The sequence below is a fragment of the Pseudomonas sp. P1.8 genome, assembly GCF_001269805.1.
Classification (GTDB): domain Bacteria; phylum Pseudomonadota; class Gammaproteobacteria; order Pseudomonadales; family Pseudomonadaceae; genus Aquipseudomonas.
This window is the reverse complement of record NZ_LHVM01000014.1, coordinates 114,848-230,190: the sequence shown is the minus strand read 5'-3', so window position 1 is coordinate 230,190 and position 115,343 is coordinate 114,848. Positions and strand designations below refer to the sequence as shown.

At 58.6% G+C, this 115,343-nt stretch carries 97 protein-coding genes, 1 tRNA gene and 1 pseudogene (2 of these 99 running past the window's edge); 45 read left to right on the top strand and 54 right to left on the bottom strand.

Annotated elements, in window-relative coordinates:
* The 4 genes from AD668_RS15530 to AD668_RS15515 all read left to right on the top strand — a co-directional run.
* Positions 1 to 663, top strand: the 3' portion of a protein-coding gene (locus tag AD668_RS15530) for an HD-GYP domain-containing protein (protein ID WP_053160262.1). 495 nt of this gene lie to the left of the window's left edge; 663 of the gene's 1,158 nt are visible here — the last part of the coding sequence; the start codon falls outside the window, past its left edge; its stop codon occupies positions 661 to 663.
* A 57-nt stretch (positions 664 to 720) separates the two neighbouring features.
* A complete protein-coding gene (locus tag AD668_RS15525; RefSeq protein ID WP_053160260.1) occupies positions 721 to 5,118 on the top strand; it encodes a response regulator in 4,398 nt (1,465 codons plus the stop codon).
* Between the two features lie 145 nt (positions 5,119 to 5,263).
* Positions 5,264 to 6,817 carry a phosphatidylserine/phosphatidylglycerophosphate/cardiolipin synthase family protein gene (locus AD668_RS15520; protein WP_082344491.1) on the top strand — a complete coding sequence of 518 codons (1,554 nt, stop codon included), beginning with the start codon at positions 5,264 to 5,266 and terminating at the stop codon, positions 6,815 to 6,817.
* 188 nt (positions 6,818 to 7,005) lie between these two features.
* The gene (locus AD668_RS15515) at positions 7,006 to 7,209 is read left to right on the top strand and encodes a hypothetical protein (protein ID WP_053160256.1); all 204 of its coding nucleotides are present in this window, start codon (positions 7,006 to 7,008) and stop codon (positions 7,207 to 7,209) included.
* A 68-nt stretch (positions 7,210 to 7,277) separates the two neighbouring features.
* Here AD668_RS15515 and AD668_RS15510 read toward each other — a convergent pair whose 3' ends face one another.
* From AD668_RS15510 to salA, 15 genes and pseudogenes are all read right to left on the bottom strand, one after another.
* Positions 7,278 to 7,901: a DUF4157 domain-containing protein gene (locus tag AD668_RS15510; RefSeq protein ID WP_371259807.1), complete on the bottom strand. Its 624-nt coding sequence runs from the start codon at positions 7,899 to 7,901 to the stop codon at positions 7,278 to 7,280.
* A 93-nt stretch (positions 7,902 to 7,994) separates the two neighbouring features.
* Entirely contained in the window at positions 7,995 to 8,288 is a 294-nt protein-coding gene (locus AD668_RS15505) for an addiction module antidote protein (RefSeq protein ID WP_053160250.1), read from the bottom strand.
* A 342-nt stretch (positions 8,289 to 8,630) separates the two neighbouring features.
* Complete coding sequence (locus AD668_RS15500) at positions 8,631 to 8,930, bottom strand: hypothetical protein (RefSeq protein WP_053160248.1); 300 nt, start codon at positions 8,928 to 8,930, stop codon at positions 8,631 to 8,633.
* A 45-nt stretch (positions 8,931 to 8,975) separates the two neighbouring features.
* Complete coding sequence (locus tag AD668_RS15495) at positions 8,976 to 10,541, bottom strand: amino acid permease (protein WP_053160247.1); 1,566 nt, start codon at positions 10,539 to 10,541, stop codon at positions 8,976 to 8,978.
* Positions 10,542 to 10,665: 124 nt separating this feature from the next.
* Entirely contained in the window at positions 10,666 to 11,826 is a 1,161-nt protein-coding gene (locus AD668_RS15490) for an iron-containing alcohol dehydrogenase (RefSeq protein WP_053160246.1), read from the bottom strand.
* A 3-nt stretch (positions 11,827 to 11,829) separates the two neighbouring features.
* Entirely contained in the window at positions 11,830 to 13,221 is a 1,392-nt protein-coding gene (locus tag AD668_RS15485; RefSeq protein WP_053160244.1) for an aldehyde dehydrogenase family protein, read from the bottom strand.
* Between the two features lie 7 nt (positions 13,222 to 13,228).
* On the bottom strand, positions 13,229 to 14,602 hold the full coding sequence (locus AD668_RS15480) for a glutamine synthetase family protein (RefSeq protein ID WP_053160242.1): 1,374 nt from the start codon (positions 14,600 to 14,602) through the stop codon (positions 13,229 to 13,231).
* Positions 14,603 to 14,804: 202 nt separating this feature from the next.
* Positions 14,805 to 16,931, bottom strand: coding sequence for a TonB-dependent receptor domain-containing protein (locus AD668_RS15475; protein WP_053160241.1), 2,127 nt, complete (start codon positions 16,929 to 16,931; stop codon positions 14,805 to 14,807).
* 241 nt (positions 16,932 to 17,172) lie between these two features.
* Positions 17,173 to 17,631, bottom strand: coding sequence for a glycine zipper 2TM domain-containing protein (locus AD668_RS15470; protein ID WP_053160239.1), 459 nt, complete (start codon positions 17,629 to 17,631; stop codon positions 17,173 to 17,175).
* 14 nt (positions 17,632 to 17,645) lie between these two features.
* The gene (locus AD668_RS15465; protein ID WP_053160237.1) at positions 17,646 to 18,074 is read right to left on the bottom strand and encodes a hypothetical protein; all 429 of its coding nucleotides are present in this window, start codon (positions 18,072 to 18,074) and stop codon (positions 17,646 to 17,648) included.
* 204 nt (positions 18,075 to 18,278) lie between these two features.
* A complete protein-coding gene (locus AD668_RS15460; RefSeq protein WP_053160235.1) occupies positions 18,279 to 18,779 on the bottom strand; it encodes a hypothetical protein in 501 nt (166 codons plus the stop codon).
* Positions 18,772 to 19,644, bottom strand: a complete 873-nt coding sequence (locus tag AD668_RS15455) for a transcriptional regulator (RefSeq protein WP_053160232.1) — start codon at positions 19,642 to 19,644, stop codon at positions 18,772 to 18,774. Before AD668_RS15455 ends, AD668_RS15460 begins: the two co-directional genes overlap by 8 nt.
* Positions 19,645 to 19,710: 66 nt before the next feature.
* Complete coding sequence (locus AD668_RS29985) at positions 19,711 to 19,836, bottom strand: hypothetical protein (RefSeq protein WP_256220673.1); 126 nt, start codon at positions 19,834 to 19,836, stop codon at positions 19,711 to 19,713.
* Positions 19,837 to 19,921: 85 nt separating this feature from the next.
* Positions 19,922 to 20,554, bottom strand: coding sequence for a dTMP kinase (locus AD668_RS15450; protein ID WP_053160231.1), 633 nt, complete (start codon positions 20,552 to 20,554; stop codon positions 19,922 to 19,924).
* Between the two features lie 284 nt (positions 20,555 to 20,838).
* Positions 20,839 to 21,683 (bottom strand): annotated as a pseudogene (gene salA, locus AD668_RS28820) (salicylate 1-monooxygenase); the annotation flags it as partial.
* 153 nt (positions 21,684 to 21,836) lie between these two features.
* Between salA and AD668_RS15440 the strand changes: the two are divergent.
* Positions 21,837 to 22,802, top strand: coding sequence for an endonuclease (locus AD668_RS15440; RefSeq protein WP_053160227.1), 966 nt, complete (start codon positions 21,837 to 21,839; stop codon positions 22,800 to 22,802).
* A gap of 166 nt (positions 22,803 to 22,968) precedes the next feature.
* Complete coding sequence (locus AD668_RS15435) at positions 22,969 to 23,202, top strand: hypothetical protein (protein ID WP_053160426.1); 234 nt, start codon at positions 22,969 to 22,971, stop codon at positions 23,200 to 23,202.
* Positions 23,203 to 23,232: 30 nt separating this feature from the next.
* On the opposite strand, the gene AD668_RS29505 is transcribed toward AD668_RS15435, so the two are convergent.
* The 4 genes from AD668_RS29505 to AD668_RS15420 form a co-directional block, all read right to left on the bottom strand.
* Positions 23,233 to 23,394, bottom strand: coding sequence for a hypothetical protein (locus AD668_RS29505; protein ID WP_256220672.1), 162 nt, complete (start codon positions 23,392 to 23,394; stop codon positions 23,233 to 23,235).
* Between the two features lie 522 nt (positions 23,395 to 23,916).
* The gene (locus AD668_RS15430) at positions 23,917 to 24,162 is read right to left on the bottom strand and encodes a hypothetical protein (RefSeq protein WP_320394910.1); all 246 of its coding nucleotides are present in this window, start codon (positions 24,160 to 24,162) and stop codon (positions 23,917 to 23,919) included.
* A gap of 1,019 nt (positions 24,163 to 25,181) precedes the next feature.
* Positions 25,182 to 26,003 (bottom strand): SDR family oxidoreductase, encoded by an 822-nt coding sequence (locus AD668_RS15425; protein ID WP_053160225.1) that lies wholly within the window; start codon positions 26,001 to 26,003, stop codon positions 25,182 to 25,184.
* A gap of 307 nt (positions 26,004 to 26,310) precedes the next feature.
* Positions 26,311 to 27,384, bottom strand: a complete 1,074-nt coding sequence (locus tag AD668_RS15420; RefSeq protein ID WP_053160223.1) for an NAD(P)-dependent alcohol dehydrogenase — start codon at positions 27,382 to 27,384, stop codon at positions 26,311 to 26,313.
* An 811-nt stretch (positions 27,385 to 28,195) separates the two neighbouring features.
* On the opposite strand from AD668_RS15420, the gene rfaH reads away from it, so the two are divergent.
* The 15 genes from rfaH to AD668_RS29500 all read left to right on the top strand — a co-directional run bounded on the left by rfaH (position 28,196) and on the right by AD668_RS29500 (position 45,174).
* On the top strand, positions 28,196 to 28,714 hold the full coding sequence (rfaH, locus tag AD668_RS15415) for a transcription/translation regulatory transformer protein RfaH (RefSeq protein ID WP_053160221.1): 519 nt from the start codon (positions 28,196 to 28,198) through the stop codon (positions 28,712 to 28,714).
* An 82-nt stretch (positions 28,715 to 28,796) separates the two neighbouring features.
* Positions 28,797 to 29,921 carry an outer membrane beta-barrel protein gene (locus AD668_RS15410; protein ID WP_256220671.1) on the top strand — a complete coding sequence of 375 codons (1,125 nt, stop codon included), beginning with the start codon at positions 28,797 to 28,799 and terminating at the stop codon, positions 29,919 to 29,921.
* A gap of 12 nt (positions 29,922 to 29,933) precedes the next feature.
* Positions 29,934 to 30,467 carry a polysaccharide biosynthesis/export family protein gene (locus tag AD668_RS15405; protein ID WP_053160218.1) on the top strand — a complete coding sequence of 178 codons (534 nt, stop codon included), beginning with the start codon at positions 29,934 to 29,936 and terminating at the stop codon, positions 30,465 to 30,467.
* A 2-nt stretch (positions 30,468 to 30,469) separates the two neighbouring features.
* Complete coding sequence (locus AD668_RS15400; RefSeq protein ID WP_053160216.1) at positions 30,470 to 32,791, top strand: Wzz/FepE/Etk N-terminal domain-containing protein; 2,322 nt, start codon at positions 30,470 to 30,472, stop codon at positions 32,789 to 32,791.
* Positions 32,792 to 32,900: 109 nt separating this feature from the next.
* Positions 32,901 to 34,292 (top strand): undecaprenyl-phosphate glucose phosphotransferase, encoded by a 1,392-nt coding sequence (locus AD668_RS15395; protein ID WP_053160214.1) that lies wholly within the window; start codon positions 32,901 to 32,903, stop codon positions 34,290 to 34,292.
* Between the two features lie 48 nt (positions 34,293 to 34,340).
* Positions 34,341 to 35,699, top strand: a complete 1,359-nt coding sequence (locus AD668_RS15390; protein ID WP_053160212.1) for a UDP-glucose/GDP-mannose dehydrogenase family protein — start codon at positions 34,341 to 34,343, stop codon at positions 35,697 to 35,699.
* Positions 35,696 to 36,403: a WecB/TagA/CpsF family glycosyltransferase gene (locus AD668_RS15385; protein WP_053160210.1), complete on the top strand. Its 708-nt coding sequence runs from the start codon at positions 35,696 to 35,698 to the stop codon at positions 36,401 to 36,403. The genes AD668_RS15390 and AD668_RS15385 overlap by 4 nt, the downstream gene beginning before the upstream one ends.
* Positions 36,404 to 36,420: 17 nt before the next feature.
* Entirely contained in the window at positions 36,421 to 37,488 is a 1,068-nt protein-coding gene (locus AD668_RS15380; protein WP_053160422.1) for a glycosyltransferase, read from the top strand.
* A complete protein-coding gene (locus AD668_RS15375; RefSeq protein ID WP_053160207.1) occupies positions 37,485 to 38,597 on the top strand; it encodes a glycosyltransferase in 1,113 nt (370 codons plus the stop codon). The genes AD668_RS15380 and AD668_RS15375 overlap by 4 nt, the downstream gene beginning before the upstream one ends.
* On the top strand, positions 38,594 to 39,931 hold the full coding sequence (locus AD668_RS15370) for an O-antigen ligase (RefSeq protein ID WP_053160206.1): 1,338 nt from the start codon (positions 38,594 to 38,596) through the stop codon (positions 39,929 to 39,931). The genes AD668_RS15375 and AD668_RS15370 overlap by 4 nt, the downstream gene beginning before the upstream one ends.
* On the top strand, positions 39,925 to 40,881 hold the full coding sequence (locus AD668_RS15365; protein ID WP_053160203.1) for a glycosyltransferase family A protein: 957 nt from the start codon (positions 39,925 to 39,927) through the stop codon (positions 40,879 to 40,881). The genes AD668_RS15370 and AD668_RS15365 overlap by 7 nt, the downstream gene beginning before the upstream one ends.
* A gap of 14 nt (positions 40,882 to 40,895) precedes the next feature.
* Positions 40,896 to 42,314 carry an oligosaccharide flippase family protein gene (locus AD668_RS15360; protein ID WP_053160202.1) on the top strand — a complete coding sequence of 473 codons (1,419 nt, stop codon included), beginning with the start codon at positions 40,896 to 40,898 and terminating at the stop codon, positions 42,312 to 42,314.
* 30 nt (positions 42,315 to 42,344) lie between these two features.
* Complete coding sequence (gene galE, locus AD668_RS15355; protein ID WP_053160200.1) at positions 42,345 to 43,400, top strand: UDP-glucose 4-epimerase GalE; 1,056 nt, start codon at positions 42,345 to 42,347, stop codon at positions 43,398 to 43,400.
* A gap of 39 nt (positions 43,401 to 43,439) precedes the next feature.
* Positions 43,440 to 44,915 (top strand): family 16 glycosylhydrolase, encoded by a 1,476-nt coding sequence (locus tag AD668_RS15350; RefSeq protein WP_172681827.1) that lies wholly within the window; start codon positions 43,440 to 43,442, stop codon positions 44,913 to 44,915.
* A 31-nt stretch (positions 44,916 to 44,946) separates the two neighbouring features.
* On the top strand, positions 44,947 to 45,174 hold the full coding sequence (locus AD668_RS29500) for a hypothetical protein (RefSeq protein ID WP_156322349.1): 228 nt from the start codon (positions 44,947 to 44,949) through the stop codon (positions 45,172 to 45,174).
* 119 nt (positions 45,175 to 45,293) lie between these two features.
* Here AD668_RS29500 and AD668_RS15345 read toward each other — a convergent pair whose 3' ends face one another.
* Positions 45,294 to 46,904, bottom strand: coding sequence for a mechanosensitive ion channel family protein (locus AD668_RS15345; protein ID WP_053160196.1), 1,611 nt, complete (start codon positions 46,902 to 46,904; stop codon positions 45,294 to 45,296).
* A gap of 374 nt (positions 46,905 to 47,278) precedes the next feature.
* Between AD668_RS15345 and AD668_RS15340 the strand changes: the two genes are divergently transcribed.
* Together AD668_RS15340 and gltS are read left to right on the top strand one after the other, a co-directional pair.
* Positions 47,279 to 47,836 carry an ATP-dependent Clp protease proteolytic subunit gene (locus AD668_RS15340; RefSeq protein WP_053160195.1) on the top strand — a complete coding sequence of 186 codons (558 nt, stop codon included), beginning with the start codon at positions 47,279 to 47,281 and terminating at the stop codon, positions 47,834 to 47,836.
* A gap of 166 nt (positions 47,837 to 48,002) precedes the next feature.
* Complete coding sequence (gene gltS / locus AD668_RS15335) at positions 48,003 to 49,217, top strand: sodium/glutamate symporter (RefSeq protein ID WP_053160193.1); 1,215 nt, start codon at positions 48,003 to 48,005, stop codon at positions 49,215 to 49,217.
* A gap of 329 nt (positions 49,218 to 49,546) precedes the next feature.
* Here gltS and AD668_RS15330 read toward each other — a convergent pair whose 3' ends face one another.
* From AD668_RS15330 to fdnG, 8 genes are all read right to left on the bottom strand, one after another.
* Positions 49,547 to 49,762: a hypothetical protein gene (locus AD668_RS15330; protein WP_053160191.1), complete on the bottom strand. Its 216-nt coding sequence runs from the start codon at positions 49,760 to 49,762 to the stop codon at positions 49,547 to 49,549.
* 109 nt (positions 49,763 to 49,871) lie between these two features.
* Positions 49,872 to 49,967 (bottom strand) — tRNA-Sec (locus AD668_RS15325).
* 6 nt (positions 49,968 to 49,973) lie between these two features.
* The gene (gene selB / locus AD668_RS15320) at positions 49,974 to 51,881 is read right to left on the bottom strand and encodes a selenocysteine-specific translation elongation factor (protein ID WP_053160189.1); all 1,908 of its coding nucleotides are present in this window, start codon (positions 51,879 to 51,881) and stop codon (positions 49,974 to 49,976) included.
* A complete protein-coding gene (gene selA / locus AD668_RS15315; RefSeq protein WP_053160187.1) occupies positions 51,878 to 53,308 on the bottom strand; it encodes an L-seryl-tRNA(Sec) selenium transferase in 1,431 nt (476 codons plus the stop codon). The genes selB and selA overlap by 4 nt, the downstream gene beginning before the upstream one ends.
* Before the next feature lie 51 nt (positions 53,309 to 53,359).
* Positions 53,360 to 54,286, bottom strand: coding sequence for a formate dehydrogenase accessory protein FdhE (gene fdhE, locus AD668_RS15310; RefSeq protein ID WP_053160185.1), 927 nt, complete (start codon positions 54,284 to 54,286; stop codon positions 53,360 to 53,362).
* A gap of 3 nt (positions 54,287 to 54,289) precedes the next feature.
* Positions 54,290 to 54,943, bottom strand: a complete 654-nt coding sequence (locus AD668_RS15305; protein WP_053160183.1) for a formate dehydrogenase subunit gamma — start codon at positions 54,941 to 54,943, stop codon at positions 54,290 to 54,292.
* Positions 54,940 to 55,875, bottom strand: a complete 936-nt coding sequence (fdxH, locus tag AD668_RS15300) for a formate dehydrogenase subunit beta (protein ID WP_053160181.1) — start codon at positions 55,873 to 55,875, stop codon at positions 54,940 to 54,942. The genes AD668_RS15305 and fdxH overlap by 4 nt, the downstream gene beginning before the upstream one ends.
* A complete protein-coding gene (fdnG, locus tag AD668_RS15295; protein WP_156322348.1) occupies positions 55,876 to 58,941 on the bottom strand; it encodes a formate dehydrogenase-N subunit alpha in 3,066 nt (1,021 codons plus the stop codon).
* A gap of 295 nt (positions 58,942 to 59,236) precedes the next feature.
* On the opposite strand from fdnG, the gene AD668_RS15285 reads away from it, so the two are divergent.
* The 4 genes from AD668_RS15285 to AD668_RS15270 all read left to right on the top strand — a co-directional run bounded on the left by AD668_RS15285 (position 59,237) and on the right by AD668_RS15270 (position 63,629).
* Positions 59,237 to 60,394: a MalY/PatB family protein gene (locus tag AD668_RS15285; RefSeq protein ID WP_053160175.1), complete on the top strand. Its 1,158-nt coding sequence runs from the start codon at positions 59,237 to 59,239 to the stop codon at positions 60,392 to 60,394.
* 329 nt (positions 60,395 to 60,723) lie between these two features.
* Positions 60,724 to 61,581: an SDR family oxidoreductase gene (locus AD668_RS15280; RefSeq protein WP_053160173.1), complete on the top strand. Its 858-nt coding sequence runs from the start codon at positions 60,724 to 60,726 to the stop codon at positions 61,579 to 61,581.
* A 75-nt stretch (positions 61,582 to 61,656) separates the two neighbouring features.
* On the top strand, positions 61,657 to 62,268 hold the full coding sequence (locus AD668_RS15275; protein WP_053160171.1) for a Yip1 family protein: 612 nt from the start codon (positions 61,657 to 61,659) through the stop codon (positions 62,266 to 62,268).
* On the top strand, positions 62,268 to 63,629 hold the full coding sequence (locus AD668_RS15270; RefSeq protein WP_053160169.1) for a sodium:proton antiporter: 1,362 nt from the start codon (positions 62,268 to 62,270) through the stop codon (positions 63,627 to 63,629). The genes AD668_RS15275 and AD668_RS15270 overlap by 1 nt, the downstream gene beginning before the upstream one ends.
* Here AD668_RS15270 and AD668_RS15265 read toward each other — a convergent pair.
* From AD668_RS15265 to AD668_RS15255, 3 genes are all read right to left on the bottom strand, one after another.
* Positions 63,607 to 65,526 (bottom strand): PAS domain-containing sensor histidine kinase, encoded by a 1,920-nt coding sequence (locus tag AD668_RS15265; RefSeq protein ID WP_053160166.1) that lies wholly within the window; start codon positions 65,524 to 65,526, stop codon positions 63,607 to 63,609. The two genes, AD668_RS15270 and AD668_RS15265, sit on opposite strands and share 23 nt — an antisense overlap.
* Positions 65,527 to 65,697: 171 nt before the next feature.
* On the bottom strand, positions 65,698 to 67,977 hold the full coding sequence (locus tag AD668_RS15260) for an ATP-dependent DNA helicase (protein WP_053160420.1): 2,280 nt from the start codon (positions 67,975 to 67,977) through the stop codon (positions 65,698 to 65,700).
* Positions 67,974 to 69,626: a VRR-NUC domain-containing protein gene (locus tag AD668_RS15255; RefSeq protein WP_053160164.1), complete on the bottom strand. Its 1,653-nt coding sequence runs from the start codon at positions 69,624 to 69,626 to the stop codon at positions 67,974 to 67,976. The genes AD668_RS15260 and AD668_RS15255 overlap by 4 nt, the downstream gene beginning before the upstream one ends.
* A 210-nt stretch (positions 69,627 to 69,836) precedes the next feature.
* Here AD668_RS15255 and AD668_RS15250 point away from each other — a divergent pair, with 210 nt between their 5' ends.
* Both AD668_RS15250 and AD668_RS15245 read left to right on the top strand, forming a co-directional pair.
* Complete coding sequence (locus tag AD668_RS15250; RefSeq protein WP_053160162.1) at positions 69,837 to 70,061, top strand: YgdI/YgdR family lipoprotein; 225 nt, start codon at positions 69,837 to 69,839, stop codon at positions 70,059 to 70,061.
* Between the two features lie 26 nt (positions 70,062 to 70,087).
* Positions 70,088 to 70,741 (top strand): hypothetical protein, encoded by a 654-nt coding sequence (locus tag AD668_RS15245; protein ID WP_053160159.1) that lies wholly within the window; start codon positions 70,088 to 70,090, stop codon positions 70,739 to 70,741.
* Between the two features lie 58 nt (positions 70,742 to 70,799).
* On the opposite strand, the gene AD668_RS15240 is transcribed toward AD668_RS15245, so the two are convergent.
* The 4 genes from AD668_RS15240 to AD668_RS15225 are packed head-to-tail and all read right to left on the bottom strand — an operon-like array spanning position 70,800 to position 74,584.
* Positions 70,800 to 71,885, bottom strand: a complete 1,086-nt coding sequence (locus tag AD668_RS15240; RefSeq protein WP_053160157.1) for a polyamine ABC transporter substrate-binding protein — start codon at positions 71,883 to 71,885, stop codon at positions 70,800 to 70,802.
* Positions 71,886 to 71,940: 55 nt separating this feature from the next.
* On the bottom strand, positions 71,941 to 72,282 hold the full coding sequence (locus tag AD668_RS15235) for a cupin domain-containing protein (RefSeq protein ID WP_053160156.1): 342 nt from the start codon (positions 72,280 to 72,282) through the stop codon (positions 71,941 to 71,943).
* Positions 72,283 to 72,310: 28 nt separating this feature from the next.
* A complete protein-coding gene (locus tag AD668_RS15230) occupies positions 72,311 to 73,717 on the bottom strand; it encodes an FAD-binding oxidoreductase (RefSeq protein WP_053160153.1) in 1,407 nt (468 codons plus the stop codon).
* A 51-nt stretch (positions 73,718 to 73,768) separates the two neighbouring features.
* The gene (locus AD668_RS15225; protein WP_053160152.1) at positions 73,769 to 74,584 is read right to left on the bottom strand and encodes an AraC family transcriptional regulator; all 816 of its coding nucleotides are present in this window, start codon (positions 74,582 to 74,584) and stop codon (positions 73,769 to 73,771) included.
* Between the two features lie 260 nt (positions 74,585 to 74,844).
* Between AD668_RS15225 and AD668_RS15220 the strand changes: the two genes are divergently transcribed.
* Complete coding sequence (locus AD668_RS15220) at positions 74,845 to 75,117, top strand: DUF1652 domain-containing protein (protein ID WP_053160419.1); 273 nt, start codon at positions 74,845 to 74,847, stop codon at positions 75,115 to 75,117.
* Positions 75,118 to 75,255: 138 nt separating this feature from the next.
* Here the strand turns inward: AD668_RS15220 and AD668_RS15215 are convergent, their stop codons facing one another.
* Positions 75,256 to 77,730, bottom strand: coding sequence for a UvrD-helicase domain-containing protein (locus AD668_RS15215; RefSeq protein WP_053160150.1), 2,475 nt, complete (start codon positions 77,728 to 77,730; stop codon positions 75,256 to 75,258).
* A 278-nt stretch (positions 77,731 to 78,008) separates the two neighbouring features.
* Between AD668_RS15215 and AD668_RS15210 the strand changes: the two genes are divergently transcribed.
* Positions 78,009 to 78,704, top strand: coding sequence for a pirin family protein (locus AD668_RS15210; protein ID WP_053160148.1), 696 nt, complete (start codon positions 78,009 to 78,011; stop codon positions 78,702 to 78,704).
* Between the two features lie 146 nt (positions 78,705 to 78,850).
* Here the strand turns inward: AD668_RS15210 and pgm are convergent, their stop codons facing one another.
* The 4 genes from pgm to AD668_RS15190 all read right to left on the bottom strand — a co-directional run bounded on the left by pgm (position 78,851) and on the right by AD668_RS15190 (position 85,111).
* The gene (gene pgm, locus AD668_RS15205; protein WP_053160145.1) at positions 78,851 to 80,497 is read right to left on the bottom strand and encodes a phosphoglucomutase (alpha-D-glucose-1,6-bisphosphate-dependent); all 1,647 of its coding nucleotides are present in this window, start codon (positions 80,495 to 80,497) and stop codon (positions 78,851 to 78,853) included.
* A gap of 111 nt (positions 80,498 to 80,608) precedes the next feature.
* Positions 80,609 to 82,009 (bottom strand): PLP-dependent aminotransferase family protein, encoded by a 1,401-nt coding sequence (locus AD668_RS15200; protein WP_053160416.1) that lies wholly within the window; start codon positions 82,007 to 82,009, stop codon positions 80,609 to 80,611.
* 40 nt (positions 82,010 to 82,049) lie between these two features.
* The gene (locus tag AD668_RS15195; protein ID WP_053160143.1) at positions 82,050 to 83,522 is read right to left on the bottom strand and encodes a hypothetical protein; all 1,473 of its coding nucleotides are present in this window, start codon (positions 83,520 to 83,522) and stop codon (positions 82,050 to 82,052) included.
* Positions 83,523 to 84,088: 566 nt separating this feature from the next.
* Positions 84,089 to 85,111, bottom strand: a complete 1,023-nt coding sequence (locus AD668_RS15190; RefSeq protein ID WP_053160141.1) for a zinc-dependent alcohol dehydrogenase family protein — start codon at positions 85,109 to 85,111, stop codon at positions 84,089 to 84,091.
* Between the two features lie 269 nt (positions 85,112 to 85,380).
* Between AD668_RS15190 and AD668_RS15185 the strand changes: the two genes are divergently transcribed.
* The 6 genes from AD668_RS15185 (at position 85,381) to AD668_RS15160 (ending at position 90,721) form a co-directional block, all read left to right on the top strand.
* A complete protein-coding gene (locus AD668_RS15185) occupies positions 85,381 to 86,295 on the top strand; it encodes a LysR family transcriptional regulator (RefSeq protein ID WP_053160139.1) in 915 nt (304 codons plus the stop codon).
* 154 nt (positions 86,296 to 86,449) lie between these two features.
* Positions 86,450 to 87,718: a site-specific integrase gene (locus tag AD668_RS15180; protein ID WP_082344484.1), complete on the top strand. Its 1,269-nt coding sequence runs from the start codon at positions 86,450 to 86,452 to the stop codon at positions 87,716 to 87,718.
* A 202-nt stretch (positions 87,719 to 87,920) separates the two neighbouring features.
* Positions 87,921 to 88,151, top strand: a complete 231-nt coding sequence (locus AD668_RS15175) for an AlpA family transcriptional regulator (protein ID WP_156322347.1) — start codon at positions 87,921 to 87,923, stop codon at positions 88,149 to 88,151.
* 63 nt (positions 88,152 to 88,214) lie between these two features.
* Positions 88,215 to 90,041, top strand: a complete 1,827-nt coding sequence (locus AD668_RS15170; RefSeq protein WP_053160136.1) for a primase-helicase family protein — start codon at positions 88,215 to 88,217, stop codon at positions 90,039 to 90,041.
* Positions 90,034 to 90,249, top strand: coding sequence for a hypothetical protein (locus AD668_RS15165; protein WP_156322346.1), 216 nt, complete (start codon positions 90,034 to 90,036; stop codon positions 90,247 to 90,249). The genes AD668_RS15170 and AD668_RS15165 overlap by 8 nt, the downstream gene beginning before the upstream one ends.
* Positions 90,242 to 90,721, top strand: coding sequence for a hypothetical protein (locus AD668_RS15160; RefSeq protein ID WP_053160133.1), 480 nt, complete (start codon positions 90,242 to 90,244; stop codon positions 90,719 to 90,721). The genes AD668_RS15165 and AD668_RS15160 overlap by 8 nt, the downstream gene beginning before the upstream one ends.
* A gap of 27 nt (positions 90,722 to 90,748) precedes the next feature.
* Here AD668_RS15160 and AD668_RS15155 read toward each other — a convergent pair whose 3' ends face one another.
* Positions 90,749 to 91,306, bottom strand: coding sequence for a hypothetical protein (locus AD668_RS15155; RefSeq protein WP_156322345.1), 558 nt, complete (start codon positions 91,304 to 91,306; stop codon positions 90,749 to 90,751).
* On the opposite strand from AD668_RS15155, the gene AD668_RS15150 reads away from it, so the two are divergent.
* Positions 91,305 to 91,523, top strand: a complete 219-nt coding sequence (locus AD668_RS15150; protein ID WP_053160129.1) for a hypothetical protein — start codon at positions 91,305 to 91,307, stop codon at positions 91,521 to 91,523. The genes AD668_RS15155 and AD668_RS15150 overlap by 2 nt on opposite strands.
* A 3-nt stretch (positions 91,524 to 91,526) precedes the next feature.
* A complete protein-coding gene (locus AD668_RS15145) occupies positions 91,527 to 92,522 on the top strand; it encodes a hypothetical protein (RefSeq protein ID WP_156322344.1) in 996 nt (331 codons plus the stop codon).
* 65 nt (positions 92,523 to 92,587) lie between these two features.
* Here the strand turns inward: AD668_RS15145 and AD668_RS29980 are convergent, their stop codons facing one another.
* The 8 genes from AD668_RS29980 to AD668_RS29495 all read right to left on the bottom strand — a co-directional run bounded on the left by AD668_RS29980 (position 92,588) and on the right by AD668_RS29495 (position 99,799).
* On the bottom strand, positions 92,588 to 92,713 hold the full coding sequence (locus AD668_RS29980) for a hypothetical protein (RefSeq protein ID WP_256220670.1): 126 nt from the start codon (positions 92,711 to 92,713) through the stop codon (positions 92,588 to 92,590).
* A 276-nt stretch (positions 92,714 to 92,989) separates the two neighbouring features.
* Positions 92,990 to 93,940: a hypothetical protein gene (locus AD668_RS15135; protein ID WP_053160123.1), complete on the bottom strand. Its 951-nt coding sequence runs from the start codon at positions 93,938 to 93,940 to the stop codon at positions 92,990 to 92,992.
* Complete coding sequence (locus tag AD668_RS15130) at positions 93,937 to 94,485, bottom strand: hypothetical protein (RefSeq protein WP_156322343.1); 549 nt, start codon at positions 94,483 to 94,485, stop codon at positions 93,937 to 93,939. The genes AD668_RS15135 and AD668_RS15130 overlap by 4 nt, the downstream gene beginning before the upstream one ends.
* The gene (locus AD668_RS15125) at positions 94,478 to 94,729 is read right to left on the bottom strand and encodes a hypothetical protein (protein WP_053160120.1); all 252 of its coding nucleotides are present in this window, start codon (positions 94,727 to 94,729) and stop codon (positions 94,478 to 94,480) included. Before AD668_RS15125 ends, AD668_RS15130 begins: the two co-directional genes overlap by 8 nt.
* Positions 94,726 to 98,133, bottom strand: coding sequence for a hypothetical protein (locus tag AD668_RS15120; protein ID WP_053160118.1), 3,408 nt, complete (start codon positions 98,131 to 98,133; stop codon positions 94,726 to 94,728). The genes AD668_RS15125 and AD668_RS15120 overlap by 4 nt, the downstream gene beginning before the upstream one ends.
* A gap of 2 nt (positions 98,134 to 98,135) precedes the next feature.
* Positions 98,136 to 99,056 carry a hypothetical protein gene (locus AD668_RS15115; protein WP_156322342.1) on the bottom strand — a complete coding sequence of 307 codons (921 nt, stop codon included), beginning with the start codon at positions 99,054 to 99,056 and terminating at the stop codon, positions 98,136 to 98,138.
* A gap of 45 nt (positions 99,057 to 99,101) precedes the next feature.
* Positions 99,102 to 99,311 carry a hypothetical protein gene (locus AD668_RS15110; protein WP_053160114.1) on the bottom strand — a complete coding sequence of 70 codons (210 nt, stop codon included), beginning with the start codon at positions 99,309 to 99,311 and terminating at the stop codon, positions 99,102 to 99,104.
* Entirely contained in the window at positions 99,308 to 99,799 is a 492-nt protein-coding gene (locus tag AD668_RS29495; protein ID WP_156322341.1) for a hypothetical protein, read from the bottom strand. Before AD668_RS29495 ends, AD668_RS15110 begins: the two co-directional genes overlap by 4 nt.
* A gap of 593 nt (positions 99,800 to 100,392) precedes the next feature.
* Between AD668_RS29495 and AD668_RS15100 the strand changes: the two genes are divergently transcribed.
* Complete coding sequence (locus tag AD668_RS15100; protein WP_053160110.1) at positions 100,393 to 100,929, top strand: recombinase family protein; 537 nt, start codon at positions 100,393 to 100,395, stop codon at positions 100,927 to 100,929.
* Positions 100,930 to 101,524: 595 nt separating this feature from the next.
* Here the strand turns inward: AD668_RS15100 and AD668_RS15095 are convergent.
* Positions 101,525 to 102,475 (bottom strand): LD-carboxypeptidase, encoded by a 951-nt coding sequence (locus tag AD668_RS15095; protein ID WP_053160108.1) that lies wholly within the window; start codon positions 102,473 to 102,475, stop codon positions 101,525 to 101,527.
* Positions 102,476 to 102,797: 322 nt separating this feature from the next.
* On the opposite strand from AD668_RS15095, the gene AD668_RS15090 reads away from it, so the two are divergent.
* Entirely contained in the window at positions 102,798 to 104,288 is a 1,491-nt protein-coding gene (locus tag AD668_RS15090; protein ID WP_053160106.1) for a DUF1254 domain-containing protein, read from the top strand.
* Positions 104,289 to 104,483: 195 nt separating this feature from the next.
* Here AD668_RS15090 and AD668_RS15085 read toward each other — a convergent pair whose 3' ends face one another.
* A complete protein-coding gene (locus tag AD668_RS15085; RefSeq protein WP_053160105.1) occupies positions 104,484 to 104,771 on the bottom strand; it encodes a hypothetical protein in 288 nt (95 codons plus the stop codon).
* Between the two features lie 281 nt (positions 104,772 to 105,052).
* On the opposite strand from AD668_RS15085, the gene mexE reads away from it, so the two are divergent.
* From mexE to AD668_RS15070, 3 genes are read left to right on the top strand one after another with little or no spacing between them, the layout of a single operon-like run.
* Positions 105,053 to 106,306: a multidrug efflux RND transporter periplasmic adaptor subunit MexE gene (gene mexE / locus AD668_RS15080; RefSeq protein ID WP_053160103.1), complete on the top strand. Its 1,254-nt coding sequence runs from the start codon at positions 105,053 to 105,055 to the stop codon at positions 106,304 to 106,306.
* Positions 106,307 to 106,318: 12 nt separating this feature from the next.
* Positions 106,319 to 109,498: an efflux RND transporter permease subunit gene (locus tag AD668_RS15075; protein WP_053160100.1), complete on the top strand. Its 3,180-nt coding sequence runs from the start codon at positions 106,319 to 106,321 to the stop codon at positions 109,496 to 109,498.
* Positions 109,495 to 110,916, top strand: a complete 1,422-nt coding sequence (locus AD668_RS15070) for an efflux transporter outer membrane subunit (protein ID WP_053160098.1) — start codon at positions 109,495 to 109,497, stop codon at positions 110,914 to 110,916. The genes AD668_RS15075 and AD668_RS15070 overlap by 4 nt, the downstream gene beginning before the upstream one ends.
* A gap of 202 nt (positions 110,917 to 111,118) precedes the next feature.
* Here AD668_RS15070 and AD668_RS15065 read toward each other — a convergent pair whose 3' ends face one another.
* Genes AD668_RS15065 through AD668_RS15055 form a run of 3 tightly spaced genes read right to left on the bottom strand, consistent with a single transcriptional unit; the run spans position 111,119 to position 114,399 of the window.
* Positions 111,119 to 112,069: an HlyD family secretion protein gene (locus AD668_RS15065; RefSeq protein WP_053160096.1), complete on the bottom strand. Its 951-nt coding sequence runs from the start codon at positions 112,067 to 112,069 to the stop codon at positions 111,119 to 111,121.
* 4 nt (positions 112,070 to 112,073) lie between these two features.
* Positions 112,074 to 112,274 (bottom strand): DUF1656 domain-containing protein, encoded by a 201-nt coding sequence (locus AD668_RS15060; RefSeq protein ID WP_053160094.1) that lies wholly within the window; start codon positions 112,272 to 112,274, stop codon positions 112,074 to 112,076.
* Positions 112,264 to 114,399, bottom strand: coding sequence for an FUSC family protein (locus AD668_RS15055; RefSeq protein WP_053160092.1), 2,136 nt, complete (start codon positions 114,397 to 114,399; stop codon positions 112,264 to 112,266). The genes AD668_RS15060 and AD668_RS15055 overlap by 11 nt, the downstream gene beginning before the upstream one ends.
* Before the next feature lie 213 nt (positions 114,400 to 114,612).
* Here AD668_RS15055 and AD668_RS15050 point away from each other — a divergent pair, with 213 nt between their 5' ends.
* Positions 114,613 to 115,343, top strand: the 5' portion of a protein-coding gene (locus AD668_RS15050) for a lipopolysaccharide assembly protein LapB (RefSeq protein WP_053160090.1). The gene runs 325 nt beyond the window's last position; 731 of the gene's 1,056 nt are visible here — the first part of the coding sequence; its start codon is at positions 114,613 to 114,615; its stop codon lies beyond the right edge, outside the window.

Below are 115,343 nucleotides of genomic sequence, written 5' to 3'. Positions count from 1 at the left end.
ATGGCTTCACTGGCCGAGACGCGTGATAACGAAACCGGCAACCATATCCGCCGGACCCAGCATTACATCAAGGTGCTGGCCGAGCATCTGCGTGAACATCCGCGTTTCAGTCACTTCCTCAGCGAGGAGACCATCGAGCTGCTCTTCAAGTCGGCGCCGCTGCATGACATCGGCAAGATCGGCATTCCCGACCATATCCTCCTCAAGCCGGGACGCTTCACCGAGGAAGAGTTCGAGATCATGAAAACTCATACAACGCTGGGGCGTGACGCCATCCAGCATGCCGAGGATGCGCTGGGCATTCGCGTCGACTTCCTCAATCTGGCCAAAGAGATTGCCTACAGTCACCAGGAGAAATGGGACGGCAGCGGGTACCCGCAGGGGCTGGCGGCTGACGACATTCCCATCAGCGCCCGGTTGATGGCGGTGGCCGATGTCTATGACGCGCTGATCAGCCGGCGGGTCTATAAATCCGGAATGCCCCACGAGCAAGCCGTCGAGATTATCCGGCAGGGGCGAGGCAGCCACTTTGACCCGGACATCTGCGACGCCTTCCTGGCCTGCGTTGAACAGTTTCGGGCTGTTGCCGAGCGTTTCGCCGACACCAATCAGGACATGGCAGCCAAACAGGCCGCCCTGGAACGTAGCGGCCAGTCGCTTTGAGCCCGGTACTTCCCACTCCCTTCACCCGTATTTTTATCAGGATCACGAGGACAGGCCATGGCCGGATTGCGCACCCTGCTTGAGCGCCTTGCGCTTCTGCACAAACTGATCCTGGGGTTTGCCGCGCTACTGCTGTTGGTGCTGGTGCTCGGTGTACAAAGCCTGCGGACCCAGCATTCGCTGGAGCAGGACATGCAGAACCTCTACCTCCAGGAACTGGTGGGCATGGAGTACTTGCATGAAGCGCGGGTGCAACTGCCCCATATGATGCAAGCACTGCAGCGTGCGGTGGGCACCGACAGCGCATCGATCCGCGTCGAATCCCTGCAGCAGTTGCATGACATCCAGAATCGGCTGCAGCTTTCGCTGGCCCAGGCCAAAGTGACCCTGCGGCGGGCGGAGAATCTGGCGCGTCTCGCCGAGTTCGACCTGCTGCTGCAACAGTTGCAGCGCCATGGCGATCACGCCTTTCAATTGATCGATCAGGGCCAGCAGAGTCAGGCGTTGGTGCTGCTCAATAGCAGTGAGTTCCAGCAACTGGCTCAGCAGGCCGACACCCTTTTGTACGCGATCGCCCAGATCAAGGAAGCCTCGATTCGCGACACGGCCAAGGACATTGCCGACTATGCCGAACGCAGCACCCTGCTGACCTACATATTGTTGTTCGGAGGCCTGTCGCTGGCGCTGCTGTTGTCCTGGCTGGTCAGCCAGTCGATTCGCAATCCGCTCAACCGGGTGCGGGTGGCCGTGGACCAGTTGGCCGCCGGGCAGCTTGACCAGCCGATCCCTCACACCGACATGAATAACGAAACGGGTGACCTGGCACGGGCCATCGCCAAACTGCAGAGCGAGTCGCAACAGCTTGAGCACCAGCGCTGGATCAAGTCGCATACCGCCCAGTTGCAGGTTGATCTGCAACAGGCTGAAACGCCCGCCGAGTTGGCGCAGGTGTTTCTGCAATGCATGGCCAGCCTGCACGGAATCTGCCAAGGGGTGCTTTACAGCGCGAACGAGGATGCTGGAACGCTGTTACTGATGGGCCGTTATGCCACCGATGCCGAGCGGCCACCGCAGGCAAAAGTCTTGTTCGGCGATGGCCTGTTGGGGCAGTGCGCGGTGGATCGCCAGCCCCGTCAGTTTCAGGCGCTGCCGGAGCATCAATGGCGTTTGCATTCGCCGCTTGGTGAGATGACGGCCAGTTGTTTGCTGCTGCAACCCATCGTGCGCAGCGAGCGGCTGTTGGGCGTACTCGAACTGGCCGGGCTGGAGCCGTTGGGCGAGCGCGAATTACAGCTGTTGCACGAGGCCACGCCACGCCTGGCTGCCGCGATGGCGATCCTGGAGCGTAACCAGGCGGTCAAGACGCTGTTGGCAGAAACCCGTCGCCAGGCCAATGAAATGGCGGAACAGGCGCTGCAACTGGAAGAACAGGCCAAGGCGCTCGAAACCCAGCAGTCGGCCTTGCGTGCGACCGAGGCGTGGTATCGCGGGATCATCGAAGCGGCCCCGGACGGCATGCTGGTGGTGGATGCCGACGGAAAGATCCTGCGAACCAATCGCCAACTGGATCAACTGTTCGGTTACGCGGCCGGTGAGTTGCTTGGCGAGAAAATCGAACGTCTGGTGCCGGTCGCCAGTCGAGAGCGCCACGTGGGGCTGCGCAAGGACTTCGTGGCCCACGGCGACACTCGCCAGATGGGAAGCTATCTGGATGACCTGCAAGGGGTGCGCAAGGACGGCAGCCACTTTTCGGCAGAGATCAGCCTGTCGCATCTGCCGAGTCTGGACGGGGGTGAAACCTGCGTGTGCGCTTCGGTGCGCGATGTCAGTGAGCGCCGTCAGTTGCAAGCGGCGCTCAAGGCCAGTGAGTCGCAGTTGCGCGCCGTGCTCGACAGCAGCCCGGTGGCCATGGTGATCAGAGACTTCGATGGGCGTCCGAGCTACTGCAATCCGCAGTTCAACAGTTTGTTCGGAACCCGTCTGGCTGAACTTGAGGGGACGGATCCGGCGCAGTTCTGGGTCGATCCGCAGGCACGCCAGCGCTTTCTCGCTGCGGCCTCTCAAGGTCAGGTGCTGAATTTCGAGACCACGATGCAGCGAGCCGGTGGTGAACGCTTCGACGTACTGGTGTCGGCTGTCTCGATGACACTGGGCGAGCGGGGCATGGATGCCAATTGGTACTTTGACATCACCGATCGCAAGACCGCCGAGGCCGAGGTGCAGCGCGCGCGCGAGGCTGCGGAGGAGGCGACCCGGGCCAAGAGCGACTTCCTGGCCACCATGAGCCACGAAATCCGCACACCGATGAACGCCATCATCGGCATGAGCCATCTGGCGTTGCGCACCGAACTCGACCACCGCCAGCGCAACTACATCGAAAAGGTCCATCGCTCGGCCGAAAGCCTGCTGGGCATCATCAACGATATCCTCGATTTCTCCAGGATCGAGGCCGGCAAGATGAACCTCGAACACATCCCTTTCCATCTCGAGGACGTGCTCGACGGCTTCGCCAGCATGATTGGCCTGAAAGCCGAGGACAAAGGCCTGGAATTACTGTTCAACACGGCGCCTGAACTGCCGACTGCGTTAGTCGGCGATCCGTTGCGCCTGGGCCAGGTGCTGATCAACCTGGGCAACAATGCGACGAAGTTCACCGAGCAGGGCGAGATTGTGCTCGGTGCAGAACTGCGAAGCGCCGAAGGTGAGCAGGCGCAGTTGCATTTCTGGATGCGCGACAGCGGGATCGGCATGAGCGCCGAACAATGCTCGCGCATGTTTCAACCGTTCAGCCAGGCCGACAGTTCCACCACGCGTAAATACGGCGGCACCGGGTTGGGGCTGGCCATCTCCAAGCATCTGGTGGAACTGATGGGCGGGACAATCTGGGTGGAGAGCGAGCCGGGCCTAGGCTCCACTTTTCATTTCGAGGTAAGCGTGGGCGTGCAGCGCGACGGCCATCTGCGCCGCATGTTGACCGCCGACGAATTGGTGGGCAGCCGTGTGCTGGTTGTCGACGACAACGCCACGGCGCGCGAGATTCTGTCCGACATGGCGCGCAGTTTTGGCGTCGAAGTGGACGTCGCGCAAAGTGGCCGAGCCGCATTGGCCATGTTGGTGGAAGCCGAAACCAGGACGCTGCCCTATGACCTGGTGCTGATGGATTGGCGTATGCCCGGCATGGATGGCGTGGAGACGGTGCGGCAGATGCAGGCTGCCAAACTGATGAAAACGCCGTCGGTGATCATGGTCACCGCGTTCGGTCGCGAAGAGGTCCGCGAAGAAGCCAGTCGGCACGGCCTTCAATTTCCGGTGGTACTGACCAAACCGGTGACGCCGTCGACGTTGCTGGAGGCGCTGGGCACAGTACTGGGCAAAATTCCTCACGTCGATACCCGGGCCAACAAGCGCACCGACCAGAGCGCCAGCGCCATGGCCAGCCTGCGTGGCGCGCGATTGTTGCTGGTGGAAGACAATGAGCTGAACCGTGAGCTGGCGTGTGAATTGCTGGAAAGCGCGGGCATCGAGCTGTTGCTGGCCAATCATGGCAAGGAAGCGCTCGACCAGTTGGAGCGGGACCCGCACTTCGATGGTGTGTTGATGGACTGCCAGATGCCAGTGATGGACGGGTATACCGCAACCCGCAAAATACGCGAGCAGCCTCGTTGGGCGAAGCTGCCGGTGATCGCCATGACGGCCGACGCCATGGCGGGGGACCGCGAGCGGGCGCTTGCCTGCGGCATGAACGATCACATCTCCAAACCCTTGAACGTCGATGACATGTTCGCCACGTTGGCCAGGTGGATACATCCGGGACCGGGTCGCGGCGCTCCTGTTGTGGTCATTTCACCGCTCACGACAGAGTCTACAGACGTGCTGCCGGCCAACCTTCCCGGTATTGAATTGAGTTCAGGCCTGAGCACGTGTATGGGCAAGGTCGAGCTCTACCTGCGCCTGCTTCGCAAGTTTCGCACCAGCCAGCAGTCTTTTAGCGCCGAGTTCCTGGCGGCCCGGGCTGACAGCGATCCGCAGATGGCAATCAGATTGGCCCACACCTTGCGCGGGACGGCCGGCAACATCGGTGCTATTGATCTGGCGGACGCCGCCGGCATCCTGGAACAGGCGTGCCTGAGCGGTGGAGCAGGGCAGGACCTGACAGATTCGCTGGTGGAGGTCGAACGCTGCCTGGCCATCGTGCTGGCAGGATTGTCGGTGCTGACCGAACCGACAGCACCCATAGACGCCGTCACCGCACCCTTCAATAGCGAATGGCAGACGCAATTGGCCCACGTCCGGCATCTGCTGGCCGAGAGCGACACGCTGGCGCTGACCGCCCTGCACCAACTGCAGGGGCTGGCATCAGGCCCTCGGCTCGTCGAGCAGTTGCACCGGGTGGTCCAGCAAGCGGAGAGCTTCGATTTCGATCAGGCGCTGGAGTTGCTCGAAAACCTGTCCTGATCAAATCCGGGGGAAATGGTCGGAAACTTCGACACGCTGCCTGAACCGGGCTTTACTGAAATTAGCCGTGCAGATTGCCGTGGGGTCGTAATCATAGGCGGGTTCCTGAGGTCAGAACACATCCAGCGAGGACGAGGCTTTGCCCATCTACCGGTTCCTCCCCGTCCTGGTGTTCGCACTGCTGTTCGCTGGCTGCGCCACCCCCACGCGTTTGCCTCATGACTTCAGCGCGGCGATTCCCGCCAGCGATTCGGCTTTCGGGCGCTCCATCCAGGCGCAAGCCGCGCCACACGAAGGACGCTCCGGTTTTCGCCTGCTGCCCAACAGCAGTGAAGCGTTTCGGGCGCGCGCCGAGCTGATCCGCAATGCGCAGAAAAGCGTCGATCTGCAGTACTACATCGTGCATAACGGCCTCAGCACCCGGGCATTGGTGCGTGAAATTCTGCTGGCCGCTGACCGTGGCGTGCGCATACGCATCTTGCTCGATGACACGGCCAGTGACGGGCAGGAGGAGGTCATCGCCACATTGGCCGTGCACCCGAATATCCATATCCGTGTGTTCAATCCCCTGCATCTGGGGCGCAGCACCATGGTGACCCGAACCATGGGGCGCCTGCTCGATCTTTCCCAGCAGCACCGGCGCATGCACAACAAACTGTGGCTGGCCGACAACAGTGTCGCCATTGTCGGCGGACGCAATTTGGGGGATGAGTATTTCGACGCCAAACCCGATCTCAACTTCACCGACATGGACCTGCTGTGCATCGGCCCGGTTGCCCAGCAGTTGGGCGTGAGCTTCGATCAATACTGGAACAGCGGCCTGAGCCAGTCGATCAGTGATTTCCTGATCAACAAGCCTACCGCCGATGATTTGCTCCAGAGCCGGCACCGCCTGGAGCAATCGCTCCAGACCACACGTATCGAGAACAAGGCTCTGTACGATCACCTCATGACCTACCGTTCCCGCCCGCAACTCGCCAATTGGCGCAAGCAGATGATCTGGGCCTACGGCAAGGTAATGTGGGACGCACCGAGCAAGGTGCTGGCCGACGACGAACCGGCGCGTTCTCTGTTGATGGCCACGCAGCTGCGGCCTGAGCTCGACAGCGTCAACAAGGAGCTGATCATGATTTCGGCGTATTTCGTGCCGCAACAATCGGGCATGCGTTACTTGCTCGGTCGTGCCGATGCCGGTGTCGATGTGCGCTTGTTGACCAACTCGCTGGAAGCCACCGATGTGCCGGCGGTGCATGGAGGCTATGCACCTTATCGCAAGGAGCTGCTCGAACATGGGGTGAAGCTCTATGAGCTGCGGCGTCAGCCTGACGACCCCAGTGGCGGTTCTTCTTCATTTGGTTTCAGCGGGGGGTCGGATTCCAGCTTGCACACCAAGGCCATGATCCTCGACCAGAAAAAAGTGTTCATCGGCTCGTTCAATTTCGACCCGCGCTCAGTCCTCTGGAACACCGAAGTCGGAGTACTGGTCGATAGTCCTGAACTGGCCGGCTATGTGCGCAAGTTGGCGCTTGAGGGCATGGCGCCCGCCATGAGTTACCAGGCCCGGCTGGAACATGGCGAAATCGTCTGGGTCACGGAGGACGACGACCAACTGCATACCTTGCACAAGGAACCCGGTGGAAAATGGCGCAGCTTCAAAGCCTGGCTCAGTGACAAGATCGGCCTGGAGAAAATGCTCTGATCGGTGCGCCCCGGATCGATGGAAACATTTTGTCATGAAATGAAAAAGCGCTGTCGTCGATTGAAAAGTGAGAAACCTTCCCCTCGATAACACTCCTTCTTGCGAAATGCACGGCAATCGCATTTCGCATGTTCGACCGGCCGACGCGATGCCCGGCCGTACAACCTTCAGTCGTAAGGAGAATAAGAATGAGTGCAGAACGACTTAAAGGCAGCCTTAACGCCGAGCTGACCGGTGTGAGTGCCTTTGATGCCATCCATGATGATGGCCCCAACGAGATCAGGCACAGGCAGCAGGACAACGCGCACGCGCAGTTCAAACCCGATCAGGGTATTTTCCAGCCGGACTACCTCGCTCATGTCCTGCGCTTCGGTGTATTTGAAGAACACTGAGAAGTCACTGCGTTGGCGCAGGCCTCGGCCCGCCGGTCAGTCCGGTGGATCTCCGGCCGCAATGAGGGTCAGGGGCTTCGGGGCGGTTGCGGTTCGACAGCGGCGGGTCTCAAGGCTTTGTCCACCTGGTTTTGAATCTCGTAGGCAGGTGCCTCTACGGCTGAATAGTCACGGGTGTAGCGAGTGGCAAACTCGCGAACGCCCCATTGCTGGTATTGCTCCACGTGCTTCAACTCATGCGCCCACAGCGCGACGTTGTTCACCGCATCATCAGGGTTGCGAAAGACGATGAGGTCGACAAGGGTGACGGCATTGATATCGGGATTTTGCAGCAGGGTGTTGGCGGCGTTCAGCTCCGTTTCATCACCGATTTTGTAGCGAGCCGAGTCGAGCACCTGGATGTCATAGAAGGGTTCGAGTTGCGCCCGGATGTTCAGCGGGATCGGTTGAACATCGCCCGTTGCCGCGTTGTTGCGCGACAGCACGATCCAGTTTTCCAATCCCGAGGCTGCCAGTTGGTTCATCTCATCGAAGATCGTCCCAACGTCCTCTTCGGAACCGGGCGCACAAAAACAGGCGACCACGCAGACTTGGAATTGCCCTGTCGGGCAGGCGATAACAGATGACGCAGCGCCACTGCAAAAAAGCAATAACGCCAACCGCAAAACATGACGGGAAAAGACAGCTGGCAAGGGGGGCTCCAAAGGCGTACCAGGCCATAAACTTTCATTGGAATTCGCCAGTCTGTTTTCCACGTTGGGGCGAGGCAATCAACCCCCAAGGGCTCAATTCACGGGTACGGTGACCACAACGATCTTGACTTTGATGCCCAAGGCCGCGGCCACTTTCAGAACGATCGAAAGGCTCGGGTCACCGTCTTTGGAAAGTGCTCGGTACAGAGTGGCTCTACTGATTCCTGTATCGCGCGCGAGCTGGCTCATTCCCTTGACCCGGGCAATGTTGCCCAGCGCAGTCACCAAGACACCTGGATCATTTGTCTGGAGGCAACTTTCCAATTGTGCGGCAAGATACTTGTCACTGATTCGATTATCCGGTTCAGCCAATCCTGCTTGATGCATAGAGACCTCCAGAGACCAGTGCGTCTGCAAATTCGCTCAGCGCAAGCAAAGGCCAAGGCCAAGGCCAAGGCCAGAGTCGATGGGGAGGCGCCTATGAAAATCTAGACCATTCGCTGGGTTGTCTCCATTTAAATCACAGCAATTATCATTATTTCTGGCATGAAAGAAGTGCGCGCTGAAACACAATGCAACTGCCCAATCGGACCCGCCGTCCTGGCGGGTCCGTTGCTGAGGAAGGCGGCCTTGAGTATCAGTCGCGTACCTTGCCCGATGCGCGAGCCCCTGAAAGGCGAACTGTGGCACAGAACGGCAAAAGCGGCGCACAAACGAAAATCGGCGGTATCAATGCTTGCATTCCGACAGCACCACTTGACAGGTACTCGGCGTGCCACCGGATCGACCTGCATAACGTGCGCAATTGGTCAGGGATTTTTGCCGCGCCATGCTCAAGGTGTCGCCCCAGGCCAGGCCGCCTTCACCCACAGTGGGGAGCGCTTTTGCATAACACGCCGAGCCAATGCGAGGGGCCGCATAGCGAGGCGTGGACTTGTTGCCTGAGCAGCCCGCGGTCTGCACCAGACTGACGGCAAGCAGGGTAAGCAGGACCCAGGTCGAGCCTTTGCGCTCTGTTATTCCAGTCATCCTGCTTCCCCCCGTTGTGTCGCCAACTGACCGAACACTGTGGCGTCAGCCACCCACGCGTTTGTTCAACGCCGCTTCCGCCGCTGCGATTTCGGCCTGGCGCTTGACGATCATGTCACCCACCGGTGGACCCTGGAAGCGTCGGGCTTCAAAGCCGAACCAGACGATGGCGGTCAGCACCAGAAAGCCAATGGTGATGTACAGCGCCCAATCGTTCGGCGGCTGGATACCGATGATGAAAATGATCACCATCGAGAGCACCGACAGCAGGGCGAACACGGTGTACCAGAAGCGTCCTATGTTCCACGGCCCCATGGTCGGCCACTTCGGTGTCCCGTAGGCAAACAGGCCCAACACGATGGGAATGATGAAGGAGAAAAACAGGAAGATCACCGTGCAAGAGACGACGATGGTGTAGACCGGTGTCTCACCGACCGAGATCACCGATGACCCCCAGTCGAACAGCACGGCGAGGGTGGCACCGGTCCAGATCGCGGCGACCGGGCTGCGCAAGGTCGGGGAGACCGAGGACAGCGCTTTGGAAAACGGCAGGCCGCCGTCGCGGGAGAAGGCGAAGATCATGCGTGAAACAGAGGTGACTGTCGCCAATCCACAGAGCACTTGCGAGATGAAAATCGCCACGTACAACGCCAGTTTCAACGTCGGGTTGACCTGAGTGTCCATGGCCCAGAAAAACACACTCCAGCCTTTGCTGGCGGCCTCGTCCATGTTCGGCAACATCAGCACGAACGAGCTGAGCATCACCCAACCGAACAGCAGCGACCAGACCACGGACATCACCATGCCCCGTGGCACCGACATTGCGGCGTTGCGGGTTTCTTCGGAGGTGTGCGCAGAGGCGTCGTAGCCGGTGATGGTGTAGATCGGCAACAACAGGCCCAGCATGAAAATCCAGCCGTTGGACACCTGTGGCCAGACGCTGCCGCCGGCTTCGCCGGAATAGTTGGCGAACGTCACAAGGCGGGCGAACTCATAACTGGGTGCCGAGATCAGGCAAACGATGGTCAGGGCGAGGGCCGTGGCGAAAATCAGGTAACCGGAGAAGTCCGTGAGCTTGGCCGTCAGGCCGATGCCCAGGTGGTTACACAAGGCCTGGAGACCGGTCAGGATCGCCAGGAAAATCACCCGTGTCGTGGTGGTGTCCTCCATGCCCAGTCCCGGCCCGAAAGCACCGAAGAAAAAGTAATAGGTGCCGACGTTGATCGCGCCGAGCACCGTGACCAACCCCAGCAAATTGAACCAGGCTGTCAGCCACCCGGTGAAACGGTTACCCAGGATCGAACCCCAGTGATACAAGCCGCCAGCGGTGGGGTAGGCCGACGAGATCTGCGCCATGGCCAAAGCGAACACCCCGGAGATCAGGCAGCCGATTGGCCAGCCGATGCCGATCGAGGCACCGCCCGCACCCGAGGTGCCCTGGGCCAGCGAGTTGATGCCGCCGGAGAGGATGCAGATGATCGAAAAGGAAATCGCAAAGTTGGAGAAAACCCCCATTCTTCGCGAGAGCTGCTGGGCATAGCCCATGCTGTGCAGCACCTTGGTGTCATCGTCCGGCGCTGCACCGGTGCCGGGCTGACTTGCTGGATTCATATCGTGTGCCCCTTCAGGTTTTGATACGCATCCACCCGGAATGCCGGATGGGCTGGCCTTCAACCCCTTGTCGTACTGCTCCTGTTTACAACCGAAAAACTTGTCTGCTGGCGCTAACTTGCTCCTACAGACGGCCGTGGAATGCCGCCTGGAAAATTTCCGCCACGCCGGCCTTGGTCAATGGCAATGGATTGCCCCCCGCAGACGGGTCGACAATTGCCATGTCGGCGATCAGCTCGGCTTGCTGGTCATCCACGCCGAGCTCGAACAGCGTGTGCGGCACAGCGATGTCCTTGCGCAGTTTGAGCACGAAGGCCAGGAAACTGTCGAACCCGGGGGAGGGCAGGCGCAAGTACGCGGCCAGGCGCGTGATGCGTTCCTCGATGGCCGGGCGGTTGAATTTCAGAACGTAGGGCATCAGGGTCGCGTTGGTCATGCCGTGGTGGGTGTCGTACAGCGCGCCAATCGGATGCGCCAGGGCGTGCATGCCGCCCAGGCCTTTCTGGAACGCGGTGGCGCCCATCGCCGCCGCCGCGAGCATTTGCCCGCGTGCTTCGAGATCGGAAGGAGTGTGTACCGCCCGCACCAGTGCCTGGGCTACCAGTCGCATGCCCTCCACGGCAATCCCGTCAGCCAGCGGGTGAAAACCGGGGGCACAGTACGCTTCAAGGCAATGGGACAAGGCATCCATGCCGGTGCCGGCCGTGACTTTGGCTGGCATGCCGACGCTCAGGGCCGGGTCGCTGATGACCACGCGCGGCATCATTTTCGGATGGAAGATGATGCGTTTGGTGTGCGTCAGCTCGTCGATGATCACGGCGGCGCGGCCCACTTCGGAGCCCGTGCCGGCGGTCGTCGGCACGGCAATGACCGGGGCAATACGGCTCTCATCGGCGCGGGTCCAGTAATCGCCGATGTCTTCAAAGTCCCAGACGGGGCGAGTCTGGCCACTCATGAAGGCGATGAGCTTGCCCATGTCCAGACCGCTGCCGCCACCAAAGGCCACCACGCCATCGTGCTTTCCCGCACGCCAGGCATCGAGCCCACCGGCCAGGTTGGCTTCGACGGGATTGGGCTTGAGGTCGCAGAATAGCTCGGCACCCAGACCCGCATCGCGCATCGCGTTCAGTGCGGCCGTGGTGATCGGCGCTCGCGCCAGTCCACTGTCGGTGACCAATAGCGGTCGCTGGATACCCTGGCTGCGACAGACCTCGGCCAGCTCGCTGATGCGGCCGACTCCGAAACGAATGCTTGTGGGGTAATTCCAGTTTCCAGTCAGGCTCATGGCTCAGATCTCGTGGCGCAAATGGAAGGATTTGGCGCGGGTCAGGTGCTCGTAGCCAAGGCGCGACAGCGTGACGCCGCGCCCGCTGTTTTTAACGCCGGTCCAGGCCAGGGCCGGGTCCAGGTAATCGCAGCGGTTCATGAATACGGTGCCGGTGTCGATCAGGTTGCCCAAGTGTTCGGCAGCATCGAGGTCCTGGGTCCACAGGGACGCGCTGAGCCCGAACTCGCTGTCGTTCATCAAGTCGATGGCTTCGTCGTCGCCGCTCACCGGCATGATGCCGACCACAGGACCAAAGCTTTCATCGCGCATCACCGACATTTGATGGGTGACGTCGACCAACACCTGCGGCGCGAGGTAGGCGCTGCCCGGTACGTCGGCGGCAAACGCCTGCGGATCGATCAGCGCCTGTGCACCTTGGGCCAATGCTTGGGCAATCTGACCCCGGACGAAGAAGGCCGCGCCCGGTGTCACCAGCGGGCCGAGTGTAGTGGCTTCGTCCAGTGGGTTACCCAGCACGTATTGGCGGGTCAATTCGGCGAAGCGCTCGATAAATTGCGGATAGATTTTTTCAGCGACGTAGATGCGTTCAACGGCGCAGCAACTCTGCCCGGAATTGAAGAAACTGCCGTCCACCAGGTTTTCCACGGCATGTTCAAGATTCGCATCCGCCCGTACATAGGCCGGGTCCTTGCCGCCCAGCTCCAGGCCGATACCGAGGAAACGTCCGGTGGCGGCGTTTTCCATGGCTTTGCCAGCATCGACCGAACCGGTGAAGTTCACCTGCTGCACACGCCCGGAGCCAATGATCGCGGCGGTCTGGGCATGATCGAGCAACAAATTGTGGAACAGCCCTTCAGGTAGCCGGGCGCGGCGCAAGGCTTCGGCGAAGCGCTCACCGACCAGCAGCGTTTGCGAGGCATGTTTGAGGATGACGGCGTTGCCGGCCATCAGTGCCGGAATGATCGTGTTGACCGCCGTGAGGTAAGGGTAATTCCACGGGGCGACCACCAGCACGGTGCCCAGCGGTTCACGTTTGACAACGCGTCGAAACCCGTCGATGGGCGTCGGTTCGTGCGCGGCCAGGGCGTGGGGCGCAATGGCGATCATATGCCGCGCCCGTTCCTCGAAACCGCGCAGTTCGCCGGCGCCGAAGCGCACCGGCCGGCCCATCTGCCAGGCCAGTTCCGGGACGATTTCATCTTTCATGGCCAGCATTGCATCCACCGCGGCGCTGCAAAACGCCGCGCGTTCGCTTATCGGTCGACGTTTCCACTGGATCTGTGCGTTTGCGGCAGCGTCCAGCGCCTGTTCGACGGCTGCCGCCTCGGCGTACTGACGTTCGGCGTAGACCCGGCCATCAACCGGTGAGATCAGTTGAATGATTGAAGTCATGAGCTTCTCAATAGCGCTCGAAACCGCGCTGCAATTCCCAGTCGGTGACTCGCCGGTCGTATTCCTTCTGTTCCCACTCGGCGGTGTGCACGTAATGGTCGATCACTTCGTCCCCAAATGCCTCGCGCAACATACTCGAGCCCTGGAGCGCGGTAGTGGCTTCGCGCAGGGTCTTGGAGACTTCCGGCAAATGCTCGTCGACATAGGCATCACCCTCGAAGGGCGCATCGAGGCTGAGCTTTTCGTCGATGCCGGCCAGCCCCGCTGCGATCAGGGCGGCGAAGGCCAGATACGGGTTCAGATCGGCGCCGCCAATGCGGCATTCGATGCGGATGGATTTGCTGCCTTCGGCGCACAAGCGAAAGCCGGCGGTGCGATTGTCGCGGCTCCACACCGCACGGGTCGGGGCAAAGGTGCCTGCTTGAAAACGCTTGTAGGAGTTGATGTAGGGCGCAAGGAAACACGTAATGTCATTGGCGTATTTGAGCTGTCCGGCGACCCACGAACGCATCAGTTTGGACATCCCGAACTCAGCCTTGGCATCGTAAAACAGCGGTTTTTTCGCGTTCTTGTCCCACAGTGAATTGTGGATATGGCTGCTGGAGCCGGCCGCGTCGTAACGCCATTTGGCCATGAACGTAATCGCCTTGCCCTGTAGCTGTGCGATCTCTTTGCACGCGTGTTTGATGATGACGTGATGGTCGGCCATGGTCATGGCATCGGCGTAACGGATGTTGATCTCTTCCTGGCCCGGGCCCCATTCACCCTTGGAGTTCTCCACGGGAATGCCCGAGGCCTGCAGATTTTTACGGATCGCCCGCAGCACCGGTTCCTCGCGGGTGGTCTGCAGGATGTTGTAATCCTCGATGTAGTGGCCGGCGGTTTTCGGCTTGAGGTAATTGCGTTTGTGGATGGCCTCGTAGCTTTCGTCGAACAGGTAGAACTCCAGTTCCGAGGCGAACATGCCGGTGTAGCCACGCTCGCGCAGGCGCTCGACCTGTTTTTTCAGGATCGCCCGCGGGCTGTGGGGGAGGTCTTGCCGATGGTGATGGTCGAGCACGTCGCACAGCACCAGCGCCGTGCACTCAAGCCACGGCACCTTGCGCAGGGTGCGCATGTCGGGCTTGAGCACAAAATCGCCGTAGCCCTTGCTCCAGCTCGCCGCCGCGTAGCCGGGCACCGGCTCCATGTCGATGTCATCGGCCAGCAGGTAGTTGCAGCAGTGGGTTTCTTCATGGCCGCTGTCGATGAAAAACTCGACCTGGAATCGCTTGCCGACCAGTCGACCCTGCATGTCGACCATGCACACCAGCACGGTGTCGATTTCGCCGCTGACGGCAGCACGCTTGAGTTCGTCAAAGCTGAGGAGAGGCTCGGTCATCAGGGCAGTCCTGCGCTAATTTTTGGAATTCTCTGAAATAGCTGTTGCAGACGCTCTCCAGAAAATCCAAACACTGCCGCCGCGAGCATCGTGGGCAATTAGCTGAGCCTAAGCTTAGCTGACTGTCGCTTTTCGCAAGTTTCGATGATCGAAACCTGTTTTTTCCGTTTGTTCAGCGACATTTCAGCTGTGCTGCGTGGCTTTAGTGCAGGCTCCACGACACCCCGACGTACATCGCCATTCCCTCGCCAGGCGTCGACCGCGCCGCGTCTAACCCTTTGTCGTCGTAACCCGGCGTGACCGTGGCGGCGTAGTGCTTGTCCGTCAGGTTGCGGATGTCCAGCCAGGTCTGCCAGTCGTCCTTGGGCGCGTTGTAGCCCAGGGTCGCGCCGAAGATCGCGTAAGGGTCGGCGTAATAGCTGTTGGCGTAATCGACCGCGACCTTGGACACCCACTGAGTGTTGAGCGCCGCGAAGAAACCCTGCGTCCAGTCGTAGCGCAGTTCGCCCTGGTAGTAGTGCATCGGCAGACCCGGCAGGCGGTTGTCGCCGAAGCGGTCGTCGTCGCGGTAGTGGAAGTCGCTGAAGGTGTAGCTTTGGCGCAGGCTCAACTGGCCGCCGCCGTCCGGCGACCACAGGTTGCTTTGCAGGCTGGCTTCCACACCCTGGTGCACGGTGGGGCTGGCGTTGAGTTCAAAGGGTGTGGTGGCATTGGCATCCGGCAGTACCGAGAGCAATTCGTGGCGCACCTGGGCGTAGTACCAGGACAGGCTCCACTGGCCCATCGCGCTGTCGCCACGACCGCCGAGCTCCAGGGTGGTCGCGGTCTGGTTTTGCAATTCGATCGGAACGCGCTGGGTGCCGGTGGCCGGGCCGCTGCCGGCGGGAAAGCGAATGTTGGAGCTGTAGATCAGCGACCACGGGTGAGGCGCCTCGACCGAGCGACTGAGGTTGCCGAACAGCTGCAGGTCGGGTGTCAGCTGGTAACGCAGACCCACGCGCGGCGCGTAGTCCCAATCGTTGAGGCTGGTCTTGCCGCCTGCTTGCGGGTAGGTGACGGCGCTTTCACGACGGGTGTAGATCGCGGCGAGGCCGGTGGTCAGCCACAGGTCGTCGGCGATCTCCAGATCATTGCCGACATGCAGGACGCTGTCCGAGCCTTGATACGTGAAGTTGCGCATCAGCGTGCCCGGTGCATAACCGGCGGTGTTGCCGGAAGGGATGCGCACGAACTCGCTGGCACCGTCATTGGGCAGGTGTTTGGTGACGCGCAGGCCCACGGTGCTGTTGCTCGCCAGGCCCCACAGCGTGTCGCGACGCTTGTAGTCGAAGGTGCCGCTGACATCGGTGTAGGCCACCTTCAGGCGGTTGGGACCTTCGCGCAAATCCATCGGATAGTCGTGATAGACCAGACCGGTCTGGATGCTCGAATCGTCATCGATGTAGTAGGTGGTCTTGTTGCCGATAAAGGTACTGCCGGGCTGGTCACGGCTGTCGTCCCGTGTCACGTAGGCGGGGTTGGCTGCCCGTGGGTCGTGTTCGATGGACTGTTTGGTCACGCGTCCGGCGAGATCGTTGTCGGTCGAACGGTGGCGCAGGTAGAAGCGCGTTTCCAGGTTCGGGTTGAAGCGATAGCCGAAATTGGCGATGACGCCCTGGCTCTTGCTGGCCGTGTGATCCTGATACCCATCCGAGTTCGCATCAGTCAGCGCCATGTAGTAATCGAAGGCTCCCAATACCTGCCCGGAGCTGACTTGACGCTGCTGATACCCGTGGCTGCCCGTCGCATAGCGTACCTGCAATTTCGGCGCGTCGTAGCCGGTATGGCTGATGTAGTCGATGACCCCGCCCAGGGCCAGGGCACCTCTGTCGAAACCGTTGGCGCCACGCAGCACTTCCACATGGTCCAGCCACAGTGGCTCCAGCAATTCATAGGGCGTGCCGCCAGGGCCGGTCAGCGGCAGACCGTCGAGCATGGCGTACAGCCCCGAGGCATGGGCGCCCGGTGCCCGGTTGATGCCCGAGCCGCGGATCGAAATCTTGGTTCCTTCGTTGCCGGCAGACTGCGCGTAAATCCCGGGCTGATACGCCAACACATCCTGATTGCTGGCGACGCGACCTTGCAGTGGCCGGCGCATGTCGACCACGTTGGTGCCGCCGGGCACTTCGGCAAGCCGGGCCTCGGCGTCTTCGATCCTCTGGTCTTCGTCGCTCTGATCCTCAGCGCCAATCAGGACTTGTCCCAGTTCCAGACCTTGGGCCTGGGTCATGGCCGGACAGACAAGGGCCAGCCCCAGCAATGCAGCGGGCAGGGAATTGGGCGAGGGCATCGATAAAACTCCAGACAGACAGAGACGGGCAGTGAACACTGCGACGTATGAAAGAACGAGGGGAGCACATGGCAATTTTGCTTTTTTGCCGATTTACGTTTTTTAGCAGACGGGAGGTTTTGTGGGAACGAGCCTGCTGGCGATGGTCGTTAACGAAAACGCGCGTTTACAGAATAAACGCAGCGCTCTTGAGACCATCGCGAGCAGAAGGCAGACACAGTAATTTCAGAGTCAAACCAACTTAACTGCCCTGCGCTACAACCCGCGCATCATTGCCCGAACCCTCGATATACACTTTTTGGCCTTTCTTCAAAGAAGGATTGATCGGCTGGGTCACCGAGACCAGTACGCCGCTGTTGACCCGTACGATGACCTGCTGGGCGTCGACCGGTTGATCATACTTTTTCTTCTCGACGTAATTGCCGCCCACTGCACCGGCGAGCGCGCCGGCAACCATGGCGACATCACGCCCGGTGCCGCCACCGATCAGGCTGCCGATGCCCAGGCCACCGAGGCCACCGAGCACGGCGCCGACGCCGCTGTCGTGGTTGGTTTGCATCTGCGTCATCGTAATCTGCTCGATCTTGCCTGAGCGTATTTCGGTTTCACCGGCGCCACCATCGCTTGAACCCACGGCGGAACAGGCACTGATCAGCACAGTCATCAGGGTGACTGTCATCCAGGACAGAATGGCTTTCATAGCGGTACACCTCGTCATTGGTATTTGATGGCAATGCCTTTGAGCCTGCGTCCCTGGATTGTTTCGATGTCTCGGCTCCACAGGGGACCTGTGACATAGGCGGCGACGGGCTGGATTGCGTCATAAACGACGACGACCGCGTCTGCGCCAAGCTTGGCACCTTCTTCACGCAGCTTTTGTTCGACCTGGGTGATGGGTGGAGCCGGGTCAACCGTGGCATTGATCAGGATTTCGCCCAGTCGAACATGGGGTCTGGTCGGTTCTGTCCGTAGCACCTGAACTTCACTGGGCAACGTCGGGGCAGGGTGCTCGACCCCGACGTAAGCGCTGGTCTGGGCGTCCACCGAGGCGCAGGCACCTAACGCAAGCACACTGGCGACGAGGGCGGTAATGAGTATCGGCCTCTGCCATCCTGAAAGACGAAACGATGAATCGGGGCGCATGTCAGCAATCCTCTGTTTGAGGTGAACGAGCGTCGTTTAGTTATAGTCGAGAAAATCTGCACAAGGCTGATCCAGCCCGTTTCAATCACGCGCGCGCGGTTTGCCGCCAGACTTGACTCGGTTTTTCGTCAGGTTGATCAGTTTGCTGCTGCGCTGAGCACTCATGAGCCGTGCCAAAGTTCATGGGGGGCTTTTGCGAGCGTGTCATCGCCGGCTGCACAAAATGAACATGTCATTACCATCATCAATGAGATAACGAGATTCAGTCAGTGGCCGTATCCAGTAACTCAAGTTACTGTTTGGTCGAAAAATAAACAGGCCCAACGTACTCGTAAGCTCAGGACTCGTGCTATCGGCTTCGCCCTGAGCAGCACTCACAACATTGACTTGCAAACGATGTCCTTGTTGTTGCACCTCAAAGGCGCTATTGCGACGTGCGGTTCCCAGTTCTGTGCCGGTGTTGGCATCAATCAATTTGGCCACCATGCGCATATGGCTCAGGCCGGTGCGCTGCAAATCCAATCTGTAACGTATCGTCAACCAACCCGGCCGCGCTTCAGAATGCGTTTGATGCGCACTTTCCCCTTCGCACCAGAAATCCCGGCCGGTAGCGTGCTCTGCCGACAGGCGCCCAAGCCCCACGCCCAGCAGGCCGACGAAAAGGAAGGCCAGGCACCAGACTGCGTTTGCGCCAGATCTAGTCATGTTGTTGTACACCTATGCAGCGACTACCGACTTTTTCAAGTTCACCCTCACAGAGAATCTGATCGGCGCCACGACGGGCGGGCAACAGATAAAGGTGCAGATTGTCCAGTGACAGTCCCTCAAGTTCCGCCAATTTACGACTGCGCAGCACCAGGGGTTGCAGGAAGGACGGCGCCATGGGTTGTATGTCTCGAGCGGACAGATGGACCTGTACCTCACTTATTGTTACCGGCGTAGCGAACGTTGGAGGTATGACCTCTGGCGAGGCGGGCAGCCCGATTCTTCCCAGCAAAAATGCAAGGGCACCCCACAGGAGTAATGCCACCCAAAGCCCCCAACGTACGGGCGAGGTTACCGGTGATACAGGCAGAGAATCGCAAGCACTTTCCATTGCTGCCGGCATTGCCATGATCGAAGGCGGTTCGGCGTCCTGGCTCTCCGTATCAGGCATGACTGGAGCAAGGATGGGGCGTTCGCTCTCAATGATGGCTTCACCCGCAACGGGCACGGCTTTCGATACGCTGGATACTTCCTCGACCCGTACACTGTCCGCGAGCTTGTAGCCTATGCGCGGCAACGTCTGAATGAACTCTCTATCGGGTTGCAGCTTTTCCAGCGCCAGGCGTAATTGTCGGACCACCTGAGCCAAACTGTTGTCGGTTACTTCCAGGCCGAACTGGCCCCACGCCCCCTCCATCAGTTCGCGCTTACGCACTACCGTGCCACCGGATCTCAAGAGCATGGCCAGGCATCGACTGGCGATTGCGCCCACGCGTAAAGGCTCCTCGTCTGCACAATCGGCTCGAAACAACAAGAAGTTGTCTTCGTCAAACACCAACTGTTCATCGATCAGTACTAGGCCCATGGCGACCTTCTATGCGTGGCAGGAAGGCGAGTCGAATACATTTCTTCAACCCTTGGAGTTAAGCGGTTATTCCTTACCTGCGCCAACGCCTTCACCCGGCAGGAGCAAACTTTCCTGGCAGCCGGCATGCCAAAACGGCTCAAGCGCCTCGGTAAAGGCCAGCAGGTGCTCAACAACATTGCGTCGTGTCATTCAGGCCACACCGTCAAGCATGCGCCCGTGCCGACGGGCACTTGTTCACATATCGGACGGTCACAATCGGCTTGCAGGTCAGCTTTTATCGTGACTCGTCCAGGGGGCATCGAAGGGCTTTATAAATCTCAGAAATCACCTGCATCGTTGCGTCTTCGATCGTTCCTTCATTGCGGCATAAAACCCAGCCGTGATCTGCAATCGCTCGCTCGAACGCGTTGGTACAAGCGACATGTTCTTCCAGCTTATGGATCACAGTACTGCTCAGCCCACGCCGTCGTGCCGCTGCCCGTGCCCATGAAATTTCAGGAGCCGTGATAACCCCGACATGCAGGTCTGGCACTTGCACGTTTCGATCAATGTTCAGCCGTAGAATCTCTGCAAACGGGACTATCCGGCGGAACGCGGCATCCGACGGGTACCAGCGATCGATCAAGATGATGCTGTCTGGTGGCTGTTTAGTCAGCACGTTCCGGGAAATCCAGGTACGGCTATCAGCAAAGCGCTCACAAACCCTCAACTCCAAATCCCGGGTGGGATTTCTGACGAGCTTGTTAACGAGGGTCATTGTTTCACCCCTATAGGGATCGCTTTTTTTCTCGCAAAGTCGGATCACCTTTTTGTTGTCTGCCCTCAGTAATTTCGTCACGGCTTCCAACAGTGTGGTTTTGCCGGCTCCCTTGGGCCCATCTAGAGAAACAAACAGCGGACGATTCATTCTTCACATAACGATTGAGATACGATTTTTTTGCCCGGTTCGTTCGCTGGAAACGCTTGGCGCGACCACGCGAATCGAGTGTAGGGACCTCATGAACAGACATTAATGAACACTCTAACTTGGTTTCTGCCTAACGGGTCTCAAAAGAGCAATCAATTGGAGTTGACCTAGCATCGGCCTGCATCTGCCTTCGCTGGCGATTGTTTAGCTGATCTTGCACCACCATGCATTCACGAACGAAGAGAGCCGCTGGATGCTCCCTCCGTGCATGTTGGTTCAAGTCGTTAGGCAGAGGCTCGCCAACCCAACTGGGCACGAGCCTCTTGAAGGTCGGACTGCATATCGTGATTCCACAGCCAGTCGAAACGCTCTGCGAGGGTTTTCCCCAGTAGTTGTTCGTCGTCGGATACAGCTGGATCACGCAATTCATAAAGCTCCCCGGCTTCCCAGGATGTGGCTGCACACGGCAGGCACGGGGACGACGGATTGCGTCGTAAGCCTCGAGCACCGCTTGTGGCTGGCTGTCCATGACCTGAGGATCGGCGAGCAATCGCGCCAGAAGCCAGGCGTCTTCCAAGCCCTGACCTGCGCCAGCGCCCTGGTGCGGCAACATGGCATGCGCAGCATCGCCGATCAGCCCTGCGCGGCCATGGACATAACCCGGCAATTCATCGAGTTCATGCAGAGCCCAAAGGGTGGGTGCCGGAATGCATTCGAGCAGCACCCGTGCAGCGTCTCCCCAATGATTGAAGGCAGAGAGCATTTCTTCCTGGCTGGCATTGCGCACCCATGGAGAATCGCTTGGCCAGGTCGGATCAGGACGACTGCGATCGGAAATGAAGGCCACGACGTTAATCAGCCGGCCTTGCTTGACCGGGAACGTGAGAATGTGTGCGTCGAGCCCCAGATACATCTGCGGGACGTCGACCAAGTGCTCATCGACACCCCGAGCCCGGTAGGCTGTACGCAGCTGTTGGCTGTCGATCATCCCGCGGTAGGCGCAGGTACCACTGAAACGCGGTGCCACCAGGGGCTGGCCAAGACCGTTGAGGACATGATCACGAATTGAAGACTTGATACCGTCCGCGGCGATCAACAGGTCGCAGCGATGCTCAGTGCCATCGGTGAACTGTGAAACCTCACGAAGGTGATCTGCCTACTTTGAAGTTCGCTGGATTCGCACAAGATCAAAAGTCAAAATCAATCGCGGCCAGTATTCATCTGAAAATTCCAAGAATATGCCTATAATTCGCGCCCTTCCCTTAATAACTAATGTTATCCAATGAAAAAACTGCTGTTCGTAGTAACGCTTGCCCTCTCCGTAATTACCACCGCCTTCGCAAGCCCTCCCTCAACCTTTACCGAAGCCAAAGTCATAGCTAAACAAAAAATCTACCTCGACCAGGCGAGCAGCCCGATGGGCGAGTTGTATTGCGGGTGTAAATGGACATGGGTTGGTAAATCAGGTGGTCGTATCGATGCTGAGTCATGCGGCCTAAAGGCCAGAAAACAGGAGAGTCGGGCAGAACGGACTGAGTGGGAGCACATCGTTCCGGCCTGGACATTCGGCAACCAGCGTCAATGCTGGAAGAACGGTGGGCGCGAGCACTGTGTGGACGATGATCCGGTGTTTCGAGCAATGGAAGCAGACCTGTTCAACCTCTACCCATCTGTTGGCGAGGTGAACGGCGACCGCAGTAATTTCAATTACGGCATGGCCACCGGGATTGCGCCGCAATATGGGCAATGCAAGACGCGAGTAGATTTCGACCAACGTGCTGCGGAGCCTCGCGACGAGGTTAAAGGTCTGGTCGCACGGACCACCTTTTACATGTTCGACAGATACAAACTGAGCATGTCGCGTCAGCAGCAACAGCTGTTGATGGCTTGGGACAAGCAGTACCCGGTATCGTCCTGGGAGAAAGAGCGCGATCGACGCATCGCAAACATCATGGGGCATTCCAATCCGTTCGTAACGGGCGAGCGTCAATGGTCACAAGGGTATAAAGCAATTGGTGACGGGGTGGTCAGCGCCATTTCCATTGATCCTCCCCGCGCTCCAGCTCAGCCAAACCTGGCGAGCGCGAGCGGAGCAGGTTCGATCATTGGCAATCGGAAAAGCCAGGTCTACCACCTCTCAATGGGGTGCCCTGGCTATGGTCAGGTGTCTGCGAAAAACCAAATAACTTTTAACTCTGAATCTGAGGCCCAGGCTGCGGGATATCGAAAGGCAGGCAACTGCAAATAGTTGCTGTTTGTTGACGTCCGGCCTTGGGAAACCGAGGCCGGCACCCGACCCTGGATAGCGATATGTGCTGAGCTTAGGCTTGATGATTATCCGAATCTTTCAAATAGACCACCGTGAGTCCATGGGTATTGAACGGCCGCAGAATCAGAGCAAATGGAGACTAAACATGAGAAAGCCACCTATGAAAATCATGATCGAAGAATGGGACGGTGACGGTGCGATTCGAATTCCTGACGAGGCATTGCAGGAGTTGGAGCTCGATGTGGGTGACTCGTTGTATCTGATCGAAGAGTTTGTCGGCAACACGCGTTGCCTTGTCCTGTCAAAAACGCCTCAGATTGCGGATCGAATAGACGAGCTCACTGAGGCCTGGGATAGCGGACAGATTGGCAACGCCTAGGAGAAATGGCGCCTTGGTTTCCACCCTCCCTTACAGAGTGAAAGGCTCTATCGCCCTTTCTATTGCCTTGAAATGCCGAATCAATACAAGCGGCGTGAGGACAAGCGCAGCGGATAAACCGGTAAGGATCACCAATTCTTCGGCGGTCAATTCATCCGCAAAGCGTAGCTGACGCTCAAACAGCAATCTCATGGCTTGTGACGCGTTTCTGATGTCTGAATCGCCCTCTGGGGAGGCTCAGCAAGTATCTGAGGGATTCAAGCTGGCGAGCCAAGCCTGTTGGCCGATGACAGCGGCTTGGGCAGAAATTGCTTACACCGAAACGACCGCCAAGTCGCCCTTTCTTCGAAGCCACCTCATGACACTGTCATAAATTGTCTTGGTTAAGTCCCACCTTGTTCTTGAAAGCGTCTTGTTTTGCCGGTAGTTGTGGTTCACCAATGTCATGCACGGAAAGCAACCATGCACGCAAGATTCAGAGTGATCGAAACCACTGCGCTAGAGGATGGCAGCAAGCGATACAGGGTCGTTGATCTTGTAGAAGGAGGATCGGCCAGCAAGCATGGAGTCTTCAAAGTCAGGACAGAGGCTGAAGCCGTCTGTTCCAGGTTGAACGATGGATGCCCTCAACCAGTGGTAAAAAAAATGGCGCCAGTAGGCAATCTCTGACCTGGGGTGAACTACAAAACCAACACATCGATTTTTGTCGATCAGCTACAGAGCAGGCATAGCCTCTCGCTCTGAAAGCATGCTTTTGAGCCGTTCCTCATTCAACGCTCGGCAAGCTTCATCAGCTTCAGCACGTGTCTGAAAGGCCATCTTCAGGCGAAGCTTTTCTTCATTGTCATAGACGTTGAAACCTATCGGAGCCGTTTCGCAGTAGAAGCGCGTTCCGCTGCGCATGCATCCCGTTTCTATTGGGATCGCGGGGACAACAACAAATCTTGAAATCATATTCATGTTCTCTCCAATCACCCTTTCTGTTTAGCGGCTATTCGCCACCATCGCAAGCGACGAACGATGTTTTCCGATGGGGGACATGACCGCTGGTGACGTCGAGTGGACTAAATGACGCTTGCCGGCTGATGAAGCCGGAGTAACTGCCTCATGACAAACGCCTTACCCCGTCAACGCGGTGGTTGGAGGTAGATTCAGTGAACAAGAGAAATATCATCTCTGATTCAAACTTTTCCCTTTCCTGGGCGTCCTTTTTTTAGCGTTATTTGGCTTTGCGTAGCCGGCTCGCTGAACTTCACAATCTTGCGCAATAGTTGACGGCACTTACGCCGAGTTGCTTGAGCGGTTGGGAGAAATTCACAAAATAGAAAACCTTAGTTTCCAAAGTTGACGGAAAGTCAAACGCTACTGACTCAGGCTTGAGTGCATGATGCGACCTTGAGCAAAAATTGCAAATTCAGACTCGGCTAATTATCGATAAACTGGATGACGGTCCACCTACGACCATGTCTACGACCATGTCTACGACCATTGGTCGCATTCGCTGATCACAGGTAGCAAACGGACAGAAACCCGCTATTACGTTAGTAACTGCAATTTCATTCACGGCACATCGTCAGAGGAACGCCCCCGGGATGCGAAACTCACTTAAGCATTCGAGACTTCGTGTTGGTTTTTTTCTTTCTGTATTCCTGGTGGGGATGACCGCTTGCAGCAGTAATGAACCCACCAAGCAACTTGAGCGACCACCTATCGATGATAGCGAGACTTCGTCTGTGCGTGTCACTACGAGCTGGATACAACACTCGCTTAGCCAAACTGACTGCCTGAAGCACGCCCGAACCGCCCTTACCAGAGCGAGATATTTTGTTGATGCAGGAGACAGATCTGTCTTTGGGTTCCGTGAAGGTATGACTTTTTCAATTCGCTGCGACTACGAAGGCGTGGCTTTTTTAGCAGTCGCGTATCGCCATAGACCCAGCACTCAAGTCCAGGATCGCAACTTGAATGAAATAACGAGGTTATTTTAAGGACTCATTCACTACCTCTGGCGTCGCCGCGGACCCTGCCAGCAGACCACCATCAATGTTGAACTCACTGCCAGTAATATACGTCGCTTCATCCGAGGCGAGTAACAAGGCCACGGCTGCCACTTCTTCGGGCATTCCGAATCGTCTGAGCGGAGTGTCCCGAATCAGGGCGGACATTCGCTCTTCACGACCTGCATCGTCACCCAACATGGGCTCCCATATCGGAGTGAGGATGGCGGCGGGATGAATCGAGTTGCATCTTACTTTCAGCCCTTGCTCGGCACAGTAAAGTGCCACCGTCTTGGTGTGATTGCGAACGGCTGCCTTGGACGACGCGTACGCGGCGGCACCTGGAATGCCGACCAGGCCCGAGCGAGAGGAGATGTTGATTATTGAACCGGCCCCTGAATGGCGCATGGCGCGAATGGCGTATTTGCAACCCAGGAAGACACCGTCGAGATTGGTCTGATGCACAGCGCGCCAGTCCTCCAGGCGCGCATGTTCCGGATCATGCTGTACGGCGCCTTGCTCAAATCCGGTAATGCCCGCGTTATTGACCAAAACGTTCCAGCTACCACGCTCCTTCAAGACCTGCATCATCACTCGCTGCCAATCTTCTTCACAGCGTACATCCAGGCGCAGATAACAGGCGCGGCCCCCTAACGAAGCTGCACCGGTGCTGCCGAGTTCATCGTTTATATCGGTGACATAAACAAAGCAGCCTTCCTGTACGAAGCGTCGTGCAATCGCGGCGCCAATCCCTTGAGCCGCCCCTGTCACTACCGCGATTCTGCAATTCAGTTTATTGGCCATTATTGAAAAAACCTCCATGTCGGGACGTCAAAAAGCATAAAGCAGAGACTACTTGGCCTAGAGCTCCCGTGCACGGTCTCCGAGGCTGTCTACCGCAAACGGCTTCGTCAGTACCTGCATGCCAGCCTGAAGCTGACCGGTACCGATAACGGCACTCTCTGCATAACCGGTGGTGTCACACCGAAATAAGTTCAAGTCACTCCAGTAGATGGGCAGGACCCGTTTCGCGATGCAGCGCTGCGTCTGCGTCCACCCAACAGGGATGACCCTGCACTTGCGATGGACTGTTACTCGCGCAGGAAATGGATCAAGGCGTAATCGCCACTTTCATCACCCCGTCGCGCTGATGCGCGAAAAGGTCATAGGCCGCCTCGATATCGTCGAGTTTGAAACGGTGAGTCACCAGCGGTGACAAGTCCACACCCTCACTCGCTACCACCGCCATCAATCGACGCATGCGTTCCTTGCCACCCGGGCAAAGCGTGCTGAGGATGCTGTAGTCGCCCAGACCCGCGGCAAAAGCGTCAAGTGGTATCCGCAGGTCGCTGGAGTAAACGCCGAGACTGGACAGTCGCCCACCCGGGCGTAAAACCCGCAGCGCCGACTCAAAGGTACCCTGGGTGCCCAAGGCCTCAATGGACACATCGACGCCGCGGCCATCGGTCATTGCCATGATCTGCTCGACCACGTCACCCTCCTTGAAGTTGACCACATGCGTCGCGCCCAAACCCTTGGCCACGTTCATTCGCTCGGCAACCGCATCGACGCCAATGATGGTAGTAGCGCCTTTGAGCCGTGCACCGGCCACGGCACAGAGACCGATCGGCCCCAGTGCGAATACCGCGACGGTATCGCCGATTTCCACGTTCGCCCGTTCAGCTCCGGAAAAACCGGTGGACATGATGTCCGGACACATCAGCACCTGTTCGTCGCTGAGGCCGTCCGGAATCGGGCACAGATTGGCCTGCGCATCCGGTACCAGAACGTATTGCGCCTGACAGCCATCGATGATGTTGCCGAACTTCCAGCCACCGGTGGCCCTGAAGCCGTGCCGGGTATCGGGACCATCCTGCGAGCCGCAGCCACACAGACAGGCGTAGCTATGCCCGCTGGGGGTTATCGCGCCGGCAATCACCCGCTGCCCTTCGCTGAAGCCGCGCACTTGCGAGCCAAGCCGTTCGATGATGCCTACGGGTTCGTGGCCAACAGTCAGCCCCTTCGCTACCGGGTACTCACCACGCAGGATGTGGACATCCGTGCCACAAATGGTAGTGGTGGTGATTCGGATCAATGCGTCGAGTGGGCCCACCTCGGGAATGGGCTTGTCCTGAAGTACGATACGGTTTTTTTCGATGAAGACAGCCGCTTTCATGGTTGCCATGCTGATCGCTCCTTGTTCGAGTGTGCGATCAAGTGCAGCACGAAATTCACGCTCTGTTGCGTTAGCAGATCAAAGGTAGCGATCAGCAGATATAAAAGATCGACGCTCATAAACGAAGCGAAAAAGGCATTTGAAGAGCAATAACCTTATAGCCACTGAAACATTATGGTGCCGCAAATTGCCTCTTCATAACTTATGCACCAAAATTACGCAAAAACGTAATATGTGTCGGTCATGATACTTTCGATATATACCCTGCCCTTACCCTTTGCCTGCCAATCAAACTAGCCTGAAGTGACTGCAGCCATTTCGGAAAGTTTAATTAGTCCGACAAAAATATTACGACCTTCCAAATCAATCACTTACACCACCAAAAACTCGCAATTCGATAAAAGGCATCCTTTTTGACTCTTGGTGTTTGACATGAGGCTTAGAGTAGTCGATAACTATAACCGCCCATGTGAATACCTAATGAGTTCAATCTAATCCTGGTATTGATAGATCCGGGCAACAACTGAAACAACTTCTTCCCAGGGCGCCAAGTGCGCACCGTGCGGTAGCTTTGCCTTAACGAAAGTGAACGGCATATCAACAGAGAGAGATAAGCACTTCTCGGAACTGATTCAAATTTGAAACACATCTATTTCATTTTTGAAACACCCACCCCTGCCAATAACAACATTCGAGCATCTGGGATTGTTCTTTTAAAGGCTTGAATAAGCCTACTACCTACTAGCAAGCATGCTGTCTGCTCAACCCTGCCATCAGGCTTTGCATGCTTAAAAATGCGCTAAGTACGGAGTTTTCCTGAATGCACACCCCTACCCCCAACACTTCCAGCTGGTATCTATTGCAGTGCAAGCCCCGCCAGGATGAACGGGCCAGAATCAACCTTTTGCAACAGAACTACGTTACGTTTTGCCCTCAGCTCGTCAGTGAACGACTGGTTCGCGGCAAACCGCAAAGGGTGCTGGAATTCCTCTTTCCCGGTTACCTCTTCATTCAATTGAGCCGCGAGGATCACTGGGCGCCCATCCGCTCAACGCGCGGCGTCAGTCGCATCGTCGAATTCAATCACGTACCGGCAATCGTGGCCGATCAGGTCATCGAGCATTTACGCGTGCGCTGCCTTGAATCCCTGGACCCCGATTCAGTCCAGGTACTCGAACCCGGTGAAAAACTGCAAATCGTCCACGGTCCGTTGTCGCCGCTGGAAGGCGTCTTTCTGTCAATGCTGGGTGCGGAGCGAGTGATGCTCCTGCTGCAGTTTCTCAATCGACAACAACATGTTTGCGTTCCCCTGAGTTATCTCGAACGCCAACGATCCTGACTTCAAGAAAATCCTGCCTGGCTTATCAATTTTCGGGAATCACGATATGTCCCTAAAGTCGCACTGTCCTTTTGCGCTACTCATGGCTTCTTTGTACCCCGGCATGGCCTGGAGTCTCGATCCGCAGTCGATTGATATCTATGGATTTCAGTTCGTGCCCACGTTTGGCTTATCGGAAAGTCACGACGACAACATCAGGGAACTTGAACACGATGTTCAGTCCTCGATGGTGACCAAACTGGCGCCCTCTTTCGAACTCAAGGCTGAGGACCGCAATAGCGCCACGCGGATTCTCTGGCAACCGAGCCGCTACATCTATCACTCGGAGTCCGATGCGTCGTACACCTCGCAGCGCCTGCGCGCTGACAGTGTCATGGAGTTTACCGACCGCCACCGCCTGAAGCTTGAAGCCGAAGCACGCAAATATGAACGCACGACGTCGACGGCAGTGGACGGTATCAACGACAAAATTGAAAGCCAGCGTGCCGGTGGCATTTACACCTACGGTGCCAAAAGCGCCGATAACCAGATCGACATCGGCGCCAATTACGCACGACTGCGTTACGACAATGCCGATGGCATCAACGACGACAAGGAGCGCGATACCACGGGTTTCACCACCACCTGGTATCACCGAATCGGCAGCAACACCCGCGGTTTGCTTGAATACGATCACACCCGCTTCGACTATCTGCAGTCCAACAGCCCGCGCAGCAGTAAGTCCGACGCGCTTTTGGGTGGCGCCGAATGGGATCTGTCAGCGCGCACGACCGGCAAGGTCCGGATCGGTTACGAGAAAAAAGACTTCGATGAGAGTACGTCGAAGAATCTGGACAACCCGACCTGGCAAGTCGATCTGAAATGGAAACCACGCACCTACTCGACCTTTACCTTCCTGGCCCGTCAGGCACTGGCCGAAGGTGACGATGGCGCCGATGCCGTGAAGTCGACCTTCACCCAGGTGGGCTGGCGCCATGGCTGGACTGAACGGATCACCAGCGTGGCCGAGGCCGGTTTCGGGCAGTACAAATACGAAGGCCAAAGCCGCACCGACGACCTTCAGGACTACAACCTCGCTGTGATCTACAAGATGCGCCGCTGGCTGGATATCGAGCTGGGTTATCGGTACCGCGATAACGACTCCGATGCCGACAACGAAAGCTTCACGCGCAACGTCTTCCAACTCAGCTTCAACGTCAGCCTGTAAGAGGATTCGCCCATGAACTCGCGCCTGCTTGGCCTGTTGTTATGGCTGTTTCTGGCTTCGGCCACTCACGCAGCCGACCCCGCTGTCGATTACAAACTTTCGGCTGGCGATGTGCTGCGCATTACCGTTTTCGGCGAGCCGGAACTGAGTGTCAAGAAAGTCCGACTCAACGACGCCGGGACGTTTTCCTACCCATTCCTGGGTGAAATCGTCGCCAAGGGAAAGACCCCGAATCAGGTGGAAAAGACCATCGTCGACGGCCTCAAGCAAGGTTATCTGGTCGACCCCAAAGTCAGCATCAGCCAGATCGAATACCGCCCCTTCTATATCAACGGTGAAATCCAGAAACCCGGCAGTTACCCCTTCGTGCCCGGGCTGACCCTGGAAAAGGCCATCGCCCTGGGTGGCGGCCTGACCGAGCGAGCTTCGATGAAACGCGTGACGATCCTGCGCGGTGATGGCAGCCCTCCTCTCGAAGACGACGTTTCCAAGACCACCGTCATTTCTCCCGGTGACACCATTTCCATTGCACAAGGCTTTTTCTAATCATGGACAACAGCCCCAGCACCTACGTCGAACGTCCCCTCCAGGCGCATCTGCATCATCAGCAGCAGCACAGCGAAGAGTCGGACACCATTGATCTGCTCAAACTCTGGAGAATCATCTGGCGCGCCAAATGGAACATCGGTTGGTTTGTCATCCTGTGCTGTGCGCTTGCGGTGGCAGCGTTGTCGTTCATCACGCCGCAGTACATTGGCAGCACTACGTTGCTGATCAAGGAAAAAACCCCGCCGGTGCTGACTTTCCAGCAGGTGTCCGATTCCGGTGCCAGCACCACGGCGGACTATTTGCAGACGCAACAGGCGCTCCTGCAATCGCGGGATCTGGCGGAACGGGCGGTCAGGAAACTCGGCCTCACCACAAATCCATTGACCGATCCTCGCCAACAATCGCAATCGTGGTTTACCCCGCGCAAGTGGCTGGCCGACCTCAATGGCGGACAATGGCTGCCATGGCTCGGCTACCTGACCCCGGAAAAACCGGCGCCCACTGAAGAGGATGTGTTCAATCAGGTCACCCAGGACCTGATGCTCCACACCACCGTCAAATTCGTCGGCAAGAGCCAGTTGATCGAAATCGCCGTCGAGTTGCCGGACCCTGACCTCGCCGCGGCGGCGGCCAATGCCCTGGCCCAGGGCTACATGGACAGTCAGCTCGACTCAAGCCTCAAGTCATCGCAGAACACCAGCAGTTGGATGAACACCCGCCTGGTCGAACTGCGTGACAAGCTGCGTGTGGCTGAGAACAAACTCCAGGCTTATCGCGAAGAACAAGGTCTGGTCGATGTCGATGGTGTGGCGACCATCAGCGCCAACGAGTTGCAAATGACCGGTAACCGCATGATCGACGCGCGCCGTAACCGGGCGGAAGCCGAAAGCCAGTACCGCCAGGCGCAATCCTTGAGCAATGGCGACATGAGTCGACTATCCAGCGTACCGGCGGTGCTGAGCAACCCGTTGATCCAGCAATTTCAGGCGGATACGGCCAAGGCACAAGCCAAGGTCGAGGAGCTGCAAGGTCGGTATGGACCCAAACACCCATCGCTGATTTCCGCACAATCGGAACTGCGTACCGCGCAAACCAGCTTGCGTCTGCAAGTGCAGCAGGTAGTGGCCGGTATCGAACGCCAGTATCAGCTCGCGGTGGCCAGCGAAGGTGCGCTGCAGAAGTCGTTCAACACCAACAAGGCGCAGATCCAGAACATCTCTCGTAAAGAGTTCCAGTTGCGCGAATACCAGCGTGAAGTCGACAGCACCCGGGCGTTGTACGAAACCTTCGTCACCCGCTTGAAAGAAACCGCCGCCACCTCCGATATGGATTCGGCCAAGGCCCGCATCGTCGACCCGGCGATTGCACCGATAGAGGCCAGCAAGCCGCGCAAGACGCTGATTGTGGCGATTGTCGCGGTTGTGGCCGCCGTGATCGGCGTAGCGCTGGCCTTCCTGTTCGAAACCCTGAGCAATACCTTCAGGACCGAGGAGACCATCGAAAGCACGCTTAACGTGCCATTGCTCAGCGTGGTGCCGCTGGTCCTGAAGAAAAGCCGTCGGCAACTGGCGCGACTGTTCGAGGACAACGACAACCCGCGATTCTCCGAGACCATCCGCAATCTGCGCACCTGGCTGATGCTGCAAAGCACCGAAGCACCGTCGCAAGTGGTACTGGTTACCTCAACCGTCCCCGGCGAGGGCAAAAGCACCATTGCCAACAACCTCGCCTGCTCGCTGACCCCATTGGAGCGAGTGCTGCTGATCGATGCCGACCTGCGCCAACCCACGTTGTCACTGAACTTTGACTTTCCGCCGGACAGCCCGGGGTTCGCCAATGTGATTGCCGGTACGGCAAGGCTGGAGGATTGCATCCGTACCGTCGGCAATCTCGACATGCTGTCGGCCGGGAGCGTGTCGCCACCCTCGATGGATTTGTTCAACTCACCCCGTCTGCCCTCCCCCGGCGATCCACTCGATTCGCCACGCCAGCCACCGGCGCAGGATCTGCTGAGTTCACCGCGAGTCGCACGGATGCTGGAAGTCCTGAAAGCCCGCTACCGGCACATCATCATCGATTCGCCTCCTGCCGAAATGGTCAGCGATGCGCTGTTGCTGGCCAAGCATTCGGACGCCGTGATCTATGTGGTCAAAGCCGACAGTACACCGGTGGGCCAAGTGCAAAAAAGCCTGGCGATGCTCCAGCAAAGCCAGGCGCCGGTGTTTGGCGTGGTGCTCAACCAGGTCGACATGCGCAAGGCACGCAAATACGGCCATAGCCACTCCAAATCGTTCTACGACTATGACTTCGCCCCCAGGTAAATCCGGGTAGCGGCCATCGCTGCCTTACCTGCCTCACTACCAGCGTGTGTACCGAAGCCGGGCGTCCGAGACGGCTTCGAATGGCTACCTATGCCCAGAGATTGAGCCGATGACTCCGCTATATACCGCACAAATGGCGCACCGCCGTGGCGTCACGTTCTGGGGCCAGTGGTTGAGTGCAATGGCCCTGGTCAATCTGTTGCTGGTCCTGCTGGTGCAATTGCGCGTCGGCAATCTCACCAGCGAATACCGTGTCCTGATGATCCTGACGGTGCTCGGTTCCGTGCCGATCTACAGCCTGATGGATGTCTATCACAAGCGTCATGGCCTGTTGATCGGACTCAGTCGGTTACTTGCCGGTTGGTTGATCCTGCTGAGTGTGCTGATCACCATCGCCTTCGTCACCCAAACCAGTGCGCTGTTTTCGCGCCAGGTGATTATCGTCTGGGCCGTGACAGGGTTCCTGGTCCAGGCTGCCAGTTTCCTGCCCTTGCATTACTTCGCTCGACTGTATTCGCAAGTGGTGCGCAACGAGCGCCGCTCGGTGATCATCGGCACGTGTCCGACAGCGCATGAACTGGCGAAAAAACTCTCCCGCCCCAACCGCGCCTTGCTACTGGGTTTTATTGCGGCCAGGCAAAATGCCGGCCCGGCACCGAGCATTCTGCCGCTGCTGGGCCACGTCGACGACATCCGCGAACTGATCACCCGGATGGAAGTACGGCGCGTCTACATCGTGTTGCCGATGGTCGACGCCGCCACCATCGAAGCGTTGTACATCGACCTGCTGGACATGAATGTCGATGTGGTCTGGATCCCCGATTTCGGCAGCATGGTGTTGCTCAATCACTCGATTTCCGAGATTGAGCGCATGCCGGCGATCTATCTCAACGAAAGCCTGATCACCTCCCATCCGGGCAGCCTGTTCTGCAAAGACCTGTTGGAACGCAGCCTCGCCGCCGTCGCCATTATGGTGTTGAGCCCATTGCTGCTGAGCGTGGCCCTTGCGGTGAAGCTGACCTCTGCGGGACCGGTGCTGTTCAAGCAAAACCGTCACGGCTGTGACGGTCAGGTGATCAGGGTCTGGAAGTTCCGCTCGATGCGTGTCCACAACGGCGGCGAAGTCCGCCAGGCCACGCGTGACGACGACCGCGTGACACCACTGGGGCGTTTCCTGCGCCGCAGTTCCATCGATGAGCTGCCGCAGTTGTTCAACGTGCTGTTTGGCCAGATGGCCCTGGTCGGTCCACGCCCCCACGCGGTCACCCACAACATCTATTACACCGGCAAAGTCCACGCCTACATGGCCCGTCATCGCCTCAAGCCCGGGATTACCGGACTGGCCCAGATCACCGGGCACCGCGGCGAAACCGAAACCCTGGAAAAGATGCAGCTGCGGGTCGCCCAGGACCTCAACTACATCAACCAGTGGTCGCTGTGGCTGGACATCAAGATTCTGCTCAAGACCCCCTTCACGCTGTTCTCGAAAAACATCTACTGACCTTGTGCCCGGCCCAGTGCCGGCCCCACGACACACTGAGGTTCTCCCATGAATGTGAGTGTATTTGGTATCGGTTATGTGGGACTTGTACAAGGCGCAGCGCTGGCCGAGGTGGGTCACAACGTCCTCTGCGTCGACGTCGACGCCAACAAGGTCCTGGCGTTAAAGGAAGGCATTCTGCCCATTTATGAGCCGGGTCTGGAGAATCTGGTTCGAGACAATCATAAAAGCGGGCGTTTGCAGTTCAGTACTGACCTGGTCAGTGCCGTGCATCACGGCGATGTGCAGTTGATAGCCGTGGGTACACCGCCCGACGAAGATGGCTCGGCCGATCTGCAATACGTATTGAGCGTGGCGCGAACCATCGGCCAGCACATGCAGCGCCATCAAACCATCGTCGATAAATCCACTGTCCCGGTGGGCACTGGCGACCTGGTGCGCGAGTGCATCGCTCAGGCGCTGAGCGAGAGCGATCGCAGCGAGCTGACTTTCGATGTGGTTTCCAACCCGGAGTTTCTCAAGGAAGGCTGCGCGGTCGAGGACTGCATGCGCCCCGACCGCATCATCATCGGCACCAACAGCCAGCGCGCCGAAGACGTGATGCGCGAACTGTACGAGCCATTCAATCGCAATCGCGAAAAAATCATCGTCATGGACGTTCGCAGCGCCGAGCTGACCAAGTACGCCGCCAACTGCATGCTGGCGACCAAGATCAGCTTCATGAACGAAATGGCCAACCTTGCCGAAAAAGTCGGCGCCGATATCGAGATGGTTCGCCACGGCATCGGGTCGGACCCGCGCATCGGGTATCAATTCATCTACCCCGGTGTCGGTTACGGCGGCTCATGCTTTCCCAAGGACGTGCAGGCGTTGATTCATACCGCCAACAGCCTGGACTTCGATGCGCGAGTGCTCAAGGCCGTCGAGTCGCGCAACAACGAGCAGAAAACCACGCTGTTCAAGAAGATTTTCGATCACTTCAACGGCTCGCTCCAGGGCAAGACCTTCGCCCTGTGGGGCTTGAGCTTCAAACCCAACACCGACGACATGCGCGAGGCCCCCAGCCGCGTATTGATGGAAGCGCTATGGCGCGCCGGGGCGAGTATCCAGGCGTTCGACCCCAAAGCCATGGAGGAAGCCCAGCGTCTGTATGGTGCTCGCGATGACCTGGCACTGGCCGGTACCAAGGAAGCGGCGCTGAAAAACGCCGACGCGCTGGTCATTGTCACTGAATGGCAGGCCTTCCGTGCGCCGGACTTCGAACTGCTTGCGCGGCAACTCAAGCAACCGCTGATTTTTGACGGGCGCAACCTGTTCGATCCGCAGCGTTTGGGCAAGCGCGGCTTCACCTACGTGTCCGTGGGCCGCCAACCCCAACAAGCCATGGCGCAAGGAGTCGCGCCATGATCCGGCTCGAGTTGATGGGCCAGTACTCGCCAGCCTTGCTGGAATCCAACAAGGCGTTCTCATTCATCAACTTCGCCTCGATCGGCAGCTTCATCCAGCAACCGCCCGATGCGCTCGCCTATTTTTGCGACGGCATGCTGATGTCGAGCTTCATGTCGAAAGTGACCGGGAGAAACATCGACCGGGTCAGTTTCGACTTCACGTCCATCGCCGACCCGGTGTTCAGCGATGCCGAAAAACAAGGCAAGCGGGTGTACATCGTCGGGGCCACGCAAAACGAACTGGAAATGTTCATCCGCAAATTGCGGGTGCGTTATCCACGACTGGCGATTGCCGGTTATCACAACGGTTATTTCGATGCCACGCAGGCGGCGGCGATCAAGGCGGACATTTGCCTCGGCCGATCCAACATCCTGATCGTGGGCATGGGCGCCGGGTTGCAAGAGAACTTCGTCCTCGGCGCACTGGATTCAGGCTTCACCGGAGTGGCCTTTACCTGTGGCGGTTTCATCCGCCAGGAAGCCATGGCCAACGGCTTTTACTACCCCGAAATGATCAATCGCCTGCACCTGCGGGCGTTCTATCGCATGTATCGCGAGCCACACACCATCAAGCGTTACCTGCTCGACTACCCGAGCAATTTCATACAGCTGGCGGCAATGATTCTTCGCCACAAAGTCGCGATCAACATTACTGCGCCCTGAGCGCCGGGGACATGACCATGCACATTCTTTTCACGCTCAAGGATTTCAAGACCGGCGGCGGTGTCGAGCGCGTCCAGCAACGGCTGGCCAGCGAGTTTCTCAAGGATGGGCGACGCGTGAGCTTTTTCGTCATGAACGGCGAAACGCCCGATGTCGACGGGGCGAACGTCCTCGACGGCGGCGGCAGCGGCCTGTTCGGCCTGTTCAAATCCATCGTGCTGCTACGCCGCAGCATTCGTCGAGAGGGCGTGACGCACCTGATTGGTGCCAAGGAACAAGCCAACCTCTGCACCTGGTTTGCGACCCTCGGCAGCCGCTGCCAGGTCATTTATACCCGGCATACGTCACTGGACTGTTCGGAACAAAAGACCGGCGTCCATAGCCTGCGTTTGCTCTATGCGCTGTACCTCTGTGGCAGCGGCAAAGTGGTGACGGTGTCCCATGGATTGCGCCAAACCCTTGTCGACCTGATGCCGTGGGGGCGCAAGCGAATCACCTACTGCCCCAATGCCGTGGTGACCGAGCAACTGCACAACGCCTCCCGCGCGCCCTTGCCGCAAGACATTCCGAGTGAATACTGGATCAGCGTCGGCCGACTGGTGGACCTCAAGGGATTTCATATCCTGCTCGACGCCTACGCCCTGGCACTGCGCGAAGGCAACCTGCCCTACCTGGTGATCGCCGGTGATGGGCCTCGCCGTGAAGCCCTGATCGCACAGGCACAGCGGTTGGGCATCGAGCGCCGCGTGCACTTTGTCGGCCACTTGAGCAATCCGTACCCGCTGATCCGCCATGCGCGACTTTTAATCCTGAGCTCACTGCATGAAGGCTTGCCGACAGTGTTGATCGAAGCGCTTGCGCTTGGCACGCCGGTGCTGTCCGCAGATTGCCCCAGCGGGCCCAGGGAGTTACTGGACAACGGACGTCTGGGGCAACTGGTGAAGGTCGATGATGTGCCGGCACTGGCGCTGGGTATGCGGCAAAGCCTGAAGCTCAAGGAACACACGAAAGTCTGCGCCGACGCCGTCCGCCCGTACACCAGTCGGCAAGCCGCGCAGGCGTATTACCAGGTGTGGGACCAATGAAACGTTTACTGATCATCCTCCACGACCTCAACGCCGGTGGCGCCGAGAAGATGATGGCGCGGCTTGCCGGTGCGCTGGTCGACGCCGGTAACGATGTGACGCTGCTGATGCTGACGGGGGGCGGTGTCAACATCGCGCTGCTCGACCCACGGGTCAAACAGGTCGAACTGAACAGTTCACGCAGCGCCAATGCGGTGCCGGCATTGGCGCAGTACCTTCGGCAAAACCGCTTCGACGCCCTGTTGGCCGCCCTCACCCACGTCAACGTGGTGGCGATTGCCGCCGCTGTGTTGTCCGGGACCCTGGCGCGGTTGCACGTCAGTGAGCGCAATGCGTTTTCCCGGGACAAGCACGTCAACCCGTCGTTGCGCGTGCGTTTGGCTTATCTGCTGGCGCCGCTGTTGTACCGGCTCATTCCCAACCCGGTGATTTGCGTTTCCCAAGGCGTGGCTCAAGACCTGGTCGAGACCACAATTGCCCGTCGCCAGGACGTCACCATTGCCGACAATCCGGTGCTGGACAACGACTTTCGCGAAAAGACACCGGGCTGTCCGACCCATCCATGGCTGCTGGAAAAAACCGCCCCGGTAATTGTCGCCTTGGGGCGCCTGGCTGACCAGAAGGGTTTTGACACCCTGATCGACGCCTTCGCCCGCTTACCGGACCGCTCTACGCGACTGATCATTTTTGGCGAAGGCAGCCTCAGGTCCGCGTTACTGGAGCAAGCCGCCCGCCTCGGGGTTGCCGAGCGCTTCGACTTGCCGGGTTACGCCAGCGACCCCTTGGCCCAAGTGGCCGCCGCCGATTGTTTTGTCCTGTCGTCACGCTTCGAGGGCAGCCCCAATGCCCTGGTCGAAGCGCTGTCCACGGGCACCCCGGTAGTGGCCACCGACTGCCCTTATGGCCCGCAAGAGATTCTCGGCGACGGTGCGGTGGCCCCATTGGTCGACGTCGACGATCCCGAGGCACTGGCCCTGGTCATCACGGCGGAACTGACCCTGCCCAGGGATCGCTATCGCCAGATCCGCATCGACGCCGCCGCCCGCTACATGAGCGGGCGCGCCGTACAGACGTACCTCGCCGCGTTACTCGGGAGTCAATCGTCATGAGCCAGTTGCACGTCAGGTATTCGACACTGCGCGACGCCTTCACGCTGTTCGGTGTGCTGTTCTACTTCCAGTTGATTTCGTTTTTCCTCGGCCTGGGCAATGTAGCGAGCATCGGCGATGTCGATAAAGACCTGGAAGGCAACGCGATCAATCAGGTCTGCGGTCTGATCACCTTGCTGGTGCCATTGTTCCTGTTTATTCGCCACAAGGTGTTCCTCAGCAAAACCTTTTATCGCGGCAATTTCTTTTTGTTGGTGTTCCTGTTCTGCGTGGCGGCATCGATCGGTTGGTCTTCAGACCCGATGCTGAGCTTCAAGCGCTTTATTGCGTTGCTCAGTGTGGTGTTCTTCGCCGGGTTCATTGCGTACAACTACAGTGTCGAGAAAATCGCCTTCATGCTCGGTTGCATCATCGGTGCCGCCGCATTGATGGGGCTGATATTCGCCCTGATCAGGCCCGACATAGCGTTCATTGCCGGCGGGATTCGCGACGGCGCCTTCAAAGGCATTTTTCCCGAAAAAAACGGCGGTGCCCGGCTCAATGCGATCGGCATCCTCTTGCTGTTGCCGATGATTCGCCAGCGCAACCCATTGGCGATGGCCTATGCGCTGTTCTCGCTGATCGCCATCGGGCTGGCGCAGTCCGCTACGGCGATTGCCTTGATCGTCAGCGGCGCGGCGAGCTACTGGTATTTCCTGACCCTGGTGCGATTGCGGGTCAACCGTTCGCTGCTGGCGTTCTTCGCTGCCACGGTGGTCTACGTGCTGATATGCCTGTTCCTGTACGGCAACTATACGTTGCTGCTCGAACTGCTCGGGCGTGATCCCTCGCTGACCGACCGCACGCTGATCTGGGAACTGCTGACGCCATTCATCGATGAACGCTTGCTCAAGGGTTACGGTTTCGGGGCGTTCTGGGCCAGCGCCGATGCCGACATCTTCATCAAGCGCTGGGGCTACATCGGCAACGCCCACAGCGGTTATCTGGAAACCCTGCTCAACGGTGGCCTGATCCAGCTGACGGCGCTGATCCTGATGCTGGCCCAGGCCATGGTCAAACAGTACCGGGCGATCACGTCCGCCCAGTCGGCACAGGTTCGCGCCTGTGCGCTGGTGATCGTCGGCCTGTTCATCGTCACCAACTACGTGGCGTATGTGATCCCCAACTATCGCAGCGCCGAGTTTCTGGTGTTCTGCACGCTGGCCCTGTCCTTTCGACACCATCGCGCACCGCGCCCCGAGCGCTCACCCACAGCCGTGCAAAACCGCTCCCCCGGCAGGGCAATCCCGCGTAATCCGGCCCAGGCGTATCACAAGGAGAAAACCCCATGGTAAATCAAGCCCCCCCATCAACCAGCACAGTGTGCGTGCTGATTCCGATGTACAACGGCGCCGACAGCATCGAACAGACGCTGGGATCCTTGAGCCAGCAAACCCGTTTGCCCGATCACGTCATCGTGATCGACGATGGCTCGACCGATGACGGGCCGCAACGGGTCAGCAACTTTGCCGCACCGTTTCGCCTGACGCTGTTGCATCAGGCCAACGAAGGTCAGGCCAGCGCCCGCAACACAGGGTTGAAACACACGGAAGAAACCTTTGTGGCGTTTCTCGATGCCGATGACCGATGGCATCCGCAGAAACTGGAAAAACAACTGGCACTGTACGAAGACCTGCTTCGCCAGGGACACCCGGTGGGGTTGGTCGATTGCAACGTGTTGGTCGAGTACAGCGACGGCAGACGTCACCAGGAAGGTCGATACAAGAACGGTCGACACTTCTACGACTTCATCCATGCCAATGTCGTCAACGGCGTGTCGGCTGTGCTGATCAAGCGAGACGTGATCACTCGGCTCGGCGGTTTCGACGCCAGTCTGCGCTATTCCGAAGACCGCATGATGTGGGCCAGGATCGCCGAACACTGGGAAATCCACACGGTCCCCGAAATGCTGATGAGTCGCACGGTCAACGGCGGCAACATCACCGCCCAGCCGCTGAAGTACTACTCGCACAAGATCCGGTTCATCGATTTGTACCTCGCCCGCTACAGCGATGTGCTGAGTAAACAACAACGGATCGATTTTGTGCTGGGTAACCTCGCCGAGTTTCTCCGGTCGTTTTCGCGCAGCGCCGAATATGGGCAGGTGATCAACGTTTACCGGCGAATGTTCGAGTACTCCTGGCAGGCGCTGGTATTCGCCCAGGGCAAACCAACCTTGCGATACCTCAACGCCCGCATCCGCAGCCTGGGCAAACCCTCCACCGAATCGACTACTGCTCACTGAACCCGGTGCCCGCCATGGCCAATCATCGTCTGGTGACATTGATCTGGATCTTCACCGAGAAATTCGGTCTGATCTTCCTGTCGATGATCACGTTTGTCGTCTTCGCCAGGTTGCTGACTCCCACGGAACTGGGGATCGGCACGGTGATCATCGCGATCGTCGAGATCGTTGGCATGCTCTACTCGTCGGTGCTGGAGGATCCGCTGGTACGGATGGAGCGCCTGGAGGCGAAGCATATCAGTACGACATTCTGGTTCGCCGTGCTGATCAGCCTGGCGTCCATTGTCGTAATCTCCCTCGCCGCCGTGTTGTATACGCCGTCACCGGCGTTGCAATGGATGACGGCGGTGGCCTCGGTAAAGATCCTCTTCACCATGATGGCCCGGGTATATGTCGTGGAGATGCGGCGCACCAGCAACTTCAAGAGGCTGGCCTCGCGCACGCTGCTGGGGAAAATTGCCGGGGGCGTCGGCGGGATCGGTGTCGCGCTCCTGGGGTATGGCCCGTGGGCGGTCATCGCGCAGGCGTTGATCATGGATTTTGTCTGCGTGGTCGTACTGATGCTCGCAGACCGGCGCCGCATTGCCTTTTGCATTGACGGCCCGATCCTGCGAGAACTGCTCAAGTCCGGGACACCAGTGGCGATCAACGTGCTCAGCTCGCAAACCCTGCAGCGCGGGGTCAACGTGGTACTCGGCATGACGGCCGGCGCCCATGCGGTCGGCATGTTCAATCTGGCCATGCGCATCATCGACTTGCCGCGCACAGCGATCTACAACGGCCTGATGAGTTATGCGCTGCCGGTGTTCGCCCGTCGCATTGGCGATCCACCGCGACTGATCGGCATGATCAGTGATTCGACGGCGATCAGTGGGTTTCTGCTGACGCCGTTTTTCCTCGGAATTGCGTTGACGGCCGAAGACATCATCCTGCTGATTTTCGGCGCCAAGTGGGCTGCTGCCGTACCCCTGCTGCAAGTGCTGGCCGGCACTGCCGCACTCGGCAACCTCGCCATGTATGCGACCACGGCGTTGGTCGCGGTCAACCATACCCGCGTCACCCTCAAGGCCGAAGTGATCACCACCCTGCTCGCCCTCGCGCTGGTGTACGCCATGGGCCCTGTCTACGGCGGCATGGGCGCAGCGTTGGCCTTGCTGGTGCGCATGCTGATCATCACGCCCCTGCAGGTCCGAGGCCTGAACGCTGCGATCGGTTACGGCTGGGATGCGTTTTTCGAATCCAGCTATCGCAGCGTGATCGCCTCGCTGGTCATGGCCACCGCTGTGTTGTTTGCGTCTTCGCATCTGGCCTTGCAGGGCTACCTGCACCTGGTGGGCAACATCGCCATCGGTGCCGTCACCTATGCGATGGCCTACAGCGTGCTGCATCCGCGCTGGCCCCAGGAATTCAAGTTGGTTTTCACCGCTCGCTGACCCTGACTTCTTGAAACAGGAACGACCGCCATGCAAAAAACCACGCTGATCACGGGTGGGGCCGGTTACATCGGTTCCCACACCGTCCTGACCCTCATCGACGCCGGCCATCAGGTTCTGGTGCTGGATAACCTTTGCAACAGCTGTCACGAGTCTATCGAGCGCCTGGAGCACCTGGCCCATACGTCGATCGAATTCATCGAAGGCGATATTCGCGACACGCCGTTGCTGGAGGAAATTTTCAGCCGCTACGACATTGATGCCGTGGTGCATTTTGCCGGCCTCAAATCTGTGGCCAACAGCGTGCAGCAACCCCTGGATTACTACGCCAACAACGTCGTCGGCACGCTCAACCTGTGCCAGGTGATGGCGCGGTACAACGTGTTCAAACTGGTGTTCAGCTCCTCGGCAACGGTGTACGGCGAGCCTTCGCAGATTCCGATTTTCGAAGACCTGGGCACAGGTGAACCGGCCAGTCCTTATGGCCGCTCCAAGCTCATGATCGAACAGTTGTTGAGCGATCTCGCACGGTCAGAACCGCGCTGGAGCATCGCGTTGCTGCGTTATTTCAACCCGATAGGCGCTCACGAAAGCGGATTGATTGGCGAGGATCCGACCGGCAAGCCGAACAATCTGCTGCCCTGTGTGACCCAAGTGGCGATCGGACGCATTCCCGAGCTGACGGTATTCGGCAACGACTACCCCACCGTCGACGGCACGTGCGTGCGTGACTATATCCACGTGGTCGACCTGGCCGAGGGGCATCTCAAGGCATTGCACCTCTTGCAGGGCGATCCCGGCATTCATGTCTGGAACCTCGGCACGGGGATCGGGTACAGCGTCCTGCAGATCATTCGCAGTTTCGAGGATGTCACCGGGATCAGCGTGCCTTACCACATCGCCCCGCGCCGTGCCGGCGACATTGCCCAATGCTGGGCTGATGCGAGCAAGGCCCGGCGGGAACTGGGCTGGTGCGCCCGGCGCAACCTGCCGCAGATGATCCTCGACAGCTGGCGCTGGCAATCGAGCAACCCGTATGGCTATCGCCACACATCGCAGCCCATGGCCAAAGTCGCCATCCGGTGACGGGCTGCTCGACTCTCCATTGCCGGCAAGGAAATTCTCATGATCAGGGACTGTTTACTGGGTGTTCTGCTGCTCGCAATGGCGGGTTCGGCGTGGGCGGCAACTGCTCGCCCGACCGCCGAAGGCCTGGTGCTCTGGCTTGATGGCGCCGACGCGACAAAAATGACGCTTAACAGCCAGAACCGGGTGCTGCGTTGGCGCGACAAATCGGGCAAAGCCAACGATCCCAGCCTGGATGACCCGGCAGCCCAATCCCTGCCGCTGCGTGTCGACAACGCCTTGTATGGTAATGCCGTGGTGCGCTTCGATGGCACTTCAGCCTTTCTGGGCAAAGCGATCCGCACGGCCAAAGGGCCGGTGAGTGTGTTTGTGGTGTACCGCCGATTGCCCGAACAGGCCGGTGGCGATACCTGGCAACGGGTGTTCAGTTCGCGTCCGGTACTGGCCGATAACGATAACGTGCCGCCGAATTTCGCCATCAGCCTGGAGCAAATCACTGCGCTGGAGCCGACGCTATCGTTTCTCGAGCTCAGCGATGTACCCATCGGCCCATACGCGGTCGCACGCAATGTTGTAGGCACCACTGAAATCTTTCGCGGTGACATCGCTGAAGTGTTGATCTATGACCGCCCCTTGGTGACGCAACAGGAGCGTCAGGGCGTGTTCGAATACCTGGCTAACAAATGGTCGGTGAGCATTCCCAAACAAGCCGACACCTGGACCCGGGTCGGCCCGCTGGGCAGCGTGCCGCAACGCACACATCCCGACCTGCCATTGTCGGACCAGGCCAATGCCGGGCGCTGGGTACTCGACCCGCAACTGTCCGATGACTTCAATGGCAGCCGTCTTGATGAGGATCGCTGGCATGTCAACAATGCCATTGGCAACGAGTCCCTGGGGCGCAAGCCGGCGTTGTTCATGCGCGAGAATGCAACGGTCGGCAACGGCAATCTCAACATCGTTTTTCGCAAGCAGACTTTGCCGGAAAAGTACGTGCGCCTGGGGTTCAAGGACTACTCCTCGGCGATGGTGCGCACCAACGAGCGCGGCTTCTACGGCTATTACGAATCCCGCGCCAAACCGATGGCATCGGCAGGCTCCAGCGCATTCTGGCTGGCATGGACCGGCCTGGAGGACAACGCTACTGAAATCGATATCTTCGAGATCACCGGCAATACCAAAAGACCCGGTATCGACCGGACGTACAACATGAACGGCCACATCTGGGCCACACCGCAAAGCAAAGAGCACGTAGCCAATGGCAGCACCTGGGTCGCGCCCTGGCGATTGGCGAGCACTTTCCATGTGTACGGATTTGACTGGCAGCCGGACACCCTGCGCTGGTACGTCGACGGTGTGTTGGTCCGTGAGTCGAAAAACACTCACTGGCATTTCCCGATGCAGATTGTCTTTGACAGCGAGGCGTTCTGGGAATGGTTTGGCGTAGTGGACGACGCCGACCTGCCTTCCACGTTCAGAGTCGACTACATCAAAGTCTGGCACCGAAACCCTTGAGGCACGTCAGACTTTGACTGAATGGCCACTATTGCCTACGCAGCCCGGCCTGTGCGCTCTAACTCACTGCGCCACCGCGCAGGCGCCATCGGCTGCACGCAGTTTGCGGGTGCTCGACAGTCGCATCGAAAACCGTGATCAGCTTCTGATGTCCCACGGCGCCGCCGGGCAATTCACCTTGGGCAACCGCAGCACCTGCGACAACGCCAACCCGCACCCGCACCCGCACCCGCACCCGCTCAAGCGTGCCGCGGGTTAGCTGCCGAAAAACTCCGGGCCGCTCTTGAAGCCAATGGCCAGGAACACCGCTATTTCCGGGTCGGTCCGCAAGCGCGGAGCATAAACTCAAGCATGATGCGGATTCCCTTTCAATGACGGTCAAAGATCCTTGGGTTCTTGTGCGGGGGCCGTATACCACTTGTTCTGGGGCACCCACTTCTCCTGTTGCGGATCGCCCAGGTAGTGCGGCGACATGATCTGTACGCCGTACTCGTTGAACACGTCCTGGATGTTGGCATGGAGCATGCTGAGTAGCACCGCGCGCGGTCGTGGCTGGCTTGGAATGGCCTGGGCCACCAGGCGGTATTCCGGGTAGAAATCCGACAATGCCGTTTGAAACACTTGCGCCGGCGGTGTTTCGAGAATGCCGGGCGTGCGCCTGGCGGCTTCCAGCAACATCCCTTCCACTTGCCGCCAAGGGGTGTCGTAACCGATGGTGACCACGGTGTCGACCACATAACCGGGGCCTTGCACCACCCGTGAATAGTTCTTGGTGACCGTGCCGGTGATCATCGAGTTGGGCAGGGTCAAGACCTCGCCCAGACCGGTGCGAATGGTGGTGGTGAACATGCCCAATTCGGTGACCGTCCCTTCGTGGTCGCCGATGCGCACGAACTCACCGGGGCGCAAGGTGCGGGTGTACGTGAGGATGAGTCCGGCAGCGGCCTGCCCGACCACGCTCGACGCACCCAGCGAGATCATCAAGCCGACCAGCACCGACAAGCCTTTGAATGCATCGGTCCCCGCGCCCGGCAGATAGGGATAGGCCATGGCCAAGGCAAAAAGCCAGATCGCCAGCGACGTCAGGCGTTGGGTCGGCTGCAGGGTTTCATGGTTGAGCCAGCTGAAGGTGCCGGGCATAGCCATGCGACGCAAGATCCGGCGCATGAACGCCGTAGCGCCGCGGGCGATGAAAAAGATCGCCAATGCCACGCCCAGGCCGGGTATCGCGCCGAGGATGCCTTGGAGTAAATAATCACCGACTTCCAGCAGATAGTTGTTGAGGCTTTCGCCCCACGGACGGGTATAGGGGAAACGCGACAGCACAAACCCCAGCCATTCATACGTCAGTAACACCACGATGACCCAGCGCAGAAACTCAAGCAGACGGCTGACCAGCGGAAAAAGAAACTTGGAGTCGAACAACGGCACCCGCCCGACCTTGATCGCTTGCGTGTGCTTGTGCATCAGTTCGGGCAGTCGCTTGAGCAACCGTCGGCGCAGAAACACCATGCACAACAGAAGCCCGAGGTAGACGCCCGTGGCGAGCAATGCCGCCGCCACCGACCGAAGGATCAACCGCAGGCTGCGGCCCTCCTGGACTTCGCCGACGACCTGACGAAGTTTTTCCGCCGCCGCTTCGGCCGCCTGTTGGGCCGATTCGTACTGGGTTTCATCGAAATCCTTGGGCGACACGATAAAGGCACGACGGCTCCCCAACAGCACCATGTAGCTTTTCAGCACAGGATCGACGGTGACACGCAGGTCATCCGCTTCATCCAGGGCTTCGCCGATAACCCCTTTGGCCCGTTTGACCCGCGAGGCCGGTGCTTCGCCAAGAATCGTCGCATGGAACACCATGATGCTGCGGTTGGCGATTTTCAGTTCAGCAGGCGCATCGATTACTTTCGGTGATTCATCGGCCCATGACAGCGCTGACCAGAACAGACCGAACACAGTCAACAATACAGCGAGCACCCCGCTCCGCATCGGTCAGTTCCTTACTTCACAAAATTCAGCTCGAAGGTTTGTATCGCAGCGTAGTTCAGCGATGAACGGTTGTCAGATTTCGCAGAAGACGGACTGGGGGAGAGAACGCAACGCTTTGTTCACCTCTAATTAGCCACGAGCACGGGCTCGTATAATTCGCAGGACGTGGAAAATCCAAAGATTGAACGAATTGATCAAGGGTGCGACGAGTGGATTTCGCCCTTTAGTTCCATCTAAAACAGCTCTGCACGACTGGCGGACATGGGTAAACCGCACACACCGTGCGCTTTGTTTAAGGAGCAAACAGACAACTTTTACGGGACTGTAGGACTCAAAGAAGAACCCTCCATGCATCGAACACGGGAAGTCAGTCGATGACCGAACACATCGTGCATTTTCACTGCCAGATCGATCAGGCAACGACCGAGCGCTTCAGGGACTGTTGTCTTGAAGCCATTGATCAAGGCGCAACGTCGCTGCTCTTGAATCTGTCCACCAGCGGTGGCAGCACCAACTTCGGGTTCACGCTTTATACCTTTCTCAAATCATTGCCGGTACCGTTATGCGCGATCAATACCGGCAACATAGAGTCGATGGGCATCATCATGTTTCTGGCGGCGGGCTTGCGCATCACTTCGCCGCATTCGCGCTTCTTGATTCACCCGATGAACTGGTACTTCAGCCAGAAATCGGTCGATCATCAACGGCTGCGCGAATACCTGTCGAGCCTGGACAACGACCTCGCGCGCTACGTGCAAATCTTCACCCTCGAAACCGCTGATGCAGCGACCAAACTCGACATTTTCCATTGCCTCTCGGCCGAGGAGAAAGTCATCGCCGCCCACGAATCCCTGGCCTACGGCATTGCCCACGAAATGAAGCAGATGGTATTCCCTGACGATGTCAAACACTGGAAAGTCAGTGGCAGTTGATGACACTGCGCTTTGGTCAAACATCCACAGGCAATGAATTTTTAGGTCAAACAGGAAGGTTTGGGCATTCCTGCTATGGTGCAATCACCGTTCATTGACGCAGGTCTGAACTCTGAACGGTCATATCCTGATAATGGTTCCCCCCGAATTTCCAGGCAGACGTTCGATGACCTCCCAGCTCTTTCAAGTTCACGGCTTAGTGAGTTTTACCCTTGCGATTCTCTTGCTTTTCCTGGGTAAAACCCTCGTACAGCACAACACTTTTCTACGTCAGTACTGTATTCCTGAATCGGTCGTGGGCGGGTTTGTCTGTGCGGCGGTAACGACCCTCCTGTATTTCGGCCTGAATGTTCAGATCGAATTCGATTTGCAGGTTCGCGATACGTTACTGCTCTACTTCTTTGCCGGCATTGGCTTGAAATCGGACATGCGTCAACTCATCAAGGGCGGGCGTCCGCTGCTGATTCTACTGTTGCTCGCCAGCGTGTTCATCGTTGTGCAAAACGCGCTGGGCATGGGTGTGGCCGAAGCCTTTGGGTTCGATCCCAAGGCGGGTTTGATGGTGGGCTCGATTTCCCTCACGGGTGGGGTCGGCACTACCCTGGCCTGGGCACCGATTTTCGTCGAAAAGCTGGGAATCAGTAATGCCCACGAACTGGGGATCGCCAGCAATACGGTCGGCCTGATTGCCGCCTGCGTGATCGGTGGCCCAATCGCCAACCAGTTGATACGCCGTTATCGTCTGACGCCTTCCGGAGATGCGGCGCTGGAAGTCGGCATTCTCGAGCAACAACCGAGCAAGGGTCTGGACTACTACGACGTACTCTGGGCCTGGATGTGGCTGAACCTGACGCTGATGCTCGGCTATGGACTCAACCTGCTGTTGGTCGATGCCGGCATTACCTTGCCAAAATTTGTCAGTTGCCTCTTCGCGGGCATCGTCATTCACCACATCGTACTGGCAGTGCTGGGTGATCAGCGGCTGAAATCCTGGAGTGGCGCCAGCCTGGGCCTGTCACTGATCTCCGATATCTGCCTGGGCATGTTCTTGACCATGGCCCTGATGGGGCTTCAGTTATGGCAACTCAGCGGCGCGTTGATGTTCATTCTGTGCGCCTTGACCCTGCAGATTCTGTTGACGGTCCTCTACACCTATTTTGTGGTCTTCCGCTTTATGGGTCGCGATTACGAAGCCAGCGTTATTGCTTCCGGGTTCGGGGGCATTACCCTAGGTTCCACGGCAACGGCCATCGTCAACATGACGACTGTGACGCAGAAGTACGGTGCGGCCCACCAGGCCTTCCTGATCGTGCCGTTGGTATGCGGCTTTTTCATCGACCTGGTCAACGCGGTGATCATCGGCATGTTCAGTGGTCTTTAGCCCCGGTATTGTTGACCTGTAGGAGCCGGCTTGCTGGCGAATCGGTCAATGCGGTGTGTCAGGCTGGACGCCATCGCTGGCAAGCCAGCTCCTACAAAGTATGGGCAGACCTCGGTTGCGTAGGAGCCGGCTTGCTGGCGAACCGGGTTATGCGGTGTGTCAGGCTGGACGCCTTCGCTGGCAAGCCAGCTCCTACAAAGTATGCAGCAGACCTCGATTGCGTAGGAGCCGGCTTGCTGGCGAAGGCGTCATCACGCCCGGCCTTGCAACCCCCCTGAACAAAAAGGCCACTCGATCGAGTGGCTTTTTTTTGTTATTCAATCGCTCGTCTAGGCCAGCTTGATCGTTCCGCCCTGGATCTCATCCCGCGCCATTCGCAAGTCATTGGCGTCCTGATGCAACTGGTGAATCAGGTTGAGCAACCGTTGACGCAGCACTTCGTCCTTGAGTTGCTCAGCTGCGCGCATCACATCGAGCGCCGCGGCCTCATTATTGGAGGCGACGGAGTCGAGCAATTTACGCATGCTTCTTGATGGCCGGTTCATCTCTGGTTTGCCCTCGCTTTTTGATGAGGGGGATCATAGGGGTTGAATGTTTCTCCTATGTTTCAGATGGATAAGAACCACACCGGGCGGGATGCGCCAGACGGAAAAATGGCGGAAGGCAGCCGGAGTCGAACCTGCCCGGGAACGGATGCCGTCCCCAACCGGGTTTGAAGCCCGGCCGCGCCACCGGGCGCGATTGCCTTCCTTGAAGTCAGGGCTCGGTGTGTTGAGCCAGTGCACTGTCCAGACGAATCTGTCGACGATCACCCATGCGTCGAGTCAAGCCGATACGGTCGAAGTATTCCAGAATCTGAATGCTGCGCTTGCGCCCCAAACCGATTGCATCGCGAAACGCCGCCACTTGAATCACCGGGTCGACGGCCGCCAGTTGCACAAGCATAGCCGCCAATCGGCGGATCATGCTGTCGGTGTAAAACAGGTCACGTACCACTTGATGCAGCAGACCCAGGCGCGCCATTTTGCGCAGCAGCGTGCGCACTTTCGATTCGTCATGCCCCAGGTTGCGCACCCATGGCGGGTCGAAACCGGCCTGTTCGAACAACGGCTGCAACTGTAGCCACAAGGCTTCGTCCGCTTCACTCAAGCGCACCTGATGCTTGGGCAGGTGCAGCCATGGCCCGCTACTGACGATGACGCCGCTGGCCAACAACTCGTCGAGCAGACTGATGAAGGTCGGGCGGTCCAGCGCCGTACCGGTAAAACGCCGGAAGCGGTCGCGGTCCGGGCCCATCTGGTCCGGTTCCGTCTGATGGAAGCGAGCGAGGTGCGCGAGGAGTGGCGCTTTTAAAGCTTCCCAACGCGTGGCGCTATACAGCAACGGGCCTTGGCGGGTTTCGATAAGACGAATGTCGCCGGGCAATACCCAGGTGCTGCGCAGTCGATTGAACTGACGCTCCACGCGCTGCGGGTCCAGTCCGGTGTCGCTCAAGGCCAACAACACCGGCAAGGTATCTTCGGGTTTTTCGCTGTTCGCCAAGGCCTGTAGTTGTTCCAGGCGTTCGGGGCTGCGCCGCTGCCGAGTGGGCGCAAACGGATCGAGCACCCGGCCGCCGCCGAGGGTGCGCTGAGCACTTTGGTCGCGCAGGATCAGCCGATCACCCTTCACGCTGTGTACAGGTGAATTGAGTAAGAGCTGCGCAAACATCCTCTCTCCGGGTGCCAGGCTGGAACCTTCAAGCAGAGCCACTCGCCCGGTCACGTCCTGCGTGCCGAGGTGAACATGAACCGGTTGAAAGTGCTCGAAAGCCCGCGTTTCGCCCGCGAGTAACTGCAGGTCGATATCCAGGCGCTGGGTTGGCGCGTAGAGCCACTCTGCAAGCAACCAGTGACCGCGATGAATCTGCTCCAGCGCCAGGCGTTCGGCGCTCAGGTTCAAGGCCACGCGTTGACCGGCAAACGCGGTGACCGCAGCCTGGTTCTGTGCATGCAATCCGCGAATGCGCACCGGCCTGCCTTGCGGTCCCAATATCAGCGTATCGCCCACCGCCACCTGCCCGGACAACGCCGTACCCGTGACCACGATACCGGCGCCAGCAATGCTGAATGCCCGATCAATCGCCAAGCGAAAACCGCCTTCGGTGCCGCGCTGTTGCACTTCTCGTTGGGCTTGTAACAGCTGTTGGCGCAAGGTTTCGATGCCTTCGCCGGTGATGCTCGACAACGCAATCAGCGGCGCTTGGGCATAGGGCCCCGGCGCTAGTAGTGTGCGAACCTGCTCTCGGACGACCTTCACTCTGTCGCCATCGACCCGATCGCATTTACTGATCGCAACGATTGCTCTGGGAATGCCCAGCAGTTCGACAATCGCCAGGTGTTCGCGGGTCTGTGGCATCACCCCGTCATCGGCGGCCACCACCAGCAACACCAGATCAATACCCTGGGCGCCAGCCAACATGTTGTGGGTGAAGCGTTCATGACCGGGTACATCAATGAAACCGGTCAGGCCCGCGCCCGGCTCCAGCGCCGCGTAGAGGTAACCCAGGTCGATGGTCATGCCGCGTTCGCGTTCCTCCCGGCGGCGGTCGCCAGCCTGGCCAGTGAGCGCCTGAAGCAAAGCGGTCTTGCCATGGTCAATGTGCCCTGCGGTGCCGACAATCACCCTGCCCGACCCTCTAGGTGCAGCTGGTCGAGCTGTGCCAGCCACGCTGGTTCGTCATCCAGTTGCCGCAGGTCCAGCCACAGGGCGTCATCGTCAATACGCCCAAGCACGGCAATCGGCAGACCTCGAAAAGCCTCTTCAAGACTCAACAAGGTGCGCCCTCGTAAACGTTTTGAGGTGAGTGGGCGCAGACACAGCGCAGCACTGGGCAGTCGTGCCACCGGTTGGCTGCCGCTGCCGATCATGCCTTGAGCCGGTAAAGCACTGACCGCCCAAGCGTCACCCAATACCTGGGCGAGCGCCGGTCGCAGGCGTTCAGCCTGGGCAAGAATTTCTTTTTGCGGACGGGTCAGCAGGCGCAGGCTCGGCAACCGCTCGGCCAAACGGTCCGGGTTGCGGTACAGGTTCAATACAGCTTCAAGGGCGGCAAGGGTCAGTTTGTCGACGCGCAGCGCGCGTTTGAGCGGGTTTTTCTTGATCTTGGCGATCAGCGCTTTGCTTCCGACAATCAACCCGGCCTGCGGCCCTCCGAGCAGTTTATCGCCGCTGAAGGTGACAATGTCCGCGCCATCGAGCAGTGCCTGACGCACCGTCGGCTCGGCAGGCAAACCCCAACGGGTCAGGTCCAACAGGCTGCCGCTGCCGAGATCTTCGAGCAGTGGCAACCCATGTTGATGGGCCAGTTGTGCCAGTTCAGCAGTCGGCACGCTCGTGGTGAACCCCTGAATGCTGTAGTTGCTGGCGTGCACACGCATGATCAAGCCGCTGCGCGGGCCGATGGCCACTTCATAGTCGCGGGCATGGGTGCGGTTGGTGGTGCCGACTTCGTGCAGCTTTACCCCGGCACGGGCCATGATGTCGGGGATGCGAAACGCCCCGCCGATTTCGATCAGCTCGCCCCGGGAGATGATGCCTTCCTTGCGCGCCCCCAGGCTGTTGAGGGTCAGCAGCACGGCGGCGGCATTGTTGTTGACCACGGTCACGGCTTCGGCGCCGGTGAGCTCGCGGATCAGGCCTTCGATCAAATCGTCGCGGTCGCCGCGCTTGCCGCTTTGCAGGTCGAATTCCAGGTTGAGCGGATAGCGGGCAGCCATTTGCACCGCATCTATCGCTTCCTCGGGCAACAACGCTCGTCCGAGGTTGGTGTGCAGGACGGTGCCGGTGAGATTGAACACCCGCCTGACATGGCTGCGATGTTGGCCGGCCAGTCGCTCGCCGACTCTGCCCGCCAGCACCTCGGGCGTGACTTCAGCCGGTGCGAGCACGCGCTGCTGAACATCTTCGCGTAGCTCGTCGAGCAATTGACGCAGGGCCGCGAGCAACGCGTCGCGCCCATAACGCTCGGCCAACGGCTGGCACGCCGCGTGACGCAACAGACTGTCAATGGAAGGCAAACGCAGGGGATGGCTGGCACCGCTGGCGGACATCTGACACTCCTGAAATCGAAAGACCGACGCGCCAGAGTGTAGACCCTGTGATCATTCGTCTCCCGGTGCCAGCAACAGATTGGGTGCCAGGCGCTGATAGCCGTCCTGGGCCAGGCGCATGTCGAGTATCAGGCTGGACAGATCCGCTGACAGCGCTTCGGCATGGGCGTAGTTTTCCAGGTACAGCAATTTCAGATACGTGTTGCAGCTGGGGCACATCTCGGCGCGCAACGGCGCTTGATTGGCGGCGTGGCGATCGTCCTCAAGGCTGAGGTAGTCCAGGCCCTTGCTCTGTTCGCAGTACACGCATTTGACCCGCACCACATGCCATTCGCAGGCACACAAGGAACAGACCAGATAGCGCAAACCGTTGTGTTTGCCCCGATTGCGGATCACCCCGGCCATGGCCGGTGAACCGCAGGCCGGGCATTGGCTGAGGCTGTCGCCGGGCTTGAGTTGCAGGTTGGGCGTGCTCAACAGCCAGTGGCTCCAGGCGGTTTGCAGGGCCGCACCGAGAAACGGCACCAACACTGCCGGTACTAGCGAATACTGGCCGCTGACCAGTGCTACCGCCCAGGCGCGTCGCTGACCGGGGCTCGCTTGGTCCAACGCTGCCAGGGCGTCGGCCACAGCGGGTTGCATCGGTGCCGGGTAGTTTTCCAACAGTGCATCGAGATACGGCTGCCAGTCGTCCTCGCGGACCAGACTGTCGGCCGCGAATGGGGGCAAGCCGTGCTGCTGGCACACCTCGATGCGTTGTTGATCCAGCGGTTCACTCGGCGGCGGGTTGTCCAGCACGTGCTGTTGCACCCGGCACACCCCGGCGATGAGGCGCAGATAATCGGCCAGTGGATGCCCCTCGGCCAGGTGTTCGAGGCGTTGGGCGCGCAGATCAAAAAGTGTGTGCGGCGGCAGGTGCAGAAACGGCGGCGAACTGGCCGCCGCTTCAATTTGTCCGGGTTCGAGGATGGTTGGCAACGGTCAGCCCTTTTTCGTGATCGGTGGTTTCGGTGCCTCGTCACGGGTCACCTCGCGGTACCAGAGTTCATGGTGCTTCTTCGCCCAAGGGCGGCTGACCCAGCCGTGCAGCATGGCGCTGACCGAACCCTTGATCCAGAGACCGGCGTAGATATGCACGATGATGCTCAGGATCAGCACAAACCCCGCCAACGCATGCAGCAACATGGCCCAGCGAATCGCGGTGATGCCGAAGTACTCGCTGAAATAGGCGCGCCAGATCACCAGACCGCTGAACAACAACACCAGCATGCACAGCAGTAAAGTCCAGAACAGCAGCTTCTGCCCGGCGTTGTACTTGCCCACCGGTGGCACGTCCTCCTCGTCGTTGGCCATCACCCGGTCTATGCGCCTGAGCCACAGGCGATCATTGGCAATGAAGAAGTTGGCGCGCCAGAAGCTGAACACCAGACCGAGGAAAAACACGAACATCAGCACGCCCATGAACGGGTGCAGAATGCGCGTCCAGGGCCCGCCACCGAACAGATTGCTCAGCCAGAACAGCGCCGGATGAAACAACGCCAGCCCGGACAACCCGGCCATGAAAAACAGAATCGCCACCAGCCAGTGATTGGTGCGCTGGTTGCTGGTGTAGCGCAGGATGGTCTTGTTACTCATGGCCTGCCCTCCCCGCGTGGATCAAAGGTGTGTACCGCCGGATCGACCTCATGCACCGAAGTGTCCAGTGGACTGGGGTGCTCATCTTCTTCGACCCGGTTCGGTCCGATGCGCACGTAGTGGAAGAACCCGGCCAGCACCGCAGCGCCCATGGCCAGCAGCGCCAGGGGTTTGCTGATGCCTTTCCACAATCCCACCAAGGGGCTGATCGCCGGATGATCAGGCAGCCCGGCATAAATCCGTGGCGTGTCGGCGTGGTGCAACACATACATAACGTGGGTACCACCGACGCCTTCGGGGTCGTACAAGCCAGCATTTTCAAAGCCGCGACTCTTGAGGTCGACGATGCGCTCGGCAGCGTGTTCCTTCATGTCGTCTTTGGTGCCGAATACGATGGCGCCGGTCGGACAGGTTTTCACACAAGCAGGCTCCAGCCCCACTGCCACGCGGTCCGAACACAACGTGCATTTGTAAGCCTTGTGATCTTTTTGCGAAATGCGCGGAATGTTGAACGGGCAACCGGTGATGCAGTAACCGCAACCGATGCAATGATCCTGATCGAAATCGACGATGCCGTTGGCGTGCTTGATGATCGCCCCCGGGCTGGGGCACGCCGCCAGGCATCCGGGTTCGGCACAATGCATGCAGCCGTCCTTGCGGATCAGCCACTCCAGGTTGCCGGCGTCGGTTTCGTGCTCGGTGAAGCGCATCAACGTCCAGGTTTCCGAGGTGAGGTCTTGCGGATTGTCGTAGGTGCCATGGTTATGGCCGACCTCGTCGCGCAACTCGTTCCATTCCGAGCAGGCGACCTGACAGGCCTTGCAGCCGATGCATTTGGTGGTGTCGATCAGCTTGGCGACTTCGGCCACGCCGCGCACCGAGGGCGCGGGTGTGGTGGTGGCCGAGCGGGCGATGATGTCTTGGCTGGCCATTTAGACTTTCTCCACGTTAACCAGGAATGACTTGGATTCCGGGGTCTGTGTGTTGCCATCGCCGAGGAACGGCACCAGGGTGTTGGTCAGGTAGCCGTGTCGCGTGAGGCCGGTAAAGCCCCAGTGCAACGGGATACCGATCTGGTGCACCACCTGATTGTTGACCTGCAGCGGACGAATCCGCTTGGTCACCACCGCCACCGCTTCAATGAAGCCACGCTTGCTGCTGACCCGCACCCGGTCACCGGCGACGATGCCTTTTTCCTTTGCCAGCACCTCGCCAATTTCAACGAATTGCTCCGGTTGGCTAATCGCGTTGAGCTTGCAGTGCTTGCTCCAGAAGTGGAAATGCTCGGTCAGCCGGTAACTGGTGGCGGCGTATGGGTAATCCTTGGCCACGCCGAGGGTCTCCCATACCGAATCGAAGATTCGCGCTGCCGGGTTGCTGGTGGCTTTCTTGTTTTGCGGATGCAGCGGGTTGATGCCGATTGGTGTTTCGAACGGCTCGTAATGCTCGGGGAACGGGCCTTCGTTCATCTTGTCGACGGCGAAGAACCTCGCCACGCCTTCGGGGTTCATGATGAACGGATTCATCCCCGCTTCCGGCGCCACGTCAGCCTTGTAGTCCGGCACATCGGTACCGCCCCAGGCCTTGCCGTTCCACCACACCAGGCGTTTTTTCGGATCCCACGGCTTGCCGGACAGGTCCGCCGAAGCTCGGTTGTAGAGAATCCGTCGATTAGCCGGCCAGGCCCATGCCCAGCCTTGATGCTGATGCATGCCGAACGGATCGTTGTTGTCACGGCGCGCCATCTGGTTGCCCATCTCGGTCCAGCTGCCGCAGAAAATCCAGCACCCGGATGCCGTGCTGCCGTCGTCCTTGAGTTGACCAAACCCGGCCAGTTGCGCGTTGCCCTTGATGGCGGCGCCAGTGACGTCGGTGAAATCCGTCGTGGCATAGCCGTTGATTTCCTTGGCCAGTTCTTCAGGCGAAGGCTCGTGAGCAATCTTGTACGGCCACGACAGTTTCAGCATCGGATCGGGGTATTTGCCGCCCTCTTTCTCGTAGCGCTGGCGCAGACGCAGGAACAACTCACTCATGATCCGAATGTCAGTGCGCGCTTCGCCAGGGCCATCGGCGCCCTTCCAGTGCCATTGCAACCAGCGACTGCTGTTGACCAGCGAACCGTCCTCTTCGGCAAAACAGGTGGTGGGCAGGCGAATGACTTCGGTCTGGATCTCGGCACTGTTGACGTCGTTGTACGGACCGACCTTTTGCCAGAACTCCGAGGTTTCAGTGGCCAGCGGATCCATCACCACCAGCCATTTGAGCTTGGCCAGCGCCACCATCACCCGGTTCTTGTCGGGCAGCGCGGCGATGGGGTTGAAGCCCTGGCACATGTAGCCGTTGACCTTGCCCTGGCCCATCAGGTCGAACACCTTGAGGATGTCGTAGTTGGGAATGTCCAGCTTCGGCAAATAATCGTAGGCCCAGTTGTTCTCCACCGTGGCATTGGCGCCGTACCAGGCTTTCATCAGGCTGACATGGAATTTTCCGTAGTTCTGCCAGTAGGACAGCTGCCCCGGCCGCAACGGTTTTTGCGTACGCTTGACGATGTAGGCGTTGTAATCCTGCTCGGTATCGGTAGGCAGCGTCAGGTAGCCGGGCAGTGAGTTCGACAGCAAGCCCAGGTCGGTCAGGCCCTGGATATTGGAGTGCCCGCGCAAGGCATTCACACCTCCGCCCGGCATGCCGACGTTGCCCAACAACAGTTGCACCATCGCCGCGCTGCGAATGATCTGCGCGCCAATCGAGTGCTGGGTCCAGCCCAGGGCATAGAGGATCGTCATGGTCTTGCCCGGTTGCGAGCACGTGGCGATCTCTTCCCAGATTTTCTGCATCGCATCGACCGGCATGCCACAGATCTGGCTCGCCAACTGGATGTTGTAGCGGCTGTAATGCTGCTTCATCAGTTGATAGACGCAGTGCGGGTCTTGCAGGGTCGGGTCGACCTTGGCAAAGCCGTCCTCGCCCAACTCATAGCCCCACCCGGACTTGTCGGTGTACGTGCGCTTGGCGGCGTCATAGCCGCTGAAGATCCCGTCCTCGAAGCCATACCCGGCTTTGACGATGAACGACACATCGGTGTAGTTGCGCACGTACTCGTGCTGGATCTTGTCCTCGGTCAGCAGGTAATTGATCAGCCCGCCCATGAAGGCGATGTCGGTGCCGGTGCGGATCGGCGCGTAATAGTCGGCCACCGAAGCGGTCCGGGTAAAACGCGGATCGACCACGATCAGCCGCGCATTGTTGTGCGCCTTGGCTTCGGTCACCCATTTGAAGCCGCACGGATGCGCTTCTGCTGCGTTGCCGCCCATCACCAGAACCAGATTCGCGTTAGCGATATCGGTCCAGTGGTTGGTCATGGCACCACGGCCGTACGTCGGGGCAAGACTTGCCACCGTCGGGCCGTGTCAGACACGCGCCTGGTTATCAAACCCCAGAATGCCGAGACTGCGAATGACTTTGTGGGTGACGTAGCCCGCTTCGTTGGATGCCGCCGAGGCCGCGAGGAAACCGGTGGTGAGCCAGCGGTTCACCGTTTGGCCCTGGGCGTTTTTCTCGATGAAGTTGGCGTCGCGATCGGCCTTCATCAGGTCGGCGACGCGATCCAGTGCTTCGTCCCAGGAAATGCGCGTCCATTCGGCGCTGCCGGGCTTGCGCACTTGCGGGTATTGCAGACGACCGGGGCTGTGAATGAAATCCAGCAGGCCTGCGCCTTTGGGACAAAGGGTGCCGCGGTTGACCGGGTGGTCGGCGTCACCTTCAATGTGAATGATATTTTGCGCGACATTCTTCGCATCATCGCCCTGGCTGTACATGATCAAACCGCAACCGACCGAGCAATACGGGCAGGTGTTGCGGGTTTCATGGGTGTGGGCGAGCTTGAAATGACGCACCTGTTCGGCAAAGGCTGCCGTCGGGGCCATGCCCAACGCGCCCAGGCTAGAGCCTGCAAGGCCGATACCGGCGACCTTGAAGAACTGACGACGGCTGAGATCCATCGTGCACTCCTGATCAGGTGGAACCCGGTACATGGCCGGGTCTTTTTGAACAACCACGGTTGCGGCAGTCTGTCTGCCGACACTTGAACTTTAGCCAATGCTGTCGAATTCACCATGACAACCGACCGTCGGACAAAATCAGCTTGCTGCGAAGATCCTTGTTGGAGCGAGCCTGCTCGCGATGGTGTCTCAGTTGACACCACCGTATCTGACCCACCTTCGCGAGCAGGCTCGCTCCTACAGTAGGTTGGCGCTTATCATTGGCGCATGTTCAACCCCGCTTACGAGACCGCGCATGACTTTCGATTTTGATCAGGTGTTCGACCGCCACAACACCGGCAGCACCAAATGGAGCCGCTACCCGGCCGATGTGCTGCCAATGTGGGTCGCCGACATGGATTTCGCCGCGCCGTCGGTGATTGTCCAGGCTCTGCAAAAACGCCTGGAGCACCCGATGGTCGGCTACAGCGTGGCTCAGGACGATCTGCGCGAAGCAATCGTCGCCGATCTCTGGAACAAGTACGCCTGGCGCGTCGAACCGCAAGAGCTGATCTTCCTGCCGGGGGTCGAGTCGGGTTTCAACATGGCGCTCAAGGCGCTGGTACAGGCACAACAGAATGTCGTCGTGCAGGTTCCAAACTATCCGCCACTGCGCCACGCGCCAGGTCATTGGGGGCTGAACAAGGTCGAGCTGAGTTTCGATTCGCAGCCGGACGGCACCTATGCCACACCGTTGGCGACGTTGAGCGAATCCTTGCAGGGCGGCGGCGGCGCGCTGCTGCTGAGCAACCCGCACAACCCGTTGGGCAAAGCCTTTCCCCGGGAAGAACTGCAAGCCATCGCCGATATCTGTCTGGAGCACGATGCCTGGATCATCTCTGACGAGATTCACGCCGAACTGTGCTTCGACGGCCGCACACACATTCCGATGGCCACGCTAAGCCCGCAAATCGCCCAGCGCACCATTACGCTGATGTCCGCGAGCAAGGCCTACAACATCGCCGGTCTGAAAACCTCGTTCATGATCATCCAGGACCGCCACGTGCGCGAACGCGTCAACCACGCCCGTTGCGGCATGGTCGACAGCGTCAACCCGTTGGGCATGGAAGCCACTCGAGTGGCTTACAGTGAGGCGGCTCCGTGGTTGGCCGAGTTGAAGAACTACCTGCAAGGCAACCGCGATTATCTGGTTGACGCCGTGGCCACCCGTTTGCCGGGCATCACCATGAACGTGCCGCAAAGCACCTACCTCGCCTGGCTGGATTGCTCGGCGCTGGGGCTCGACGACCCTCAGCAGTTCTTCCTGGAACAGGCCAGGGTCGGCTTGAGCGCCGGGCTGGACTTTGGCGATGACTGCAAGCAGTTCGTGCGCCTGAACTTCGGCTGCCCGCGTTCGCTGCTGGAGGAAGGTATTGCGCGGCTGGAACGTAGTTTGCGTGACCTCAAGGGCTGATTTCTTTGCAGGAGCTGGCTTGCCAGCGAAGGCGTCCAGCCTGACACACCGCGTCGCCCGGTTCGCCAGCAAGCCGGCTCCTACGCAATCGTGGCCTGCCACATAACCTTGTAGGAGCTGGCTTGCCAGCGAAGGCGTCCAGCCTGACGCACCACGTCGCCCGGTTCGCCAGCAAGCCGGCTCCTACAGATCGAGTTTTACCCACAATCCTGCACACCGCGTTTCTACAGGGTTCAGAACATTTTCGGATTGTCAGAATCCAACCGAACTCCGGACAAAACGCCAGGGTCAACCCTTTGACTCCTCAGCCTTGAATCCGGAGATTGATGATGAACGACTATCCCAAACCGCCCTTCCCCAGGCAGCAGCAGCCGGTTCCCGGTGACCAGCAGAAAATGGACCCCTATCCCGACTGTGGCGAGCAAAGCTACAAGGGTTCCGGTCGGCTGGAGGGCAAGATTGCCTTGATCACCGGCGCTGACAGCGGTATCGGCCGCGCCGTGGCGATTGCCTTCGCCCGGGAGGGTGCCGATGTGACCATCGCTTACCTCAATGAACACGAGGACGCGAAGGAGACCGCGCGCTGGGTCGAACAAGCAGGCCGTCAATGTTTATTGATATCCGGGGATCTAGCGCAAAAGGAGCATTGCCAGGCCTTGGTCGAAAAAACCGTCGAACGTTTCGGTCGCATTGACGTGCTGGTCAACAACGCCGCGTTCCAGATGACCCACGAAAACCTCGAAGACATTCCCGACGAAGAATGGGTGATGACCTTCGACGTCAATATCACCGCCATTTTTCGAATCTGCCAGGCCGCGCTGAAGTATATGAAGCCCGGCAGTTCGATCATCAACACCAGCTCCGTCAACTCCGATATGCCCAATCCGACATTGCTGGCCTACGCCACAACGAAGGGCGCGATCGCTAATTTCACCGCCGGTCTTGGGCAAATGCTCGGACCAAAGAACATTCGCGTCAACAGCGTGGCTCCAGGGCCGATCTGGACACCGTTGATCGTCTCGACCATGTCTGAAGAAACCATACAAAACTTCGGTGCCAACACATCGCTGGGGCGCCCGGGCCAGCCTGTGGAAGTCGCCCCGATCTACGTGCTGCTAGCCTCCGATGAAGCCAGTTACATCACCGGACAGCGCTACGGTGTTACCGGGGGAAAACCGATGCTGTAACACCGCCGAAAAATTTGAACCGGTGATGGCTTCCAGTGCTCAACACCGTATAGGTCCTGATACCTGGAGGTCGTCATGTCCGCACCCCTTGTCAAACTGTTCACTCAACCGAACTTCGCCTGGACGGATATTCGCAAGGAAGAGGAAGCGCACCCGCGTCATTACCTGGCACATTTGCTGATCCTGGCGCTGATCCCTGCCGTGTGTCTGTATATAGGCACGACTTACGTCGGCTGGAGCCTGGCCGAAAACGAAACGGTACGGCTCAGCCCCCGTAGCGCCTTGCACCTGTGCGTCATGTTGTACCTGAGCATTCTGGTGGGCATCGCGGTAATGGGTCTGTTCATCCGCTGGATGTCTCGCACCTTCGAGGCGCGGCCGACGATCAATCAATGCATTGGCTTTGCCGCCTACACCGCCACGCCATTTTTCCTTGCCGGAATTGCGGGTCTGTACCCCAGTCGATGGCTGGCAATTGCAGTACTTGCCGCGGCATCGGCGTATTCGACGTTCCTGTTGTTTATCGGCTTGCCGACCTTCATGCACGAGCGCAAGGAGCAAGGTTTGCTCAATTCGGCGTGTGTCTGGGGCGTTGGTTTGTTGGTCCTGGTGACGATATTGGTGACGATGATCCTGATGTGGTTCAACGTGCTCACCCCTGAGTACTTGCGCGCTACCGTCGGATAATGGGCTTCACGGCCTGGGTGGCGGTGCTGGGTGCGGTGTTGCTCACCCTTGCGCTCACATCGTCCTACCTGCGCTGGATGCCGGTGACCACCTCGGCGGTGTGTCTGGTACTGGGCGTGGTCATCGGACCGGCCGGGCTGCAATTGCTCACGCTCGATATCAAGGATGCGGCTTTCTGGATGGAGCATCTGTCCGAGGTCGCGGTACTTTTTTCACTGTTTGTCTGCGGTTTGAAACTGCGGCTGAACCTTCGCGACCGCCGATGGAGGGTTGCATTCACGCTGGCCGGGCCAGTGATGGTGCTGACCATTGCCGGGGTCAGCGTGTTGCTGCATTTCACTTTTGAATTGCCGTGGGGGCCGTCGTTGTTGATCGGGGCAATACTGGCGCCTACCGACCCGGTGCTGGCGTCACTGGTGCAGGTCAACGACGCCAAGGATTATGATCCAGTTCGATTCGGATTGACGGGTGAGGCAGGCCTCAACGACGGCATTGCATTTCCCTTTGTCATCCTTGGTTTGCTGTTTATGCAATCCAGCGGCAGCCCGCAGGCATGGCTTGATGACTGGGCATTGAAACGGCTGTTATGGGCAGTACCCGCAGGCTTGCTGACGGGCTACTGGATGGGGCGCGGGATCGGCCGTCTGACCCTGTTCATGCGCATCAAAAATGCTGACAGCACGTTCTCACCCAATGATTACCTGGCTCTCGCCCTGATTGCTTTGGCCTATGTCGTGGCCGAAACGATCCAGGGCTATGGATTTCTTTCGGTGTTTGCCGCTGGCCTGGGGTTGCGTCAGGCCGAGGTCAGTTCGTCGGGTGACGCCCACACTCCGGCTGAGCATCTGGTTCAACCCGTCGTCGGTCATCAGAATGTCGAGCCTGAAGCCGCTGTGCACGGTGATGTGGAAAACCTCGAAGACAGTCAGGTCGCAGCCGGGATCATGATGGGCGACATGTTGTCGTTTGGCGGCTTGGTGGAGCGATCCATGGAAGTGTTTCTGGTCACGTTGCTGGGCGTGGTGCTGATTGCACACTGGGATTGGCGGGCACTGGTGATCGCGCTGGTGTTGTTTGTCGTGATTCGCCCGCTGGTTGTGCTGCTCATGCCGTGGGGCCGGTTGATCAATGGCCCGCAGCGCCTGCTGATTGGCTGGTTTGGTATCCGTGGCATCGGTAGCTTTTATTACCTGTTCTATGCCTTGAATCATGACCTGCCGCCTTCGGTCGCCACGTTATGTGCCGACATCACGCTCTCGGTCGTAGCGCTGAGCATTTTGGTGCATGGCATCAGCACCCAGCCGATGCTTGCTCGCTACGAGCTGCACAATCGCCCTGTCATTTCATCGCCTGGGCAATGATCTCCACCAGATTGAGTTGCGTGAACGGTTTTGAAAGCCGAGGCAGATCGGCCGCAAACCCCTCAAGGCGTTCGGCGTAACCGGTCGCGAGGATGATTGGCAACGCTGGTTTCATCAGACGGATGGCGTGGGCCAATTGCTCACCACTCATCTGCGGCATGGCCATGTCGGTGATGACCAGATCGATATCGGTTTCGCTGGCGAACACTTCGAGCGCCCTGGCACCGGAAAGGGCGCTGATGACCCGGTGTCCCAGGTCTTCCAGCAACAGGCTGGTGCTGGTCAACACCAGGCTGTCATCGTCCACCACCAGCACGCACAGGCGTGGCACCGTGACGGCAGCTTCCAGTGCCGCGGGTTTGGCGACTGACTCACTGGTAGCGACCGGCAACCAGAGTTCAGCGGTCGTCCCCAGGTCTTTCTGGCTCTTGAGGATGAAACGCCCACCCAGTTGCTCTATGTAACCGTGGACCATTGACAGTCCGAGCCCTGTGCCTTTGCCGACACCTTTTGTGGTGAAGAACGGGTCCATCGCAGAAGCCAGCGTCTCCTCGTCCATGCCCTCCCCGGTATCGGCAACACTCAGACAAACATAACGTCCCACCGACAGCGAAGACACACGGCTGTCTGCAGCGTCTTCCGTTCGGGCACTGATCAGGATTTTCCCGCCGTGGGGCATCGCATCCCGGGCATTGGTCACCAGATTGAGAACGGCCAGTTCCAGCTGATTGACGTCAGCGAGCACTTGCTCAAGATCCCGTGGAAAGCGGGTTTCAACTGTCACAGATGGCCCAAGGGAGCTGCGCAACAGGCCGGAAATGCCTTCGATCAACGCTGGCAGCTTTACCGGTTCGGATTTGAGTTCCTGACGTCTGGCGAAGGCCAGCATTCGCTGGGTCAGGGACACACCTCGCAAGGCACCCTGGGTCGCATTGTCGATCAATCGGATGATTTTCGAATCGTCCGTGACCCGTTTGCGCACGATTTCCAGGTTGCCGAGGATGACCGTCAGCAAGTTGTTGAAATCGTGTGCAATCCCGCCACTGAGTTGGCCGATGGCTTGCATTTTCTGCGACTGGAACAACGCTTCGCGCGTTTTCTCCAATGCTTGTTGAGCTTGCGTGACTTCGGTGATGTCCCGGGTAATCTTGGCAAACCCGAGCAAGGTCCCGGTTTCGCCCCAGATCGGGTCCACGACCACATGGGCGAGGAACCGAGTACCGTCTTTACGCACACGCCAGCCTTTGTTTTCAAATCGACCTTCGCGAACGGCGACCTCCAGGGTGCGTTGCGGCTCACCGGCCTCGCGATCTTCGGGGGTGTAGAACATCGAAAAGTGCTGGCCGATGACTTCCTCGGGGAAATAGCCCTTGATGCGCTGCGCCCCCGGGTTCCAGTTGGTCAGGCGTCCATCCGGGGCAAGCATGTAGATCGCATAGTCCGTCACGCTTTGCACCAGCAGGCGAAACTGTTGCTCACTTTGCTTGAGCACTTCTTCGGCCATTTTCCGGTCGGTCAGATCCCGGGTGATCTTGGCGAAGCCCAGTAACGTGCCCGACGAGTCGCGTATCGGGTCGATCACCACATGGCACCAGAAATGCGTGCCGTCCTTGCGCACCCGCCAGCCTTCCCCCTCGAATCGACCTTCGCCAAGCGCGGTGTCCAGCGCCCGTTGAGGCAACCCGGCACGGCGGTCGTCTTCGGTATAGAAACGCGAGAAATGCTGTCCCAGAATCTCGGCTTCCTCATAACCCTTGAATCGCCTGGCGCCCGCGTTCCAGCTGGTGATGATGCCGTCCGGATCAATCATGTAGATCGCGTAGTCAATCACTGCATCGATCAGCAGCTTGAAACGGCTGTCGTCGATGGCGGCTGCCTTGGATCGATCTTCACTCATTGATTGCGTCGCCTGGATGTTTGTGTGAAGTATGCGACAAACCGGTGATTTGGAAAGTGCGAATAACGACGTACAGAACCTGGAACGGCAATTTTAATCCTTGTTGTCGCGGTCACTCGGTGTCTAGACAGAACGTTGAACAGCTGACGTTCGGTATGTTTTAAAAGCCCTTTACATCGCGGGATAAAGAAGCGTCGGTGCGATTGACCACCAACGGGGCAATAACTGCTTGACCTTGCCTTCTCCAAACCGGTCGTCTATCAACATCACCACCCCTTGATCTTGCTGCGTCCGGATCACCCGACCTGCAGCCTGAACCACTTTTTGCACACCGGGATACAGGTAGGTGTAGTCGTATCCTGCACCAAAGATCGCCGCCATCCGATGCTTGAGCTGCTCATTGACCGGATTGAATTGTGCCAGACCAAGCGTTGCGATAAACGCGCCGATCAGCCTCGCGCCGGGTAAATCGATGCCTTCACCGAACGCGCCGCCAAGCACCGCGAAACCGACGCCCTGGCCATCGGCGCTGAACTGGTCGAGAAATTGTTGGCGTTGCTCTTCGGCCATCCCTCGGGACTGCGACCATGCCTTGATGTGTGGATGAGTTTGCGCCAACAACTGCGCCACTTGCTGCAAATAATCGAAACTACTGAAAAATGCGAGGTAATTACCGGGAAGTTCGGTGAATTGCCTGGCGATCAGTTCCACAATCGGCCCGAGGGATGACTCGCGGTGAACGAAGCGTGTGGAAATCTGGTTAACGATGTGCACTTTCAGTTGATCGGCGTGAAAGGGCGATTCCACATCGATGCATACCATGTCCGCTGGGGTCCCCAACAAATCCGCGTAATAGTGCCGGGGGCTGAGGGTCGCGGAAAACAGCACGGTACTGCGCGCAGCAGTCAGGCGTGGGCGGATGACGCCGGCGGGCACCACATTGCGCAGGCACAGCGTCGAAAGTGGGCGCTTGCGCTCGAGATCGCGCTTGCTGATATCGAACAGGAACTGCTCATCGAACAACTCGGCCACCCGGCCAAATTGCAGCATGTCGAAATAGAAACTTTGCAGGGCGCTGTCGAGCCCTTGGGGGTGATCGTTCAGATAGTCGCCAATGCTGGCGCTGCACGAGGACAATGCCTGCAGCAGTTTTTCCGGGGCCTTGTCATAAGCCTGATAGGTGCCGGTTTGCTGGTTATGCAGCGCATTCCATTCGCGATTGACCCGCTGCAACGGCTTTTTAAGCACTTCTGGCGCGTTTTTTCGGACGCCATTCAAGGTCCATTGATCAAGGCTGGCGCTGTACATCTGGCGGCCGCGCTCTACCAGGTTGTGGGCCTCGTCGACCAGTACCGCGACTTTCCAGTTATTGGCCTGCGCCGATCCGAACAGCAATGCGGTGAAATCGAAGTAGTAGTTGTAATCGGCAACCACGACGTCTGCCCAGCGTGCCATTTCCTGACTCAGGTAATACGGACAGACATCGTGCGCCAGGGCAATCTTGCGCAATCCATTGTGGTTCAACAGGCTCAATTGACTCGCCGCCTGACGCGCCGCCGGCAGACGATCATAAAACCCGCGGGCCAGTGGACAGGATTCGCCATGACAGGCTTTGTCCGGGTGTTCGCAGGCCTTGTCCCGGGCAACCATTTCCAGAACCCGTAACGGTGGTGCGCCGGCGCCTTCAAGGATGACCTGCGCCGCGTCCAGGGCCAATTTGCGTCCGGGAGTTTTCGCCGTGAGGAAGTACACCTTGTCCAGTTGCTGTGGCGCCAGGGCCTTGAGCATCGGAAACAGCGTGCCCACGGTTTTGCCGATCCCCGTCGGGGCCTGGGCCATCAGGCAGCGCCCGGTACTGACGGCCTTGTACACCGATTCAGCGAGGTGACGCTGCCCCGGTCGAAAGTCGGCATGGGGGAACGCCAATTGTTGCGCGGCCCGATTGCGTCCTTCGCGATGGATCATTTCCTGCTCGGCCCACTGCAGGAATCGCGCGCAATGCGCCTCGAAAAACTGTTGCAGCTCATCGGCACTACAGGCAGCGACCAGGCAGGTTTCCTTCTCGCTGACGACATCGAAGTACACCAGCGCCAGATTGATCTGTGGCAGATCGAGTTTGCGGCACATCAACCAGCCATAGATTTTTGCCTGGGCCCAATGCAGCTGGCGGTGGTTGTCCGGTTGTTTGCTCAAGTCGCCACGGTAAGTCTTGACCTCCTCGAGGCAGTTTTGCGCCGGGTCATAGCCGTCCGCCCTGCCCTTGACGGTCAATGTCTGAAAATATCCTTCCAGGGAGACTTCGCTTCGATAGCCTTCACTGCGACGTGACGCCACCGTGCGATGCCCGACAATGCCTTCCAGCGCCGTCGGTGAAGGGGTGAAACGCAGATCGAGGTCACCGGCCTTGGCGGTGAATTCACACAGTGCCCGTACCGCAATGCTGTAGTTCAAGCGCCTGGCTCCGACCATCGCACATAGCAGACGGCGATAGGCATCTGGTGTTCATGGCAAAACTCAAGCCAGCGAACCTGGTTGTCCTGCAATCGATCACCAGGCCCCTTGACCTCGATCATGCGGTAGGTCTTTTCCTGCGGCCAGAACTGAATCAGGTCCGGCATGCCGGCGCGGTTGGCTTTGATGTCCTGCAACAGGCGGTTGAACCAGTGCTTGAGGTGCTCGGCGGGCAAGCAGTCCAGAGCCTGATCGAGCAATTCTTCGCTGAGCACGCTCCAGAACACGAACGGTGACTGCACGCCCCACTTGCCGGTGTAGCGTTCGCGTATGGTCTGGCGGTAGCGCCCGTCGTCGAGTTCAGCGAGACATGCCTGGAACAGTTGCGCCCGGCGCTCATGGAAGTCTTCATTGAGCAGGTCCACGGGCCCGCGCTGGAACGGGTGGAAAAAAGCCCCCGGCAGCGGCGCGAAAATCGCCGGCCAGCACAGCAACCCGAACAATGAATTGATCAAGCTGTTTTCGACGTAATGCACCGGCGCCATTCCTTGCGACAAATGCGCCTGAACATGGAACTCCACCGACAACGCGGGCTCACTTCTGGGCAACTGCAGATCCAGGCGTTGCATTGGCCGAGGTGAGGCGCGTTTGATTGGCGGCCCACCGAGCTTGCGTCGTAATCGGGGCAGTACACGGAGCAATTGCTGGTGTTCGGCGGCACTTTCCGGCGCTTGCTCGGCCAGCGTCGCCTGTTCCAGGGCCAACTGGAACTCACCGCAGCGTTCCAACACCCGAATCAGCCGTGAACGCGCCCCGGGATAGCTGCACTTGCGGTACAGGTTGAGGGCCGTGGAGAAGTCCGCGATGCGTTCACAGTGTTGGGCCATCTGGAACAGCAGCTTGGCGCGTCGTCGTTGCAGCCATGGGTTGTCCAGCACCAAACCTGAAATCCGTTCAACCACTTCGTCCAGCGCTGCTCCTGACTCGAACTGTTGCTGATATTCGTGCAGCAGGACACAGGCATCCACGTCCGCGCGGTTACGCAGGCCCCTTGACTCGGCACAGAACTCGACTTTTTCGTAGATATAGACACCAAGGTCGGCGAGCACGAACTCTGACCAGTCCTGATAAAGATTGCCAAAAAACATCAAGCGCAGGCGATCGCACAGGCTCATGATGGTCAGGCTGAACAGGCGCTCCTCGAGTGTCGGGCACCAGTCGGTGAAACGTTGCGCCTGCGGGAACCGTTCGCTCAGTGCCGGCAGCCAATCGCTTTTCCTTCCTTTGGGCTGGTCGATGGCCATGCTGAAACACTGAAGGATCTCGGCCTTGAGTAGCACCTCGAACAGCGTTTCCATCGATAATGGCGTGTGTTCATCAACCCACCCCATTTCGAGCAATGGTTCGACCGCCGTAGCGATATCACCGATTTCGTCGTAATGCAGTTTGCTCGCCCTGAAGTGAATGCCCTTGCGCATCACCATTCTGACCAGCAGTGCACTCGTCTCACGGGGCAACCGTTTGAAGTCGCGAAGGAAGGACTGCTCCTCGACGCTCAGTACATCGGCGTAACGATGCTCAAGCCAATCAAGCACTTGCATGAAGTTATTGAGGTAATAGAACGGATCATCAAGAGGATGTGCGGTCACGTTTGATCGGGCCCAAGGCTTACGAGTACTGGCTATCCATACAGATACCAGTTTCCCCCCGCCCGATGCAAACGGAAAAGGATCAATGGCAGCACAGTCCGCTATATTTTCAGGACGGTAGAACTTTCTGCCAATCCGCCGCACCAATCGCGATAGCGGTGCAGCGGATCGGACCGATCCCGCTGTTTCCTTAACGCATGCGAGGTGAACATGAACATCAAGACTCTGGGCTTGCCCTTGGCGGTAGCGGCTTTTCTGGCACTGGCCGGATGCTCGACACCCACCGTCGTGACCCTGCAGAACGGCACCCAGTATTTGACCAAGGACATCCCGAAAACCAAGACCAAGGACGGCTTTTACGAGTTCGAGGATATTTCCGGCGCGAACGTAAAAGTCCGGGCCGATGAAGTGGCCACGATTCGGCCGGAAGAATGAGGCTACGGGACGCAGGTGAAGCCCAAATGATAAAGCCATTTTTGGCCTCCCTCCTCGCCGCCACAGCGTGCGCGACAGTGAGCCTTTGTGCGGTAGCCGCCAAGCCTGCGCCCACCTTCAAGACCAGTTTCGACTGCGCCACGGCCCGATTACCCGTGGAAAAGCTTGTGTGCCAGGACGCTCGACTGGCACAGATGGATCTCGAACTGTCGCGCCTTTATCTCCTGGCGCTCACGGACCAACGTTCCGTACCGCCACCGGACAAGGTTGAGGTAGATCAGCGGTTCTGGATTGCTACCCGCAACCAGTGCGGTTTCGAGGCAGATCCCAAGGCTTGTACGATTCGCAGTTATGCCGAGCGGGCCCATAAACTGCGCCAGGGTTCGGCCATTGCGCGAACCAAGGACCCCAGCAGGCTAACCGAGGGTCCCCTGGCCTTCCGTTGCGCAGGTTTGAACGCTCTCGTTGCAGCGACATTCTTTACGGTCCAACCGGGCGTGGTGTTTTTGGCATGGGCGAACAACTCGATCGCCCTTGCCCAGGCACCCGGCGACCCGGGTGGCCAGTTCACGGGGAAGGATGCCAGGGGCATTTACAGTTTCTGGCAGAACGGCAGCGACGTACTGTTGCAGATACCCGGCTCAAGGCCGATGAGTTGTACGGTCGAGCCCACGGGCTGATCGAATTTCAGCGCCAGTAACAACGGGACGTCCTGTCCCTACAGACTGATATAGCGTTTCAGCTACCTGTGCGAATCTTGTTCCAAACCCGCGTACGAACCCGGTCGATATTCAGCGGCATCGCCTCAAGCGCAAACAACTTGCCCATCATTTCCGGACTTGGATACACCTTGGTGTCATTCTTGATCGCCGGGTCGATCAGGCTGTCCGCCTGTTCGTTGCCATTGGCGTAGTGCACGTAGTTGCTGACATCGGCCATGACGTCCGGGCGCAGCAGGTAGTTCATAAACGCGTACCCGGCCTTTTCGTCCGGTGCGTCAACCGGCATGGCGACCATGTCGAACCAGATCGCTGCGCCTTCCTTGGGAATCGCATAACCGATCTCGATGCCGTTTTTGGCTTCCTTGGCGCGGTTTTCCGCTTGCAGGATATCGCCGGAGAACCCGACCGCCACGCAAATGTCACCGTTGGCCAAGTCACTGGTGTACTTGGACGAATGGAAATAGCTGACATACGGCCGCACTTTCATCAGCAGGGCTTCAGCCTTTTTATAGTCTTCCGGTTTTTTGCTGTGATGTGGCAATCCCAGATAGTTCAGCGCGGCGGGCAGCAGTTCCGGGCCGTTGTCGAGGATCGCTACGCCACACTTCTGCAGTTTCTCCATGTTCTCGGGCTTGAAGATCAGGTCCCAGGAATCCACCGGTGCGTTGTCGCCCAGCACCGCTTTGACTTTGGCAATGTTGTAACCGATGCCGGTGCTGCCCCACAGGTACGGGAAGCCGTGCTCGTTACCCGGATCGTTGGCCTGCAACGCCTTGAGCAACACCGGGTTGAGGTTCTTCCAGTTCGGCAATTGGCTCTTGTCGAGTTTCTTCAGCGCCCCGCCTTCAATCTGTCGGGCCATGAAGTGGTTGGACGGGAACACAACGTCGTAACCGGATTTGCCGGTCATCAATTTGCCATCGAGGGTTTCGTTGCTGTCGTAGACGTCGTAGGTGAAGGCGATGCCGGTTTCTTTCTGGAAGTTTTTCGTGGTGTCTGGCGCGATGTAGTCCGACCAGTTGTAGATCTTGACGTTTTCGGCCGCTTGACTGATGGAGGCAGCCAGCATCAATGGGGCCAGTGTCAGTGTCTTTCGGATCATGAGTCGATTCCTGAAGGGGTTGTTGTTATTGGCAGGCAATCAAAAGATCAAAAAATCAAAAAATCAGGACGTAGGTCTTGCGCACGGTTTCCTGGATATCCCAGATGCCGAGGCTGTTGGCCGGCAACATCAGCGCGTCGCCTGCTTCGATAACCAGCGGCTCCCCGCCATCAGGGGTGAAGGTGCAGCGACCTTGAATGAAGTGGCAGAATTCCTGGGCGACGATCTGCCGCCGCCAGCGCCCCGGAGTGCATTCCCAGACGCCGGTTTCGACGCCGTCGTCGCGTTCGACGCTAGTGGTCGAGGCCACAGCCACAGGCGTGCCGAGCGGTACGGCGACGGGGTTCGATTCTTCCAGTTTCAGGGTGGCGGTGTTCTTGAATTGCGTGATGCTCATGGCAATACCTGTCGAGAAATTAAACCGTTTAGTGCATGAAGCCTTCCATGAAGCCCGCGACGCCGCTGGCCAGCTTGCGCCGCCACGGTGCGGTAGCCGGGTTGGCCAGGGTCTGGTCTTCGTGGACAAAGCTGCGGATGATCGCGTTGTAGCCGAGCCAGCGCACGGGCTCCGGCTCCCAGGTCCTGAGTGCGTCGAGACCACCCTCGGGGATGACCCACGGCTGACGAACCAGCTCGCTGTCCTGCTCGAGAATCAGGTCGGCCAGGGTGCGTCCACCGAGATTACTGGCCCCGACACCCTCCCCTCCATAACCACCGGACAAGGCGATGCCGTTGGCCCGGTCGCAAAGCATGTGCGGTTTGAAACGCCGGGACATACCGAGGTTACCGCCCCAGGCATGGGTGATCTGCACGTTCTTCAGTTGCGGGAACAATTCGCCGAACAGATAGCGGCGCAGTTCTTTTTCGTCGGTGCTCAGGTCAAAGTCGTGACGAAGCTTGCCAGCAAATTGATAGCCACCCCGGGCACCAAAAATCAAACGGTTGTCTGCCGTGCGCTGCCCATACGTCACCTGTCGACTGGCTTCGCTGAATGCCTGACCGCGGCTCAGGCCGATTTCGTCCCAAGTCGCGGCCGACAGCGGTTCAGTCGCGACGATCAGGCTCTGCACCGGCAACTGATAACGCCCCAGCGGCGGCAAAGTGACGGAGTAACCTTCGACCGCCGGCACTACCCAGCGACTGCGCACCGAGGCTTTTGCCGTGCGCAGGCTGCCTGACTGCCAATGGGTGACCGGGCTGTTTTCGTAGATCCTGACTCCCAGGCGTTCCACCGTTTGCGCCAGTCCGCGCACCAATTTGGCGGGGTGAAGGGTCGCGACGTGTGGTGCGTAGATACCGCCATAGGGTTTGGCGATCCGAATCTGTTGTGCCAGTTGCTCGGGGCTGAGCCAGCGGTAATCGCTTTCGTTGAGGCCCTGGCGATAAAGATCATCCAGGTAGTGGCGCAGGCTGACTTCCTGCTCGGGATAGCGAGCTGCGCAATACAGCGCACCACCTTTGCGATAGTCGCAGTCGATGCCTTCACGTTCGATGACAAGTTCTACTTCATCGGGAATGCTGTGCAACAAGTCGTAGGAAGCCCGGCGATCCTGCGGTGATAAACCGGCAAGCAGGCGATCCTCACCCAGCAAGTTTCCCATCAGCCAGCCGCCGTTGCGTCCTGACGCGCCGAACCCGGCGGTTTGCGCTTCAACGATGGCAATGCTCAGGCCTGGTGCCTGGCGCTTGAGATAGTACGCTGTCCAAAGACCGGTGTAGCCCGCGCCGATGATCGCGACGTCGACATCCAGATCCTGTTCCAGCGCCGGTCGCGCCAGCAAGGGCTCGTCGAGCTGGTCCATCCACAAACTGATAGTGCGCCACGCCGACATGCAAGACTCCGTCACCTGAAACTTCGATGGCGTTGATCCTAGTGCGTGGCTTCAGTCACTGTCTTGCGCGCGTGCACGCAAAGAAATTTGTTTCACGTAAGCCTTGGGTGACTGACCGGTGTGCTGACGAAAGCAGCTGTAAAACGCCGAGAGCGAATTGAAACCCGCCGCGAAGGCCAGGTCATCGATACGCAACGGCGGCGTTGCGGCATCCAGCGCCGCGAGCAAATGTTGCAAACGCGCCTGGTTGACGTAGCGGTAAAAGCTCTGGCCCAGCACCTGATTGAGCAGATAGGAAATCTGATTACGGCTGTAACCGCACTCCTTCGCCACCCGCTGCAGGTCGAGGTCTGGATCAAGATAGGGTTGCTGGCGCTGGAAATATTGCTGCAGATCGTCCGCCATGAAACTCAGTTGGCGCGGCGACAAGCCCAGTCGGCTGACGGCCGGACGCTGATTGCTGGTGTGCTTGCTGACCGGTTGTTCATGTACGAGAGAAGCGTACTCATTGACCCGCCAGATCAGCCCGTCCTTGACGGTGATCGCCTCGCTGGCGCGGAACGACACCAGCCCTTCACCGCCGCGCAAGGTAATTCGGTACTGAATGAAGGCGGTGTTGCCATCCAGCCGAATACGGTCGGAGTGCTCCAGCGCTTCGTCCGGGTCGCGTGGCATGCTGTTGCGTACGTATTCGCGCAAATCGCTCAGGCCCATGACGCGATTCTGAAAAAAGTCGTTGTACTGGATGTCAGGGTGATAGAGCGCCATGACACCGTCCAGGTCGCGGTGCTTCCAGCGCAAGTGGTAGCGCATGACCGTTTCGCCCGTCGCCTGGGTTTGCAGGGGGCCATCATCATCGGCGTGCATAAGGGTCTCAACGGAAAAAGTCGAGCTTGCCCAAGTTCCGCCACGGCTTCAACGACTAAACAGAGGTCTGTGGCTGCGTAGTGCCGTGATAGCGTGACCTGCATCAAAAAAATCGCAGCAATCGCCAAACGGCCTGAAAATTCCACATTTTTTTCACACACCGGTGCTACTTTAAAAGACTGTCACTGGTTGAACCAATGAAGGTTCTTCCCCCCTGGCATGGGCTAAAGGAAGCGCTCGATGAGGAAGGTGGGCAACACATGAATAAAGGGTTCAGTAAGGTCACGTTTCCAAACGCCTGTCAACTGATGCGCTGGCATTTTCATCCCATGGGATTCGAGGCGAACATGGATGCGCCGGGCAGCATGATTGCCCGACTGTTTGACCGAGCCACTGGCGAGACCATGATCGCCATTGCCGGAATTCCTTGCGCGACAGTCATGAATGCCGCGGACGTGGAGCGAATAATTGAAGCGGTGGAGGACGAACTCGAAGCGTTCATTCCTCCGCAGGCGCTTAGGAGCTATGCCTGAGGACTGACTTTTCAATAAAAAACCCACTTGATGTGGGTTTTTTATTATCCCGCGCAAGGATCGCAGCCTTCGGCAGCTCCTACGCGGATTGTACCTACCCCCCCGTAGGAGCTGCCGAAGGCTGCGATCTTTAGCGGTTCACCCCGACACCTTGCCCTGCCGATGATCGGCAAAATACGCCTTGCCCTTTCCAACCCGGTCAGACGCCTTGGGCATGTTGGCGGCCTGATTGTCCTGTGAATCGACGTACCAATAACAATGACTGACTGCCCGGGTAATACCAACGTAGGCCAGTCGCAGGATTTCGTCCTTTTGGGCGTTGTCGTATGCTTCACTGTCGCCAGCCTTCCCCAGACCCGCCATGCGGTAAACCTGATTTTTGTAGGGCGAACTGGTCAGGTGCTGGCAATCGCCGAGCAGAAACACCGCGTCGGCCTGAAGGCCCTTGGCGCTGTGGTAGGTCAACTGCTTCAACCTTCGAGACTCAAAGGGCAAGCTAGAATCCACATTAACTACAGGCTGAATATGCTGTTCTATCAATGACTTATCGCTACTTTTTCGATAAAGCATTAAGATTGAATCTCCCTTCCTGTAGTGCTCCATCAGACGCTGAGCCATGCCTTGGTCATCCCGATCAAGCACATTCACCGGCAGCAGCGCCTTGGGCTCGCCACTGGCCTTGGCCTTTTTCCCGGCAATCGCGGGCGCTGCACGAACAATATGCTCGGCGGCATCGATGATGTGCTGGTGACTGCGGTAGTTATCACTGAGCATCACCTTGGTGGTACTCGGCGACGGGAACTCCTTGTTGAACTCCATGAAATACGTCGGAGAACTGCCGCGCCAACCGTAGATGGATTGCCAGTCATCCCCCACGCACAACAACGACGAGCGCTGGGCACCCCGACCGACATGCATCGCCGGCCCACGACGACGGATCTCCGCCAGGCTCGCCCTGATCCAGGAGACGATTTGTGGCGATACGTCCTGAAATTCGTCGATCATCAAGTGTGACAATGGTCTAAGCAGTTCATCGCTCAAAAGCTTGAGGTTTTCCGGGGAGTGCTCGCTGAACAACGCGAACATGCGGTTGTACGTCATGACAGGCGGTTTCTGATCAAGCAAATGATCTTCCAGTGCCCTCCAGTAGAGACTCAAGGCTTCGAAGAAAAACCGGTCAGGATCGTCTTTGGCAAAGCTCATCTGCCCCACTGCAGCGGGCACGTCCAGTCCCAGGTTTTCGATAAACCCGGCGGCGGCGACGAAACAGTCCAGCAAGGGTGCAGATGCTAGCTCGCCCTTGACCTTGTAATCGAAGCCCGGCCCTGCACTGGCGTCACCAGCCAGTGAAGCTAAAAGACGGTCAGATGATTCGTAACTATCAAGCCATATCAATGGCTTACGACAGAAAGCTTGAAATAGGGTTCGCTTGACTGCCCATTCTGCGCGCACTGTCAGCTTGGCATTTGGGCGCGTGACCTGGGGATTTTCCCGCGGATCGAAACCCAGTACCACCCAGACATCCAGTGACGGAATGTAACCGTGACAATGAAATTTCGCGCCGTTGATCTCGAACGATTGGCGGTTGGGCTCGATGCCTTTGATTGGCCACGCGCCAGCACGCAACCACAAATCTTCGACGACATCGCACAGTTCTTCATCACGCCTGGCAGCCAACTCCGTGACGCCAATCCGCTTTTGCACATCCGGGTGATCACGCTCCAGCTCTTTGAGCTGCAACGCATGGCGGGACATCGGTTTGATCAGCTCGCGAAAACGCTCGTCCCTGCTATGTAGACGGTGATAACAGGCATTGAGCTGCTGGCGCTGAGCGTCATTGATACGCAGGTCGAACGGATTGCTGTCGACCTCTTCATCACTAATTTGGGTTCGAACGCTGAGGTTCTCGAAGGCTTGCAGCCGCTCGAAGCCCGGCAAGCTTCTTACCATCGGCAGAATCCGCGAGTGGAAAGTGCGCACCAGATCACGCGCTTCCTTGAAGCTGATCGCCCGCTCCCAGAGCGCAAACAGTTCGATCAGCTTATTGATGAAGTCCTTGCGCGACTCTCGGGTGAACGTCACGACCGTCATCGAACTCAGCTCAAAGCCCAGGTAATGGGTCAGGAGCAATATACGCAGTACCAGCGTGGTCGATTTGCCCGCGCCGGCACCGGCGATGACCGAGGTGGACGGTGTATCGCTGAAGATCATCTTCCACTGCGCAGCGCTGGGTTGTGCGTGTGACGCGAGCAGGCGCGCGACATCGGCTTTCATGCGTTTCTTCAGTTCGGCGCTCAATGGCAGGCGCCAATCGTCGAACAACAGGTCATCGACATTGGGCGCACGATGCTCGGTGCTGCGCGAGTCTCGGATCAGCAGGACTTGTCGACCCTCCTCCAGACCTTCGAGCCGGCCTTCCTTGTAGCCGTAATCCACACCAGCGCTGTGACCACTGCGGAAGCCGTCGGCCTGACCGTGCAACCACGATGCGCGGTGCTGGGCATGCAAGCGCGTGAGACTGTAACCGAAGAAACGGGCCAGCATGCGCTTGATCAGCGGCATCTCGCCCAGGGGACGAAGTTCAGGAGGAAGATCGGAGGTGTGTTGCGGCACGCGGACTGACTCCAGGGTGTGAGGCTGTTGGGCGCTATGGTGTCTGCATTTGCCGTTGAGTTCTAGTGAAATGCTTATAGCTCATTGGCTTATGCGATGAATTGAATGCTGTATGAGAGTTTTTTGAAACCTCTATACATCTATTTATTCGATGATAATGCCGCACTTTTTACGCTTTTTATCGATGAATTACTGATGGATGATGGCCGTCATCAACCACCGGTCTCGCTTCGTGGCTCACGCGCTTTGCCCCATGACGAACCTTTCAGGAGACGATCATGCTTGAACTCAGACCCTTCAACTCCCTCGGTGGCGCTCACCATGGCTGGTTGGATGCCCACCACCATTTTTCGTTCGCCGAGTACTACGACCCAACGCGCATGAACTGGGGCAACCTGCGGGTATGGAACGACGATGTGATTGCCCCAGGCACCGGATTCCCGCAGCACCCGCACCGGGACATGGAAATCATCACCTATGTCCGCGAAGGCGCAATTACCCACCAGGATAACCTTGGCAACAAGGGCCGTACCGAGGCGGGTGACGTTCAGGTCATGAGCGCCGGCACCGGGATCGCCCATAGCGAATACAACCTTGAATCGACCGAGACGCGAATTTTTCAAATCTGGATCATTCCAAACGAGTCCGGCCTGGCGCCGTCCTGGGGTGCCAAACCATTCCCGAAAGGTGAGCGCGAAGGTTTCGTAACCCTGGCGAGCGGCAAGCACGGTGACGATCAAAGCCTGCGGATTCGTGCCGATGCGCGATTGGTGGCAGCGAACCTGAAGGCTGGGGAGTCGGCCGAGTACCGTCTGGACAATGGTCGTCGTGCCTATCTCGTTCCGGCCACGGGCATCATTGAAGTCAATGGCTTGCGTGCACAAGCTCGAGACGGTGTCGCGGTTGCTGACGAACCCGTATTGCGAGTCACCGCGATTGAGGACAGTGAGATTGTTTTGGTGGATCTGGCTTGAGTTGGTGACAGCGAGATAAAAAAGGGGCAACCACCATGGTTGCCCCCTTTTTTTTGGCGACGGTACTCACGTCTTCGCTGGCAAGCCCGCCCCTACAGAGTCAGCATTCCCTGTAGGAGCTGGCTTGCCAGCGAAGGGGCCTTCATTTACTTCGCAGAAATGGCGCCATCCACGAGCGTTTGCGCTTCAGCCACCAACTGTTTGAGGTGATCGTCGCTGACAAAGCTCTCGGCATAGATCTTGTAGATGTCTTCCGTGCCCGATGGACGTGCCGCGAACCAGCCGTTTTCGGTCATGACCTTCAAACCGCCAATCGCCTGGTCGTTGCCTGGCGCATGGCTGAGGATGCTCTGGATCGTTTCTCCGGCCAGTTCGGTCGAGGTCACCTGCTGCGGCGACAGCTTGCTCAACAGAGCCTTTTGTTCAGGATTGGCCTTGGCATCGACTCGTACAGAGAACGGTTCGCCCAATTCATCGGTCAAAGCGCGGTAGGCCTGACTCGGATCACGACCGGTGCGGGCGGTCATCTCTGCGGCCAGCAGTGCCGGGATCAGCCCGTCCTTATCGGTACACCAGACACTACCGTCCTTGCGCAGGAACGATGCGCCGGCGCTTTCTTCGCCGCCAAAACCAAGAGAACCGTCGAACAGGCCATCGGCAAACCATTTGAAGCCAACCGGTACCTCGTACAGACGACGCCCCAGACGCTTGGCCACACGATCGATCAAGCCACTGCTGACCACGGTTTTACCCACGGCAGCATCGGCACGCCATTGCGGGCGATTCTGGAACAGGTAATCGATGCAAACGGCGAGGTAGTTGTTCGGCGCCAACAAGCCACCGGACGGGGTCACGATGCCGTGACGGTCATGATCCGGGTCACAGGCAAACGCCACATCGAAGCGCGACTTCAGACCGATCAGGCCTTGCATGGCATGGCTGGACGATGGGTCCATGCGGATCTGACCGTCCCAGTCGACGGTCATGAACCGGAAGGTCGAATCGACTTCTTTGTTCACCACGTCCAGGTCCAGACGGTAATGTTCGGCAATCGCCGACCAGTAGCGAACCCCTGCTCCACCCAGCGGATCGACGCCCAGTCGCAACTTGGCGTCGCGGATCGCATCGAAGTCGATCACGTTGATCAGATCGGCCACATAGGTGTTCACGTAGTCGTGACGATGAGTCGTGCTCGCCTTCAGCGCCTGCTCGTAACTGATGCGTTTGACCCCAGCGAGCTTGTTGGCCAGCAGTTCATTGGCCTTTGTCTCGATCCACTTGGTGATGTGGGTATCGGCCGGGCCGCCATTGGTGGGGTTGTACTTGTAGCCTCCGCTTTGCGGCGGGTTATGGGACGGTGTGATGACAATGCCATCGGCCAGGCCGGTGGTGCGTCCACGGTTGTAGCAAAGGATCGCGTGGGAGACTGCCGGCGTCGGGGTGTATTCGTCACCTTCGGCAATCATCACCGTCACGCCGTTGGCCGCCAGCACTTCGAGGGCACTGGCACCGGCCGGAGTGGACAGCGCATGGGTGTCGATACCGACAAACAGTGGGCCATCAACACCTTGAGCCTCGCGATACAGGCAAATAGCCTGGCTGATGGCCAGAACGTGCCATTCATTGAAACTCAGGTCGAACGAGCTGCCACGGTGCCCGGAGGTGCCGAACGCAACGCGCTGGGTCGATATGGCGGCATCAGGCTGGCCGGTATAATAGGCCGTTACCAGTCGCGGGATGTCGACCAACAATTCTGCCGGTGCCGGTTTGCCCGCAAAAGGACTGAGTGTCATGCAAAACCTCTGGGATCGAGTGGTTCAAGAGTTGGGGCGCAGTTTACTGGCAGTTTGACCACAACGCGATGGGATCGATCCAGGACGTTAGAAGTTGTCATTGCGCCCTCCTCAGTCCATCGCCTCCAGACGCAGCGCATCGCCCAGTAAACCCAAGGCGGCAGCGAGGTCATATTCTCCACCGAAGGTGTGACTCAACCGCAGATTCTGCGCGTGCAACCCCTGAAGGCTGAACAGTTCGCCTGGAGCAATGACCACATCCTGCGTCAACAGGCGCTGAAACACCCGGCGAACATTCACCCGGCGCAGCGAGCGTACCCATACGGTTGCGCCGCCCTGAGGTTCGACGACGTGCAAGGCGTCACCCAGGCGCTCGCGCAACAACTGGGTCATCTGCCCCTTTCGCTCCTTGAGCAGTCGTCGCAGTACTTGCAGGTGTTGATCGATTCGGCCATTGCTGTACAACCGGGCAATGGCTTTCTGGCGGATCGGTGACAGGCGGAAAGAACGCAACATGAACTGCCGTTGCAGTTGCGCGCTGAAATGCCTGGAAAGCAGATACCCGAAAGGCGCTTCCGGGCCGATGATTTTCTCGAATGAGGAAAACACCATCAGGCGTTCCGGGGCGAGCAGATCGCGAAACCGCGGGCGACCCGCCTCAAAGGCCAGTTCCCCATAGCAGTCGTTCTCCAGTACCCAACTGCCGTGTTGTGCCAGCAATCGAGCGATGGCCTGGCGGTTGTCATCTGGCGCCAGGCTGCCGCGCGGCATGTTCAAGCCCGAGGACACCATGACCAACCGAACCGATTCGGTTTCCAGCAACATCTTGAGCCGTTCGAAGTCCAGACAACTGTTTGCCATCACTGGCAACTCGATCACCCGCACGCAAGAGGCTTGGAACAAGCGCAATATTGCCCAGTCGCACGGCGATTCGACCACCACTGCCGCGTCGTTCAAACCCAATACAGCGATGATTATTTCCAGCACACCTCGAAGGTCGGCGCCGACGAAAACGTCATCGGCATGCCAGCATCGAACCGGCGACGTGGTGTAGCGTGCCGCCAGGGCGGTGCGCAATTCCAGTTCACCATAGGGTTGCGCGAATGGTAGCGACTGGCGCGGGTATTGACGCAGCAGTTCACGCTCCAGCAGCAGCAAGGGACTGTCGAGCGGCTGCAACAAAGCAGGCTCATCGGCACTCAGGACCAGCACCCCCGGACGTCGGGCATTGACGTAGACGGTTTCGAGCAAGTCGTTGCTGCTGTGCATCAAGTCGATCGAGGACGCCGGTACCGCGAAATAGCCAGACTTGGCCACGGAATAGACCCGCCCTTCTTTTTCCAGCAACGCATACGCGTACTGGATGGTCGAGATCGACACATTAAGGCGAATCGCCAGGCGCCTCAACGAGGGCAAACGCAAACGTCCATGCCCGAAGGACTCGTTGATCAGAGTGGTGAGGTATCGGTAGACCGCCTGATAGGCGAAATCGGCGTCTCGTGGACCCTTCATCGCCACCGGCCAATCGCGCATCCGCGCAACCCACGCACTGTCAACGACCCACAGACCATTCATCTGCCATAGCGATACCGGCTTCTGGAGAATCCGCGCCGTCACTGGCCGTTTCGGTCCTCTCGCCCGGAATATCGGGCACCAACTCCATTCGATACAGTCTGCCGATCAAGCTGACCGGCAGCCCGCTGACTTCAACCATCCACTGCATGATCTGTTCGGCGACGGGATGCCCCTGCATGGCCCGGTGCAGGTCGGGCATGGCCACCAGCATGCCCGGGTGACACAGTCGTAAAAAGCGCTCGAGGCCGGCCCCCTTGTCGATAAACGGCGCAAACAGCAGGCAAACAAGCTGCGCTTCATTCAGACCGAGGATCCTGTGCGCATCAGCCGTAGTCCGTTGACGCTGCTGTGCCAGCGTTGCCGGATTGCCAAAGGCTTCGATCAATTGTTCACACATCTGATCGGGTAACTGCTTGCGACGCATCATCACCAAGGCTCGCTTCAAGTGTTCGACGACCACTGCCTCGTAACTGCGACCTTGCTGCAAACAGGCCTGCAATCCGCACAGGTGAGCCGCGACCGCCAGGCTGACGAACTCGTTGTCTCTGATCTGGGCACTCGGTGCATCAGGCTGGAATCCAAGAAACTCGTTCAGTAGGGGCCAGCGCTCTTCTGCGGGACTGACCAACATGTCGTGAATATCAATGCAGGTCGCGCGGCGACAGGTTTCAAAGCGTTCTGCCGGACGCCATTGCGCCCGATCCTGATCGGCGTAGAACTCGCGGTAACTGTCACTGCCCAGTTCATCGAGCAACGTGAACAGCCCCGTGTTTGCAAATTCGCCGATGTCCGGCAAGTCCAATCCCGCTGTCATGGCGGCGCGATTCAAACCGTCGATAAACTGTTTCTGCTGGCGCGGCGTTTCGTTGCTGAGCAATGCATCGACGCCCCCCTCCCAGCGAGCGATCTGCCCATAAAACTCGCCAGTGGCCAGATAGCCGCTACGCCCGGCATCAAGCGCCTCGCTGTAGTGTCGGCGATGGCCGAGCAACAGCAGATTCAGCCGGTTTGACTCAGTGCCGGCGTTGGAATTCGGTGCCTGATGATTGAACGGCAACACCTCCCGATCATCCACCATCAACACCTCAACCCGAAGATCGTCATAGATGAACAATGCACTGTTGGTGCGGTGCATGTTTTCCAGGGCCGTCGCGCTGTTCCCGTTCAATCTCAATGAGGCGATGCGCAGTTTGAATGTCGTAGGCGAACGAGTTGCGATCGTCAACTGAGCCGCCCGAAGCAGCGCCAGGCTATAACAGTTGTCGCGAGTTCCTGTCTGGATCGCCAGCACCTTGAAATCACCGATGTTTTCCATTCCCCCTGCCGCTACCGCCAGGCGCTGGATCAACAATTGCAATGCCGTGCGTTCGGCTCGAGAAAAAAATCCGAGCAATCTGTGCAGTACCTGTTGATAGACATTGTTCATCGCTTGATCATGAATGCTGGTCATCTTTATTTACCTGGTACTTGTAAGTTCTATAGTGCACCAACAGTCCCGCACAACGAGCGGACTGCGCGGCTATAAGCCATGGAAATTACGGTCAAATACTAGCACTCGAATTCAATGGCATCTTTTTCGAGCATTCTTGGTGGGCCTGTGGAGACAGCATCAAGAACGGACCTATGCCATTGTTTTTAAACCATTTATTTAGTTTGTCCGGCGCTCCTAGGAAATATCCCACAACGTCCCACAAACGTTTAACACAGGAAATAAGGAAAGCAGTTATCGCCGCGCTTACAGTATCTACGCAACAACATGTTCTTTTTGATAAATGCACCCAAGGCGCACATAGACAAGTATCAGCCTGACACACAGACATGACTCATTCCTTGAGATGAAAGTAATCATTCAATTATCAGGGCTTAGTGACTGATTAGAAGCCACAGATTGAGAGCAAAAACCAGTTCAGTTGTGGATACCGACTGAGATCATGCCGTTAGGAGCGCTTGTTTTCGGAGGGATAAATGCAAAAAAGTCCGTGGTACACGGACTTTTTTTAACGCAGGGAGGATGGATTACGCCGGTTCGACCTGGAGAGCAACCCGTTCACGACATGGGCATTCGTCCATGTAGCGATGCGCCTGGACAAACTCGGCAAACGGGAAGACCCGAGTCTTGAGCGGCAGGAGCACACGATCAGCTGTCATCTGGTTGATGTCACGCAAGGCGCGTTGCAACGCGACCTGATCCTGGATGATGCCTAGTTCGGGCTTGCCGGTAAAATTGCCGATGCAGTGCACGAAGAACTGAATATTCTTCTGGAACGCTGCGCACGCCGGGAACGGCGTCTGATTACCGCCCTGCAGGCCGTACAGCACCAGGCTGCCGCGAGGTGCGAGCACGTCACCCAATAACGACATCTGCGGACCGCCCAGACCATCGAACACCACATCCACGCCGCGGTTGTCGGTGATCTTGTTGATCCGCATCAGCAGATCTTCCTCTTCGGTGACGATGACCTTTTCGGCACCGAGCGACAGCAGGTATTCGCGCTCTTGCGCTGTCTTGGTCGCGGCAATTACCCGTACACCCAGGGCTTTGCCCAGTTGCACGAAGGAAGGCCCCGCGCAGTGACTGGCGTCGGTGACCAGGACAAATTGCCCGGGTTTGACCCGTGCCAGATCGGTATAGGCGAAATAGGCGATCAACAGCGGCGTGTAGTGCACGCTCGCTTCAATCGGACTGAGCACATCCGGGTAACGGGTCAGGGCCGAGCGCGGCAGAACAATCTGCTCGCCGTAGACAGGATAATCGTTCGGGCTTTCGGCCGGGAAACTGGCCACCTTGTCGCCGACCGCCAGGTCTTCAACACCTTGACCCACGGCAGTGACGACGCCGGCCATTTCCTGGCCAAGACCGGAAGGCAAACGAGCATGGGAAGGTGCCAGGTTCTGGCGCCACAATGTGTCATACCAGCTGATGCCAATCGCCTCGACGCGCACCTGCACTTCGCCCGGTGCAGGCTGAGCGGCCGCATGCTCTTCGCATTTGAGCACCTCGGCTGGACCAAACTTGTGAAAACGGATCGTGCGGGACATCGCAAACCTCGCCAATTGAACCTCTAATGCCATGAACTCTAGCTGGGCTTTTAACCCAAGACTATCTGTGGCTATTAATAGTCGACATGCCTGTCATTGATTTCGCCCTTTCGGAAACATCGCCAGATGCAGTATGAATCCGACGTAGCCTTTGTAGGAAATCTGAATTTCTCGGTGCAGAGTACCAGCCTTTACCCGTAAGATTCCCGCTGGCCATTGTTCTCATATGGCCGCCCACGTCAAGCTTGCTGACTCTGCCAGGACTCCAGATGAATCGTAATGACCTGCGTCGTGTCGACCTGAACCTGTTGATCGTTTTCGAAACATTGATGCACGAACGCAGCGTGACCCGCGCGGCGGAAAAACTTTTTCTCGGCCAACCCGCTATCAGTGCAGCGCTCTCGCGCTTGCGCGGTCTGTTCGATGACCCGTTGTTCGTGCGCACCGGCCGCAGCATGGAGCCGTCTGCACGGGCGATCGAAATCTTCGCCCTGCTCTCTCCGGCACTGGATTCGATTTCCACGGCGGTCAGCCGGGCAGCCGAATTTGATCCGGCCACCAGTACCGCAGTGTTTCGCATCGGACTGTCCGACGACGTCGAATTCGCCCTGCTGCCGATGCTGCTCAAGCGCCTGCGCGCTGAGTCACCGGGTATCGTGCTGGTAGTGCGACGAGTCAACTACATCCTGATGCCAGGACTGCTCGCTTCCGGGGAGATTTCCATCGGTGTCAGTTACACCACCGACCTGCCGGCCAATGCCAAGCGCAAAGTGCTGCGCCGCAGCCAGCCTAAACTGTTGCGGGCCGACACCGTCCCGGGGCCATTGAGCCTGGATGACTACTGCGCACGACCCCACGCACTGGTATCGTTTGCCGGCGACCTCAGCGGTTTTATTGATGAAGAGCTGGAGAAGCTCGGTCGTAAACGCCACGTGGTACTGGCCGTGCCGCAGTTCAACGGATTGAGTACCTTACTCGCCGGAACGGACATTGTCGCCACGGTACCAGACTACACAGCCGATGCACTGACCGCCGCGGGCGGTGTTCGTGCCGAGGATCCACCCTTGCCGGTGCGCAGTTTTGAACTGCACATGGCCTGGCGTGGATCACAGGATAACGATCCGGGTGAGCGCTGGTTGCGATCGCGGATTCAGATGTTCTTCGGGGATCCGGACAGTCTTTAACCGGTAAGGCCTAGAGGCCTAAAAGCCCAGCAACCAAAGGGCTAAGGCACTCCGAAGACCTCCTGTCTTATCTAGTTTCCTCCGTTGTAATCCGGGACATCTGGGGGCATTATTGGGGCAATGCAGCACTACACACCCCGTGGATGCCCCCAGAATGACAGCCGATACTGATCACGCAACCCCGCCAAAAAAGCCCCCGAACCCACCGGTTACTGGTGACACTCAAATCAAAGGATTAAAGGTTCCAGGGAGATACAACGTACCCGGTGTGCCAGGCATGTACTTGGAAGTAAGCAAGGCTGGCGGGAAGCTTTGGCGCCTGAAGTACCGGCTGCACGGAAAGGAAAACCGCTACGCCATCGGCACCTACCCAACCATCAAACTGGTGGCAGCCCGAGACGCTGCGTGGAAAGCAAAAGAACTTATAGACAAGGGAATCGCCCCATCAAAAGCCCGAAAAGCCAAAGCCGAAGCTGACCAATTGGAAGTAGGTCGCACTTTCGAGCACGTCGCCGCATTATGGCTGGAGAAGAAGGCGCCCAAGCTCGTCGATAAATCCCTTGCCGGGTTTCGAGGGGCATTGGCCAAACACATCTACCCTACCCTTGGCAAAATGCCCGTCGCCGACATCAAGCTCGAGCACGTCGCTGATGTGCTCACCAAACTCACCTCCAAAGGCAGCGGAGCGATGGCCAAGCGATGCCGAACCATTGTGCGCGGCGTCCTGGGATTTGCACACGGCCGCGGCTGGATCACCCAAAACCCCGCCATCAGCACCAGCGACGAACTGAAAATCCAACACGCCGCGACCAGCGCTGCAGCACTCGAAAAGCCTGAAGATCTTGCCAACTACCTGCAGCGGCTGACCGACCTAGGGCAGGAGAGCGTGCCCCAGGCATTGCGGCTGCTGGCACTGATCCCCGCCAGGCCCGGCGAGCTTGCCAGCATGCGCTGGGAGGATGTTGATCTCGACACGGCCGATTGGCGCTATGTGATAAGCAAGACCAAGCACCTGAACACCGAGAAGCATATCGCGGTGCTGCCGATACAGGCCGTCGCGATCCTGCGTGAGCTTCATGAGGGCCGTGTAGTGAATGCCAAGGGCGAAGGTTGGGCGTTCCCGAGTCCTGTTCACCCCGGCAAACCAATTACCCCGGACTCGCTACTCAAAGCTGCCCAACGGCTGTGGCCGGCAGGCAAGATTTCGGCACACGGATTTCGAAGCACGTTCAGGACTTTGGCACACGAGATACTAGAAATTGATTTCGTCGTGCTCGAATTAATGCTGTCGCACAAGATGCCCGGACCGCACGGGGCGACGTACGCGAGAGCGAAGCTCCTGAAACAGCGCCGCGAAGCTGCCCAGACATGGGCTGACTACCTCGACACACTGCGCAACAAAGCCTCGCTAGATGCCCCATAAAAGAGCTAAACGGAGAAAGTGCTTGTATCTGTCATGTATTAAGGAGTATTACGGAAATCAGACCGCAAAAATGCGGTCGTCACTTCATACCCAACTCTAATAGCAGGCCACTGGCCAAAGTGACTCAACTCAGATTGAGGTCGCCGCTATGTCTTCGCGCAAGCCAACTACCAGCACCACCCCTTCCCCTGCTGACCCACTCATGTTCCGCCCTGAGTTGTTGCGGATACTTGGTATCACCGACAGCACCATGTATGCCTGGCTCGAAGCCGGAATCCTCGTGCGCCCAATTTCGCTCGGCCCCAACCGCTCGAACGGTAACGCTCGGCGCAATGCTTGGATTCGTGAAGAGGTGTACCAATGGATTCGCGATCAGGCCGCAAAGTCGCGCGCGCCAGCAAAGCCCGCACGCGGTGCCAGCCAGCCCGCCTGACTTTCCTACGGACAAAAGAAACCCCCAAGGAGTGCGACTTCGAAGGGGGTAAGGGTATTTCCGATGAGTAATTCTATCACGCCGGGTGTGGATATTCACAGCCTCTTCGCCCAGTACACAGCCAAGCAAAACACGGCGCCGCCTGCGCAGGTACATGCTCGACAGCCGAAAACAGACACAGCCACCGTGTCGCTGTCAGTGCCGGCCAGTGTGCTGACCACCATCGCCGCCAACGGCCTGGTGCCGAACAAGGTCATCGAGTTTGGCAAGAGTTCCATCTCGATGCTTCAGGCGGAGCAGCCTGCACCGACACCTGTGCTGTTACTGCCCAGCGACGCCGCGGAAGGAGACTTCGACACTGCTGGCGCGTTCGTCAATCACCTGCACATGTCATACGAGCAAGCCGCGATTATCCGGGAGGACACGTTGGCCGCCGCCAAGGCACTGGCCGACGGAGACTTCAAAGACGCTGAAGTGGCCACCAAGAAAGACCCCATGGTTGACCCTACGCGGGAAGGCTGGGCGCTGCTGGCGCTGTTCACCAACGAGATCGGCTTTGATGCAAGCACCCAGCGCGCCACCGTTCTAGCGGACCCCGAGTGCGCCGGCATGGGCCGCGAGGGGTTACAGCGCTGGGCGGATAGTCAGTACGGCCCGGTGTTCGGGTACACCACTGGCCGCATCATGTGCAAACAATCCGTGTCGGAAATGTGGTGGAACGGCATGTCGCAGAAGACAGCACGGATCTTCCGCAAGAAGGTTTTCGAGCCTACCAATGCGCCGGACGACTTCCACTCTGACCTGTTTAATACGTGGCACATGACACGGCGCCTGATGGCCCGCCCGGATGAGTCTGCGACCTTTGCCGACGTCAAGATATTCGATGACCACCTTATGTACATAGCGGGGAAATGCCGGACTACGGTCAACTACATTTGGGATTACCTGGCGACGGTCTATCAGAAGCCAGACGAAAAGATCCCGGTAGCGCTGGCGTTCGTATCGCCGTTCCGGGGCACAGGCAAATCCATGATCGGCGTTGCCATCAAGTGGGTGTGGGGCGCTGCATTAGTCAGGGAGGCCGGCAGCAAGGCGCTGTGGGATAACTTCGACGATGACTTCATCGACTGCGTATTCACGATCATCGAAGAACTGAAGCGCAAGTCGAAGGTCGATAGCACCGACGACCTGGGCAAGTTCAACAGACTGACGTCGGCGGTACGTACGTCACTCAACCCCAAGGGCATCCCGGCGCGTGTACGCCGCACCCCGCACCTGATCATCACGACCAACGAAATGGAATCGCTGCCGCTGGCCGTTGACGATCGCCGACTGTGCCCTGCCCTGTGCCTCGAGAAACCCAAGGACACCGCCTACTACGAACGCCTCGGTGCGTGGATTGGAAAGCTGTCACCGGGCTACGGCATCCCCAAACTGGCCGGCTACCTGGCGGCGCGTGACGTGTCCGGGTTCAAGATCGACCAGCGCCCACCGATGACCAGTGCCAAGCAACGCCTTATCGAAGACAACCTGAGCGCTCACGCCACATGGCTGCGGTCGAAGATCGAAGCCGGACTGAAACCGTTCGACAAAGACCTGGCGTACACCCGAGACCTGCTCGACGACATGAAAATGTACAAGGACGACCGGGAGTATCAAAGGCTTGAATTCTCAGAGAAAAACCTACTGCCGGCACTGCGGGAACTTCGCGAAGAGGATATGCACCTGGGTCGCGTGAATGAGTCTGCCAGCAAACCGAAGTACATGGTGCTGTGCCTGCGCAACATCTCGAAATGGCGAGCAGAACGCCCCAAGGCGTGGTTTGACTATCTGAAGACCGGGGTTCGCCCCTTTGAAGTAACGCACCCCGGAGACGAAGATGATGAATAGCATTTCCAGCACCGCTGCAGCGCTGCGTGTGGCGCAATGTAAGTTCGACGAGCTTCTCCAGATTCAGGACCTTCTGCGAGAAGAATTGCCTGCTGCACAACTCGAACTACGGCGCGCCGAACAGAGGGTCAAGCTGGTGCGGCTTCGCCGGCAGCGGGCGAAGGTAAGGCCTGTGTCGACCGAGCCCAAGGAGCACGACCATGACTAGTATATCCAGCAGCGTAACCGCACCATTGCCAGTCCGGTTCGTCCTCAACCGCTGCGTTCCCAACGAAGGCACCCAGCGCAGCGACGAGCTCGCCAGGCAGCGCGCCGCCAAGCGCAAGGCTCAGCACGAAGTCGAGATGTTGGCCCTCGAGTGGTCCAAGATCATGCTCGAGAAGACCATCCATGCGGCACTGGACCCGGCGACTGATCCGGCCTTGGCGGCGAAACTGCGCGTTCAGATCATTGACAGGGGCATTGGCCGTGTTAGGGATCAGGAGTCCGAAGAGGATGCCAAGAAAAAAAGTGGTGGTGCCGTCGAATTCCTTGAAGTGCTGGCTGCGATCTCAACGGCTGCGGCGGCGATTGAGCGCATCCCACCGGAAGCACCGCGCATCGAGCGTGACGTCGGGGGTAGCCGTACAGATGACGACCTGCAACAGCTGCTCGATGACATCGAAGGTGACGAGGGGTAGACGACCAATAAGCGACGGGGAGTAGCGTTAGCCTCCAAAACTGGTCATAAAGCACTTCGTCCCAAGTACCGCCCGATCCTTGAGCTCAAGAACATCTGCGGTGCTTACATTCGGTGTGCCTACCCAGCCTAGCGGCTCACTGTAGAAATGCATAAGACGGTCTTTCAGGAGACCAACACAGCTCGCCCTTATTTCCCGGCCAAAATCTTCTCTGATCACCACCTCAGCGAGCAAGAAGCTGGTGATCATGGGGAACCGCATCCTGTTCTTTGGAAATCTGTTTTTCAGGCTAAGGATGAAGCTCATGCCAAAGTCGCTGAAACAAACCTCTCTTACGAGATCCTGGTCACCACATTGAGCTTTCAATTCAGCCGCAACGCCCGCTACAAGCATCCTGTTTGACAGGTAAGTAAATAGAGGCCTCAGCACAACAAAATAAGCGGCCACTGCCGCCAATGTTAGCGTAATCAAACTACCATCCATTGCCGCCGCTCCATCTAGGTAAGGGCCAATTCTATCTGCTTGTTTCTCGCTATGACCACTCACTGCTACGCTTCCGGCTTCCTCGAACGGAGTCGAAGCCATGCCTGCACCCGAACACTCTCTGCCTGACGTCCTCGAACGCCTGTACAACAATCAGCTGGCGTTGGAAGCTGCGATCATGGAGCTGACGCTGCTGGTCGAGCAGCAAGGCCATGCAGAAGCTGGTGAGAACGTCCGCAGCGCCCTACAAGCGATTGGCGACAACGCTGGGCACATCAAGCAAGGGCTGGCCAAGCTGGTGCTGCAGCACCGTGAGTAATCCTTGATTTCATTGAACTCATGCAACTCCTGCGTCTACCATGGGATGCCAATTGGCCATCGCAAGGGAAGGCTTCCGCAGGTGACAGAAATTACAACCACACTAAACGATCTCGCGGCAGGCATTCCAGCTGCACTGGCGCTCTTGACACCCTACTGGGAGGGCGTAAAGGATTTTGCAAATTCAGGGTTCACAGCTTCGCTAGCAGGTGCATTCGCGGGCGCGTGGGCAGCCCAGCGGATCGCCGAGCGAGTCAAACTTCGTGAAGAATTGCAGAAGGAAATTAGAGATATAAACGCTGGGATCGTGCTGGCACTGACGACTGCAAATCTTGCGATGGCACTCAAAAAGCAACATGTGCGAGCGTTGAAAAAAGACCACGACTCAGACTGCAAAAAGCATAAAGAATATGTGAAAAAAGTCGCTGACGGCCTAGCACTCAGTCCGCTCGAACTAGCGCCGAACCTCCTAAGCCTCCAAGTGCTATCGCCTCCAGTGGCGCCACTTCAGGAAATTGTATTCAATCGTATAAGTACTGCCGGGCGAGCGGTTAGCGTTGTAACGACTGTTGCCGATGCCATCGAAAACTTGAACCATGCAATAACAAAGCGAAATGAACTGATCGAGAAAATCAAGGAAGACAATCTCCCAAAAGGCGCGACTGCTATAGGCATGTACTTGGGGCTGCCTTACGGCGATGGGCAGATCAACCAAGAATTCGGAACCTCCGTCGGGGCGATTGCGTTATACACCGACGACTTAATATTTTTCAGCCTAAAGCTGTCCGAAGACCTACGCGAACATGGCTTATTGGTAGCCGGCAAGCACAAGAAAAAACTCGGCGGGGATACTCCAGCAATTAGTCAAATTGACCTGACAATAGCAATACGAGATGACTTAGTACCCAAGGATGAAGATTACGAAAAGTGGTCATGCGGTTTTCAGGTCGCCCCAGTGAAAAAACTCGCTTGGTGGCAAAGGCCCAATAAAGTCGCGTGATAGGTTCTGCGCTGCAAAGCGGGGCGCTCTCCATCGGCGCCCTCTTCGTCTTTGCTGCACACCGGTCATTTGCCCTTCTTTCCGCCGCTCTTTCCAGCCTCGCCCTTGGGCAGTCGGTCCGGGTGGCTCTGCGGAAAGTACTCCTGCGTCTTCACCGGTTTCTTCGTCACACCATCGCGCTTGTCGATCATTTCATCACCTCATCATCAGTGCCGGATTGGCACCGGTTGTCGTTGGCACGCCATCACTGGCAACCCCAACTCTTCGCGTAACGTCACCTCCAATTCGGCCTCGTTGGGCTTTGACTGCGCAGCCCAGAGCGCAGCCCGGAAGCCTCTCAAAATTGCCCGGTTTCTGCGGCGCTGTTCGCCAGTGGCTCTGCACCGTTCGGCTTCCATCTGCAGGCTGCGGAGCAGCAGTTCGAGGCGCTGGTCCTTGGTCTGAGGCTCGGACATGGCACACCCCCCTCAATACGCCGGCCGCGTGGTCGACGAGCGCTTCATGTCATTGAAGAACTTGTCGAACTCGGCTTCGGACATATCGCTGATGTCCGACACGCTGACATGACTGCGCTCATCCGGTGCCCGTGCAGAGCCAGGCAGCGTACTGAGGCTGGTGTTCGGCTGCTTGCGCGGTTCGCGACTCGCAGGCTTGTAGCCCATCGCCTGGGCACGCTGGTAGACGTGCTCGGCTGGGTTGGTACCGTTCGCTTGGCACTGCTTTGTGAGCGTGACGAGCGCAGCAGTGCGCAACATGCCGAGCTGCTGCTCGTTAATGCCTGGGTGTTGAGCGCGCATGTTCTGCTCGACGGTTGCCATAACGTGGTCGAACGCCTGCCGGTAGTCAGGGTTCGCCGCTTCGAACCGTGCTTCCGCGTCGGAGACCACAGGGCCAAGCACAGCGGCCTCTTGCAGAACCTGCGTTTCGACCTGTTGCACTTGTGGCTGCTGTGCTGGACCGTTTTGCAGCTGCTCGAACCGAGCGTTGATCTGTGCCTCTTTGTAGTCGAGCCAGGCTTTCGGGTCCATGTCGAAATCTGGGGCTTCCGCTTCCTGCTGCGCCTGCTGTGTAGCCTGCTGCTGGGCCTGCATCTGCGCCTGCCACTGCTGCATCTGCTGGGCCTGGGCCTGAAGTTGCAGTTCGAGCGCCTGCCGCTTCTGGCGCTCTTCATGAAGCGCCGCGAGTGGCACCTTGCGGCCGCGCTGCTGGGTCTGTTCTTGCTCTGCTTCGCGGTCCAGTTCGCCCTGTGCCGTATCTTGCACATCATTAGAAACGGGAATGTCGCGCTCGGCCTCGTACTGCTGCTGATCGGCAAGATCGGCAGCGAGGTTTTCGGGCATATCATTGCCGACATCGTCCATGCCAACGCTGCCGGTTAATTCAGCAGCGAGGCTCTCACTCAAATCTTCGGTGCTCATGCTCTTGCCCCTCGCGATGGTGCACGTTCAGGTTTAGCGCTGGGCTGTGCCAGCTCGGGCTCTGGTTTTTTCGATGGATTGCGTTTGGCAAGGCCGTATCGACCCTTCAGCTCATTAGCACCGGCAGTGGTGGCGACACTTTTCGCATTGGCCTCAAGCACCTGAGTCAGTTCACGTTGCAGCCTGGCAACCTCTCTCTTATGTGCGATGGTGGCCAGGTACTCTTCGACCTCATCGGTATTGAGTGGGCGACGGCAGATCTGGTCCTGACTCCAGCCGAAGCAGCGCCCAGTACGCAAGCGGTAGCGCTCTGCACGTTGAATTTTCGTTAGCCCCTGAAGCATGACGCCCTCGGCAATAGCTGCGGTGCGAGCGTCGACTTCGCTAGGTGGGTCGAGCAGCACAGTGCCCAAGTCGAACAGTGGCGCGTCGAACACGACGACATAACCACCGTCTCTGGCGGCACGGATCTTCGCCCGCGAAAAGTCGATGTGATTAAGCTCAGCCTCGCGGCGTAGGTTTCTCAGCTCTCCGGCATCAAACATGACTGCGTTCCCCATTTTGGTTAGCCTCGTTGAGTTTGCGGTGCAGCATTTGCAGTTCGGCCTCACGGATCGCTGCTTTGCCGGGCCGGGTCGCTTCGCGCAGCTTCCGCTCTGCTGCCTGAAGCGCGCTGCGTGCAGCCGGTAGCTCGGACTCCAGAAGCCGTTCAATGCGCAACAGTTCGTCGAGCTTGGCGCGTGCAGTGGCCACTTCGGCTGCAGCGTCAGCCGCTAGTTGGTCGTTCATTTCTTACCCCCCGTCTGTTTCCAGTTGCTGGTTTGCTTGCGGTAGAGATCGATCAGCCCACGCTTGCCGCTCGCCAGGTATGGCGTGTACGCCACCTTGGCGGAACTGCGGACCTGCTTCATCAGTTTGTCCAAGGCGTCTTGGCGCTCGTCGTCATTTAAGGTTGCCCAATACTTCGTGCGTATCAGGTTTCCGGCAGCCGCGTGCATGCGAGCACCGGCCAGCTCGTTCAATTCACGCAGTTGTTCGTCGTTGAGGTCGAAGCGCTTGCTGCGCTGGCCTTGCACCTTGGACGGGACACTGAAGTGGTTTTGCATAGCCCCCGGCACCCAGCCAATGCGTGCTGCCTCAATGCGGACAGGGTCGTCGCTCGGTGTGGTTATTGGGATAGGGCCAGCACGACCAATTTGGCGCTGCGCCTCCATGAGCGGCTGACCGAAGTGGTCAGTCTTGATTGGCAGAGACTCGCGACCAAACGTCTCGCCCGGAAGGCGGTACTTGAGCTGATCAAGGAAGCGGCCCCGATCGCTGTCGCGCTGGTACGGATCGCCATAGCGACCGACGTGGCTGAGCAAGGTCATTGGTTGTGCCAGCGTGGCGCCCGTGCGAGCAAGGAAGCTTTCGCCGTAACGGTCAGGATCTGACATGGCCTGCATGACGCCGCTCAAGCCCTGAAGCCAGGTCTTGCTGGTGAAGTTGCGGCCGACTGCCTTGAAGATACTGGCGAGGCCAAGATCCTGCGTCTCAGAACCGTGTGCGATGTCGGCGGCGATACCGACCAGCGAGGCAAGCGGTTCGATGCGGTTGTACGCGTACCACTTGCCGTTGATCTTCATCGAGTACGGCTGATTCCCGGCAGCGAGCCACGCTTGGCGCTCTTTCTGATCTTCAGGACCACCACCCGACAACGTCCCATTCATGGCACCGACGGCGCCGAGGGAGATCAGCAGCGAGCCAATGCCCATGCGTGCCAGTGCTTCTTCCTGTTTGGCACCGCCAGCTTTCAGGTCGGCGCGGACCTCCTTGAAGACAGGTGCGGCAGGGCTGTGCTTGACGGCGTAGGTAATGAGGTTGGCCGGGGTTTTCAGGAACGGTATGACCAGATTCCCGGTGCCGTGGGGCAGCGAGAGACGCAGGTTGTTAACCGCCTGGGTGAGCTTGCCTGCGTTGTTGTTGAACGTGTGGAACAGCGCGGCGTCGTGGCCAGCCTCGACCAGCTCCGCAGGTGGGTTGGCGATCAGCTCCTGCACACGTTTGTGCACCGCAACTGGTCCTTGGCCTTGCAGCTCCTTAGAAGCCATGCGGTAAGCGACCGAGTGCATTTCCATGCTGTTGCTGACGTGTTTGAAAAAGGCGTCTTCAGATTGCAGCAGGCGCAGTGGGACACCCCACACGTTCTGGCCGGGGTGATCCGTGCGGTAGATCTCGGCCTTGTTGCCGCCGAATGCGTCTTCCCCAGTGCGCCAGGCTGCCACTGCACCCTTGGCACCGTTCACCGAACCTTCGAGCAGGCTCGCCAGTTGATAGGCGGATTCGCCCATGTGGGTTTCGCCAGCCCTACCACCGGTAGCGAGTCGCTTCGCGGTACCGATGCCACCGGCAAGGAGCCGGGTCGGCACCTGCAGACCGGCGGTGAACAGGTTGCTGACCACGTTCACAACATGCGTGTCTGGCGACGACAGCAGCGCAGACTTGTAGAACGTCCAGAAGGCGTCGGACCCCGAGGCGCGAGCCATCTTGTTTGCCGCTTCGACACCGCCAACGCGGGCGGCAGTAGTCAACGCATCGGCAATCGCCTTGGCACCCTGAGCACCGCCGACGGATTCCAGCATTCGGCTGGCATCCTTCATCGAGGTGACATCGGCGCGCATGGCGGACATGGCCCTACCGATCTCTGCACGGGAAGACATCACGGCCTTCTGCGTAGTGCGCAGTTCGGCAAGCGATTGCAGGAAATTGGCCTGGTCGATTTCGCCCGCCGTGCCGGTGCTGATCTTGTTGCCCAGCTCGAGGGTTTTCAGCGTCTGGTCTTTCAGCAGGCGAGTGGCGGCGACTTGCTCTTCAGCGTTGAAGGCGACCCCTACGCGATGCTTGCGCAGCTTCTCGACCGTCGTCCCAGTCAACGCGGCGAGGCGTCCGGTTTCTTCCCAACTGATGGTGCCCCGGCGTGCAGCTTCGATATCGGGTTCATCATCGCGCAGCAGTTCCAGACTCTTGTCCATCTGCGCTTGATCCATACCCATCGACCTGAACAACGGGGCGACGTCCTTACTGCCAGCGAATGATGTTGGCGCGGTGGGCGCTTGTGGTGCGGCTGGGGCGCCGCTCAGCACAGTGGCTGGCGTTGGCATGGCTGGCGGCGTGAAAGTGGGCGCGGCCTGCCCTTGTTGCTGCTGGGCTGGCATTGGCACAGGTGCCGACTGTGGTGCGGCCATGTTCGGGCGACGAAGACCAGCAGCGCCACCCATGACACCACCCAGCACCGCGCCTTGGCCCGCGGCGTTTCCGACACCTTGGGTAAGAGGGTTGCCGAGCGCGGCGTTCTGCATGACCTGTTCCTGGCTCGATTGCAGTGCTTCTTCGCCGGTCTCCATACCGGCGCCGAGACCCAACCTGGCGAGCATGCCCCGACCCGCCGTCGGGCCAGATGCGCCACTCAACATGGTGTCGATATCAGCCACGCCAAGACGATTGCCCAAGCCAGCCGATCCGGCGCCGATGATGCCTGTGAAAGCCCCAGCACCGAGTGCGGCGGCGGTCTGGCCCGGAGTCAAATCGCCTGTTTGCTGGACAGTGTTGGCGGCTTGCTGGCCGGCTGTGGCCAGCCCTTCACCCGTACCCGCCCCAACAAGTGCAGCGCGGCCAGCGTTCAGTCCTGCTGCTCTGGCACCGAGCGCAGCGCCTTTGCCAGCGACACCGCCGACCACCATGGTCGGCACAGACTCGATGACCTGACCCAAGCCATAGGCAGGGTTTTGCGCGATGGCCTTCACCGTGGGGACAAATCCCTGTGCGCTCTGCACAGCGTCACGCTCGGCGCGTGCTTGCGGGGACATTTCAGCATCGAGCACCGCACGCGCTTTTTTGGAGTCCATGCCGTGTTCGGCAAGCCACGGTGTGACCGCCCCACCAGTCAGGATGTCACCAATCCCCGCCCCTGAATCGAACAGGTTGTAAGCGCCGCGACCGACGTTGCCGCCGATGTCCGTTACCCATTGGCCTGCTGTGCGGTCGGGCAGTTGCAGTTGCGGTTGCGATTGCGATTGCGATTGCGATTGCGTTGCCATTAGCGCACCAGCTTTGGGCGCTGGTGATTCATCCGGTAGGTCGTCAAAAGACAGCCCACCGGCTTGCGGCGCAGGTGCTGGCGCTTCGTCTGGCAGGTCGTCAAAGGACAGGGCCATGGTTAGATCCCCGCAGCCTGGATCTGCGCTGGCGTGTAACCACTCTGTGTCAGTCGAGCGATCACGGCTTGCCGCGACTTACCTGCCGCGATCGCGTTTTTCGCAGCGGCCAGATCACCCGTAGGCGCGTTGGATTCACTGGCGGCTGGCTTGCGTGCCATAGGGTTCGACCCACTGCCGTGCATAAGGAGTTCGGCGCCCTGGGGTGGTGGCCTCATGGAGGCTGTGCCAGGCAGTCCGGGAACGGCGGGACCAGCACTGGCGTCGTCATTCGGCGCCACCTCACCGAGCAGACTCTGCATCGGGTCGGCCTTGGTCGGGGCGAACTGCCGGAAGGGCTTGCCGAACGGCACATAGGAGCCGGTCGCGGCGTCGAACTTGTGCCGCTGCACCATGCCGTCGCCCAATGGTTCGTCGAGCGTCATACGCGGCGTTGGAGCTTTCGGGCCAGGTGGTTGACCACCACCGCCACCGGCACCGATACGGGCTTGGGTTTGGGCGAAGTGATCTTGTTGCTGTTGCAGTTGTGCAGCACGGTGGGCTTGCAGTGCATCGCTGCTGTTCGCCTTGAGGATCGTGTCGGGATCGATACCGGCTTGCGCCAGATATTTAGCCATTGGCCCTAGCTGGCTTTGCAGATTAGGGTCAGCGAACGCCTCCTGTTGGCGCTGTTGCTGTTCAGCCTTGGCCCGTGCCTGCTGCACTTGAAAGTTTTGTGCCGCCTGTTGCTGAGCAATCATCTGTTCGCGGTACTGCTGCAGGGCTTGCGCACGTTGCATTTCGCTCATGCCCTGCAAGGCCTGGCCGATACGAGCACCGCCGTTGGGGTTGCCTGCCTGTGGACCAGAGTTCGCAAGCAGTTGAGTGCCGAGTTGGCCGAGGGGCGTATTCAGCCCACCAATCCCCTGATTTAGCATTTCCATGATGGTCGCCATACAACTATCCCCCAATCGGGCAATGCCCGGTCACTAATGCAACGGCGGTGAAGTCTTGGCCTTTTCGGCTGCGGCTTCGTCGACAAGCTGTTGATGATCCAGCCCCAGCACACTGGCGAAAGTACCGTCGCACACGGCGTTGTAGTGCTCGCTGGTTGGCTGCGCGAACGGTTCGCCGACCTGATCGCCTGCAGCGGTCAACACCGAAGCGATGGTCTTAAAAAGCGGGGTGACGTTGCTCATCGCTGCGGAACCTCTTCGGGAGTGGTCTGGGTGGGGGAACGGGTGCGTCGAGCTTTGGCACTGCGACGGGCGCGAGCGTTGGCGTGTTCCTGGGCGATCAAGGCGCGGACCTTGGCACTGAGTTCAGGAGTCAGGAGGCTGTGGTCGCGGGGCACTACTTCGAGCACACCGTCGACCTCCAGCAGGCTGTAGGCATCAAGGAAGCGAGCCATTGGCGATTTCCTCTTGCGGTAGACGGCAGGCGCAAGGGCCAGTCGAAGTCTCGCCTCTACTTCACTGAGGAACCCGACGCGGGTGCATATGAACTCAGCGAGCTGGTCCAGCGGGTAGCACAGCTGTGGGCGACCCTGGTTGCCGTCGTGGATCGGCAGCGTCGTGGGGAGTTCATGGCGGTGCTCACTGAAGAACGTCCGGTCGAGTCCGGCCAGGTCGGCCAATTGCGACAGGGTGACGACTTCGGTATGTGATGGCACTTGCGGCTTTTCCATTTTCACCTACCCCCAGGCCGGTGATTTTCTGGTACGCGCAATTATAAGATCTATTATTCCATATTGATATTGGCCAAATCTCCGTTTTTGTGGTATTAGCGAGAAATCCGACAGGCGGCATTGGCGGGGCTGGTAGAGCTGTGCTAAGCGGTTAGGGGTTTAACTCCGCGAGCCTTTAACTAGCGACGTAAGCCTCTAATAAATTTATAAATTTTTAATGGGGAAAATTAAGGGCCATAGGGTTTGGGGCTAAACCCTTGTCACTCTTACGCTTGGCACGGCGAGCTGTGGTTTGGGAATTTTTTAAAAAAATCCTCAGAATTACACTGCTGGATTAACGTGTGTGACGATGCGCCGACCACGACACCCCCTGCCACCCGGTCGACTATTTCCAACCCCCACCCCCAAGTTCCTGGCAGCCCCGAGCCAGCGGCCCTGCCGTCCTCGCTCCGGTTCGTCGAATCGTATTCAATTGGGTAAACTCTATTGACCGCACGTCGGATGACTACAGTTACGTGGCTTTCAGCCTTGTGTTCTGCGCGATTGCTTACCAGAATGATTATGTCTAGAGCCTAATGAATACAGGTGATGCCATGAACATTGGTTACATTCGGGTCAGCTCAGCGGACCAGAACACAGTCAGGCAACTTGATGGTGTGCAGCTGGATCAGGTGTTCACTGACAAGGTCAGCGGCAGCACAGTGGACAGGCCTGAGCTGCAAGCCATGCTGCGATCTGTTCGGGGTGGCGATACCCTGCACGTTCACTCTATCGACCGCCTAGCGCGCTCTCTGGCAGACCTTCTGGCACTGGTCGAGGGGCTGACTCAGCGTGGTGTCGCGGTCCAGTTCCATAAGGAGCAGCTGCTGTTCTCAGGCGAGGCAAATCCTATGCAGCAGCTCATGCTCTCCTTGCTCGGCAGCGTGGCACAGTTCGAGCGGAGCATGATCAGGGAACGGCAGCGCGAAGGTATCGCCAAAGCCAAGGAAGCCGGCGCCTACAAAGGCAGGGCGAAGACTGTGGATGATGCGGCGATCCGGCTGGCGATTGAGAATGGAGCGTCTTACCGCACAGCAGCCAAGGACCTGGGCGTGTCGTTATCGACAGTGCAGCGGGCAATGCGGGGGTGACGATAGGGCGTACTAGCTCAAGGTAGTAAACGGAGAGGCCCGGACTAGAGCGCTCCGAGCACATTTTACTAGGATGCCAAAATTCTTTACTACCTTGATAATGCCCGGAGAGGCCCGGAATAGAGCCTTTTACTACCTTTACTACCTTCACTAGGGTGTTCCTACCGCGCCAGGGTAAATATGTACACTTGTTATGTAGTAGTGCACGCCTACCACTACTACATATCTTCTTCTTTCAATCTATCTATAAAAACAAGGTAGTAAAGGTAGTAAAATGTGCTCTAAGCGCTCTACGCTGTGCCTTTCGGCTTACTACCTTCACCCTAGTAAAAGCAGCCCTCAGGGTAGTAAAGGTATTACAACCTGTGCCCTCCCCGCCCAGTCCTGAGCACCAACCTCAGAAAGTGGCATTATTGGGGGCATAATTTCACAACCATCCTTCTGAGATCCTTGTCTAGAGCCATCAGCAGATGTTCTTCGGGGATCCGGATAGCCTGGCCTAACCGGACACCTGTTCATCGATGCGAACAATTTGCGATATTTGGGCTTCTTCGAGTGCTCGAGATTAATTTGACCACTCGAAGAACATTCCACGTCACGAGCAAGTATGAGGCAAGACGTATTTCACGATATAACGCTCTGCCTGCACCTCCATTTCAACCTCTGCGCCCATCATCAGCGGGTAATTGTCTGGGACATGCCCGGCCGGAAAAGCAAATATTTTAGGGATTTTATATTTTTCCGTAATCTGATGGATCAAGTTATAGGCAGTTTCGTCGAAATCCGACTTCGTGCCGCCCATGTCTCGCATGGAACCTATGATAATACCTTTGATTTTAGCCAATGCACCCGACGTTTCCAGTGTTTGCATTTGTCGATCGATTCTATAATAAGCATTTTCTCCAACATCTTCCAAAAACAATATTGCCCCCTCATAATCGAAGTCGTAGCGTGTTCCGGAAAGTGCCCCCACAATAGTCTGGTTTCCGCCAACCAGTCGCCCCTTGGCTTTGCCTGTTTGATTCAGTTTATGTGAAATCATCTCGTACGCAGGCGCACTGCCTTTCAAAATATCAAAGATCTTGCCGTAGGCAGACGCCGGCGGAGCAACGCCATTACTCAGCGTTCGCACAACGTTGTGCCCATGGATCGTAGCGATACCGTGGCGGTTGAACGCACTGTGCAGGTAGGTGATATCGGAATAACCAATCAGCCATTTGGGATTTTTACAAATCCCACTCAAATTCAACCCGTCGAGCAACTGCACACATCCATAACCACCGCGGGTTAACCAGATAGCTTCTATATCCGGGTCATCGCATGCCCATTGTAAATCTGCCAACCTTTGCTGCGGAGTTCCTGCATAGGCGTAATGATTGTCGTATCTCTCAAAACAATTTTTTGAATATACAGAAACATAGCCCTGTTCTTTGATCATCGCAGCAACGTGATCCAGAAAAGCAGGATTGGTCAAATAACCCGCCGGTGAAACTATAGCAATTTTGCTTCCGCCTTTAAGGGGGTTTGGAAATCTCGTGTACTTCATAACTACCTCTCTAGTTGTCGAACATTGATTCAACATACCAGAGCCACTTGAAAACCACTTTCATAAGTTATCGATAAATTATTTCGAAAACTTCACCCTCTCAACTTCAGCAGTTAATCAACAATCCAATGCAACACTCATTAGCCTTGAATGAGAAATTCTTCGGCGAACTACCGGCCCTGCTCAATGGCCAACTGGCTGCCCCCACCTGAAGACGCCGAATTCTCACTGTACTTCCGAGCCTATTGGCCACAAGCTGACGCCCTCGACGGCGCTTGGCCCCACCGGCCGTGGAGCAAAACAATTGATAAGGACTTCGACGATGAACGCAGCCAGCAAAACGCTGACCGCACTGGCATTGGCCGTTTCGGTCAGCCTCGGCGCCCAGGCCGCCACGCATTATGAACAACTGGCCGACCTGCCTTTCGCTGGCGGTTATCCAACCCTGGAAGGCGTGGCTCAGCTCAAGAACGAGCTGTTTTTCCAGCGCGCCGTGCAGTCCTACATCTGGGCACTGCCGGCACTGAACATGTACGCCATGAAGGAAGGCTCGGAAAAAACCTTCGGCGCGGGCTACAACGTACTGCCGATCTGGAAAGACCGGCTCAACGCCAAGACCCTGGTAACCACACCGAACTCCGACGTGATCTATGCCATGGGCTATCTGGACCTGAAGCAGGACGGCCCGATGGTGATTGAAGTGCCGCCGGGAATGCAGGGCATTCTCGACGACTTCTTCCAGCGCCCGATCTGCTCCGAAGGCCCGATCGAAGGCCGCCATTGGTGCGGCGATGTCGGCCTGCCCGGCCCGGACAAAGGCAAGGGTGCCAAGTATCTGGTGCTGCCACCGGATTACAACGGTGAAGTGCCTCGTGGCTACCTGACCTACCGTTCGCGCACTTACAACGTGTTTGTGTTCTGGCGCGGTTTCTTCAAGGACCCGAAACAGCTGGAAGCCCCGGTCAAGCTCATGGAGCAGACGCGCATCTATCCACTGGGTAAAGAAGCCACAGCCAAAAAGATGGAGTTTCCGAACGCCTCGAAAACGCCGATCAATATGCTCTATCCCACCGATGGCAGCGCGTTCGACATGCTTTCGCGGTTTATTGACCATGAATATGTCGATTCGCAAGACATGGAAATGCGCGGCATGCTTGCCGCCTTGGGCATCATCAAGGGCAAGCCGTTCCAGCCAGATGCAGCGACCCGCGACCTGCTCGACAAGGCCGCTAAAACCGCGAGCAAGATGGGGCACGCCACCTCTTACACACCCCAAACCATCGTCACCAATGGCACGTGGTACCCGGACCGCAAGTGGCTGAACGTCTTCCCGGGCAATGCCACGTTCACTGCCGACACCTTCAACTACATCGACCCGCGCACCGGTTTCTTCACCAATGCCTACTCGGCCAGCCCGGGCATGGCGGTAAACATGGAGAACGTCGGCGCCAAGTACCCGGCCACCTTCGTCGACGCCAAGGGCGAGTTCCTCTCGGGCAGCAACGCCTACACACTGAACCTGCCCAAAGGCATCCCTGCGGCGTTATTCTGGTCGGTGACGGTGTATGACTCGATCACCGCGTCTGGCGTGGACAACGGCCAGCCGTTCCCGTCGTTGAACGCGATGGACAAACCTCTGGTGAATGCCGACGGCTCGATTGACCTGCACTTCGGGCCGGATTCACCGGGTGAAGGCAAGAACTGGATTCGCACCTTGCCGGGCAAAGGCTTCTTCGTGATCCTGCGCCTGTATGGCCCGACCAAGGCTTTCTTCGACAAGGAGTGGAAGCCTGGAGACCTGCAGAAACAGTAACCATCAATGCAACTTGGCGATATGGGCGCAGGCGCGCTCATATCATTTCTGAGTCAAGGACTGCGCAAAGATGCCTTCTGGTTATCGTCAGTCGCAAAACTGTCACTAGCCGACCAGCTTGCCGCTCCAAACCCCTGCACGCCCAAGGCAGACAACGCGTTGGCGCGCCAACGTCCTAGAAGTCCGAGCAGCCATTCATGTTGTGCTCATACAGCCAGGTGTCCGGGCGCTCGCGCGTCCAGTCCGGCCGCGCATCCACTGCACCAAACAGGTTTTAGGCTGCTGCAGGTAAAGGAAGTGATTGTCACCCGCGGTCGTCGCCAGCCCCGCCGCGCTGGCGCAGTTACCACCGAATGCACAGCCATAGAGATTGGCCAGACGCCCGGAGCCGAGCAGCCCGCCACGGTTCTCGCCAATCCAGGTGTTGGCCCAGATTTGCCAGAAGGTGCTGGCCGAGATCGTTTGCCCGACGCGGTTCTGCAAGCGCCCTCCCGTCACCAGGACGCAGCCATTGCGCGAGATGGCTAGCAGTTGCTATGAGGTCAGTGTGCCGCTGTCGCCCTGGCTGATTTGGCTGCGTTTGTGATTGCAGGGTGCAATTGTCATCAGCCTGCTTGATGGTTTTTCAGCAAAAGGTGCAGGCTAGGCGGCTTGATCACGTCTTATATCATTCCGAATGATAGTTACCTTCGCCCCATTCGATTCGTGACATACCAACCCTCCGCGCATCATTCGCCAATCTCAACACATTGGCGGATGCATCCATGGAACAGTCACTCAAACATTTGCGCTTCCCGTTGGCCTTGTTGGCCGTACTGGTGATGAGCGCTTGCGGCAAGGCGCCGGAAACTGCCGCCACAATGCCGGCCGCCAAGGTCAGTGTGGCCAGGGTGCTGGAGCAACCGGTCAACGAGTGGGATGAATTCACCGGACGCCTCGAAGCACCGGAAACCGTCGAGATTCGCCCACGGGTCTCCGGCCAGATCGATGAAGTGGCGTTCACTGAAGGCGCACTGGTCAAGAAAGGTGACCTGCTGTTCCAGATCGATCCTCGCCCGTTCCAGGCTGAGGTCCGCCGCCTCGAAGCACTGGTCGCCCAATCCCGCGCCAACGCCACCCGCAGTGAAAACGAAGCCCAGCGCGGTGAGCGCCTGCGCACCAGCAATGCCATCTCCGCGGAGCTGGCTGATTCGCGTACCAGCGCTGCACAAGAAGCACGCGCCGCTGTAGGCGCCCTGCAAGCGCAGCTGGATCTGGCCAAGCTAAACCTGAGTTTCACCCGCGTCACCGCACCGATCAGCGGCCGGGTCAGCCGCGCCGAAATCACCGCCGGCAACCTGGTGACCGCCGACACCACGCCACTGACCAGCGTCGTCTCCACCGACAAGGTCTACGCCTACTTCGATGCTGACGAGCGTGTGTTCCTCAAGTACACACAACTCGCTCGCCAGGGCAAACGCGGCGCCACCACCCCGGTTTACATGGGGCTGTCCAACGAAGATGGCAACCCGCACCAGGGCGTCATGAACTTCGTCGACAACCAGGTCAACCCGAAGACCGGCACCATCCGTGGGCGCGCCGTGTTCGACAACAGTGATGGCAGCTACACCCCGGGCCTGTACGCACGCTTGAAATTGGTGGGCAGCGGCACCTATAGCGCCATGCTGATCAACGACGAAGCGGTCGGCACCGATCTGGGCAAGAAGTTCGTGCTGGTGATGGACAGCGACAACAACACCGCTTACCGCGCAGTAGAGCTGGGTCCGAAGATCGAAGGCTTGCGCATCGTACGTAACGGTCTGAACAAGGACGACACCATTATCGTCAAGGGTCTGCAACGGGTACGCCCGGGTTCACCGGTCACCCCTGAAGTGATTCCGATGGCCAGCGAACAAACCCTCGCGGCCCTCGCACAACAACGCCAAGCGCTGGAAGCCAGCAATCTTCCCCAAGTCGCGCCTGCCAGGGTCACGCCGGGTACGGTTGTGAAACTGGCTGCCACGACCCCACGCGATTAAGGGATTTTTACGATGAATTTTTCCCAATTCTTTATTTCGCGGCCGATCTTCGCAGCGGTACTGTCGCTGCTGATCCTGATCGCCGGTGCGATCTCGCTGTTCCAGCTGCCGATCAGCGAATACCCGGAAGTGGTGCCGCCGACCGTTGTAGTGCGCGCCAACTTCCCGGGGGCCAACCCTAAAGTCATCGGTGAAACCGTGGCCGCGCCACTGGAGCAAGCCATCACCGGCGTCGAGAACATGCTGTACATGTCCTCGCAATCCACCGCTGACGGCAAGATCACCCTGACCATCACCTTCGCGTTGGGCACTGACCTGGACAACGCTCAGGTACAGGTGCAGAACCGCGTGACCCGCACCGAGCCGAAGCTTCCCGAGGAAGTGACGCGCATCGGTATCACCGTGGACAAGGCCTCGCCCGACCTGACGATGGTGGTGCACCTGACCTCGCCGGACAAACGCTACGACATGCTGTACCTGTCCAATTACGCGATCCTGAACATCAAGGATGAGCTGGCGCGGCTGGGTGGCGTCGGTGACGTACAGCTGTTCGGCATGGGCGATTACTCGCTGCGTGTGTGGCTCGACCCGAACAAGACCGCGTCGCGCAATTTGACCGCCACCGATGTGGTCACCGCGATTCGTGAACAAAACCGTCAGGTGGCGGCCGGCGCACTAGGTGCGCCCCCTGCCCCGAATGCGCAAAGTTTCCAGCTGTCGGTCAACACCCAAGGCCGTCTGGTCAACGAGGAAGAGTTCGAGAACATCATCATTCGCGCAGGCGACAACGGTGAAATCACTCGCCTCAAAGACATCGCTCGCGTTGAGCTGGGTTCCAGCCAGTACGCCTTGCGTTCCTTGCTGAACAACCAACCCGCCGTGGCAATCCCGATCTTCCAGCGTCCTGGCTCCAACGCCATCGAGATCTCCAACGAAGTTCGGGCAAAAATGGCCGAGCTTAAAAAGAACTTCCCGGAAGGCATGGACTTCAGCATCGTCTATGACCCGACGATCTTCGTGCGCGGCTCCATCGAGGCGGTGGTTCACACCCTCTTCGAAGCACTGATCCTCGTGGTGCTCGTGGTGATCCTGTTCCTGCAGACCTGGCGTGCCTCGATCATTCCACTGGTGGCCGTACCGGTTTCCCTGATCGGTACCTTTGCCGTGATGCATCTGTTTGGCTTTTCGCTCAACGCCTTGTCGCTGTTCGGCCTGGTACTGGCGATCGGTATCGTGGTGGACGACGCCATCGTGGTGGTGGAGAACGTCGAACGAAACATCGAACTCGGCTTGACCCCGGTTGAAGCCACCAAGCGCGCCATGCGTGAAGTGACAGGTCCCATCATTGCGACAGCTCTGGTGCTGTGTGCGGTGTTTGTTCCGGCGGCGTTCATCTCCGGGTTGACCGGGCAGTTCTACAAACAGTTCGCCCTCACCATCGCCATCTCCACCGTGATTTCGGCCTTCAACTCTCTGACCTTGTCGCCAGCCTTGGCCGCGGTGCTGCTCAAGGGCCATGACGCACCGAAAGACCGTTTCTCCAAAGTGCTGGACAAGATGTTCGGTGGCTGGTTGTTCCGTCCGTTCAACCGCTTCTTTGAAAAGGCCAGCCATGGTTATGTCGGCACCGTCGCCCGCGTGATCCGCTCCAGCGGCATCGCCCTGCTGCTGTATGCCGGCCTGATGGTCCTGACCTTCTTCGGTTTCTCCAGCACCCCGACCGGTTTCGTCCCCGGCCAGGACAAGCAATACCTGGTGGCCTTCGCGCAATTGCCGGACGCTTCGAGCCTGGACCGTACCGAAGACGTGATCAAGCGCATGTCTGACCTGGCGCTGAAGCAGCCTGGCGTGGAAAGCGCGGTGGCCTTTCCTGGTCTGTCGATCAACGGTTTCACCAACAGCCCGAACGCCGGCATTGTGTTCGTGACGCTCAAACCGTTCGACGAACGTAAAGACCCTAGCATGTCCGCAGGGGCCATTGCCGGTGCCTTGAACGGCCAATTCGCGGACATCCAGGAAGCCTACATGGCGATATTCCCGCCGCCGCCGGTACAAGGCCTGGGCACCATCGGTGGTTTCCGCCTGCAAATCGAAGACCGGGGCAACCTGGGCTACGAAGAGCTGTACAAAGAAACCATGAACATCATCAACAAGAGCCATAACGTGCCGGAACTGGCCGGGTTGTTTACCAGCTATACGGTCAACGTGCCTCAAGTCGATGCAGCGATCGACCGCGAGAAAGCCAAGACCCACGGCGTGGCCGTCAGCGACATCTTCGACACCCTGCAGATCTACCTGGGTTCGCTGTATGCCAACGACTTCAACCGCTTCGGTCGCACCTATCAGGTCAACGTTCAGGCCGAGCAGCAGTTCCGCCTCGAATCCGACCAGATCGGCCAGCTGAAAGTGCGTAACAACAAAGGCGAGATGATCCCGCTGGCAACCTTCATCAAGGTCAGCGACACCTCAGGCCCCGACCGCGTGATGCACTACAACGGCTTCATCACCGCTGAAATCAACGGCGCGGCCGCCCCCGGCTACAGCTCCGGCCAGGCCGAAAAAGCCATCGAGAAACTGCTCAAGGAAGAACTGCCCAACGGCATGACCTACGAATGGACCGACCTGACCTACCAGCAGATCCTGTCCGGCAACACCGCGCTGTTCGTGTTCCCGCTTTGTGTGCTGCTGGCGTTCCTGGTACTGGCGGCTCAATACGAAAGCTGGAGCCTGCCGCTGGCGGTGATCCTGATCGTACCGATGACGCTGCTGTCGGCCATTACCGGGGTGATTGCTTCCGGTGGCGACAACAACATCTTTACCCAGATCGGTTTGATCGTACTGGTGGGGCTCGCCTGTAAGAACGCGATTTTGATCGTCGAGTTTGCCAAGGATAAACAGCTGGAAGGCATGAACCCGCTGGCTGCGGTACTGGAAGCCTGCCGTCTGCGTCTGCGGCCGATCCTGATGACCTCCTTCGCGTTCATCATGGGTGTTGTGCCACTGGTTTTCTCCAGCGGTGCCGGTGCCGAAATGCGTCATGCCATGGGTGTGGCGGTGTTCTCCGGGATGCTCGGGGTGACTTTCTTCGGTCTGTTGCTGACGCCGGTGTTCTATGTACTGATCCGTAACTTCGTCGAGCGCGGACAAGCGCGCAAGGCCGCCCGCGCCCTGAAGGTGGAGTCGCAACAATGAGTCTGAAAGCCTTTCTGCCGAGCCTGTTGGTACTGGCGCTGAGCGCCTGTGCCGTCGGACCGGACTACAAGACCCCAGCCACCGAGCCGGCCAATATCACCACGGCCACCGACGGCGCCGCTGGCCAGAAAAACTTCGACCGCTCGCGTTTTGAAGGCATCTGGTGGCAGCAGTTCGAAGACCCGACCCTCAACCAGTTGGTGCTCGAGTCGCTCAAAGGCAACCGTGATTTGCGCATCGCCTTTGCTCGCTGGAAAGCGGCACGGGCGATCCGTGACGACGTCAGCAACGACGCCATGCCGACCATTACCAGCCGGGTCAGCAGTGACTTGGGCAAGGGACAGATTCCGGGTCAGACCACCGACCGGGTCAATAGCGAACGCTACGACCTGGGTCTGGACATGGCCTGGGAAATCGATCTGTTCGGCCGTATCCAGCGCAACCTGGAATCGGCCAACGCCGAACAGCAAGCCTTCGAGGCCGATCTGTACCAGCTGCAAGTCACGATGATTGCCGAGCTGGTGGACGCTTACGGTCAACTGCGGGGCGCACAACTGCGGGAAAAAATCGCCCTGGCCAACCTGCAGAACCAGCAGGCCTCACGCAAGATCACCATCAGCCTGCGCGATGCCGGCGTGGGCGATCAGCTCGATGTCGAGCGCGCCGATGCGCGACTGGCGTCGGTTGAGGCCAGTGTGCCGCAACTGCAGGCCGAACAGGTTCGGCAGAAAAACCGTATTGCCACCCTGCTGGGTGAACGTCCGGACAAGCTGACCGTGGACCTGAGCCCCAAAGACCTGCCGGCGATTGCCAAGGCCCTGCCGATTGGCGACCCGGGTGAACTGCTGCAACGTCGTCCGGACATTCTCAGCGCCGAACGCCAACTGGCTTCGGCGACGGCGCGGATCGGCGTGGCCAAGGCGGATCTGTTCCCTCGGGTGAGCCTCAGCGGGTTCCTTGGGTTCACCGCCGGACGCGGTTCGCAGATCGGCTCCTCGGCGGCCAACGCCTGGGCGCTTGGCCCGAGCATCACCTGGGCGGCGTTTGACCTGGGCAGTGTGCGCGCCCGATTGCGCGGTGCCGATGCCGATGCCGAAGGCGCTTTGGCGACCTACGAGCAACACGTGTTGCTGGCCCTGGAAGAATCGGAAAACGCTTTCAGCGACTACAACAAACGCCAACAACGCCTCATTTCGTTGATTCGTCAGAGCGAATCCAGCCGGTCCGCTGCCGATCTGGCTGAAATTCGCTACCGCGAAGGCACTGCCGACTTCCTGGTGTTGCTCGACGCCCAGCGTGAACGCCTGGCGGCCGAAGACACGCAAGCCCAGGCCGAAGTCGATCTGTATCGCGGCATCGTCGCGATCTACAAGGCCCTCGGCGGCGGCTGGCAACCGGAGACGGTGGCCAGCAAGTAACAGCTTTTAAAGTGCTCCGTTGGTTGGCCGCAACCCACCAACTTCTTTGCCCCGCGCCTTATTCGGTCGCGGGGTTTTTTTTGAATGGCACAATCCCCTGTAGGAGCGAGCCTGCTCGCGATGGACGTCAACGATGACGCGGCAAACCTGATTCACCTCGTCGTCATCGACATTTTCGCGAGCAGGCTCGCTCTTACAGGGGTTAGCGACGGTTTTCCTGGACAGTCACCGTGGCCGTAGTTCCCGCCCTCAGTTTGTCTTTACCCGCGTAGTCGGCATCGATCTCAATCCGCACCGGCACTCGCTGCGCCAGTTTCACCCACGTATAGCTGGGATTGATGTTCGCCAGCAGGCGCCCACCCGGCAGGTTCTCCCGATCGGCAATGGCAAAGGCGATGCTTTGCACAGTGCCGCCGAAGGTTTCGCCGCTCATCAACTCGATTTTGACCCGGTCGCCCTGCCCGATGCGTGGCAGCTTGGTTTCTTCAAAATAGCCGCTGACATAAAACGAGTCGCTGTCGACCAGCGCTAGCAACGGTCCACCGGCAGAGGCATAGTCACCCTCTCGGGTCAACAGGTTGGTGACAAAGCCCGTGACCGGAGAAATCACCCGAGTACGCTGCAAATCGAGCTCGGACTGGGTCAATGCGGCGATGGCCAACTGCACATTGGCCTGTGCCAGCACCAGATTGGCCTGATTGCGCAGCAAGTCCGCCTGGGCGACTGACACATCCGTGTTGGCTTTCTCCCATTCTTCCCCGGAAATCGCCGAGCGATCCTTGAGCGTGCGCCGGCGCTGCTCCTCGCTCTGGCGTTGCTTGAGCAGCGCGTCACTGGCCGTAATCGAGGCCTGGGCCTGCCCGAGCGATGCTTTCGCCACTTCCACCCCGCGCCTGGCATGTTCCACGGCAAGGTTGTAGCGCGCCGGATCGATTTCCAGCAGCAACTGGCCCTTGTCCACGTGCTGGTTGTCCTGCACGGCAAGGCTGACAATCCGCCCCGAGACGTCTGCTGACAGGGTCACCACATCTGCTCGCACTCGCGCATCACGGGTCCAGGGTGCGCGGGTGTAATGCTCCCAGGCAAACCAGCCCAGTACAAACGCCAGCACCACCACTGCTACGGTCGTGAGTCGAGAAAGAATCGTCTTCAATGGCTCAAGCTCCCATCAACAGAATCAAGGTTGCACAGACACTTACGTACAACGCACCTTCGAACAGCGCTTCATGCCAGACAAATTGCAGCACACCGAGGCGGCGCAATCCCCAGTCCAGCAGCAGGAAAATCGGCAGCGCCAGAAGAAGCGCCTGGGCTATCGGTGGTAAATAAACGCCTCCTATTTCCAGATCAATGGGCAAGTGCTCGCTCTCCTTGGGCAGGTGCTGGTTCAAAATAGCGGCGATAGCGCTCCACAAACGACACCACGATCAACAGCGCCACGCGCATGCGAAACACTGACCATAGATGCTCATGCACACTCGAGTGCAATCCATCCAGTTCATCGCCCAGGTTACGCAGGTTTTCCAGCACCTGGTTCGCCTCTACACCCGGTCGTCCGGCAACCAGCCTGCCCGTTTGCCTGACCGTGGCAAACAGGCGGCCTTGAACGTCGGGGCTGAGCAAATCGTTGTTCTGTCCCTGCTGCCTGAGCTGATTCAAGGCAATGCCCAGTGCCATGCTACCCAGGCTGACCTGGAACAGTTCCCTTGACTGCGGGTCCTGGGTCGCTGGCAGAAGCCCCAGCATCATGGTCAGGCGATCGACCATTCGGCTTTCGAATGCAAATTGCTGTTTATCGGTGGCCGAGGTCTTGAGCAAGGCGTACACCTGTTCGCCGTTCTCCTGGTGCAGACGGCGCAGTCGCAGATCAGGCCTGAACGGGAAGATCAACGAGTAAACACTCAGTGCCAATACCGTGGCACAGGTATAGGCCCCGGCAAATTCGAACCACTGAAGGGCGGTGTTTTGGCCGAGTCCGACGTTCTGTGGGCCGAACAGCAGAAATGTCGTCAATCCCAGCCCGATGCCAGTACCCGTGGTGGACGGACTGGAAAGCCCGACCGCGACCGCGTAAAGCAAGGGCACCAACAGCAAGGCCAATAGCTCGAAGTTGCTGATCATCGGCACAAGCATGAACTGAAGAAGCGCCGAGACCAGCAGCGCCAGTCCGTATCCTCGGGCGTAGCTCTGGACGGCCAGCAACGGTCGTGGAAATGTGGCCATGAGCGAGCAAAGAATCCCCACCAGCACCATCCCGCCCCGTGCACCGTCCCAGCCGGTTTCGATCCAGATCAGACCGGCCACCAGCAAGGCGCAGAACGCACGAACAGCGTTCATGGTCGCCAGGGTGAAATCCAGGTGCAGCGGATTTTCCTGCCCGCGAAACATGCTGCTGGCGGCGCGTCCGCTCTGGATTGCATCGCTCAACTCGAGAATCTGTTCAAGCTGCTGCAACATCCGCGCCTGCTCCCAGCGCAATGACCAGGCCAGCGAGCGCAAGGTCGCCGGCATCGATTCGGTGAGTTGTTCGGCTCGGTAGGCCAGTTCATCGAACCGCTGTTGCAGGGTCGTGAAACGGTGGCGCTTTGCGGCTGACAGCGAGCGCCCCTGCTGTGCCAGTTCATCGAGAAAGGCCAGTTCTTCGGTACGCAGCTGCTCAATTTCCTCAGGCAACTCGCCCTCCCAGCGCTCGGTCAACAGCAGCCGCTGGTGGCGCAATGCGGTCAGTCGCGCGGTCAACAAAACCAACTGATTGGCGAGCAACTGCACCAGGCCATTGGCGCTGCGCAAGCGCGGCGCATCGAAATACAGATGCCGGCGCACGCCCTCCAGCGCACTGATCTGGCCCAGCAACTGCATCTGCCGACGTTGAAAATCCTCTTCACTTTCTTCGGTGCGGATCACCGCGCTTGCATGGGTTGCCAGCAACCGGGTGATTTGATCGATTTTTGTAAAGTAGTCCCGGGCAACGGATTCTGGTCTGGCCGTGAGCAAGCTGACCACGCAAACGCAAGCAACGGCCAGCAACGTCTCGGTGACCCGGGTCACGGCCAGCAAAAAAATGCCGTCCTGATCCGGCACAGCCAGTAACGCCACGACCACCGCGGTGTAGCCACTGAGCACAAACGCCTGGGAGCTGGTGTAGCGCAGCAACGTGCCGCCGGCGGTGCACAGCGCCAGCCACAAGGCCAGCGTGGTAATGAACGGTAACGGTGCCTGGGGAAAAATGGCCATGATCACCACCGCCACGACCGCCCCCAAGGTTGTACCGACCACCTGGCCAAAACTGCGCGCCAGCACCATCCCACCCAAAGGCTGACTGATGATGACCACGGCCATGATCGACCATTTGGGTTGTTCAAGGTCAAACACAAAGGCCAGGTACAGCGTCAGCAGCCCGGCGACGACGGTTCGCAGGGCGAACAGCAACACCCCGCGCCCGGGTTTGATCATCATTTTGAAATACTGCAACAACGCTTGCATGGGCATGCTCGTCAAGTGATCTCCAGCAAGCGTAGTCACTGCCTTGATGCCTCGACAGGTTTCACCGTGGACATCACTGGCAGAGCGATTCCTTATCATCTGGAGGGCCGTGCGCGGCGATCAGACGTTTTTGCCAACGCAAGGGTTTGACTCACAGCCCGGCCTGACCGAAGCTGGCGTCTTTGCAAAAGCTTTCCAGCTCCCGGATTCTGCATGCCCAAGTCCCGCCGCTATCTGCTCATCAGCCTCGGTGTCCTGTTTGTCATCGGCCTTGCGTGGCTCTCCCTGCGCAGCACTGCCCCGGTCATTCCCGACGTGATCAAGCACGGCTACAGCGAAGCGTTGGCCAAAGCCAAAGCCGGTCAACCTGGCGCTGCACGCGTGCTCTACCAGCAACTCGCTCGCCCGGACCTCAAGCCCAAGCGTCGCGTGTGGCTGCATGCCGAACTGCCCAACTACCCAAGCTCGGTCGCCTTGAAGCTGGCGGATGCCGACTTGCAGCACGAGGCGCCCGAGGTGCGCATCGCAGCGATCAAAAGCATCAGTGGCCTGGTGCCCAACGGCCAACGCAGTCTGCTGCTCGGGCCGTTGCTCGACGACAGCGAGCAAAGCGTGCGCCTGGCAGCGATCAATGCATTGTTGGGCTTGTCACCCGATGACCTGGGTTTGTATTTCGGACCCTTGGAGCAGGCTATCGACGCGTGGGAGCAAGTACTCAAGAACGCGCCGAACAGTGCCGAAAACCAATATCAACTGGCCCGACTGCACCTGCACAACGCCGAGTTGAAGGAAGCACAGCAGGCCCTGGACAACACACTGCGTCTGGATCCGGCCAATTTGCCCGCACTGGTCATGCAGATCGATGTGCTGGACCGGCAAGGGCAGAACGATGCCGCCCGACAGCTGTTGGCCAAGCAACTGCGAGCCCAACCTAACTCGGCCTA

Coding starts and splice junctions, on each gene's coding strand:
- AD668_RS15525 (WP_053160260.1), top strand. CDS start 721: ATGGCCGGATTGCGCACCCTGCTTGAGCGCCTTGCGCTTCTGCACAAA.
- AD668_RS15515 (WP_053160256.1), top strand. CDS start 7,006: ATGAGTGCAGAACGACTTAAAGGCAGCCTTAACGCCGAGCTGACCGGT.
- AD668_RS15505 (WP_053160250.1), bottom strand. CDS start 8,288: ATGCATCAAGCAGGATTGGCTGAACCGGATAATCGAATCAGTGACAAG.
- AD668_RS15500 (WP_053160248.1), bottom strand. CDS start 8,930: ATGACTGGAATAACAGAGCGCAAAGGCTCGACCTGGGTCCTGCTTACC.
- AD668_RS15495 (WP_053160247.1), bottom strand. CDS start 10,541: ATGAATCCAGCAAGTCAGCCCGGCACCGGTGCAGCGCCGGACGATGAC.
- AD668_RS15490 (WP_053160246.1), bottom strand. CDS start 11,826: ATGAGCCTGACTGGAAACTGGAATTACCCCACAAGCATTCGTTTCGGA.
- AD668_RS15485 (WP_053160244.1), bottom strand. CDS start 13,221: ATGACTTCAATCATTCAACTGATCTCACCGGTTGATGGCCGGGTCTAC.
- AD668_RS15480 (WP_053160242.1), bottom strand. CDS start 14,602: ATGACCGAGCCTCTCCTCAGCTTTGACGAACTCAAGCGTGCTGCCGTC.
- AD668_RS15475 (WP_053160241.1), bottom strand. CDS start 16,931: ATGCCCTCGCCCAATTCCCTGCCCGCTGCATTGCTGGGGCTGGCCCTT.
- AD668_RS15470 (WP_053160239.1), bottom strand. CDS start 17,631: ATGAAAGCCATTCTGTCCTGGATGACAGTCACCCTGATGACTGTGCTG.
- AD668_RS15465 (WP_053160237.1), bottom strand. CDS start 18,074: ATGCGCCCCGATTCATCGTTTCGTCTTTCAGGATGGCAGAGGCCGATA.
- AD668_RS15460 (WP_053160235.1), bottom strand. CDS start 18,779: ATGACTAGATCTGGCGCAAACGCAGTCTGGTGCCTGGCCTTCCTTTTC.
- AD668_RS15455 (WP_053160232.1), bottom strand. CDS start 19,644: ATGGGCCTAGTACTGATCGATGAACAGTTGGTGTTTGACGAAGACAAC.
- AD668_RS29985 (WP_256220673.1), bottom strand. CDS start 19,836: ATGACACGACGCAATGTTGTTGAGCACCTGCTGGCCTTTACCGAGGCG.
- AD668_RS15450 (WP_053160231.1), bottom strand. CDS start 20,554: ATGAATCGTCCGCTGTTTGTTTCTCTAGATGGGCCCAAGGGAGCCGGC.
- AD668_RS15440 (WP_053160227.1), top strand. CDS start 21,837: ATGAAAAAACTGCTGTTCGTAGTAACGCTTGCCCTCTCCGTAATTACC.
- AD668_RS15435 (WP_053160426.1), top strand. CDS start 22,969: ATGAGAAAGCCACCTATGAAAATCATGATCGAAGAATGGGACGGTGAC.
- AD668_RS29505 (WP_256220672.1), bottom strand. CDS start 23,394: ATGAGATTGCTGTTTGAGCGTCAGCTACGCTTTGCGGATGAATTGACC.
- AD668_RS15430 (WP_320394910.1), bottom strand. CDS start 24,162: ATGAATATGATTTCAAGATTTGTTGTTGTCCCCGCGATCCCAATAGAA.
- AD668_RS15425 (WP_053160225.1), bottom strand. CDS start 26,003: ATGGCCAATAAACTGAATTGCAGAATCGCGGTAGTGACAGGGGCGGCT.
- AD668_RS15420 (WP_053160223.1), bottom strand. CDS start 27,384: ATGGCAACCATGAAAGCGGCTGTCTTCATCGAAAAAAACCGTATCGTA.
- rfaH (WP_053160221.1), top strand. CDS start 28,196: ATGCACACCCCTACCCCCAACACTTCCAGCTGGTATCTATTGCAGTGC.
- AD668_RS15410 (WP_256220671.1), top strand. CDS start 28,797: ATGGCTTCTTTGTACCCCGGCATGGCCTGGAGTCTCGATCCGCAGTCG.
- AD668_RS15405 (WP_053160218.1), top strand. CDS start 29,934: ATGAACTCGCGCCTGCTTGGCCTGTTGTTATGGCTGTTTCTGGCTTCG.
- AD668_RS15400 (WP_053160216.1), top strand. CDS start 30,470: ATGGACAACAGCCCCAGCACCTACGTCGAACGTCCCCTCCAGGCGCAT.
- AD668_RS15395 (WP_053160214.1), top strand. CDS start 32,901: ATGACTCCGCTATATACCGCACAAATGGCGCACCGCCGTGGCGTCACG.
- AD668_RS15390 (WP_053160212.1), top strand. CDS start 34,341: ATGAATGTGAGTGTATTTGGTATCGGTTATGTGGGACTTGTACAAGGC.
- AD668_RS15385 (WP_053160210.1), top strand. CDS start 35,696: ATGATCCGGCTCGAGTTGATGGGCCAGTACTCGCCAGCCTTGCTGGAA.
- AD668_RS15380 (WP_053160422.1), top strand. CDS start 36,421: ATGCACATTCTTTTCACGCTCAAGGATTTCAAGACCGGCGGCGGTGTC.
- AD668_RS15375 (WP_053160207.1), top strand. CDS start 37,485: ATGAAACGTTTACTGATCATCCTCCACGACCTCAACGCCGGTGGCGCC.
- AD668_RS15370 (WP_053160206.1), top strand. CDS start 38,594: ATGAGCCAGTTGCACGTCAGGTATTCGACACTGCGCGACGCCTTCACG.
- AD668_RS15365 (WP_053160203.1), top strand. CDS start 39,925: ATGGTAAATCAAGCCCCCCCATCAACCAGCACAGTGTGCGTGCTGATT.
- AD668_RS15360 (WP_053160202.1), top strand. CDS start 40,896: ATGGCCAATCATCGTCTGGTGACATTGATCTGGATCTTCACCGAGAAA.
- galE (WP_053160200.1), top strand. CDS start 42,345: ATGCAAAAAACCACGCTGATCACGGGTGGGGCCGGTTACATCGGTTCC.
- AD668_RS15350 (WP_172681827.1), top strand. CDS start 43,440: ATGATCAGGGACTGTTTACTGGGTGTTCTGCTGCTCGCAATGGCGGGT.
- AD668_RS15345 (WP_053160196.1), bottom strand. CDS start 46,904: ATGCGGAGCGGGGTGCTCGCTGTATTGTTGACTGTGTTCGGTCTGTTC.
- AD668_RS15340 (WP_053160195.1), top strand. CDS start 47,279: ATGACCGAACACATCGTGCATTTTCACTGCCAGATCGATCAGGCAACG.
- gltS (WP_053160193.1), top strand. CDS start 48,003: ATGACCTCCCAGCTCTTTCAAGTTCACGGCTTAGTGAGTTTTACCCTT.
- AD668_RS15330 (WP_053160191.1), bottom strand. CDS start 49,762: ATGAACCGGCCATCAAGAAGCATGCGTAAATTGCTCGACTCCGTCGCC.
- selA (WP_053160187.1), bottom strand. CDS start 53,308: ATGTCCGCCAGCGGTGCCAGCCATCCCCTGCGTTTGCCTTCCATTGAC.
- AD668_RS15305 (WP_053160183.1), bottom strand. CDS start 54,943: ATGAGTAACAAGACCATCCTGCGCTACACCAGCAACCAGCGCACCAAT.
- fdxH (WP_053160181.1), bottom strand. CDS start 55,875: ATGGCCAGCCAAGACATCATCGCCCGCTCGGCCACCACCACACCCGCG.
- AD668_RS15285 (WP_053160175.1), top strand. CDS start 59,237: ATGACTTTCGATTTTGATCAGGTGTTCGACCGCCACAACACCGGCAGC.
- AD668_RS15280 (WP_053160173.1), top strand. CDS start 60,724: ATGAACGACTATCCCAAACCGCCCTTCCCCAGGCAGCAGCAGCCGGTT.
- AD668_RS15275 (WP_053160171.1), top strand. CDS start 61,657: ATGTCCGCACCCCTTGTCAAACTGTTCACTCAACCGAACTTCGCCTGG.
- AD668_RS15270 (WP_053160169.1), top strand. CDS start 62,268: ATGGGCTTCACGGCCTGGGTGGCGGTGCTGGGTGCGGTGTTGCTCACC.
- AD668_RS15265 (WP_053160166.1), bottom strand. CDS start 65,526: ATGAGTGAAGATCGATCCAAGGCAGCCGCCATCGACGACAGCCGTTTC.
- AD668_RS15250 (WP_053160162.1), top strand. CDS start 69,837: ATGAACATCAAGACTCTGGGCTTGCCCTTGGCGGTAGCGGCTTTTCTG.
- AD668_RS15245 (WP_053160159.1), top strand. CDS start 70,088: ATGATAAAGCCATTTTTGGCCTCCCTCCTCGCCGCCACAGCGTGCGCG.
- AD668_RS15240 (WP_053160157.1), bottom strand. CDS start 71,885: ATGATCCGAAAGACACTGACACTGGCCCCATTGATGCTGGCTGCCTCC.
- AD668_RS15235 (WP_053160156.1), bottom strand. CDS start 72,282: ATGAGCATCACGCAATTCAAGAACACCGCCACCCTGAAACTGGAAGAA.
- AD668_RS15230 (WP_053160153.1), bottom strand. CDS start 73,717: ATGTCGGCGTGGCGCACTATCAGTTTGTGGATGGACCAGCTCGACGAG.
- AD668_RS15225 (WP_053160152.1), bottom strand. CDS start 74,584: ATGCACGCCGATGATGATGGCCCCCTGCAAACCCAGGCGACGGGCGAA.
- AD668_RS15220 (WP_053160419.1), top strand. CDS start 74,845: ATGAATAAAGGGTTCAGTAAGGTCACGTTTCCAAACGCCTGTCAACTG.
- AD668_RS15210 (WP_053160148.1), top strand. CDS start 78,009: ATGCTTGAACTCAGACCCTTCAACTCCCTCGGTGGCGCTCACCATGGC.
- pgm (WP_053160145.1), bottom strand. CDS start 80,497: ATGACACTCAGTCCTTTTGCGGGCAAACCGGCACCGGCAGAATTGTTG.
- AD668_RS15200 (WP_053160416.1), bottom strand. CDS start 82,009: ATGAAGGGTCCACGAGACGCCGATTTCGCCTATCAGGCGGTCTACCGA.
- AD668_RS15195 (WP_053160143.1), bottom strand. CDS start 83,522: ATGACCAGCATTCATGATCAAGCGATGAACAATGTCTATCAACAGGTA.
- AD668_RS15190 (WP_053160141.1), bottom strand. CDS start 85,111: ATGTCCCGCACGATCCGTTTTCACAAGTTTGGTCCAGCCGAGGTGCTC.
- AD668_RS15185 (WP_053160139.1), top strand. CDS start 85,381: ATGAATCGTAATGACCTGCGTCGTGTCGACCTGAACCTGTTGATCGTT.
- AD668_RS15180 (WP_082344484.1), top strand. CDS start 86,450: ATGACAGCCGATACTGATCACGCAACCCCGCCAAAAAAGCCCCCGAAC.
- AD668_RS15175 (WP_156322347.1), top strand. CDS start 87,921: ATGTTCCGCCCTGAGTTGTTGCGGATACTTGGTATCACCGACAGCACC.
- AD668_RS15170 (WP_053160136.1), top strand. CDS start 88,215: ATGAGTAATTCTATCACGCCGGGTGTGGATATTCACAGCCTCTTCGCC.
- AD668_RS15165 (WP_156322346.1), top strand. CDS start 90,034: ATGAATAGCATTTCCAGCACCGCTGCAGCGCTGCGTGTGGCGCAATGT.
- AD668_RS15160 (WP_053160133.1), top strand. CDS start 90,242: ATGACTAGTATATCCAGCAGCGTAACCGCACCATTGCCAGTCCGGTTC.
- AD668_RS15150 (WP_053160129.1), top strand. CDS start 91,305: ATGCCTGCACCCGAACACTCTCTGCCTGACGTCCTCGAACGCCTGTAC.
- AD668_RS15155 (WP_156322345.1), bottom strand. CDS start 91,306: ATGGCTTCGACTCCGTTCGAGGAAGCCGGAAGCGTAGCAGTGAGTGGT.
- AD668_RS29980 (WP_256220670.1), bottom strand. CDS start 92,713: ATGATCGACAAGCGCGATGGTGTGACGAAGAAACCGGTGAAGACGCAG.
- AD668_RS15135 (WP_053160123.1), bottom strand. CDS start 93,940: ATGAGCACCGAAGATTTGAGTGAGAGCCTCGCTGCTGAATTAACCGGC.
- AD668_RS15130 (WP_156322343.1), bottom strand. CDS start 94,485: ATGTTTGATGCCGGAGAGCTGAGAAACCTACGCCGCGAGGCTGAGCTT.
- AD668_RS15125 (WP_053160120.1), bottom strand. CDS start 94,729: ATGAACGACCAACTAGCGGCTGACGCTGCAGCCGAAGTGGCCACTGCA.
- AD668_RS15120 (WP_053160118.1), bottom strand. CDS start 98,133: ATGGCCCTGTCCTTTGACGACCTGCCAGACGAAGCGCCAGCACCTGCG.
- AD668_RS15115 (WP_156322342.1), bottom strand. CDS start 99,056: ATGGAAATGCTAAATCAGGGGATTGGTGGGCTGAATACGCCCCTCGGC.
- AD668_RS15110 (WP_053160114.1), bottom strand. CDS start 99,311: ATGAGCAACGTCACCCCGCTTTTTAAGACCATCGCTTCGGTGTTGACC.
- AD668_RS29495 (WP_156322341.1), bottom strand. CDS start 99,799: ATGGAAAAGCCGCAAGTGCCATCACATACCGAAGTCGTCACCCTGTCG.
- AD668_RS15100 (WP_053160110.1), top strand. CDS start 100,393: ATGAACATTGGTTACATTCGGGTCAGCTCAGCGGACCAGAACACAGTC.
- AD668_RS15095 (WP_053160108.1), bottom strand. CDS start 102,475: ATGAAGTACACGAGATTTCCAAACCCCCTTAAAGGCGGAAGCAAAATT.
- AD668_RS15090 (WP_053160106.1), top strand. CDS start 102,798: ATGAACGCAGCCAGCAAAACGCTGACCGCACTGGCATTGGCCGTTTCG.
- mexE (WP_053160103.1), top strand. CDS start 105,053: ATGGAACAGTCACTCAAACATTTGCGCTTCCCGTTGGCCTTGTTGGCC.
- AD668_RS15075 (WP_053160100.1), top strand. CDS start 106,319: ATGAATTTTTCCCAATTCTTTATTTCGCGGCCGATCTTCGCAGCGGTA.
- AD668_RS15070 (WP_053160098.1), top strand. CDS start 109,495: ATGAGTCTGAAAGCCTTTCTGCCGAGCCTGTTGGTACTGGCGCTGAGC.
- AD668_RS15055 (WP_053160092.1), bottom strand. CDS start 114,399: ATGCAAGCGTTGTTGCAGTATTTCAAAATGATGATCAAACCCGGGCGC.